This window comes from Rhodanobacter hydrolyticus, from assembly GCF_044904645.1.
Window position 1 is genome coordinate 2,682,565 of the sequence record NZ_JADIKK010000008.1, and the last position, 114,282, is coordinate 2,796,846.

The 114,282-nt window shown below is 66.4% G+C and carries 93 protein-coding genes, 1 other RNA gene and 2 pseudogenes (2 of these 96 cut by a window edge); 54 read left to right on the forward strand and 42 right to left on the reverse strand.

All coding sequences use genetic code 11. The annotated features are described in order from the left end of the window. Positions 1-264: the start of a homoserine kinase gene (locus ISP25_RS14680; RefSeq protein WP_404616321.1), read on the reverse strand. It extends 705 nt beyond the left edge of the window; the window shows 264 of its 969 coding nt (coding positions 1-264); its start codon is at positions 262-264; the stop codon falls past the left edge of the window. A gap of 26 nt (positions 265-290) precedes the next feature. Next, entirely contained in the window at positions 291-1,442 is a 1,152-nt protein-coding gene (locus ISP25_RS14685) for a homoserine dehydrogenase family protein (protein WP_404614923.1), read from the reverse strand. Positions 1,443-1,885: 443 nt separating this feature from the next. On the opposite strand from ISP25_RS14685, the gene ISP25_RS14690 reads away from it, so the two are divergent. The 4 genes and pseudogenes from ISP25_RS14690 to ISP25_RS14705 all read left to right on the forward strand — a co-directional run bounded on the left by ISP25_RS14690 (position 1,886) and on the right by ISP25_RS14705 (position 4,556). Further along, positions 1,886-2,254, forward strand: coding sequence for a nuclear transport factor 2 family protein (locus tag ISP25_RS14690; RefSeq protein WP_404614925.1), 369 nt, complete (start codon positions 1,886-1,888; stop codon positions 2,252-2,254). Between the two features lie 51 nt (positions 2,255-2,305). Beyond that, positions 2,306-3,139: an alpha/beta fold hydrolase gene (locus tag ISP25_RS14695; protein ID WP_404614927.1), complete on the forward strand. Its 834-nt coding sequence runs from the start codon at positions 2,306-2,308 to the stop codon at positions 3,137-3,139. A 33-nt stretch (positions 3,140-3,172) separates the two neighbouring features. Further along, positions 3,173-3,994, forward strand: coding sequence for a helix-turn-helix domain-containing protein (locus tag ISP25_RS14700; RefSeq protein ID WP_404614929.1), 822 nt, complete (start codon positions 3,173-3,175; stop codon positions 3,992-3,994). Between the two features lie 126 nt (positions 3,995-4,120). After that, positions 4,121-4,556, forward strand: a pseudogene (locus ISP25_RS14705) (pyrimidine dimer DNA glycosylase/endonuclease V). A 6-nt stretch (positions 4,557-4,562) separates the two neighbouring features. Here ISP25_RS14705 and ISP25_RS14710 read toward each other — a convergent pair. Then, entirely contained in the window at positions 4,563-6,557 is a 1,995-nt protein-coding gene (locus ISP25_RS14710; protein WP_404614931.1) for a bifunctional 2',3'-cyclic-nucleotide 2'-phosphodiesterase/3'-nucleotidase, read from the reverse strand. Between the two features lie 162 nt (positions 6,558-6,719). Here ISP25_RS14710 and ISP25_RS14715 point away from each other — a divergent pair, with 162 nt between their 5' ends. The 4 genes from ISP25_RS14715 (at position 6,720) to ISP25_RS14730 (ending at position 12,990) form a co-directional block, all read left to right on the forward strand. Further along, a complete protein-coding gene (locus ISP25_RS14715) occupies positions 6,720-8,963 on the forward strand; it encodes an NADP-dependent isocitrate dehydrogenase (protein ID WP_404614933.1) in 2,244 nt (747 codons plus the stop codon). 229 nt (positions 8,964-9,192) lie between these two features. Beyond that, the gene (locus tag ISP25_RS14720) at positions 9,193-10,215 is read left to right on the forward strand and encodes a TraB/GumN family protein (protein WP_404614934.1); all 1,023 of its coding nucleotides are present in this window, start codon (positions 9,193-9,195) and stop codon (positions 10,213-10,215) included. Between the two features lie 145 nt (positions 10,216-10,360). Further along, positions 10,361-11,443, forward strand: a complete 1,083-nt coding sequence (locus tag ISP25_RS14725; protein WP_404614936.1) for a TraB/GumN family protein — start codon at positions 10,361-10,363, stop codon at positions 11,441-11,443. 158 nt (positions 11,444-11,601) lie between these two features. Beyond that, on the forward strand, positions 11,602-12,990 hold the full coding sequence (locus tag ISP25_RS14730; RefSeq protein WP_404614938.1) for a GGDEF domain-containing protein: 1,389 nt from the start codon (positions 11,602-11,604) through the stop codon (positions 12,988-12,990). Positions 12,991-12,996: 6 nt separating this feature from the next. Here ISP25_RS14730 and ISP25_RS14735 read toward each other — a convergent pair whose 3' ends face one another. The 3 genes from ISP25_RS14735 to ISP25_RS14745 form a co-directional block, all read right to left on the reverse strand. Beyond that, entirely contained in the window at positions 12,997-13,944 is a 948-nt protein-coding gene (locus ISP25_RS14735; protein WP_404614940.1) for an aldo/keto reductase, read from the reverse strand. 47 nt (positions 13,945-13,991) lie between these two features. Continuing rightward, entirely contained in the window at positions 13,992-14,306 is a 315-nt protein-coding gene (locus ISP25_RS14740; protein ID WP_404614942.1) for a hypothetical protein, read from the reverse strand. Between the two features lie 215 nt (positions 14,307-14,521). Continuing rightward, a complete protein-coding gene (locus ISP25_RS14745; RefSeq protein ID WP_404614944.1) occupies positions 14,522-14,731 on the reverse strand; it encodes a hypothetical protein in 210 nt (69 codons plus the stop codon). A gap of 103 nt (positions 14,732-14,834) precedes the next feature. Between ISP25_RS14745 and ISP25_RS14750 the strand changes: the two genes are divergently transcribed. The 4 genes from ISP25_RS14750 to ISP25_RS14765 all read left to right on the forward strand — a co-directional run bounded on the left by ISP25_RS14750 (position 14,835) and on the right by ISP25_RS14765 (position 18,001). Next, positions 14,835-15,758 (forward strand): LysR substrate-binding domain-containing protein, encoded by a 924-nt coding sequence (locus ISP25_RS14750; protein WP_192159397.1) that lies wholly within the window; start codon positions 14,835-14,837, stop codon positions 15,756-15,758. A 78-nt stretch (positions 15,759-15,836) separates the two neighbouring features. Beyond that, complete coding sequence (locus tag ISP25_RS14755) at positions 15,837-16,499, forward strand: NYN domain-containing protein (protein WP_192159399.1); 663 nt, start codon at positions 15,837-15,839, stop codon at positions 16,497-16,499. Between the two features lie 77 nt (positions 16,500-16,576). Then, positions 16,577-17,446 carry a class I SAM-dependent methyltransferase gene (locus ISP25_RS14760; RefSeq protein ID WP_404614946.1) on the forward strand — a complete coding sequence of 290 codons (870 nt, stop codon included), beginning with the start codon at positions 16,577-16,579 and terminating at the stop codon, positions 17,444-17,446. A 24-nt stretch (positions 17,447-17,470) separates the two neighbouring features. Then, entirely contained in the window at positions 17,471-18,001 is a 531-nt protein-coding gene (locus ISP25_RS14765; RefSeq protein WP_404614948.1) for a pseudouridine synthase, read from the forward strand. Between the two features lie 275 nt (positions 18,002-18,276). Here the strand turns inward: ISP25_RS14765 and ISP25_RS14770 are convergent, their stop codons facing one another. Further along, on the reverse strand, positions 18,277-18,966 hold the full coding sequence (locus ISP25_RS14770) for an ArsR/SmtB family transcription factor (protein WP_404614950.1): 690 nt from the start codon (positions 18,964-18,966) through the stop codon (positions 18,277-18,279). An 84-nt stretch (positions 18,967-19,050) separates the two neighbouring features. Here ISP25_RS14770 and ISP25_RS14775 point away from each other — a divergent pair, with 84 nt between their 5' ends. Next, entirely contained in the window at positions 19,051-19,683 is a 633-nt protein-coding gene (locus tag ISP25_RS14775; protein ID WP_404614952.1) for a flavin reductase family protein, read from the forward strand. Between the two features lies 1 nt (position 19,684). On the opposite strand, the gene ISP25_RS14780 is transcribed toward ISP25_RS14775, so the two are convergent. Then, positions 19,685-20,485, reverse strand: a complete 801-nt coding sequence (locus tag ISP25_RS14780; protein WP_404614954.1) for a TatD family hydrolase — start codon at positions 20,483-20,485, stop codon at positions 19,685-19,687. A gap of 199 nt (positions 20,486-20,684) precedes the next feature. Here ISP25_RS14780 and gspE point away from each other — a divergent pair, with 199 nt between their 5' ends. From gspE to ISP25_RS14850, 14 genes are all read left to right on the forward strand, one after another. Then, a complete protein-coding gene (gene gspE / locus ISP25_RS14785; RefSeq protein WP_404614956.1) occupies positions 20,685-22,418 on the forward strand; it encodes a type II secretion system ATPase GspE in 1,734 nt (577 codons plus the stop codon). Positions 22,419-22,646: 228 nt separating this feature from the next. Beyond that, positions 22,647-23,864 (forward strand): type II secretion system inner membrane protein GspF, encoded by a 1,218-nt coding sequence (gene gspF, locus ISP25_RS14790; RefSeq protein WP_192159422.1) that lies wholly within the window; start codon positions 22,647-22,649, stop codon positions 23,862-23,864. Positions 23,865-23,906: 42 nt separating this feature from the next. Then, positions 23,907-24,332: a type II secretion system major pseudopilin GspG gene (gene gspG / locus ISP25_RS14795; RefSeq protein ID WP_192159515.1), complete on the forward strand. Its 426-nt coding sequence runs from the start codon at positions 23,907-23,909 to the stop codon at positions 24,330-24,332. Positions 24,333-24,341: 9 nt separating this feature from the next. After that, complete coding sequence (locus tag ISP25_RS14800; protein ID WP_404614958.1) at positions 24,342-24,854, forward strand: GspH/FimT family pseudopilin; 513 nt, start codon at positions 24,342-24,344, stop codon at positions 24,852-24,854. A 5-nt stretch (positions 24,855-24,859) separates the two neighbouring features. Beyond that, the gene (locus ISP25_RS14805) at positions 24,860-25,264 is read left to right on the forward strand and encodes a prepilin-type N-terminal cleavage/methylation domain-containing protein (protein ID WP_404614960.1); all 405 of its coding nucleotides are present in this window, start codon (positions 24,860-24,862) and stop codon (positions 25,262-25,264) included. Further along, positions 25,261-25,929, forward strand: a complete 669-nt coding sequence (locus tag ISP25_RS14810; RefSeq protein ID WP_404614962.1) for a prepilin-type N-terminal cleavage/methylation domain-containing protein — start codon at positions 25,261-25,263, stop codon at positions 25,927-25,929. The genes ISP25_RS14805 and ISP25_RS14810 overlap by 4 nt, the downstream gene beginning before the upstream one ends. Beyond that, on the forward strand, positions 25,926-26,786 hold the full coding sequence (locus ISP25_RS14815; RefSeq protein WP_192159433.1) for a type II secretion system minor pseudopilin: 861 nt from the start codon (positions 25,926-25,928) through the stop codon (positions 26,784-26,786). Before ISP25_RS14810 ends, ISP25_RS14815 begins: the two co-directional genes overlap by 4 nt. Positions 26,787-26,820: 34 nt before the next feature. Next, positions 26,821-27,984 carry a PilN domain-containing protein gene (locus ISP25_RS14820; protein ID WP_404614964.1) on the forward strand — a complete coding sequence of 388 codons (1,164 nt, stop codon included), beginning with the start codon at positions 26,821-26,823 and terminating at the stop codon, positions 27,982-27,984. Further along, complete coding sequence (gspM, locus tag ISP25_RS14825) at positions 27,981-28,628, forward strand: type II secretion system protein GspM (RefSeq protein ID WP_404614966.1); 648 nt, start codon at positions 27,981-27,983, stop codon at positions 28,626-28,628. The genes ISP25_RS14820 and gspM overlap by 4 nt, the downstream gene beginning before the upstream one ends. Further along, complete coding sequence (locus ISP25_RS14830; protein ID WP_192159437.1) at positions 28,625-29,314, forward strand: general secretion pathway protein GspN; 690 nt, start codon at positions 28,625-28,627, stop codon at positions 29,312-29,314. Before gspM ends, ISP25_RS14830 begins: the two co-directional genes overlap by 4 nt. After that, positions 29,314-31,752 (forward strand): type II secretion system secretin GspD, encoded by a 2,439-nt coding sequence (gene gspD, locus ISP25_RS14835; protein ID WP_404614968.1) that lies wholly within the window; start codon positions 29,314-29,316, stop codon positions 31,750-31,752. The genes ISP25_RS14830 and gspD overlap by 1 nt, the downstream gene beginning before the upstream one ends. A 43-nt stretch (positions 31,753-31,795) precedes the next feature. Then, the gene (locus tag ISP25_RS14840; RefSeq protein ID WP_404614970.1) at positions 31,796-32,149 is read left to right on the forward strand and encodes a hypothetical protein; all 354 of its coding nucleotides are present in this window, start codon (positions 31,796-31,798) and stop codon (positions 32,147-32,149) included. 106 nt (positions 32,150-32,255) lie between these two features. Next, positions 32,256-34,766 carry an ATP-dependent helicase HrpB gene (gene hrpB / locus ISP25_RS14845; protein ID WP_404614972.1) on the forward strand — a complete coding sequence of 837 codons (2,511 nt, stop codon included), beginning with the start codon at positions 32,256-32,258 and terminating at the stop codon, positions 34,764-34,766. A 132-nt stretch (positions 34,767-34,898) separates the two neighbouring features. After that, positions 34,899-37,538 (forward strand): bifunctional diguanylate cyclase/phosphodiesterase, encoded by a 2,640-nt coding sequence (locus tag ISP25_RS14850; protein WP_404614974.1) that lies wholly within the window; start codon positions 34,899-34,901, stop codon positions 37,536-37,538. A 114-nt stretch (positions 37,539-37,652) separates the two neighbouring features. Here ISP25_RS14850 and ISP25_RS14855 read toward each other — a convergent pair whose 3' ends face one another. Continuing rightward, positions 37,653-38,585, reverse strand: a complete 933-nt coding sequence (locus ISP25_RS14855; RefSeq protein WP_404614976.1) for a DUF2167 domain-containing protein — start codon at positions 38,583-38,585, stop codon at positions 37,653-37,655. 798 nt (positions 38,586-39,383) lie between these two features. Here ISP25_RS14855 and ISP25_RS14860 point away from each other — a divergent pair. The 3 genes from ISP25_RS14860 to ISP25_RS14870 all read left to right on the forward strand — a co-directional run bounded on the left by ISP25_RS14860 (position 39,384) and on the right by ISP25_RS14870 (position 44,468). Beyond that, positions 39,384-41,771 (forward strand): protease pro-enzyme activation domain-containing protein, encoded by a 2,388-nt coding sequence (locus ISP25_RS14860; RefSeq protein WP_192159446.1) that lies wholly within the window; start codon positions 39,384-39,386, stop codon positions 41,769-41,771. Positions 41,772-41,964: 193 nt separating this feature from the next. Further along, complete coding sequence (locus ISP25_RS14865; protein ID WP_192159447.1) at positions 41,965-43,014, forward strand: hypothetical protein; 1,050 nt, start codon at positions 41,965-41,967, stop codon at positions 43,012-43,014. Positions 43,015-43,205: 191 nt separating this feature from the next. Beyond that, positions 43,206-44,468, forward strand: coding sequence for a TIGR03862 family flavoprotein (locus ISP25_RS14870; protein ID WP_404614978.1), 1,263 nt, complete (start codon positions 43,206-43,208; stop codon positions 44,466-44,468). Between the two features lie 23 nt (positions 44,469-44,491). On the opposite strand, the gene ISP25_RS14875 is transcribed toward ISP25_RS14870, so the two are convergent. Genes ISP25_RS14875 through ISP25_RS14885 form a run of 3 tightly spaced genes read right to left on the reverse strand, consistent with a single transcriptional unit; the run spans position 44,492 to position 48,165 of the window. Next, the gene (locus tag ISP25_RS14875) at positions 44,492-46,300 is read right to left on the reverse strand and encodes a sulfotransferase (protein ID WP_404614980.1); all 1,809 of its coding nucleotides are present in this window, start codon (positions 46,298-46,300) and stop codon (positions 44,492-44,494) included. 27 nt (positions 46,301-46,327) lie between these two features. Continuing rightward, positions 46,328-47,719: an ATP-dependent RNA helicase DbpA gene (dbpA, locus tag ISP25_RS14880; RefSeq protein ID WP_192159453.1), complete on the reverse strand. Its 1,392-nt coding sequence runs from the start codon at positions 47,717-47,719 to the stop codon at positions 46,328-46,330. A gap of 35 nt (positions 47,720-47,754) precedes the next feature. Continuing rightward, positions 47,755-48,165 carry an OsmC family protein gene (locus ISP25_RS14885; RefSeq protein ID WP_404614982.1) on the reverse strand — a complete coding sequence of 137 codons (411 nt, stop codon included), beginning with the start codon at positions 48,163-48,165 and terminating at the stop codon, positions 47,755-47,757. A gap of 117 nt (positions 48,166-48,282) precedes the next feature. On the opposite strand from ISP25_RS14885, the gene folB reads away from it, so the two are divergent. The 3 genes from folB (at position 48,283) to ISP25_RS14900 (ending at position 50,068) form a co-directional block, all read left to right on the forward strand. Beyond that, complete coding sequence (gene folB / locus ISP25_RS14890) at positions 48,283-48,642, forward strand: dihydroneopterin aldolase (RefSeq protein ID WP_192159458.1); 360 nt, start codon at positions 48,283-48,285, stop codon at positions 48,640-48,642. 2 nt (positions 48,643-48,644) lie between these two features. Further along, positions 48,645-49,127, forward strand: coding sequence for a 2-amino-4-hydroxy-6-hydroxymethyldihydropteridine diphosphokinase (gene folK, locus ISP25_RS14895; RefSeq protein WP_192159460.1), 483 nt, complete (start codon positions 48,645-48,647; stop codon positions 49,125-49,127). A gap of 86 nt (positions 49,128-49,213) precedes the next feature. Continuing rightward, on the forward strand, positions 49,214-50,068 hold the full coding sequence (locus ISP25_RS14900; RefSeq protein ID WP_404614985.1) for a DUF6159 family protein: 855 nt from the start codon (positions 49,214-49,216) through the stop codon (positions 50,066-50,068). A gap of 1 nt (position 50,069) precedes the next feature. On the opposite strand, the gene ISP25_RS14905 is transcribed toward ISP25_RS14900, so the two are convergent. Further along, positions 50,070-50,816 carry a pteridine reductase gene (locus ISP25_RS14905; protein WP_404614987.1) on the reverse strand — a complete coding sequence of 249 codons (747 nt, stop codon included), beginning with the start codon at positions 50,814-50,816 and terminating at the stop codon, positions 50,070-50,072. 62 nt (positions 50,817-50,878) lie between these two features. Further along, positions 50,879-51,619, reverse strand: coding sequence for a hypothetical protein (locus tag ISP25_RS14910; RefSeq protein ID WP_404614989.1), 741 nt, complete (start codon positions 51,617-51,619; stop codon positions 50,879-50,881). 208 nt (positions 51,620-51,827) lie between these two features. On the opposite strand from ISP25_RS14910, the gene ISP25_RS14915 reads away from it, so the two are divergent. Together ISP25_RS14915 and ISP25_RS14920 are read left to right on the forward strand one after the other, a co-directional pair. Continuing rightward, entirely contained in the window at positions 51,828-54,056 is a 2,229-nt protein-coding gene (locus ISP25_RS14915) for a TonB-dependent receptor (protein ID WP_404614991.1), read from the forward strand. A gap of 59 nt (positions 54,057-54,115) precedes the next feature. After that, positions 54,116-55,309 carry a class I SAM-dependent methyltransferase gene (locus ISP25_RS14920; RefSeq protein ID WP_404614993.1) on the forward strand — a complete coding sequence of 398 codons (1,194 nt, stop codon included), beginning with the start codon at positions 54,116-54,118 and terminating at the stop codon, positions 55,307-55,309. A 37-nt stretch (positions 55,310-55,346) separates the two neighbouring features. Here ISP25_RS14920 and ISP25_RS14925 read toward each other — a convergent pair whose 3' ends face one another. The 5 genes from ISP25_RS14925 to ISP25_RS14945 all read right to left on the reverse strand — a co-directional run bounded on the left by ISP25_RS14925 (position 55,347) and on the right by ISP25_RS14945 (position 61,471). Then, positions 55,347-55,739 (reverse strand): VOC family protein, encoded by a 393-nt coding sequence (locus tag ISP25_RS14925; RefSeq protein WP_404614995.1) that lies wholly within the window; start codon positions 55,737-55,739, stop codon positions 55,347-55,349. Positions 55,740-55,779: 40 nt separating this feature from the next. Next, positions 55,780-57,150: a S41 family peptidase gene (locus ISP25_RS14930; RefSeq protein ID WP_192157852.1), complete on the reverse strand. Its 1,371-nt coding sequence runs from the start codon at positions 57,148-57,150 to the stop codon at positions 55,780-55,782. Positions 57,151-57,256: 106 nt separating this feature from the next. Further along, the gene (locus ISP25_RS14935) at positions 57,257-58,462 is read right to left on the reverse strand and encodes a murein hydrolase activator EnvC family protein (RefSeq protein WP_404614997.1); all 1,206 of its coding nucleotides are present in this window, start codon (positions 58,460-58,462) and stop codon (positions 57,257-57,259) included. Positions 58,463-58,517: 55 nt separating this feature from the next. Beyond that, the gene (locus tag ISP25_RS14940; RefSeq protein WP_404614999.1) at positions 58,518-59,219 is read right to left on the reverse strand and encodes an acid phosphatase; all 702 of its coding nucleotides are present in this window, start codon (positions 59,217-59,219) and stop codon (positions 58,518-58,520) included. Further along, a complete protein-coding gene (locus ISP25_RS14945; protein WP_404615001.1) occupies positions 59,219-61,471 on the reverse strand; it encodes a TonB-dependent receptor in 2,253 nt (750 codons plus the stop codon). Before ISP25_RS14945 ends, ISP25_RS14940 begins: the two co-directional genes overlap by 1 nt. A 1,046-nt stretch (positions 61,472-62,517) precedes the next feature. Between ISP25_RS14945 and gltB the strand changes: the two genes are divergently transcribed. The 3 genes from gltB to ISP25_RS14960 all read left to right on the forward strand — a co-directional run bounded on the left by gltB (position 62,518) and on the right by ISP25_RS14960 (position 69,529). Next, complete coding sequence (gene gltB / locus ISP25_RS14950) at positions 62,518-66,963, forward strand: glutamate synthase large subunit (protein WP_404615003.1); 4,446 nt, start codon at positions 62,518-62,520, stop codon at positions 66,961-66,963. After that, positions 66,960-68,402 (forward strand): FAD-dependent oxidoreductase, encoded by a 1,443-nt coding sequence (locus ISP25_RS14955; RefSeq protein ID WP_404615005.1) that lies wholly within the window; start codon positions 66,960-66,962, stop codon positions 68,400-68,402. Before gltB ends, ISP25_RS14955 begins: the two co-directional genes overlap by 4 nt. A 242-nt stretch (positions 68,403-68,644) precedes the next feature. After that, positions 68,645-69,529, forward strand: a complete 885-nt coding sequence (locus ISP25_RS14960; RefSeq protein WP_404615007.1) for a methylglyoxal synthase — start codon at positions 68,645-68,647, stop codon at positions 69,527-69,529. Positions 69,530-69,817: 288 nt separating this feature from the next. Here the strand turns inward: ISP25_RS14960 and ISP25_RS14965 are convergent, their stop codons facing one another. Then, the gene (locus ISP25_RS14965; protein WP_404615009.1) at positions 69,818-70,963 is read right to left on the reverse strand and encodes a WD40/YVTN/BNR-like repeat-containing protein; all 1,146 of its coding nucleotides are present in this window, start codon (positions 70,961-70,963) and stop codon (positions 69,818-69,820) included. A 112-nt stretch (positions 70,964-71,075) separates the two neighbouring features. On the opposite strand from ISP25_RS14965, the pseudogene ISP25_RS14970 reads away from it, so the two are divergent. Then, positions 71,076-71,288, forward strand: a pseudogene (locus tag ISP25_RS14970) (methylglyoxal synthase); the annotation flags it as partial. 134 nt (positions 71,289-71,422) lie between these two features. Then, positions 71,423-71,941: a hypothetical protein gene (locus tag ISP25_RS14975; protein WP_404615011.1), complete on the forward strand. Its 519-nt coding sequence runs from the start codon at positions 71,423-71,425 to the stop codon at positions 71,939-71,941. 128 nt (positions 71,942-72,069) lie between these two features. On the opposite strand, the gene ISP25_RS14980 is transcribed toward ISP25_RS14975, so the two are convergent. The 3 genes from ISP25_RS14980 to ISP25_RS14990 all read right to left on the reverse strand — a co-directional run bounded on the left by ISP25_RS14980 (position 72,070) and on the right by ISP25_RS14990 (position 75,630). Next, positions 72,070-72,468, reverse strand: a complete 399-nt coding sequence (locus tag ISP25_RS14980) for a hypothetical protein (RefSeq protein ID WP_404615013.1) — start codon at positions 72,466-72,468, stop codon at positions 72,070-72,072. 121 nt (positions 72,469-72,589) lie between these two features. Continuing rightward, complete coding sequence (locus ISP25_RS14985) at positions 72,590-73,258, reverse strand: MarC family protein (protein WP_404615015.1); 669 nt, start codon at positions 73,256-73,258, stop codon at positions 72,590-72,592. A 242-nt stretch (positions 73,259-73,500) separates the two neighbouring features. Continuing rightward, positions 73,501-75,630 carry a beta-galactosidase gene (locus ISP25_RS14990; protein WP_404615017.1) on the reverse strand — a complete coding sequence of 710 codons (2,130 nt, stop codon included), beginning with the start codon at positions 75,628-75,630 and terminating at the stop codon, positions 73,501-73,503. Between the two features lie 71 nt (positions 75,631-75,701). Between ISP25_RS14990 and ISP25_RS14995 the strand changes: the two genes are divergently transcribed. From ISP25_RS14995 to ISP25_RS15020, 6 genes are all read left to right on the forward strand, one after another. After that, positions 75,702-76,724, forward strand: a complete 1,023-nt coding sequence (locus ISP25_RS14995; RefSeq protein ID WP_404615018.1) for a phosphotransferase — start codon at positions 75,702-75,704, stop codon at positions 76,722-76,724. Further along, a complete protein-coding gene (locus tag ISP25_RS15000) occupies positions 76,717-78,051 on the forward strand; it encodes an aminotransferase class III-fold pyridoxal phosphate-dependent enzyme (protein ID WP_404615020.1) in 1,335 nt (444 codons plus the stop codon). Before ISP25_RS14995 ends, ISP25_RS15000 begins: the two co-directional genes overlap by 8 nt. Before the next feature lie 335 nt (positions 78,052-78,386). After that, positions 78,387-80,942, forward strand: coding sequence for a TonB-dependent receptor (locus ISP25_RS15005; protein ID WP_404615022.1), 2,556 nt, complete (start codon positions 78,387-78,389; stop codon positions 80,940-80,942). Between the two features lie 137 nt (positions 80,943-81,079). After that, the gene (locus tag ISP25_RS15010; RefSeq protein ID WP_404615024.1) at positions 81,080-83,080 is read left to right on the forward strand and encodes an MGH1-like glycoside hydrolase domain-containing protein; all 2,001 of its coding nucleotides are present in this window, start codon (positions 81,080-81,082) and stop codon (positions 83,078-83,080) included. A gap of 239 nt (positions 83,081-83,319) precedes the next feature. Next, entirely contained in the window at positions 83,320-84,621 is a 1,302-nt protein-coding gene (locus ISP25_RS15015) for an amino acid permease (RefSeq protein ID WP_404615026.1), read from the forward strand. A gap of 194 nt (positions 84,622-84,815) precedes the next feature. Then, positions 84,816-85,964 (forward strand): aldose epimerase family protein, encoded by a 1,149-nt coding sequence (locus tag ISP25_RS15020; RefSeq protein WP_404615028.1) that lies wholly within the window; start codon positions 84,816-84,818, stop codon positions 85,962-85,964. 96 nt (positions 85,965-86,060) lie between these two features. Here ISP25_RS15020 and ISP25_RS15025 read toward each other — a convergent pair whose 3' ends face one another. From ISP25_RS15025 to ISP25_RS15065, 9 genes are all read right to left on the reverse strand, one after another. After that, entirely contained in the window at positions 86,061-87,452 is a 1,392-nt protein-coding gene (locus ISP25_RS15025) for a sugar porter family MFS transporter (protein WP_404615030.1), read from the reverse strand. 156 nt (positions 87,453-87,608) lie between these two features. After that, on the reverse strand, positions 87,609-88,502 hold the full coding sequence (locus ISP25_RS15030; protein ID WP_404615032.1) for an SMP-30/gluconolactonase/LRE family protein: 894 nt from the start codon (positions 88,500-88,502) through the stop codon (positions 87,609-87,611). 20 nt (positions 88,503-88,522) lie between these two features. Continuing rightward, complete coding sequence (locus tag ISP25_RS15035) at positions 88,523-89,290, reverse strand: SDR family NAD(P)-dependent oxidoreductase (RefSeq protein ID WP_192157891.1); 768 nt, start codon at positions 89,288-89,290, stop codon at positions 88,523-88,525. 5 nt (positions 89,291-89,295) lie between these two features. After that, on the reverse strand, positions 89,296-90,444 hold the full coding sequence (gene dgoD, locus ISP25_RS15040; RefSeq protein ID WP_192157892.1) for a galactonate dehydratase: 1,149 nt from the start codon (positions 90,442-90,444) through the stop codon (positions 89,296-89,298). Next, on the reverse strand, positions 90,441-91,070 hold the full coding sequence (locus ISP25_RS15045; RefSeq protein ID WP_404615034.1) for a 2-dehydro-3-deoxy-6-phosphogalactonate aldolase: 630 nt from the start codon (positions 91,068-91,070) through the stop codon (positions 90,441-90,443). Before ISP25_RS15045 ends, dgoD begins: the two co-directional genes overlap by 4 nt. Next, positions 91,064-91,996 carry a 2-dehydro-3-deoxygalactonokinase gene (locus ISP25_RS15050; protein WP_404615036.1) on the reverse strand — a complete coding sequence of 311 codons (933 nt, stop codon included), beginning with the start codon at positions 91,994-91,996 and terminating at the stop codon, positions 91,064-91,066. The genes ISP25_RS15045 and ISP25_RS15050 overlap by 7 nt, the downstream gene beginning before the upstream one ends. Then, positions 91,993-92,700: a FadR/GntR family transcriptional regulator gene (locus ISP25_RS15055; RefSeq protein ID WP_192157898.1), complete on the reverse strand. Its 708-nt coding sequence runs from the start codon at positions 92,698-92,700 to the stop codon at positions 91,993-91,995. The genes ISP25_RS15050 and ISP25_RS15055 overlap by 4 nt, the downstream gene beginning before the upstream one ends. Before the next feature lie 205 nt (positions 92,701-92,905). Continuing rightward, positions 92,906-94,306, reverse strand: a complete 1,401-nt coding sequence (locus tag ISP25_RS15060) for a cytochrome-c peroxidase (RefSeq protein ID WP_404615038.1) — start codon at positions 94,304-94,306, stop codon at positions 92,906-92,908. Positions 94,307-94,389: 83 nt separating this feature from the next. After that, a complete protein-coding gene (locus tag ISP25_RS15065; protein WP_404615040.1) occupies positions 94,390-96,132 on the reverse strand; it encodes a phospholipase C in 1,743 nt (580 codons plus the stop codon). A 248-nt stretch (positions 96,133-96,380) separates the two neighbouring features. Here ISP25_RS15065 and ISP25_RS15070 point away from each other — a divergent pair, with 248 nt between their 5' ends. The 5 genes from ISP25_RS15070 to ISP25_RS15090 all read left to right on the forward strand — a co-directional run bounded on the left by ISP25_RS15070 (position 96,381) and on the right by ISP25_RS15090 (position 105,320). Continuing rightward, complete coding sequence (locus ISP25_RS15070) at positions 96,381-96,797, forward strand: hypothetical protein (RefSeq protein ID WP_404615042.1); 417 nt, start codon at positions 96,381-96,383, stop codon at positions 96,795-96,797. A gap of 172 nt (positions 96,798-96,969) precedes the next feature. Next, entirely contained in the window at positions 96,970-98,886 is a 1,917-nt protein-coding gene (locus tag ISP25_RS15075; protein WP_192157902.1) for a chloride channel protein, read from the forward strand. Positions 98,887-99,119: 233 nt separating this feature from the next. Beyond that, complete coding sequence (locus tag ISP25_RS15080; RefSeq protein ID WP_404615044.1) at positions 99,120-102,077, forward strand: TonB-dependent receptor; 2,958 nt, start codon at positions 99,120-99,122, stop codon at positions 102,075-102,077. 260 nt (positions 102,078-102,337) lie between these two features. Then, on the forward strand, positions 102,338-103,906 hold the full coding sequence (locus tag ISP25_RS15085; RefSeq protein WP_404615046.1) for a glycoside hydrolase family 30 protein: 1,569 nt from the start codon (positions 102,338-102,340) through the stop codon (positions 103,904-103,906). Positions 103,907-103,961: 55 nt separating this feature from the next. Beyond that, a complete protein-coding gene (locus tag ISP25_RS15090; protein ID WP_404615048.1) occupies positions 103,962-105,320 on the forward strand; it encodes an alkaline phosphatase family protein in 1,359 nt (452 codons plus the stop codon). A gap of 485 nt (positions 105,321-105,805) precedes the next feature. Here the strand turns inward: ISP25_RS15090 and rpiA are convergent, their stop codons facing one another. The 6 genes from rpiA to ISP25_RS15120 form a co-directional block, all read right to left on the reverse strand. Next, positions 105,806-106,447: a ribose-5-phosphate isomerase RpiA gene (gene rpiA, locus ISP25_RS15095; RefSeq protein ID WP_192157908.1), complete on the reverse strand. Its 642-nt coding sequence runs from the start codon at positions 106,445-106,447 to the stop codon at positions 105,806-105,808. Between the two features lie 34 nt (positions 106,448-106,481). Beyond that, on the reverse strand, positions 106,482-106,937 hold the full coding sequence (locus tag ISP25_RS15100) for an EVE domain-containing protein (RefSeq protein ID WP_192157909.1): 456 nt from the start codon (positions 106,935-106,937) through the stop codon (positions 106,482-106,484). Then, positions 106,934-107,542, reverse strand: coding sequence for a 5-formyltetrahydrofolate cyclo-ligase (locus tag ISP25_RS15105; RefSeq protein ID WP_404615051.1), 609 nt, complete (start codon positions 107,540-107,542; stop codon positions 106,934-106,936). The genes ISP25_RS15100 and ISP25_RS15105 overlap by 4 nt, the downstream gene beginning before the upstream one ends. 61 nt (positions 107,543-107,603) lie before the next feature. Next, positions 107,604-107,790: non-coding RNA, 6S RNA (gene ssrS / locus ISP25_RS15110), on the reverse strand. A 12-nt stretch (positions 107,791-107,802) separates the two neighbouring features. Beyond that, positions 107,803-108,153, reverse strand: coding sequence for a cell division protein ZapA (locus tag ISP25_RS15115; RefSeq protein ID WP_192157913.1), 351 nt, complete (start codon positions 108,151-108,153; stop codon positions 107,803-107,805). A 4-nt stretch (positions 108,154-108,157) separates the two neighbouring features. Beyond that, positions 108,158-108,397 carry a TIGR02449 family protein gene (locus ISP25_RS15120; RefSeq protein ID WP_192157915.1) on the reverse strand — a complete coding sequence of 80 codons (240 nt, stop codon included), beginning with the start codon at positions 108,395-108,397 and terminating at the stop codon, positions 108,158-108,160. 77 nt (positions 108,398-108,474) lie between these two features. On the opposite strand from ISP25_RS15120, the gene ISP25_RS15125 reads away from it, so the two are divergent. Beyond that, on the forward strand, positions 108,475-109,041 hold the full coding sequence (locus ISP25_RS15125) for a UPF0149 family protein (protein ID WP_404615053.1): 567 nt from the start codon (positions 108,475-108,477) through the stop codon (positions 109,039-109,041). Positions 109,042-109,061: 20 nt separating this feature from the next. Further along, entirely contained in the window at positions 109,062-110,378 is a 1,317-nt protein-coding gene (locus ISP25_RS15130) for an aminopeptidase P N-terminal domain-containing protein (protein ID WP_404615055.1), read from the forward strand. A 33-nt stretch (positions 110,379-110,411) separates the two neighbouring features. Here the strand turns inward: ISP25_RS15130 and ISP25_RS15135 are convergent, their stop codons facing one another. Together ISP25_RS15135 and pepQ are read right to left on the reverse strand one after the other, a co-directional pair. Next, complete coding sequence (locus ISP25_RS15135) at positions 110,412-110,552, reverse strand: hypothetical protein (protein ID WP_404615056.1); 141 nt, start codon at positions 110,550-110,552, stop codon at positions 110,412-110,414. Between the two features lie 161 nt (positions 110,553-110,713). Next, complete coding sequence (gene pepQ, locus ISP25_RS15140) at positions 110,714-112,033, reverse strand: Xaa-Pro dipeptidase (protein ID WP_404615058.1); 1,320 nt, start codon at positions 112,031-112,033, stop codon at positions 110,714-110,716. A 153-nt stretch (positions 112,034-112,186) separates the two neighbouring features. Between pepQ and ISP25_RS15145 the strand changes: the two genes are divergently transcribed. After that, positions 112,187-113,809 (forward strand): tryptophan halogenase family protein, encoded by a 1,623-nt coding sequence (locus tag ISP25_RS15145; RefSeq protein ID WP_404615060.1) that lies wholly within the window; start codon positions 112,187-112,189, stop codon positions 113,807-113,809. Positions 113,810-113,843: 34 nt separating this feature from the next. Here the strand turns inward: ISP25_RS15145 and ISP25_RS15150 are convergent, their stop codons facing one another. Beyond that, on the reverse strand, positions 113,844-114,173 hold the full coding sequence (locus ISP25_RS15150) for a PilZ domain-containing protein (protein WP_192157927.1): 330 nt from the start codon (positions 114,171-114,173) through the stop codon (positions 113,844-113,846). Beyond that, positions 114,170-114,282, reverse strand: partial view of a DUF1631 family protein gene (locus ISP25_RS15155; RefSeq protein WP_404615062.1) — the final stretch only. The gene runs 2,290 nt beyond the window's last position; only the last 113 of its 2,403 coding nucleotides appear in the window; the start codon falls outside the window, past its right edge; its stop codon occupies positions 114,170-114,172. The genes ISP25_RS15150 and ISP25_RS15155 overlap by 4 nt, the downstream gene beginning before the upstream one ends.

The following is a 114,282-nucleotide window of genomic DNA, read 5'->3' on the forward strand; positions in this document are numbered from 1 at the left end:
CAGGCCCAGTGCCTTGCGTAGCGCGAGCAGGGCGGCGCCGGCGGTGTTGTGCTGCGCATCGAGCGGAAGCTCATGCTCGGTGCCGTGGATCGCCCCGATGCGCACGACGGGTTCGTCGATGCGGCGTACTTCGGCGCGGTCGCCGGCGCCCGCCATGCTGTGGCCGAGGATGTCGAAGCCCACGCCGACGTTGCCGACGCAGGCGGGCGCGAACGCGGCGGCACGGGTGCGGCGATGGGCTGGACGGGAGGTCGAGGGCTTCATGGCTTCCTGCAACAGGGTAGGGGCGTTCATGCGCGCGGCTCCAGCGATTCGGCGATGCGCAGCAGGTCGGCGAACACGCCGGCCGCGGTCACTTCCGGTCCGGCGCCGGGGCCTTGCACGAGCAGGGGATTGTCGCAGTAACGGCGCGTGCGGAATTGCACCACGTTGTCGGTGAGCCGCGTGTGCGCGAACGGATGCGAGGCGGGCAGCACCTCCAGTCGCACGCTGGCGCGGCCATGGCGGTCGAGGCTGGCGACGTGGCGCAGCACGCCGCCGCAGGTCTGCGCCTCGGCGAGTTTCGCGGCCATTGGCGCGTCGAGTTCGTGCAGGCGCTGCATGAATTCATCCACGGGCAGCGTCGCCAGCGCAGGCGGCACCAGGCTTTCCACCGCCACCTGTTCCAGCGACAGCGGACGGCCAGCCTCGCGCGCGAGGATCACCAGCTTGCGCGCCACGTCGAGGCCGGAGAGGTCCTCGCGCGGATCAGGTTCGGTATAGCCGAGCGCGTGTGCCTCGCGCAGCAGCACGGAGAACGGCTGGCTGCCGTCGTGCCGGTTGCACAGCCAGGCCAGGGTGCCGGAAAACATGCCCTCGATACCCAGCAGTTCGTCGCCGGTGTCGAGCAGGTCGCGCAGGGTCTGCACCACCGGCAGCCCCGCGCAGACGGTGGCTTCGTAGCGGAAGCGCGCGCCGCTGGCGCAGGCGGCGCGGATCGCCTGCCAGCGTTCCAGCGGACCGCTGCCGGCCAGTTTGTTCGGCGTCACCACGTGCAGGCCGGCGGCCAGCCAGTGCGGGTAGTGCGCGGCGACCGCTTCGCTGGCGCTGCAGTCGATCAGCAGTGCGTGGCGGTCGTCGTTGCCGCGCACGTGGGCAGCGAATGCATCCAGGTCGTTCGGCCGCCAGATCTGCGCGCCGGCGTGGCGGCCGTTGAGTTCGGCGTCGTCGCAGTCCAGCCACATGCGCTTGCTGGCCACCACACCGCAGAGTTTCAGCTCCAACGCATGGTCGCGCGCCAGTCTCGGCTGCGCGCTGCGCAGCTGCTCCAGCAGTGCCCCGCCGACCCGGCCGGGACCGATCACGCCGACCGCCAGCGTGCGCCGCCCGGTGGTGCCGGCACGCGGCATCGCCAGCGGAGGCAACGCATGGTGGGGGACTTGCTCGATGGCACAATTGATCACGACGGCCTCTCCGTTGGAGGCCCGTCCTGTCTGGCGTGTCGGTGTGTGCCGGCCCGCCTCGTCGAGGGCGGGCCGTTGCGTGGGAAAAATCAGCTACGCACGACGCTCCGCCCGGACCGGGTACCGGTACCGGTGGTAATCGTGGTGGTAATGGTGCTGGCGATGTCGCCCGCGCGCGACGTCATGCGGCCGGCGGAAACCGGGACGTAGCGCATGCGTGCGGGTGCGGAAAGCGGCGACATGGCATCGACACTAAGCCCTATGTTGCACTGCAGTCAATAGGTGCATCTGCAACTGTTCCGCCGCCATCGTCAACGGCGTGCGGTCGCTGCCAGCCGTCGCGGCGACGGCTTCGACCTTCCCGTTTTCGATTACCTGCCAGGTAATCGCCTTGCCGCGGCAGCGACCGCAAGCTGTGCCCACACCCACCACGGAGCACAGCCATGAGCGCCACCCGCGAACTGATCGAAAACTACATCCGCAGCTGGAACGAGACCGATCCGCTGCGTCGTCGCGTGCTGATCGAGCGCGTCTACGCCGAGCACGTGACCTACACCGACCCGATGGCGCAGGTGCGTGGCTGGGAAGGTATCGACGCCACCATCGCCGCGGTGCAAGGCATGTTTCCCGGCCACCGCTTCGCCCTTGCCGGCGCGGTGGACGCGCATCACGACCTGGCCCGCTTCCAGTGGCAGCTGAGCGCCCCGGGCGACGACGAACCGCTGGTGATCGGTTTCGACGTGGCGGAACTGGACGAGGGCCGCGTGCGCCGCGTCCACGGCTTCCTGGACAAGGTGCCGCAGGCGGCCTGAACCGGCCGCGCCGCACCTGTCTCCCCCCATCCCCCTTTGCCGGAGTACACCATGAGCCATTTCACCACCACCGACGGCACGCAGCTGTTCTACCGCGACTGCGGCCGCGGCCAGCCCATCGTGTTCGTCGCTTCCTGGGCGCTGGATTCGCGCGCCTGGGGTCCGTACATGCTGCATTTCCAGGAACTCGGCTATCGCTGTATCGCACTGGACCGGCGCGGCCACGGCCGTTCGGACGATCCCGGCCACGGCTACCGGCTGGACCGCCTCGCCGACGATCTGGCGGAACTGCTCGAACACCTGGACCTGCGCGACGTCAGCTTGGTTGCGCACTCGATGGCCAGCGGCGAAGCCACACGCTACCTCGCGCGGCACGGCCGTGGACGCGTCGCCCGCGCGGTCTTCCTTGCACCGACCGCGCCCAGCTACGTCGAGGGCAGCCGCGAGCCGTGGAGCATGGACGAGCCCACCACCGCGGCCGTGCTCGCCGCGATTCGCCGCGATCTGGCGTACTGGCTGACCGACAACGCGAACGACTTTTTCCTGCCCGCCGAAACCGGGACCACGCCGGAATACATGCAGTACACCATCGACATGATCTGCGGCGTTTCGCTGCAGGCGCTGGTGGAATGCTTCCGCGCCAAGCGCGTGGACTTGCGCGAGGAGTTGCGCAACTTGCCGGTGCCGCTGCTGGTGATCCACGGCAATCGCGATGTGAGCGAGCCGGTGCAGCAGGGACGCGCCACCGCGGCGATGGTGCCGGACGGCCGGTTCCTGGAGTACGACGGCGCCCCGCACGGGTTCTACCACACGCATTACGAGCGGCTGGTGGCCGACATCCACGCATTCCTGCGCGAGGCCGGAGTCATGCCTCGTGCTGCCTGACCATCGGCCACCGACCACTGGCATCATCGCCGCATGAACGTTCAGACCATCGACGCCGACCGCCCCGTCGGCGACCTGCTGCGAGAGTGGCGCCGCCATCGGCGCCTCTCTCAACTCGAACTCGCCACCGGTGCGGAACTCTCCACCCGACACCTCAGCTTCGTCGAGTCCGGCCGTGCGCTACCCAGCCGCGACATGATCCTGCGACTGGCCGAATACCTCGACGTGCCGCTGCGCGAACGCAACGCTCTGCTGGTCGCCGCGGGCTTTGCGCCCGCGTTCCGCCAGCGCACCTTGGACGATCCCGCGCTTGCCGCGGCACGCGCCACCATCGATCTGTTGCTGAAGGGGCTGGAGCCCTATCCGGCACTGGCAGTCGACCGCTATTGGCAGCTCGTCGCCAGCAACCAGGCGACCCTACGCCTGCTTGGTGGCGTGGCGCCCATGTTGCTGGAGCCGCCGATCAACGTGCTTCGCCTGAGCCTGCACCCCGCCGGACTCGCGCCGCGCATCTGCAATCTGGGTCAATGGCGCGCCCACCTGTTGCACCGCCTGCGCCAGCAGATCGATGCCAGCAACGACCCCGTGCTCATCGCGTTACTGCGCGAACTGCAAGCCATGCCGGCTCCGGAGGGTGCCGGCGAGGTGGATGTGCAGACGTCCATCGCCGTACCCATGCAGCTGGAGCTGGATGGCCAGCTGCTCTCCATGCTCAGTACCACCACGGTGTTCGGCACGCCGGTCGACATTACCCTGGCTGAGCTGGCGCTGGAGGCCTTCGTGCCTGCCGATGCGCCGACGGCGGAGTGTCTGCGGCGCATGGCGGAGTCGCACGAACCCGCCGTGTCGCCCTGAGCGGAGGACCGTCCGCCAGCGTGAACTGCCTGCGCCATGCACGGACAGATCGGATCGCAGCCTTGCGGCGCACGTGGCATCCTGCGTCGCCATTGGCTCGTCGTTTCCGGGCCATGGGACCCCGTCATGCGCTTGTGGTCGCTGCATCCGCGTTACCTGGACGCCAAGGGTCTGGTGGCCCTGTGGCGCGAGGCCTTGCTGGCGCGCGGTATTGCGTGGCGCCACGCGCGGCTACCGCCACCATCCGCAGCTCGACCGGTTTCGCGAGCATCCGGCGCCGCGGCAGGCGATCAATGCCTACCTCGCCGCGGTTTACGCCGAGGCGCAGGCGCGTGGCTATCGCTTCGACCGCGGCCGCTTCGGTCCGGTGCGCGGGGAAGTGGCCATGCTGCCGTTGAACGACGGCCAGCTCGACCTGGAATGGCGGCACTTGCTCGCCAAGCTGGCGCTGCGCGATCCGGCGCGGCATGCGTGCTGGCAGGGGCTGGCCCGACCGGACTGCCACCCGTTGTTTCGCCTGCGGCGCGGCCCGGTGGCGGCGTGGGAGCGCGCCATCGGCTAGCGCGTCTTAATGCGACAGGTCGATCGCGTAGGTGGCCGTGCCGTCGCCGTGATCCTTCAACGCGCGGATGTTGTCGAGGCCGTCGGTTTCGGCGATTGCCTGCTTGCCGCTGGCGCTGGTGAACACCACCGGACCCGCGGTCCTGAGCTTCGCGAAGCGCCAGGAGCGGGCGGGCAGGTCGCGCATGCCGATGTCGCGATGCTGCTGCAGCCAGCGCGCCACGATCTCGCGCGTGCCGTCGGGCGCTGCAAGCACGATGTTGCTGCCGTCCAGGCCCGGGAAGCGGCCGCCGCCGCTGGCGCGGTAGTTGTTGGTTACCACGACGAAGGGCTGGTCGGGTTTCACCGGCTTGCCATCGAATGTCAGCGACACGATGCGCTGGCCCGCCGGCTTGGCCACGTCGATGACGTAGTGGATACCGCCCTGGAGCTGGTCGAAGTTGAAGCCGGGGAAATGGCCGTTGATCAGCGGCTGCGCATCGGTCTTTGCCGGATCAATGCGATTGAAGCGCGTGGCGGATTCTTCCAGCCATGCCTTCACTCCCGCGCCGTCGATCTTCACCGCGGCGAGCGTGTTCGGATAGAAGTACAGGTCGGCCGCGCTGCGCAAGGTGAGCGGGCCGGGCGCCACATCGGTGTAATCGTCCGGGCCGCCGAAGCCGGTGCGGAACGCGGCGGCGGCGGAAAGCACCGGCACATTTGCAAGTTCCGGATGCAGGCGCGGCAGCTCGGTGCGCACGTAGTCGCGCTGCGCTGCATTGACCACTGCCAGTGCCGTCATGTCGCCCTGGTCGGCGAAGTAGCTGCTCATGCGTATGCGGCTGGCGCCGATCGGCGTGTTCACGTAGGCCACCGCGGCCTGCTGCACCGTCGCCACCAGCGGCGCGATGGCGGGGTCGGCCGCCACGCAGCTGGCGGCATCGCCGGGCTTGCTGCAGATCGGGCGTACTTCGCTGTGCGTCTGGCGCTTGTCGATGGTCCAGCGGCCATCGCGGCGATCCAGCGCCAGTTCGATCACGCCGAGATCCTTGCCGAAGAAGCCGCCCATCACTGCCGGCACGCCGCGCACGAAGCCGCGCACGGCATCCACGTCCTGCATGTGGGCGAAGCGCGGGCCGGGGAATTCGGTATGCGAATGGCCGAGCAGAAGCACGTCGATGCCGGGCACGCCGGCGAGATGCCAGCCGGCGTTCTCCATCGCTGGCGTGTACGGCGCGGTATCGAGGCCGCCGTGCACGACCGCCACCACCAGGTCCGGATGCTGCGCCTGGATCTGTGGCAGGTATTTCTTTGCCGCTTCCACCACGCCGTCCACGGTGACCTTGCCGGCGAGATTTTGCTTGTCCCACTGCATGATCGGTGGCGGGGTGAAGCCGATGATCGCCACGCGCAGCGGCACATTCTCCGTCTTGCCGCCAGGCAGCTGCACGGCGATGGGTTTGCTGACGATCGTCCACGGCTTGAAGATCGGCGCGCCGTCGCGCGCGCTGTCCACGTTCGCCAGCACCAGCGGAAAATGCGGGTCGGCGCAATGCTGCTGCGCGCCGCCATCCACGTTCATCGGCGTGCCGGTGACCTGCGAGAGCCAGCCCAGGCCGTAGTTGAACTCGTGGTTGCCGATGGTGCCGCCGTCGTAGCCCACCGCGTCCATCGCCCGGTAGATCGCCAGTTCCCGGTCGCAGGGCATTTTCTGTACCTGCGCCTGCCAGTCGGCCAACACGGTGCCCTGGATGGTGTCGCCGCTGTCGAACAGGAAGTTGTTCGGGAACTGCTTGCGCGCCTGCTCGATCAGCGTGGCGGTGCGCTCGAAGCCCAGCGTGGGGTCGGCCTTCTGCTTGTAATAGTCGTAGCTGAGGACGTTGGAGTGGATGTCGGTGGTTTCCAGGATCGCCACCGTGGCGCGCGCACCGTCTGGCAACGTCGATGCCTGCAGCGGTTGCAGGGCGCACGCGGTGAGCAGGGCGGTGGCAAGGAGCGCGGGCGTGGTGCGGTGTGGCGACATGGCGGGATCGGATGGATACGGGAATTCGCCAAGCTAACAGATCGATATGACGGGCGCGCCCCCGCAAGAGGACGCATCGTGCTTTGCCGCCCGCGCGGGAAATCGCGACAATGGCCCGCTGGCTTCGCGCCATCCCTCCTCGCCGTCAGAGAGTCGCCGACCATGTCCGATACGCCGAAGATCATCTACACCCTCACCGACGAAGCGCCGTACCTTGCCACGGCGTCGCTGCTGCCCATCGTGGAGGCGTTCGCCGCCACCGCCGGCATCGCGGTGGAAACGCGCGACATCTCGCTGGCTGGGCGCATTCTCGCGCAGTTCCCGGATCGCCTGAAGGACGGGCAAAAGATCGGCGACCACCTCGCCGAACTGGGCAAGCTCGCCACTACGCCGGATGCCAACATCATCAAGCTGCCGAACATCAGCGCCTCGGTGCCGCAGCTCAAGGCCGCGATCAAGGAGCTGCAGTCGCAGGGCTATGCGTTGCCGGATTACCCGGACGTGCCGCAGAACGATGCGGAGAAGGACGCCAAGGCGCGCTACGACAAGGTGAAGGGCAGCGCGGTGAATCCGGTGCTGCGCGAAGGCAATTCCGACCGACGCGCGCCGCTCTCGGTGAAGAACTATGCGCGCAAGCATCCGCACAAGATGGGCGCATGGAGCGCGGATTCGCAGACCCATGTGTCGCACATGGATGGCGGCGATTTCTACGGCAGCGAAAAGTCCGTAGTGGTGGACGCGCCGGCCACGGTGAAGATCGAGTGGTTCGGCAAGGACGGCTCCAGCAAGCTGCTGAAGGAGAAGGTGACGCTGAAGGCCGGCGAGATCCTCGACGCCGCGGTGATGAGCCGCAAGGCGCTGGCCAGTTTCATCGATGCACAGGTCGCCGACGCCAAGGCGCAGGGCGTGCTGTTCTCGGTGCACCTCAAGGCGACCATGATGAAGGTGTCCGACCCCATCATGTTCGGCGTAGTGGTGAACGAGTTCTACAAGGACGTGATCGCGAAGCACGCCGACGTGCTGAAGCAGGCGGGCTTCGATGCCAACAACGGCATCGGCGACCTGTACGCGCGCCTCGGCAGCCTGCCGGCGGAGACGCAGGCGGCGATCAAGGCTGACATCGCCGCCGAATACGCGCAGCGCCCGGCGCTGGCGATGGTGAATTCCGACAAGGGCATCACCAACCTGCACGTGCCCAGCGACGTCATCATCGACGCCTCGATGCCGGCGATGATCCGCGACTCCGGCAAGATGTGGAACGCCGAAGGCAAGCAGCAGGACTGCAAGGCCATCATCCCCGATCGCAGCTACGCGGGCGTATACGCGGCCACCATCGCCGACTGCAAGGCGCACGGCGCGTTCGATCCCGCGACCATGGGCAGCGTGCCCAACGTGGGCCTGATGGCACAGGCCGCCGAGGAATACGGTTCGCACGACAAGACCTTTCAGATCGCCGCCGACGGCGTGGTGAAGGTGACCGACGAAGCCGGCAAGGTGCTGCACGAACACGCGGTGGAAGCCGGTGACATCTGGCGCGCCTGCCAGACCAAGGATGCGCCGATCCAGGATTGGGTGAAGCTCGCGGTGTCGCGTGCGCGCCTCAGCGACACGCCGGCAGTGTTCTGGCTCGATCCGCAGCGCGCGCACGACCGCGAGATCATCAAGAAGGTCGAGCGCTACCTCAAGGACCATGACACCAGCGGCCTCGACGGCAAGCCGCTTCAAATCAGCATCCTCGACCCGGTGGCGGCGACCAAGTTCTCGCTGGAGCGCATCCGCAAGGGCCAGGACACCATCTCGGTGACCGGCAACGTGCTGCGCGACTACCTCACCGACCTGTTCCCGATCATGGAGCTGGGCACCAGCGCCAAGATGCTTTCCATCGTGCCGCTGATGGCCGGTGGTGGCCTGTTCGAGACCGGCGCCGGCGGCTCCGCACCCAAGCACGTGCAGCAGTTCCTCGAAGAGGACTACCTGCGTTGGGACTCGTTGGGCGAATTCCTGGCCCTGCAGGCGTCGCTGGAGTTCGTGGGCGACAAGACCGGCGACGCGCGCGTGAAAGTGCTGGCGAAGACGTTGGATGAGGCCAACGGCAAGGTGCTGGACAACGACCGCTCGCCCGCCCGCAAGGTCGGTGAGCTGGACAACCGCGGCAGCCATTTCTACCTCGCCCTGTACTGGGCGCAGGCACTGGCCGCGCAGGACAATCACGCGGAACTGAAGGCGAAGTTCGCGCCGCTGGCGAAGATCCTCACCGAGAACGAGGCGAAGATCGTTGGCGAGCTCAACGGAGCGCAGGGCAAGCCGGTGGACATCCATGGCTACTACCACCCGGACCTGGATCTCATCGGCAAGGCGATGCGCCCGAGTGCGACCTTCAACGGCGCTCTGGCGACGCTGAAGTAATCCGATGCCGCCAACGCCGGAACGCAGTGCGGACGATCGCCGTCGCCGTGCTGCGTTCCGGCGCGATGAGGCCGCCATCCGCGACCGGTTCGTTTGCATCGCGCACCCGCTGCCCTCATGGACGCACGAATGCAGCGGGTCAGACTGCGTGGCGAGAGATTTCTAGCGGCTTCGAAACCGCACGATACTCATTGGTAATTCTGGAGATTCCCGAGCGGAAATGGAGCACATGATCCGGGCATCCTGGCTACTGTTGCTGCTTTGCATCCTTGCCGGGCCGATGCGCGCGCAGACGGCCGCCGCACCCGCCCACGCATCCACGGCCGCCGTCACGCTGGCCCCGGTCAGCGTCACCGGCGTGCAGCTCGGACCGGGCCTGTGGAAGGTGAGCCGGGAAGGGCATGTGCTGTGGGTGCTTGGCACGCTGACGCCGCTGCCCGAGCACATGAAGTGGCGTTCGGCGCCGGTGGAAAAGGCCTTGGCGCAATCGCAGGAACTGCTCGAAGTGCCGGCGGCCCGTCTCAGGCTGGACACCAGCGCCTTCGGCAAGCTGCTGTTGCTGCCGTCTGCATACGACGCGCGCAGGAACCCCGACGACGCCACCCTGCAGCAGTCGTTGCCGTCACAGACGTATGCACGTTGGCAGGCAATGCAAGACCAGTACGGCGTGCACGGCTGGGGCAGCGCGCACTGGCGTCCGATCGTGGCAGCGTTCGAGCTTTACAAGGCGGCGTTGGCCAAGGGAGGGCTGACCGACGCGGACGAGGTCGCGCATGCCATCGAAAAGCTGGCACGGCGACACGGTGTGAAGCGCACGCCGGTCGAGTACGAAATAGTGGTCGCGCATCCGCGCGACGCAGACGAGACCATCCGTGAAACCCAGCAGCAGGACATCGGCTGCCTGCAAGAGACCATGGACATGGTGGCGCATGGCGTGGATGTATTGGCAGTGCGCGCCAACGCCTGGTCCAGCGGCGATGTTGCCGCGCTGCGCGGCACTTCGCAGGAAGTCGCCCGCGAGGCATGCGTGGTTGCTGCGATGAACGCCGATTTTGCGCGACAACTGGATATGCGCGATCTTCCCGCGCGGATCGATGCCACCTGGCTCTACGCGGCAGAGCAGGCGCTGGCGCGCAATGCAACCACCTTCGCCACGTTGCCGATGGACAAGCTGCTGTCGCCCGATGGACCCCTCGCGCGGCTCGAAGCGGAAGGCTACGTCGTTCAGCCGCCGGACGAAGCTGATCCGTAAGAGCTTGCTCACGATCGCGCGTGTCCGTTCAAGCGTCGTTGTCTCGTTCGGGTGAACATCCATCAACCGGCGCGGTCAGAGCGCTGCCGACGGGCGGCTCTCGCCTGGATGCCGATACCCGTTATTGACCACGAGGAAGAACCTGATGCGTCCCTGGATTGTGCTGTTGAGCCTGATGCTGGTCGTGTCGGCCGCCGCTGCCGTGCCGATGCAGACGTCGCCGGCGAGGCCCTCGACGGTAGCGCCGCCGGTACCGGCCAACGTGCCGTTGCTGGCACCGACGGTCGTCACTGGCGTGGTATCCGGGCCGGGCCTGTGGAAGGTGAGCAAGGATGGCCATGTGCTGTGGGTACTGGGCACGCTATCGCCGCTGCCCGCCCACATGCAGTGGGAATCGCACCAGGTGGAACAGGTGATCGCACGCTCGAAGCAGGTGTTGACGCAACCGAGGCTCGAGTTGAAGGCGGATATCGGTTTCTTCGGCAAGCTGTTCCTCTTGCCCAGCGCCTATGGCGCGCGCAAGAACCCGGACGGCAAATCGCTGAACCAGGTGATGGATGCGCCCACTTACGCGCGATGGTTGATCTTGAAACGGAAGTACATCGGCGACGACCGCGGCATCGAGCGTTGGCGACCGCTGTTCGCGGCGCAGGAGCTGTACAAGAAGGCGCTCAAGGCGAATGACCTCAGCAACGATGGCGGCGTGTCGGGCACGGTGGCTGCACTGGTGAAGAGCGGAGGCATGGTCGAAACGCCCGTGCAATACCGCGTGGAGATCCAGCATCCGGGCGACGCGCTCAAGGCCTTCAAGGCTGCCGCGCCCAGCGATATCGAATGCTTCAACCGCACGCTGGATGCCGTCGAACACGACTTGCCGGCGATGGCCGAACGCGCCAACGCCTGGGCCACCGGCGATCTCGAAGCGTTGCGGACGCAGCCCGACAGCCATCGCCGCGATGCTTGCGTCAATGCGATCACCAGCGCCGGCTTCGCGCGACAGCTGGGTCTGGCGGACATACCCGCGCAGTTGGAGGCCGCATGGGTGGCGGCTGCGCGTGATGCCCTGACGAAGAACGACACCAGCTTCGCCATGTTGCCAATGGACGAATTGATGGCGACGGACGGCTATCTCGCCAAGCTGGCCGCACAGGGCTATACGGTGGAGTCGCCGGAACAGCAGGACGCGACGGAGCCGGATATCGGGGTCGCCCCGGCCACATCGAGATAGCTCATAGGCGTTTGCGCGTTTTCCCGCCAGGGCGTATTTATCTCCATAGCGCCATGGGGCGCCGTGAACTGGGTCGACGGATGCGCGTCATCGGATGGCTAGCCGGGTTGTTCATCGTGCTTCATGGGGTGGCGATCATATGCTTCCCGAACCATGCGATGGGCGTTTCGTACGTATTCCTGATGGCGGCGCCGATGTTGGCGATGCTGACGGTGCTCCACCGCCACCGTCGCGGGCAGGCGCACTCTCCGTACCCGGGCTGGGTCCTGCTGGCGGCCAGCATGGCCTTGTGGACGCTTGGCATGCTGGGGAGTCTCATCCAGGACGTGGTGCTGGACCTCAACGTATTGGCTCCAGCCGGCATCATGCTGGTCTACACGTTGTATGGCGTACCGATCACCTACGCCATCGCCACCGTGGGCACCGATGCATCGACGTGGGTACAGCGGGGCATCGACGCGTTTCTCGCGCTTGCCCTGGGATTGCTCTATTTCGCCCTGATCCAGGCGTTGAACGCGTTGAACGTCGTCGGCAACGACGTCTCGCCGCCGCTGATCGCGCATCTGTTCGACCTGGAGAACGCGTACCTGGCCATTACGGCACTTATCCGCTTCTTCGCCAGCGACTCCAGATCCCAACGCGAGTTCTTCGGGGTGTTGGTGATCTACGCCGTCAGCTACGCGCTGGTGGCGTTCTACTACAACCATCATGTGGCGATGGATGTGGCGCCGCGAACGGGCTCACTCTATGACCTCGTGGTCGACGTGCCGTTCATGCTGCTGGCGGTGAGCAGCCTGGCGCCCCCGTTGAAGGGCATGTCGAAATCGTCGCTGGTGCCGGCGCGCTTCGTGCGCACCGCCAGCCCGCAGTTGCTTGCGCTGTCCGTATTGGTGGTGGCGATCTTCCTGATGCAGCATCGCTTTGTCTTGGGGGCGGCCGGCGTAGTGGCGACCTTGCTGGGATCAGGACTGCGCGGCGTGCTGGGGGAGGTGCGCCGTGCGCAGATCGAAGCGCAGTTGCGCGACGACCAGGAACGGCTGGTGGAACTGGCGCACATCGACGTGCTTACCGGGGTCGCCAACCGGCGCGCTTTCGAGGAGGCCTATGCGCGCATGTACGCGGCTGCCATCCGCAATCGGCGAGGCATCTCGCTGCTGATGATCGACGTCGATCGCTTCAAGCAATACAACGACCGCTATGGGCACCCCGCCGGCGACCGCTGCCTGCAGTCCGTGGCAGGGGTCCTGCAGGACCTGGAAAAGCGGCGCTCGGATGTGCTGGCACGCTACGGTGGCGAGGAATTCGTGCTGCTGATGCCGGACACCATGCGTGCCGGCGCGCTGCTGGTGGCGCAATGCCTGTGCGACGCGGTAAGGCAACTGGGCATCGAGCACGCGGACAGTCCGTCCGGCCAGGTGACGGTCAGCATCGGCGGTGCCTCGCTGGACGCCACAAATGGAACGACGGGTCGGGAGCTGATCGAGGCCGCCGACCGCGCTCTGTATATCGCCAAGGAGGCTGGCCGGGATCGGGTCGAATGGGCCTGACCGCGACTACATCCCGCTGGCCTGGTCCAGCGCGGCGATCTCGTCCGCGCGCAAGGTGAGCGACAGCGCACCCATGATCTCCGCGAGCTGCGCCACGCTGGTCGCGCTGGCAATCGGCGCGGTGATGCCCGGATGGGCGATCAGCCATGCCAGCGCCACCTGTGCGGACGTGGCCCGGTGTGCGGCAGCCACCGCGTCGAGCACATCCAGCACGCGCAGGCCGTGCGGGTTGAGGTAGCGCTTGGCCGCGCCGCCGCGCGCGCTGCTCTTGGCTAGGTCGGCCGCGCTGCGGTACTTGCCGGAGAGGAAGCCGCTGGCCAGCGCGTAGTAGCAGACCACACCCAGACCTTCCTCGCGTACCAGCGGTTCGAGTTCCACCTCGTAGCCGGCGCGCGCGACGAGGTTGTACTCCGGCTGCAGGCATTCGTAGCGGGGCAGGTTGTGCTGCTTCGACAGCGCCAGCGCGTCGGCGACGCGATCGGCGCGGAAGTTGGAGGCGCCGATGGCGCGCACCTTGCCCTCTTCGATCAGCCGCGCGAATTCGCCCAGCGTTTCGTGCATGGGCACGCTGGCGTCGTCTTCGTGCGCGAAGTAGAGATCGATGCGGTCGGTCTGCAGGCGCTGCAGCGAACCTTCCACCGCGGCGCGGATGTTGACTGGGGAGAGGCCGGGATGCTCGGCCCATTTCGCCACCTTGGTGGCGAGCAGCACGCGGTCGCGCTTGCCGCTCTGCTTCAGCCATTTGCCGATGATGGTTTCGGATTCGCCGCCTGCATTGCCGGGTACCCAGGCCGAGTAGACATCCGCGGTGTCGACCATGTTGCCGCCGCCGTCGACGAAGGCATCGAGCAGTTGGAACGCGTGCGCCTCGTTGACACTCCAGCCGAACACGTTGCCGCCGAACACCAGCGGGGCGATGGAAAGCGGCGAGCGGCCGAGCGGGCGGTTCTGCATGAATATCTCCTGGCGCGATGCGGCTGGATGGAGCCGTGGACGCCGAGTCAGCTCGTTCCCTCGGCGGCGACCATGACGAAGTGCTGGACCAGCGGTTCGAACTCCAGCAGATAGTCCCGGTCCTCGGGGTAGTACTTGGCCTTCAGCAACTCGTCTCCGGCGAAAGCACGAATGCTTTCCTCCGAATCCCAGTGCGTCACCGTCATGAAGTGCGTGACCTCGGCGTCATCCCGCCGAAGCACGGCGACAAATCGGTTGCCGGGAACGGAACGGTAGTCCGGAATGGCGCGTCGCTCAAGGAAGCCCGCGTAGGCATTGGCCTTGGAGCGTGGCGTGATCCCGTGCCATATGCGACAGATCATGGTGTTCTCCTGCCATCGCCGCCGGCAAGCGGCTTGTCTTCGACTTCCATCGGACCACGAATATGTTGCCGGCGACGAGGTCCACGGTGCCGTCATGAAGCCGATGTGGAGTCTGCAAGAACGATGAGGCCTTGTGGGTGTCCGCTCGGGCTTGCGAGATGAAGCCGACCGCCAGCCGGACGGATCCGAACTGGCAGTCGCTCCTCCCTGCATTGTCAGGGCGAGTTGATGAGAAACAGGTAGCGCGCGGAGCGGGTAACGGCGCCCCACGAGTTCCGCCTGGCCGCGGTCTCCGGCGTGGTCAGCCGCTTGACCGCGTCACGCAGGGGCAGGGGCTGCTGATCCTCATCGGTCAGCTGGCGGACGAGTTCGGGGGAATGCACATGGCCGTGCTGCAGCAGCAGGCCGACGAAGGGCGAGCGCATGGTGAATTCCTTGCAAGTTGGGGTGGGGATGGATGCAAGGTAAGGCCTGGCGTGATGCCGAAAAAGCGATATCTTCGCAAGCCTGACTTGAGGATCATTCAAGATGACGCGGCTCTCGCTGGACCTGTTGCAGCAGTTCGTGCTGGTCGCCCGCCACGGCAAGCTGTCGCGCGCCGCGGAGCAGGCCCATCTCACGGTGAGTGCGCTCAGCCACCAGATGCGCCAGCTGGAGGAACGGCTGGGCCGACGCCTGCTCGAGCGTGGCCCACGCGGAGTAAGCCTCACCGTGGAAGGCTGCCGCCTGTTCGATGCAGTGGGCGTGCACTTCGACGGCATCGAGCACGCTTTGCTGCGCTACCGTGAATACCGTCACGACGCACTCACCTTGAGTGCAAGCCCCGGCATCATGTCGAGCTGGCTGATGCCACGGTTGCCACGCATGGTGGCGTCGCATCCGGACCTGGAACTCAATCTGCAGTCCTCGTCGGCACTGGTGGATTTCGAGCGGGAGCCGGTGGACTGCGCATTGCGCTACGGGCGCGGCGAATGGCCGGGCCTGCACGCCGACCGGCTGTTCGCCGAGTGGCTTGCGCCGGTAGCGACGCCCGAACTGGTGGCGCGCATGGGCGGAGCCAACCCCGAAGACCTCAGCGACTGGCCGCTGCTGGGCGACCCGAATCCGGCCGATCGCTGGCGCGACTGGTTCGCGCGCTATGGCGGCAGGCTGCCCTCGCGCCGGGTGGCGAACTTCGACAGCCTCGATGCCGCGCGTCATGCAGCGCTGGAAGGTCTCGGGGTCGGCCTGGGCCGCATGGTGACCTCGAAGTCGCTGATCGACGCCGGCATGCTGGTGGTGCTGGGCCACAACTACATGCCAGTGCCGGAGGCGTATTGGCTCGTGTACCCGCCGCGCTCGCAGGAGCATCGTGGGTTGCAGGCCTTCCGCGAGTGGCTGCTGGCCGAGGCGAAGACCTTCCGCGAGCAGATGCACGTATGGGAGCCGGATGCGGTGCTCCCCGTCGCCTGACCCGCATTGCGTAAAATGCAGATGCGCCACCGTGCGCAAATCATGACTCTTTTTTACCGCGTCATATAAGGATCTCCTATGCAACGTACCGCCATCCTCGTCGACGGCGCCTTCTTCCTTGCGCGCTACCGGAAAGTATGGGGCGAGCGTGACGCCAACGACGCGCGCACCGTGGCCAAGACCGTATTCGGCATGGCACTGGAGCATCTGAAGGCGCTGGACCGTCCGCGCGAATCGCTGTACCGCATCTTCTTCTACGACTGCCCGCCGCTGGAAAAGAGCTTCGTGCGTCCGGTGAGCGGCGACGTCGTGGATTTCGGGCGCAGCGGCGCCGCAGCGTTCCGTCGCGAGCTGCACGATCAATTGCGCCGCCAGCGCAAGATGGCGCTGCGGCTGGGCCGGCTCGCCGAACGCGGCGAATGGAAGCTGAAGTCCCATGCCATGCAGCAGCTGCGCGACGGCAACCTGCACTGGGACGATCTGGGCGACGAGCACTACGAGCCGGACATGCGCCAGACCCAGGTGGACATGAAGATCGGCATCGACATTGCCGCGCTGGCCTACAAGCAGCTGGTGGACCAGATCGTGCTGGTGGCGGGCGATGCGGATTTCATTCCCGCTGCGAAGCTGGCGCGGCGCGAAGGGATCGACTTCATCCTCGACCCGATGTGGCAGGGCATCGCTTCGGACCTGCACGAGCACATCGACGGATTGCAATCGGTGTGCCCGCGACCGTTCTGAGCCGGTACGGCCTGTCATCACTCCGCGCCCGCCATCCCGCATACTGGGCGGACCATATCCATGCACAGGAGCCTTCCATGAAACATCCAATGATTTTTGGGGCCGGCGCAGCGCTGCTGTTGACCATGGGCATGGCTACCTCGCCCAGCCACGCGCAACAGGCAATGCCACATCAGCCGGCGGCCGCGTCGGTGCCGCCGGGGAGTGCCAGCCGGCTCGACGCCGCTATCGCTGGCACTTGGCGCACGCCGACGAATCGCGCGCGCGACCTCTACCGCCATCCCAAGGCCACGCTGCAGTTCTTCGGCGTGCAGGCCAACCAGACGGTGGTCGAGATCATCCCGGGCGGTGGCTGGTACACCGAGATCCTGGCACCGCTGCTGCGCGACCGCGGCCATTACATCGCCGCCGTGGAAGCGCCTGCCGGTGGCGAAGCGAAGCGCGACGACGACGCGCTGCGCAGGAAGTTCGCCGCCAACCCGGCCGAATACGGCAACGCCCATGTCGTCGAGTTCGATCCCAAGGCGCCGGTGTTCGGTCCGCCCGGCTCGGCCGACCGGGTGCTGACGTTCCGCAACGTGCACAACTGGGCGGAAGCCGGCACCGCAGAGGCGATGTTCAAGGCGTTCTTCGCCGTGCTGCGCCCGGGCGGCGTACTCGGCGTGACCGACCATCGCGCGGCGCCGGGCGCCACCCTGGATGCAGTAATGTCCAGCGGCTATCTGCCCACCGACTATGTGATCAAGCTTGCCACCGACGCCGGCTTCAAGCTCGAGGGCCAGAGCGAGATCAACGCGAACCCGAAGGACACCAAGGACTATCCGAAGGGCGTATGGACCTTGCCGCCCACGCTGACGCTGGGCAACCAGGATCGGGCGAAGTACCTGGCCATCGGCGAATCGGATCGCATGACGCTGCGCTTCGTGAAGCCGGCTGCGGCGCACTAAGTCGTTGTCGCACATGCAGCCGTCATGTTGATTGCGCTCAACAAGCCCTACGGCGTGTTGTGCCAGTTCACCAGCGACGACGGTCGGCCCACGCTGGCCGACTACGTGCGACAGAAGGGCGTCTACGCAGCCGGCCGGCTGGACCACGACAGCGAGGGTTTGCTGCTGCTCACCGACGATGGCCCGCTCGCGCACCGCCTTACCGACCCGCGCCACAAGCAGCCAAAGACCTACCTGGTGCAGGTGGATGGAACGATCGACGACGTAGCGCTCACCGCGCTGCGTCGCGGCGTGGTGCTGAACGATGGCCCCACCTTGCCGGCGCTCGCCGAGCATGCCGATGAACCGGATTGGCTGTGGCCGCGCGACCCGCCGGTACGCTTCCGCAAGGCCATCCCCACCAGCTGGCTCACCGTCACCCTGCGCGAAGGTCGCAACCGCCAAGTGCGCCGCATGACCGCCGCGGCGGGCTTCCCTACGCTGCGGCTGATCCGCTTGCGCATCGGGGAGCACGCACTGGATGGTCTTGCGCCGGGCGAGTGGCGGCGGCTTTAGAGGCGCGCTCCAAATTTCTGCGCAACCGTAATGGTGGCTATCTGGAAATCCCCGAGCTTACCGATACGGCTCGGTGCGACCGCCGCGTCTATCGCGTAGGCGGGAGTGGCCCCAACGTTTTCGACGCAGTCTGCTTGTAGTCCCAGCGGATTGAATGAGGCCATTTCTCTGGGTTACTTCGGAGTTGCTCCGGACATCTCTGTTTCTTGCGACAACACAGAGCACGCTATTGCGTACTCGAAGAGAAGGTTTGCACAGGCGCCAAACCGGTGCACTCAATCGTCGAGGACGATGCCAAGTCGGCGCAGTTCGCTGCGCCCGGGCGGCGTCAACAGCAGGGCGCGTGAACCGTCATGGCGGCGCAGCCAATCGCGGCGCAGCAGATGTTCGGTGATCGCCACGCCCAACGAGCCGCCGAGGTGGAAGCGGCGCTCGGTCCAATCCAGGCACCCGCGCCCCGCCAGCGCCTGCCCGGCTCCGTGCGGAAGCAGGCCGGCCGTTTGCAGTGCTTCAGTCCCCGTGGCGGTAAGCCGCACCGACTGTTCGCCGAGCTCGATCCAGGCCTGCCGGCGCAGTGCTTCATAAAACGCCACGCCCAACCGTCCGGCGAGGTGGCGATAGCAGGTGCGGGCAAAGGCCAGCGGCCGCGTTCCGGCCGTGGATTTCGGAAGACATTGCTGCGGCGCGCGCAACAGGGGAAGCGCTTCTAGCACCTGCACGACCTGGTCGTTGGCCACGCGGAAATAGCGATGCCTGCCCTGATCCAGCACTTGCAATAGACCGCCTTCCACCAGCCGACCCAGGTGCGCGCTGGCCGTGCTGGGTGCGATGCCGGCCATGCGCGCCAGTTCGCCTGCGGGCCGCGCACGCCCATCCACCAGGGCCAGCAGGATTGCCGCACGCGACGGGTCGGCGAGCAGGCTGCCGATCTCGGCGAGCTGGTAGCGGGTGGGGGCGGCGTGCATGGACGCATGCTAACGCGCCCTTGCCGCTGACACTTCGTTGGCCGCCGAAACATGAAGGGTGCCGCTGCCGCGACGATGGTGTCCATGCAAACGCCCATTCCCATTCCCATTCGCACCATCCATCCGCGCATCCTTTATTTCGGCACGCCGGTGCTGTTGATCGCCACGCGCAACGAAGACGGCAGCGCCAACCTGACTCCAATGTCCTCGGCCTGGGCGCTGGCCGACCGCATCGTGCTGGGCCTGGCCGAAGGCGGCCAGGGCCTGGCCAATCTGCGGCGCGAACGCGAATGCACCTTGAACGTGGCAGGGCCGGAACAATGGCGCGCGGTGGAGGCGCTGGCGCCGACCACCGGCTGCGATCCGGTGCCGGACTGGAAGGCGGGCTATCGCCACGTGGCCGACAAGTTCGCGCTGGCCGGACTGACGCCGCTGCCTTCGGAGCAGGTGCGGGCGCCGCGCGTCGCGGAATGTCCGTTGCAGATGGAAGCGCGCGTGGCGGCGTGTCACGCACGTTCCGTCGACGACTGGAAAAACGACGCCGGCGGCTTCGTCACCGTGGAGACGGAAGTGCTGCGGGTATATGCGCACGAAGAGATGGTTCTCGACGGCGGCAACCACATCGATCCGCAGCGCTTCCGCCCCCTTCTGTACGTGTTCCGCCACTACGTCGGTGGCGGTCCGACGCTGGGGCGCACCTTCAAGGCCGAGGTGTAGCTCAGGCCGCGGCGGTATCGAGGCCGAAGAAACGGCAGGCGGTGGCGGTGGTCATCGCCGCGGTCTGTGTGGGGCTCTCGCCGCGGTCGCGCGCGACTTCCGCGCAGATGTGCCTTAGGTACATCGGTTCGTTGCGGCGGTGGCTGGGCTGCGGGCGCACGGTGCGCGGCAGCAGGTAGGGTGCGTCGGTTTCTATCATCAGGCGGTCGGCGGGAATCTCGCGCACCAGTTCGCGCAGATGGGTGCCGCGCCGCTCGTCGCAGATCCATCCGGTGATGCCGATGTGGCAGTCCAGCGCAAGGTAGTCGTGCAATGCCTCGCGGCCGTCGGTGAAGCAGTGCACCACGGCGGCCGGCACGCGGTCGCGCCAGCGCCTGAGCAGGGCGATGAAATCCTCGTGCGCATCGCGCTGGTGCAGGAACAAGGGCTTGCCCAGCTCCGCCGCGATCGCCAGCTGGCGTTCGAACACGTGCAGTTGCACGTCGCGCGGCGAGTAGTTGCGGTTGTAGTCCAGGCCGGTCTCGCCCACTGCGCGCACCGCAGGATCCTGCGCCAGTTCGCGCAGGCGCGCATCGGTGGCGTCGTCGTAGTCGATCGCGTGGTGCGGGTGCACGCCGGCCGTGGCCCACAGCCTGTTGGGGTGCGCATGCGCCAGCGCCAGTGCGTGCTCGCTGCCTTCGCGCGAAGCGCCGGTGACGATCATCCTTTCCACGCCATGTTCTTGCGCGCGCTGCAGCACGGCGTCGAAGTCGTGGCGGAAGGATTCGTGGCCTAGATTGGCGCCGATGTCGACGAGCTGCATGGGGAACCCGGTGAAAAGCGCCATTGTCACAGACTGGCGCGGGGCGGCAAGAGCAGCGGATCGGCGCGGACTTGTGGCGCCGCGCTCGCCAGTCGCTCCGTCGATGTGTTACCTATGTGCGTTCGCCGTGCGGCTTCGGGGGAGGGGCACGGTCGAAAGGCATTTACTTGGCAGTCGCGATTCGCGGGCGGGGTGACGTATGTCGGCAGTAGTGCAGCCGGCGCGGGATGAGGAAGCGGCAACGGTGGACGGGCGCGAGGCGGCGGTATGTGCGCTGCTGGTGGCGCGCGGCCGCCTGAAGGACGGCGACCTGGTGCGGGCCCGACGGCTGCACGAGGAGGCTACCGAAGGCACGCTCACCGCATTGCTAGCGCGTCTGGGTCTGGTCAACGAGCGCGAGCTGGCCGAAGCATGGAGCGAATTGCTCGCCGTGCCGCTCTTGTCCGTCCGTGATGCGCCCGAGCTGGCACCGCCCGATCTCGAACTCTCGTTGCGCTTCCTCAAGCAGCAGCACGTGGTGCCGGTGAGCGACGGCGAACACGGGCTGGCGCTGGTGATGGCCGATCCCGCCGACCCGTATCCGCTGCAGGCGGTACGGCTGGCGGCGGCCAGGCCGGTGGCGCTGCGCATCGGCCTCCGTTCGGAGATCGACGACCTGATCGAGCGTTATTACGGCAGCGGCCGTTCGGCGATGGGCACCATCGTGGAGAACATCGACGGCGGCACGTCGGAAGTGGACGACGTGGAGCACCTGCGTGACCTCGCCAGCGAAGCGCCGGTGATCCGCCTGGTCAACCTGATCCTGCAACGCGCCGTTGAACAACGTGCTTCCGACGTGCACATCGAGCCGTTCGAGAATCGACTCAAGGTGCGTTACCGCATCGACGGCGTGTTGCACGAGGTGGAGGCGCCGCCGTCCAGCTCGACCGCGGCAGTGATTTCGCGCGTGAAGATCATGGCCAAGCTCAACATCGCCGAGCGCCGCCTGCCGCAGGATGGCCGCATCCAGTTGCGGGTGCAGGGCAAGGAGCTGGACTTGCGCGTATCCACCGTACCGACCAGCTTCGGCGAGTCGGTGGTGATGCGCATCCTCGATCGCGAGTCGGTGGTGTTCGACTTCTCAACATTGGGCTTCACCGACAGCTTCCAGTCGCGCTTCGTCGAAGTGCTCGAGCGCCCGCACGGCATCCTGCTGGTCACCGGCCCCACCGGCTCGGGCAAGACCACCACGCTGTACACCGCGCTGTCGAAGATCAACACGCCGGACGTGAAGATCATCACCGTCGAGGATCCGGTCGAATACCAGATCGAGGGCATCAACCAGATCCAGGCCAAGCCGCAGATCGGGCTGGATTTCGCCGCTGCGCTGCGCTCCATCGTGCGCCAGGACCCGGACGTCATCATGATCGGCGAGATGCGCGACCTGGAGACCTGCCGCATCGCGATCCAGTCGGCGCTCACCGGCCATCTCGTGCTCTCCACCTTGCACACCAACAGCGCGTCCGGCGGCATCACGCGCCTGCTGGACATGGGCGTCGAGGATTACCTGCTCGGTTCCACCGTCAACGGCATCCTCGCCCAGCGCCTGGTGCGCAGGCTCGACCCGGAAACGGCGATTCCCTATGAGCCTTCGCCCGAGGTGATCCGCCAGTTCGAGCTGGAGAAATACGCTGGCGGCAAGCCGATCCGCCTGTGGCGGGCCGGCTCCAGTGCGGCCAATCCCAGCGGCTATCGCGGCCGGCAGGCGATCATGGAATTCCTGGTGATGAGCGAGCCGCTGCGTCGCCTGGTGATGCAGAAGGCCGACGCCGGCGAGATCGAGAAGCAGGCGCGCGCCGAAGGCATGCGCACCATGTACGAGGACGGCATCGCCAAATCCCTCGCCGGTGTCACCACGCTGGAGGAGGTGCTGCGTGTCACGCAGGAGGGCTGATGCGCTTGCTCCCCTGTCACGGGGGATGACTCCTCCCCTCCTCTGGAGAGAGGGCTGGGGTGTGGGGCGGGTGCTTGCCATGAAGCAAGTCCAGGGCGTGCTTCGAAGCAGGCGTGCCGCAAGATTGGTCCCTCATCCCAACCCTCTCCCTCGAGGGGAGAGGGTGCAAACGTGCCGTGCGGGTTCGCTGCCGTTCGAGCGTGCCGGTGGTGGGGAGCGGCGGACTCCATGAGCCAGTTCCAGTACAAGGCCATCAGCGAAGCCGGCGAATTGCTGCAAGGGCAAATGGAGGCCGGCAGCGTCGACGAAGTGGTGGCGCGGTTGCAGGACCAGGGCCATACACCGCTGGAGGCACAGGCGGCCGATGCGATGGGTGGCGGGTCCGGTCTTGCGGCGCTGTTCAAGCGCGGCCCGTTCAACGGCGACCAGCTCGCGCAGTTCACGCACCAGCTGGCGACCTTGCTTGGCGCGGGCCAGCCGCTGGACCGCGCACTGGGCATCCTGCTCGACCTGCCCGAGGGCGAGCGCGCGCAGAAGCTAATCGAACGGGTGCGCGACCGCGTGCGCGGCGGCATGCCGCTGTCGCAGGCGCTGGACGAGGAACACGGCGTGTTCCCCAAGCTCTACATCGCGCTGGTGCGCGCAGGCGAGGCAGGCGGCTCGCTGGAAGATACGCTGCGCCGGCTGGCCGACTATCTCGAGCGCTCGCAGGCCCTGCGCGGCAGCATCATCAATTCGTTGATCTACCCGGCCTTCCTGCTGGTGGGCGTGCTGGGCTCGTTGGTGTTGCTGCTGGCCTACGTGGTGCCGCAGTTCGTGCCGATCTTCGAAGACATGCAGGTGCCGCTGCCGTGGATCACCAAGGCGGTACTGGCGTTGGGGCAGACCTTGCAGTCGTGGTGGTGGCTGATCGCCCTGCTGCTGGCCGGCGGCGTGTCCTACCTGCGCGTACGCCTGCGCGACCCGGCCGCGCGACTGGCCTGGGATGCGCGCCTGCTGCGCATGCGTGTGGCCGGCCCGCTGCTGCTGAAGGTGCAGACCGCGCGCATCGCACGCACGCTGGGCACGCTGCTGAAGAACGGCGTGCCGATGCTGGGCGCGCTCGCCATAGCGCGGCAGGTCGCCGCCAACCGCGCGCTGGACGCGGCGCTCGCACAAGCACACGAGCAGGTGAAGGAAGGCTCAGGCCTGGGTTTCGCGCTGGGTCAGGCCAAGGTATTCCCGCGGCTCGCCCTGCAGATGGTGCAGGTGGGCGAGGAAGCCGGCGAACTCGACACCATGCTGCTCAAGGTGGCCGATACCTTCGAGCTGGAAAGCCGCCGCTCCATCGACCGCCTGCTCGCCGCGCTGGTGCCCGCGCTCACCGTGGTGATGACCGTATTGGTGGGCCTGATCATGGCGGCGATCCTGCTGCCGCTGCTCAGCCTCACCAGCAATATCCAATAGCCATCGCACATCGTTCCGGAGTTCGACATGACGAGGTCTTGCATGCAGTACAAACGCATCCGCTCCATCCGCCGCGCCGCCGGCTTCACCCTGCTCGAAATGCTCGCGGTGATCGTGCTGATCGGCGTGGTCGGTGCCGTGGTGGTGACCCAGGTCGGCAAGAACATGGACAAGGGCAAGTACGGTGCGGGCAAGGCGCAACTGGTGACGCTCGGCCAGAAGGTCGAAAACTACGCGCTGGACAACGGCGCACCGCCGCAGCAACTGGAAGACCTGGTCGCCAAGCCCGCGAATGCGCCGAACTGGCAAGGTCCCTATGCGAAAGAATCCGAACTGAAGGATCCGTGGGGCCACGCCTTCGGCTACAAGGCGCCCGGCGAACACGGCAACTTCGACCTGATCTTCTACGGCCGCGACGGCAAGCCCGGCGGCGACGGCTACGACAAGGACGTGGGCAACTGGCAGTAGGCCCGTCGCATGCGTTGCGCAGTGCGTCACGATCCGTCGTCCGTCTCCCTGCATCCCGGGAGAAGGGCGCGTCGTGGCCAGTACGGCTTCACCCTGCTGGAAATGCTGGTGGTGATCCTGCTGATCGGCATCGCGGCGGCGGCGGTGTCGGTGTCGGTGACGCAGGGGCTGGCCAGCGCGCGCATCAATGCAGCCAGCGGCGAGATCGCCGCCGCGCTGCGCGCCACCCGTGCGCAGGCCATCGTGCAGGGCAAGCAGCAGTATTTCGACGTGGACCTTCGCAATGACACATACAGCGATGCGAAGCGCAAGGACGTGCGCCTGCCCGCGGGCCTCAAGCTCTCCATCACCAGCGCGCTGGAAGATCGCCCGAACGACTACACCGGACGCATCCGCTTCTTCCCCGACGGCAGTTCCACCGGCGGCCACATCATCCTGACCAGCGGTCGTCGACAGTGGCGCATCAACGTGTCGTGGCTCACCGGGCAGGTTGCGGTGGTGGACCAGGTGGCGCAACGGTGAAACACATGTCCCGCCAGCACGGCTTCAGCCTGCTCGAAGTCATCGCCGCGATGCTGCTGCTGGCGATTGCCTTCGCGGCGCTGATGAAGGTGGCGGGAGGTGCGATCCGGCTTTCACACAACGCGGCGGCGCATGACGAAGCGGCGCTGCATGCGCGCAGCCTGCTCGACAGCGCCTTCGTCACCGAGCCGCTGGCGCCGGGCAGCAGCAACGGCAGTTTCGACGACCACTATCGATGGACGCTGGACGTGACGCCGTGGCAGGCGCCTGGCGCGTCGCCCGGAGGCAGCCTGCAGCTGTATCGGCTGGACCTGACGGTGCAATGGGGCAGTACCGCGCATCCGCAGGTCGCGCATTTCGCCACCTTGCGCCTCGGCAGGCCGCAGGCGCCGTCGGGTGGTGGCCCATGAAACGGCAGCGCGGCTTTACCCTGCTGGAGGTGCTGGGCGCGCTGGCCCTGCTTGCCTTGCTGCTGGTGGCGGTGTACGGCGGTGTGCGCAGTGCGGTCCATGCCGTGCATTCCGGCGGCGCGGCGATCGGCCGCGTCGACGAGATCGGTTCGGCGCAGCGCTTCCTGCGCAGCGAACTGTCGCAGGCGCTGGCGCAACCCATAGCCCACACCGACAGCGGCCGGCCGATCTACTTCAGCGGCAGCGAGCACGAGATGCGTTACGTCGCGCCGTTGCCCGGCTACCTCGGCAAGCTGGGGCCACAGTTGCAGGTGTTGCGGCTGGTGGATGGCGGCAAGGGCGAACAACGGCTGGAGCTGCAACTGTCGTTGCTGCCGCCGGACGGCCAGCCGCCCAAGCCGCTGGGCGAACCGCAGGTGCTGCTCGACCACATCGTGAAAGGCGGCTTCGATTACCGCGGGCGCGACGTACAGAACCAGCTGATGCCGTGGGGCAGCGACTGGGCCGACGGTACGCGCATGCCGCAACTGGTGCGCATCCGCCTGCAGACGTGGGGCGGCTATGACTGGCCCGAGTTGAGCGTGCCGCTGCGTGTGGATGCCGCTGCCGCAGGCGGCCACGTCGGCTTGCTGCCGGGCAGCATCCCCTTCGGAGGCGCGCGATGAAGCAGCCGGCCGGTCAACGCGGCGTGGCCCTGCTGCTGGTGCTGTGGGCCTGCACCCTGCTGGCGATCCTGCTGGGTGGCTATGCCGTGCTCGCACACACCGAGGCGTTGCAGACGCGCTACCAGTTTGCGGAGGCGCGCGCGCACTATGCCGCCGAGGCAGGGGTGATGCGCGCGCTGGTCGCCTTGCAGGACCCCGATCTCAAGCGGCGCTGGGTGGCCGATGGTCGCGCCTATCCGTTTCCGTTCGATGACGCCACGGTGCAGGTGTCGATGATCGACGAAGGCGGCAAGGTCGATCTCAATGCCGCCTCGCCCGAGGTGCTGCAGGGGCTGTTCCGCGCCGCCGGTCTGGATGCGGCGGCTGCCGGCAAGCTCGCCGCCAACGTGGTGGACTGGCGCAGTTTCGTCGCCGAGGCGGGTCAGGCGGACAGCGCGCGTGCCGCCTATGCCGCCGCCGGGCGCGACTATGGTCCGCGCCACGGTCCGTTCGCCACGCTGCAGGAATTGCAGCTGGTGCTGGGCATGACGCCGGAGCTCTACCAGCACCTGGAACCGGCGATCACGATCTGGTCCGGACGCGCCATCCCCGATCCGACCACCGCGCCTCCCCTGGTGCTGGCCGCGATTCCCGGGGTGGATCCGCAGCAGGTGCAGGCCCTGTTGGCCGCACGGCAGCAAAACGGCGGTAGCGGCACCTCGCCCATCGGCGGCGGGATCACGCATAGTATTCGTTCGCAGGCCGAGCTGGCCGACGGCACGCGCGCGGTGATCCGCGCCACGATCCGTCTGCAGCAGAGCAGGATGGGATCGCAGCCGTATACGGTGCTGCGCTGGCAGGAGGGTGACGGGGAATGAATACTGCAACGACATCGCTGCGGTTATGGGAGCCATGAGAAGGTTCCCTATGGAGCGCTTGCGCCATGGCTGGCGCGCTTCGCCCTTGCCGGGCTTTTTCGCGTGGTGGGGCGGCGAGCTCGTCCCGTTGCTGCCGGCGCGCTGGCGCGACGCGCTGGCCGGTGGCACCGGTTGGCACCTGCTGCAACAGGCCGATGGCGACTGGCGCTTGCGCCGGGCCGGCCACGCCGAGCCGTTGGCGCGCTGGAGCGACGCCCTCGATGCCACCGCGCAACAGGCCGCCTTGGCCGACGCATGGCGAGGCACCGACCCCGAGGATCGCCGGCTTGCCCTGCTGCTGCCTGCCGACGCGGTGCTGCGCCGTGTGCTGCAACTGCCGCTGGCCGCGCGCGGCAAGCTGCACCAGGTCGCCGGTTACGAAATGGACCGGCAGACACCGTTCCACGCGGCGCAGGTGTATTACGCGGTGCGCGAGCTCGCGCAGCCTGCCGCCGCCGGTCGTTGCGCGGTTGAGCTGCTGGTGATCCGCCGCGATACGCTCGATCCGCTGCTGGCCCGGCTCAAGACGCTGGGCATCGCCGTGGATGCGGTGGATCTGCCCCAGGGCGCCGGCCGCCTGGGCATCAATTTGCTGCCGCCGGAGCATGCTTCTCACCGCACCCGTCCGCGCCTGCGCCTGAACATCGCGCTGGCCGCCGCCGCCGTCGTGCTGTTGCTGCTGGCGATGGGCAGTTGGCTGCACAACCGCGAGGATGCGTTGGCACAGATGCAGGCGCAGGTCGATACGTTGCGCGGCGGCGCGCAGCAGGTGGCCGCGCTGCGCAAGCAACTGCAGGATGACGCCGGCGCGGCGGGCTTCCTGGCGCGGCGCAAGGCGCAACGCCCCACCGTGCTCGGCGTGCTGCTCGACCTCACCAACCGCCTGCCGTCTACCGCATGGATGGAGCGCTTCAGCCTCGACGACAGCGGGCAGATGGGCTTCCAGGGCCAGAGCCCGCAGGCGGCGAAGCTGCTCGACGCGCTCAAGGGCTCGACCCTGCTCGACAACGCGAATTTCCAAGGCAGCATCCAATCCGATCCCGCCACCGGCAAGGAGCGTTTCTACATGGTGGCGCAGCTGCACAAGCCCACGCCGGAGCGGGCTGCTGGCGGGAAAGGCGATGCCTCCCAGCCGGCCGACAGCGGGAGCACGCCATGAAGGCGCTGAAGCTCACTCCGCGCGACAGCCGCATCGCAGCCGTTGGCCTGCTGCTGCTGGCCTTGTTGCTGGCTTACTTCCTGCTGCTGCACTGGTGGTTCGTGGCACCGTTGCGCGACATCGATGCACAGATGGATGACCTGCGCGACACGCAGAGCCGCTACGCTGCCGCCATCGCCGAAAAACCGCTGCTGGAAAAACGCCTGGCCGCGCTGGGCGCGGGCCAGGCTGCCAGCGACGCCTATCTGCCCGACGACGATCCGAACACCGCCGCCGCCGATCTGATGCAGCGCGTGGTGGATGCCGTGGCCGGGCATACCGAAGGCGGCAGCTGCAAGGTGACGCAGAAGATGCCGGTGACCAATCCGCAGTCCGCGCCGGATGAGCCGTACCGCAAGGCCGCGGCCAGCATCAACCTGAGTTGCGACATCCAGCCCCTGGTGGCTGTGCTGCAATCGCTGGAGCAGGGCACGCCCTACCTGTTCGTGGACAACCTCAACATCTACCGCAACCCGATTGCCGTGCAAGGCAACGGGTTGCCGCTGGAAGTGCAGTTCACCGTCTCCGGCTACGTGCGTCCTGGCAACGGCGGTGCGACCGCGCCGTCGTCGCCCGCGGCAGGGCAGCCTGGAGAGTCGCCATGAATGCTGCCAGCCAACGCCGGCTGACGGCCGTACTCGCGACGCTCGTGCTGTTACTGGGCGTGCTGTGGCTGACACTGCTGTTCGGCTTCGGTCGCGGCGTGCGCTGGGACGCACCGCGCGCCGCGCCTCCACCTTCCGCGGCCGGCCCGCACACCGGCCTGCCGGCACCGGTGCCGCTGGCGGTGTTTGCGCCGGTGTGGCAGCAGTCGCTGTTCAGCCCGGATCGCAAGCCTGAAGTGCATGCCGCCAGCGGCGGCAGCAGCCTGGGTGACCTCCAGCTCACCGGCATCATCCTCACTCCGCAGCTGCGCATGGCGCTGCTGCACGACAACAACGGCAACCGGGAGCTGCGCCTGCGCGAAGGGCAGTCGCTGCCCGACGGCAGCGTCAGCGTGATCGAGGTGAAGCAGCGCTCGGTGATCCTCGACTCCCCGCAAGGCCGCACCGAACTGAAGCTGCCGCCGGGCGCGACGATCGATGTCGCGAAGCCGGTCGCCGGCGCTCCGCCACCACCACCGCCCTCGCCACCACCGGGTGTCGAGATGATGACGCCGGTGCCGCATCTGCCCGGCCAGATGCCGCCCCAAGCCAACCCGCAACAGCTCGAACGCCTGCGCCAGCTCAGGGCTGCCGTACTCCAGCACCGCGCGGCCAATCAGGCCGCGAATCCCGAAGGAGCTCACTGATGTACCGCCAGTCCACTTCCATGCGTTTGCGGCAGCGCCTCCGGATCAACCTGTCGCATGTCGCCGTGCTGGCCGTGTTCGCAGCGCTGTCCGGTTGCGCCAGCCAGCCGCCCAAGCTCGACGATTCTTCGCTGCAACGCGAGGCGATGGCCGGCACGCATGCGCCGGTGCCGGCGCCGCTGCCGCTCGACAACGACCAGAACACCACCACGAACTCCACGGCGCTGCCGCAGATCAGTCGCGGCAGCGGCCAGTTCGTGCATGCCACGGGGCTGGCTACGCCGCGCCCGTCGCCTGCCGGCCCGAACGGCGTCACCTTCAACTTCGAAAACCAGCCGGTGCAGGCGGTGGTGAAGGCGATCCTGGGCGACCTGCTCAAGAAGAACTACACCATCGTGCCCGGCGTGCAGGGCAACATCTCCTTCTCCACTTCCGAACCGGTGGACGCCAACCAGGCGCTGCCGATCCTGGAGACCCTGCTGTCGTGGACGAACAACGCACTGGTCGAGCGCGGTGGCAGCTACGTAGTGTTGCCGGAGAAGGACGCGGTGGGCGGCAACCTGGTGCCCAGCCTCGGCGCAACGGCACCGGCCGGCGGCTTGCAGGCGCGCCTGTTTCCGCTGCACTACATCGCCGCCGGCGAGATGGAGAAGCTGATCAAGCCGTTCGCGCGGCCCGACGCGGTGCTGCTGGTCGATTCCGCGCGCAACGTGATCGTGATGTCGGGCACGCCGGATGACCTGGCCAATTACCAGCGCACCGTGAGCACCTTCGACGTGGACTGGCTGCGCGGCATGTCGGTGGGCGTGTTCAACCTGCAGAACGCCGACGTGGATCAACTGATGCCCAAGCTGGACGAGATGTTCGGCTCCAAGGGCGACACGCCGCTGGCCGGCATGGTGCGTTTCATCCCGATCAAGCGCACCAACGCGCTGGTGGTGATCAGCACGCAGCCGAACTACGTGGACGAGGTGGGCGACTGGATCGCGCGCATCGACCAGGGCGGCGGCAACCAGCCGCAGCTCTTCGTGTACAACGTGCGCAACATGAAAGCTTCGGACCTGGCCAAGTATCTGGGGCAGCTCTACGGCAGCAGTTCGGGTGGCGGTTCCGGTGGCGGCGAAGTCGGACCTGGCCTCACCTCCGGTACCTTGGGCAGCAGCGACAACGCACGCGGCTCGGCCAGCGGCATGGGGAGCACCGCAGGCAGCTTCGGCAGCAGCAATACCGCGATGGGCGGCCAGAGTGGACTGAACAGCGGCGGTCTCGGCAACACCGGTGGCGGTTTCGGCAGCACGGGCAGCGCAGGCGGTTTCGGCGGCAGCGGCGCCGGCAACGGCATGACTGGCGGCGCCGCATCCTCCGGCAGCTTCGGCACCGCCAACGCCGGCAACCAGGACCAGCAGTACACCTCGCAGGACGGCAGCATCCACATCGGTTCGGTGGATTCCAACAACCAGCTGCTGGTGCGCGCGCGGCCCTCGCAGTGGAGCGAGATCGAGACCGCGATCAAGCGGCTGGACAACGTGCCATTGCAGGTGCAGATCGAGACCAGGATTCTCGAGGTCGACCTTACCGGCCAGTTCCAGTTCGGCGTGCAGTGGTACCTGCAGGGTCTGGCCAACAGCACGCCCACCGGCACCGGCTTCAACGACAACGGTGCCACCAGCATCTATCCGGGTGCGCATCGCCAGATCGCCCTGGGCCAGGGCACCAATGCGTACGGCGGCCAGCCGTTCTTCTATTCCTTCCTCAGCAGCAACGGCAAGTTCCAGGTGGCGCTCAGCGCGCTGGAGCAGAGCGGCAACACCAAGACGCTGTCGGCACCGTCGCTGGTGGTGCTCAACAACCAGGTGGCGCACATCCAGGTGGGCAACCAGATTCCGGTCAACCAGACCTCCATCGTCGCGGGCCTGACCACCGGCACGGGCAGCACCACCACCGCCAGCAACGTCACCTACCTGCCCACCGGCGTGATCCTCAACGTGCAACCGCGGGTCAATCCGGGCGGACTCGTCTACCTCAGCATCGACCAGCAGGTCAGCTCCACCCAGGGCGCCGCGAACTCGCAGGGCAACTACACCATCGCGCAGCGCGAGATCGGTACCCAGGTGGCCGTGCAGAGCGGCCAGACCGTGCTGCTCGGCGGCCTGATCCAGGACGAGCAGGACAACACCGACACCGGCATCCCCGGGCTCAACCGCATCCCGGTGCTGGGGCGCCTGTTCGGCAGCACCAGCCACACCCGCAACCGTACCGAACTGATCGTGCTGATCACCCCGCGGGTGATCCGCAACAGCGAGGAGGCGCGCCAGATCACGGACGACTACCAGCAGGGCTTCGAATCGCTGAGGCCGCTGTATGCCACGCCGGCGGCCGGCACGACGACTTCAGCCGGGCAGGCGGGCTCAGCGCAGACGGCGCCATTGCGGCACTGACGGATGACATGCATATGCTGAAACGAGTGCAGGGTGAAGCTGCATGAGTGACGAAGACGCGGAATGCCGTGCGTCGCCCTCTTGGTCGAAGGTGCGCAATGCTGCGTTTGTCGTTGCTGGGTTGGTTTATGTCGCCTGCAGGCTGCACCCGTTTCCGTTGGGTACATGGGAAAAGGATTGGGCTTGCGTAGGAATGGGAGGCCTGTTCGTCTGGTCGGCGTTGTTGGATATTCGCCTCGGCGTGACGATGGGCCTTCACACTTTTAAGCAATACAAGCGCTCAGACGATGCTGTGACATTTTGGATGACACTCGCATTTCCTAGCCTCGCGGGCGGATTTCTGATGGTAGGGGCGCTTGGTGACTTGCTTGGTTTTTGGAATTGGCGAAATTGGTGATCGGCAGTCCTCGCATGGACTTTGCGTAACTTCCAGGCATCGATAGCGAGTCATTTCGGCTTCCAGTTCCCGGCCCTATCAAGGCGGTTGGGTATCATCGCCGCGCATGAATCCTGCCCCATCTAGCTTTCCGATCACCCCGCTGCTCCCCGACATCCGCGCGTCGCTCATGGCGACGCCGCGCTTGGTGCTGGAAGCGCCGCCCGGCGCGGGCAAGACCACCCAGGTACCGCTGGCACTGCTTGACGCGCCGTGGCTGGATGGCCGGAGGATCGTAATGCTGGAGCCCCGCCGCATCGCCGCGCGCGCCGCCGCGCAGTTCATGGCGCGGCAGTTGAACGAGGAGGTGGGGCAGACCGTCGGCTATCGCATCCGCTTCGAGTCGAAGACCAGTGCGGCCACGCGCATCGAGGTCGTCACCGAAGGCATTCTCACGCGACTGATCCAGGATGATCCCGAGCTTGCGGGTATCGCAGCGATCCTGTTCGACGAATTCCACGAACGCCATCTCGCGGGCGACCTGGGCGCTGCCTTGGCGTTGGACGTGCAGGCCACGCTGCGGCCCGACCTCCGGCTGGTGGTGATGTCCGCCACGCTGGACGGCGAGCGTATCGCGCGCTGGCTGGAGGCGCCCCGACTCAGCAGTCCCGGTCGCAGTTTTCCGGTGCGCATCGAGCATCCCCCGGCGCGCACGCAGGAAAGCCTGGAACATCACCTCGCGCGCGTGGCGAAGCAGGCGTTGTCGGAGAACGACGGCGATGTGCTGGCCTTTTTGCCGGGCCGGCGCGAAATCGCCCGGGTGCAGGCGCTGCTGGAAGAAACTCTTTCCCGTCGGGAGGGGGAGGAAAACCTCGAAGTCGTGCCGCTGCACGGCGAGTTGTCGCTGGCTGAGCAGCAATGGGCGCTGTCGCCCGCCGAAGCGGGCACGCGGCGCGTCGTGCTGGCCACCAACGTGGCCGAGTCCAGCGTCACCTTGCCCGGCATTCGCGCGGTGATCGACAGTGGCCTTGCGCGCGAGCCGCGCTTCGATCCGAATTCCGGCTTCACGCGGCTGGAGACGGTGGGCATTTCGCAGGCTTCCGCCGACCAGCGCGCAGGTCGCGCAGGGCGCGTCGCGGAAGGCGCCGCCTATCGTCTGTGGCCGCAAAGCAAACGGCTGGATCCCGCGCGCACGGCGGAGATCGCGCAAGCGGAACTCTCCGGCCTTGCGCTGGAACTCGCCGCGTGGGGCAGCACCGCATTGCCATGGCTGGATGCGCCGCCTAGCGGCGCGTTGGCGCAGGCGCGCGAATTGCTGGCGGATCTTGGTGCGCTGGATGGCGATGGCCGCATCGCCGCGCTGGGCCGGCGCATGCTGGCACTGGGTGCCACCCCGCGTCTGGGCGCGGCCGCGCTGCGCGCGCCGGACACGTTGCGTGCACTGGTCGCCGACCTGCTTGCGCTGATGGAGGCGCGTTCGCCGCTGCGCGGCGAACAGGCGCGCAGCGACGACTTCCGCCTGCGCGTGGCTGCACTGCATGCGTGGCGCGACCGTCGTGGCCATGGCGCGGACGCCGGCGCGCTGGCTGCCATCGAACAGACTGCCAAGGGCTGGCGCAGGCGCCTCGACATACGTACGCCTGCCAGTGGCACGCCCGACAGCCACGCCGTGGGCGACCTGCTGCTGCATGCTTTCCCCGACCGCATCGCGCGCCGCGACGAGGCCAATCCGTTGCGCTACACCTTGTCCAACGGCCGTGGCGCACGCCTGCATGACAACACCGCCTTGCTGGGCGAGCCGTGGCTGGTGGCGCTCGACCTGCGCTTCGATGCGCGCGACAGCCTGATCCTCGCTGCCGCGCCGTTCGATCCGCGCGTGCTGGAGCGCGACTATCCGCAGCGCTTCGTGCGCGAACGCACGCTGCGCTGGAACGAGACCCGTGGTGCGGCGGAAGCGTTCGAGGAACACCGCTACGCCGCCATCGTGCTGGAACGCCGCAGCGTACCAGTGCAGCCGGAAGACGCCTTGCCCGCCATGCTTGCCGCGATCCGCGGCAAGGGACTGGAGGCGCTGCCGTGGAGCGAACACGTACGACGCCTGCGACTGCGCGTGCAGGCCTTGCGCGAATGGATGCCGGAGCTGGGCCTGCCCGACGTTTCCGACAAGCGGCTGCTCGCCACGCTGGACGACTGGCTGGCGCCGTACCTCGGCGGCAAGCGCAGGCTGGATGCACTGGAGGCGGAGGAGCTTTCGCAGGCGCTGTCGTCCCTGCTCGACCATGCGCAACGGCAGGCGCTGGACGCCCACGCACCCGATGCGCTGCTGGTGCCCAGCGGCCAGACGCGCCGACTGGAATACGCGCCCGATGCGCCGCCGGTGCTGGCGGTGAAGCTGCAGGAGCTGTTCGGCCTCGCCGACACCCCGCGCGTAGGCGGTGGCCGAGTGGCCGTGACCCTGCACCTACAGTCTCCCGCCGGCCGACCGATACAGGTCACGCAAGATTTGCGCAGCTTCTGGGAGCGCACCTACCCGGAGGTAAGGAAGGAGCTGAAGGGTCGTTACCCGAGGCATCCGTGGCCGGACGATCCCTGGACGGCAACGCCGACGCATCGGGCCAAACCGCGCGAGCGGAACTAGCGACCCGCGGCACGGCGCAAGGCCAGGACGGCCATGCATGTCCCGCCGTTTTCAACACGGCGGTGCAGTGGCGCAGGCATCGGCAGGAAAACGGATTTGTCCACGCAGGGGAAACGCGACAACGCGGACGCGATGCTTGCTGACAAGGCCGGCAACGCCGGACCGGAGCGGCGGCCTTCGCCGCACTGGCGAACCCCGGCACGCCTGTGGAGCCTGCTGGCCTTGCTGCTGGGTCTGGCGCTTTCGCTGCTGGTGCAGAACCAGCAATGGCGGCGCGAGCAGGCGGAGCAGTGGTCGGTGCGCACCGAGCTCGCCAATAAAGTCTATTCGGGCATGCAGGGCCAGTTGCAGTTGCTGGAAACCCTGATGCGCGCCACGCAGTCGCTGTACCTTGCTTCCGATTCGGTGACGCCCGACGAGTTTGCGGATTTCTACTTCAACATGCGTCCGGGCGAACGTTTCCCGGCCCTGCTGGCATTGGCCTATGCACCACGCACGCAGCGGGCGGACGGTGCGCACTACATCATCCAGCTGACCGAGCCGAAGAAAGGCAATGCGATCCTGATCGGACTGGACGAAGCCGGCCAGAAGGAAAACCTCGCCGGCTTGCTGCAGGCGCGCGACAGCGATCAAGTGACCATGTCGGCACCGTTCCGCCTGGTGCAACCGGGCAAAGGGACCGGCAGCGACATGGGCGTCACCCTGAGCCTGCCGGTATTCAGTCCCGGCGCCATGCCACGGACCATCGAAGAACGGCGCGCGCGCGAACAGGGCACGGTGTCGGCTTCGTTTCGCCTGAGCACCCTGATCGAAGGCACTCTGCCCGAAGGCCTGACCGGCGTACTGCGCCTGCGGGTAAGTGATGTCACCCGGTCGACCCCGCAGCTGGTGTACGACTCTGCACCGGGCAGCGCGACGCCCGATGCCGCCGGGCCTCGCTACGGGCGCACGCTGGTGCATGGCGGTCGCAAATGGGACGTGGCGATGTACCCGTTGGCGGCCCGCGTCGACGCTTGGCACTGGGCCACCCTGCAGGCCGGCACGTTGGCCAGCCTGCTGTTGGCCATGCTGGTGTACGCCATCGTGGGCACGCGCCATCGCGCGCTGGAACTGGGCTGGCGCATGAGTCGCCGCTACCGCGAAAGCGAAGAACGTTTCCGCGCGCTCAACGAACGGCTGCCCGCGCTGGTGCTGCTGGCGAGCAGCGACGACGGTCGCATCGTCTACGCCAACCAGGCCGCACGTTCCCGATTCGGCGCGGGCGTCACCGGGCATCGGCTTGCCGAATTGTTCAAGGACGCGCAACCGGAGGCGCTGGCCGGCGGCGGCGCTGCCGGCGAGCAGGTGGAGGCCGGGCTGATCGACGAAACCGGTGCGCCGTTCTGGGCCAACGTGGCGATCACGCACGTTGCCACTAACGGCAGCGACAAGTTGCTGATGGTGGCCGGCGACATCAGCGAGCAGCGGCGGCTCACCGAGCGGTTGAGCTACCAGGCCAGCCACGACGCGCTGACCGAGCTGTACAACCGCCACGAATTCGAGCACCGCCTGCGCGCCGCGCTGGCCGCTGCCGGGCCGGACATGCAGGCGGTGCTGCTGTACGTGGATCTGGACCAGTTCAAGCTCATCAACGACACCTCCGGCCATCTCGCCGGCGACCAGCTGCTGGTGCAGCTGTCCGCGGTGATGCGTCGCCAGCTGCGCGACAACGACGTGCTGGCGCGCCTGGGTGGCGACGAGTTCGGCATTCTCGCTTTCGGCATGGTCAACCAGTCGACCGCCGAGCAGATGGCGGAGCGTTTGCGACGCAGCATCGACGGGTATGTGTTCACATGGGAGCAACGCAGCTACCTGGTCAGCGCCAGCATCGGTGGCGTGCTGGTCGACTGCCCCAAGGTGCAGGTCAAGGATCTGCTTTCGCAGGCCGATGCCGCCTGTTATCTCGCCAAGGAACGTGGCCGCAACCGCGTGCATTTCCATTCGGAAGGCGATGGCGAGGCGCAGCGCCGGCGCGGCGAAATGGAATGGGCGCAACGCCTGCAATGGGCGGTGGACGAGGGTTTGTTGCTGCTCGCCTACCAGGAGATCAAGCCGGCGAAGCCATCGGCGGACGACGGGGTTTGCGTGGAGTTGCTGCTGCGCTACCGCGACGAAAACGGCGCGCTGCTGCCGCCCGGGGTGTTCCTGCCCGCGGCCGAGCGCTACGGCTTGATGCCGACCATCGACCGCTGGGTGGTGCAGGTCGCGCTGGCCAATTTCGGCCGCCTGCATCCGATCGGTGCGGAGCTGCGCATGGTCTCGATCAATCTCTCCGGCGCCAGCATCGAGGATGCCGCGCTGGCCGATCAGATCGTCGACTGGCTGGGCTTCTACCAAGTGGACCCGAAACGGGTGTGCTTCGAGATCACCGAGACCGTAGCGGTGCGCAATCTCGCCGCGGTGGTGCGCTGCATGGGGCGCCTGCGCGCCGTGGGCTGTCGCATCGCACTGGACGATTTCGGTGCGGGCATGTCCTCCTTCACGTATCTGAAGAACCTGCCGGCCGATGCGATCAAGATCGACGGCAGCTTCGTGCGCGATATGCTCACCGACCCGGTGAGCCGCCTGATGGTGCGCGCCGTCACCGATATCGCCCACCAGCTCGGCCTCACCGTGGTGGCCGAATGGGTCACCGACGAGGCCACCGTGCAGGCGCTGGCGGAGCTGGGCATCAACGCGTTGCAGGGGTATGCCGTGCATCGGCCCGAGTTGACGCTGTTTCACCGTGCTTGATGGCGGACTGCACGCGGCGCAATCGCCGCGCCGTTTCGGGCATGGGTCACCCGCTGGCCGCGCACGTCGCGCGGCGGCATGGATACCGCCGCGTGCCGTGTCGTCTACCCTCGATCACTGCTTGCGCTTGAACAGCTTGCGGATCGCGGCGGCCACGGCGGCCACGCCGACGATGACGAACTTCTTCAGCGCCAGCAGCATGATGCCGAGCTTGGCGAACAGACCGGCCTTGGCGGCGATGCCGCCGGCGACCAGCGCGGCGATGCCGTAGGCGGCGAGCTTGTCGGTTTTGGCGTCGTAGTCGGCGTAGCGCTGACCCTCGTCGAAATCGGCCATGGCCAGCACGGCCGGCATGTCGGCGCGCACCTTGTCGAGTTCGTCGATGGGTGCCACTGCATTGAGCGACAGGTAGCCGCGTCGGCCCAGCACGCGGATTGCGTAGTTCAGCGTATGGCCGTCCGAGCTGCCGTCGGGATTCCTGATTGCCAGGTCGCGCGCCCAGTACAGCTTGTGGCTGGCGGCGTCGTAATGAGGCGGCTCGGCCCAGCCCACCAGCTCGATCGAGGGATAGCCCTGCTTCACGCGCGCCTCGTTCTCATCCTGCGTGGCCTTCTGCATGCTCTTGAGCAGGTCGTCGTAGTCGATCTTGCTGGCATCCTGGTCGGACACGTAGCCGTCGTCGACATAGGTAACCACCACCGCCCAGGCGCGGCCGTCCACCACGGTGGCGGGATCGGTGGAGGGCAGGATCATGCCCAGCACCTTGTCGTCCGGCGGGTTGTTCCACAGCTTGGTGAGCACACGCTGGGCGTCGGCGGCTTGCAGGTAGCCGTAGCCCGGCTTCAGCTGCAAGGTGGCCTGCGCCTCGGGAATGGCAACCTCGCCGGACACCGGGTGCAGGCTCTGCAGGAGCGCCTCGACCTTGGCATGGGCATCGGCGGCGCCAGGCGCAGAAGTGGATGAGGACGCGGATGGCGCGTCGGTGGCGCATGCGGGTTCAAGGCATACGAACGCGGCCAGCAGGACCAGCAGCAGTTTGCATTTCATCGCGATGTTTTCCCCTGTGTCGTCCATGGAGGCGCAGCCGTCCGGCTGTGCCGTGGCGCCCTCGTACGAGGCGCCTCGCGACTTTTTACAAGATGGGGCGGAGCCGTGCCAGCGTGGCGCGGGTGCCCGTGTGCCGGAGCACGCGACCGTGGCAGTTCGACAACCGATTTCGGGACTGTCTTGGGGAAATGGCGGGACAAGCAAACCGCTTAAAACGCTTGGATCGAGGTAAATCCTCGATGCGATATTCAGGAATGCCTGATTTCAAGAACTTTCGTAAAGCGAAATATATTGCTGGATGCGATTGGCCATTTTATTTTGATTCGCTACATGGGAAAGCGTGATTGTCGCGTGATTTCGGCACGGTTACGCGTCTTTCAAGCGGCGCACGGATGCCACGGGCTTTCCATGGAGTCGTATGTAATTGCGTGATACCGGTGTCGTCTTACAGAGCAAATCACTCAAAATGAAATGCGTATGAACAATTAATGTGCTGCAGGTGTGGATTCGCGGTTCCTGATATTGACGGGTGCAAATTTGGTTGCGTAGCTTCGACGAGTTCGCTGCGGGGAGCGCGGCGAATGGTTCCGAACGGTAATCGCGGGGGCGATTACCGTCAGGCAAAGCCTAGGGTCGGCCGCGAGAGGGATTCTCTACAGGGGAACGGCCACCGCAAAAGGGCGCCTGGGGAACCGTCTGGCAAGCAATCCGGAGTCGCACGAGTGCGACATGTTCTTTGCCACGGGGCACATGCGGCCGCGTAAGGCCCGCTTGTCCCGAAATCTTGGGGAGTCATCCATGCATCACGTTCGTTTGAAAGCACTTGCTGCCGCCATCGCCTTGGCAGCGGCTTCTTCTTCCGTCTGCGCCACGGGTGCGGTCAGCACAGCGCAGTTTGCTTCCATTCGCCACGCCACCACCCTGCAAGCGGGTGACAAGGTCGTCGGCGCGCTGGACGTCGCGCACCCGATGCGCGTCGCGGTATCGCTGAAACTACGCAACAAGGCGCAGCTGGATGCGTTCGTTGCCAATCCGCACCACCCCAACCTCACGCCTGCGCAGTTCAATGCGATGTACGCGCCGACGCAGGAGCAGGCGCAGCAGGTTGCCGACTACCTGCGCCAGTCCGGCTTCCGCAACATCACCATCGAGCCGAACCGCCAGCTGGTGACCGCCGAGGGTCGTGCTGACACCGCCGCCTCTGCGTTCCGCACCTCGCTGGTGAGCGTGCACACGCACGATGGGCGCAATGCCTACGGCACCGCCAGCGACGTGCAGATCCCGGCCTCGCTGCAGGGGATCGTGAACGAAGTGCTGGGCCTGCAGACCGTGCATACCTTCCACGTGCTGACTCCCGTGCATCCGAACGCGACCGGCGGCACGGCCAGCGCGCATGCGCCGACCGACTTCGCGACGATCTACAACGCGGGCAGCACGGCGACCGGCTCGACGATCAACGTCGGCGTGATCACCTCCGGCAGCATGACCAACATCAAGACCGACTTCAGCTCCTTCCTCAGCCAGCACCCCAGCCTCGGCAGCATCCCGCTGAACGTGGTCACGGTGGACGGCGGCGGCACCAGCACCAGCGGCGACGGCGAGTGGGATCTGGATACCCAGGACATCGCCGGCATGTCCGGTGGCGTGAAAGCTTTCTACCTCTACGACACCTCCAGCCTGGACACCCAGCCGCTGGTGGATGACTTCAACGCGGCGGTCACCGCCAACGTGGTGCGCATCATCAACGTCTCGATCGGCGGTTGCGAAACCGGCATGGAGACCAATGGTGCAGCCACCGGCGACAGCATCTTCGAGCAGGCCGACGCTCAGGGTCAGACCTTCTCGATCTCCTCCGGCGACAGCGGCGCAGACGAGTGCGGCAACGGCGGCATCGTGCCGAGCTGGCCGGCGGATTCGGAATACGTGGTGGCCGTGGGCGGCACCGAGCTCTACACCTCAGGCACCACCTGGACCAACGAAACAGTGTGGAACAACCTCAGCGAGAACGAAGGCGCGACCGGCGGCAGCCCCAGCACCTTCGAACCGCAGCCGAGCTGGCAGAGCGGCGTGGGCCAGAACGCGGGCAGCAAGTACCGCGGCCTGCCCGACGTGGCCTTCGACGCCAGCCCGGACAGCGGCGCCAACGTGATCGTGGATGGATCCACCGAGCAGATTGGTGGCACCAGCCTCGCCTCGCCGCTGTTCGTGGGTACCTGGGCGCGCGTGCTGGCGACCAAGTCCTCGCTGGGCTTCGCTGCGCCGCTGATCTATGCCGACGCCGCGTCCCACTACTCGACCGACTTCCACGATGTGACTTCCGGCAACAACAGCGGCGAAACCGCCGCCGTGGGCTGGGACTACACCACCGGCTTCGGCTCGATCAACATCGCCAACTTCGTGGCCAATGTGGCCGGTAGCGGCGGCGGTACCACCGGTGGTACGCCGGTGGCCAGCTTCACCGACACCACGAGCGGCCTGACGGCGACGTTCACCAACACGTCCACCGACACCGGCGGCACGATCAGCACCTACTCGTGGACCTTCGGCGACGGCGGCACCTCGACCGCGGCCAGCCCGAGCCACACCTATACCGCAGCAGGCACCTACACGGTCAGCCTGACGGTGACCGACAACACCGGTGCCACCAGCACCAAGTCGGGTTCGGTGACGGTCACGTCGAGTGGCGGCGGCACGCCGACCCAGGTGCTCGGCAACACCGGCTTCGAAACCGGCACGGCTTCGCCGTGGACGATGAGCTCGGGCACGCTGTGCACCACCACCACCTCGTCGTCCAGCTACTGCGGTAGCGGCGAGAGCGCACATGCCGGTTCGTGGTTCGCCTGGTTGGATGGCTACGGCACCTCGCATACCGACACGGTGTCGCAGAAGGTGGCCATTCCCAGCGGCCACACCACGGCCACGCTGCAGTACTACCTGCACATCGACACCACCAAGAGCTCGGCGGTCGATACCTTCACGGTGCAGGTGCTGAACAGCTCGGGCTCGGTGCTGGCAACGGTGGGTTCGTTCACCAACGCCAACAAGAACACCGGCTATGCGCTGGAATCCGCCAACCTGTCCGCCTACATCGGCCAGACGGTGACCATCAAGTTCACCGGCAAGGAGACCTCGTCTTCCGGCAACACCGACTTCACGCTCGACGACGTCACGTTGAACGTGCAGTAAGCAAGTAAGGATGCCGTGCGGCCGCCTTTCGGGCGGCCGCACGGATGATCCCGTGGGGAGGCGGGATCGGGGGAATGGACTCGCAGCAAGCGTTTTTGTTGTTCGCTGGTGCATTTGCAGTCGGTAGTGCCTCGACTCCTGGATCGTCCAGGGGCGATATCCATTGTTCATTGCAGCTATGGGGAGACATTCGATGCAAACAACGTTGAAACTTGCATTTCTGGCCGGCCTGGTGAGCGCGGCATGCGTTCCCGCGGCCTTCGCGTCGTCGTTCGGCAATCTTTCCGCGCAGGGTTCGAGCGCGCAGGTGGGGCCGATCGAGGCGGTGGCGCGCGCTGCCTGGCGCGAAAGCATGACGCAGATCGCCACGCCGTCGGTAGGTTGCTTCCACGCCCAATATCCAAGCATCGTGTGGAAGCAGGAGTCGTGCGGAGCGGTCCGGGCCGATGTGCACCCCATGCCGCATTACTACCTTTTCGGCGCACCGGAGACTGCTGGCAACGGCAACGACTACACCCTGCAAACCTCCAGCCTGATCAAGAGCGCCGTCGGCACCTTCCCGACGGTGACCGGCGTGACCTCCGAGAAGAGCGTGGGCGTGGCGGCCTACGGCGGTGGCGGCATCCTGGGCGCCAACGAATATTCGGTGCAGCTCAACACGCAGTTCACCTCGACCACCTCGGCATGCAAGAGCCACTCCGGATGCACCGTGTGGCAGCAGTGGGTGTACGCCACCGATTACGCGGAGAACGGCGAGGGTGCGATCTTCATGCAGAACTGGCTGATCGGCTACGGCAGCAGCCGTTGCCCGAGCGGCTTCTCCAGCGACGGCGAGGGCGACTGCTACGGCAACAGCGCAGCGGCCCTGCCGCCGGATATCCCGCCCACCGCCCTGGCCAGCCTGAAGCTGACGGCCACGGCGACCTCGGGTGGCAACGATACGGCCGTCGTCACCTATGACGGCGACGCCTACAGCACCACCCAGAAGGACAGCACCCTGTATATCTCGAAGGTGTGGAACACCGGCGAGTTCAACATAGTGGGCAACGCCGGCGGCTCCGAGGCGGAGTTCAACAGCGGCAGCTCCATCACGGTGAATCTCGCGGTGAGCGACGGTTCCACCAGTGCGCCGTCCTGCGTGGCGGATTCGGGTACGACCGGCGAGAGCAACAACCTGAACCTGGGCAGCTGCACCGCCTCGGGTGGCTCGACGCCGTCCATCAAGTTCACCGAATCGAACTGATACCGCTTCGATCGGTGCGTGACGCAAACGCCGGAGGGAGCGATCCCTCCGGCGTTTTTCTTGCACGCGAAAGCCGGGTTTGCGAGAGGCGGCGTCCCGGGTTGCTCCATGTCGGCAGGCAGCGGAAAGATGCAGGACGAAGGCGGTCGCGTGTCGGTCGCCCGAGCGCCCGAACATGCGACCATGCGCGCATGACGCAAGACCTCTTTCCTCGACTGGCCATCATCGGCGGCGGTCCCGCTGGCCTGATGGCGGCGGAAGCCGCGAGCGCAGCCGGCATCAAGATCGACGTGTACGACGCCATGGGTTCGGTGGGAAGGAAATTCCTGCTCGCCGGCAAGGGCGGTCTCAACCTCACCCATGGCGAACCATTCGTGCGTTTCGTCGAACGCTATGGCGAGCGCAGCGAGGAGATCGCGCGCTGGCTGCGCGCGTTCGATGCGAATGCGCTGCGCGACTGGGCGCACGGGCTCGGTGTGGAAACCTTCGTCGGCAGCTCGGGGCGGGTGTTTCCCGCCGACATGAAGGCGGCGCCGCTGCTGCGCCGCTGGCTGCACCGCCTGCGTGCGTCGGGCGTGAGCTTCCATATGCACCACCGTTGGCTGGGGTGGTGCGCAGACGGTGCATTGCGCTTCGCCACGCCGGAGGGCGAGCGCAACGTCATGGCCGATGCCGCAGTGCTGGCGCTGGGTGGTGCGAGCTGGCCCAGGCTGGGGTCCGATGGCGCGTGGGTGGCACCGCTGCGCGATGCCGGTGTCGATATCGCGCCGCTGCAAAGCGCCAACTGCGGCTTCGAGATCGCTTGGAGCGAGCATCTCCGCACGCGCTTCGCCGGATCGCCGTTGAAGTCGGTGGCGGCGCGCTGGGTGGATCGTCACGGTGTGGCGCAATCCCGGCAAGGCGAATGCGTGCTCAGCGAATACGGCATCGAAGGCAGCCTGGTCTATGCCATCGGCGCGGAACTGCGCGAGCGCATCAGGCGCGACGGCGAAGCAGTGCTGCATCTCGATCTCGCCCCTGGCATCGCGCAGGCTGCCTTGGCCGAGCGCCTCGCGACACCGCGCGGCAAGCACAGCCTGGGCGACTGGTTGCGCCGTCGCGCGCATCTGGATGCGGCGAAATGCGGCCTGGTGTTCGAGTCGGCCGACAAGCCCGTACTCGCCGATCCGGTTGCGCTTGCCGCACTCGTCAAGGCGTTGCCGCTGACGCTGCGGGCGCCGCGTCCATTGGCGGAGGCGATCAGCACGGCCGGCGGCATTCGCCTTGAAGCACTCGACGAATCGCTGATGCTGCGCGCCCGCCCAGGCATCTTCTGCGCGGGCGAAATGCTGGATTGGGAGGCGCCTACCGGCGGCTACCTGCTCACTGCGTGCTTTGCCAGCGGTGCATGGGCGGGACGCGCTGTCGCGCAGTGGCTGGCTGATGTCCGGCCACCACCCCCCGCACGGGATTGACGCGGCTGGCTTGTCGCCGCCGGTTAGCGGTAATCCCGCACGATATCCAGCAGAGGCTTGAGGTGCGTCTCGAAATGCTTCCAGCGGGCCACTGACGATCGATAGATCGGCTTGCGCACCTGGGCGATGCTGGCGGTTCGCACCACGCGTTGGTTGCGGTGGAAATCGAGGCAGCGTTCGTCCCAGGGCAGGCCGAGGTAGTCGAGCAGGCGCCGTGCCTGGCCCGCGGTATCGGCCACCATGTCCTCGTAGCGCAAATCCAGCACGGCTCCCGCTGGCAGCACGCGATGCCAGTGGCGCATCAGTTCGATGTAGCGCACGTAATAGCGGCCCAGGCTGCCGAGGTCGTAGCTGAAATCGAGGTTGCCTTCCTCGAACAGGCGCGCGTAGCAGGAGAAGCACGAGTCCATAGGATCGCGCATGGCGTGGATGATCTTCGCGTGCGGCAGCATCCGGTGGATCATGCCCACGTGCAGAAAGTTGGCTGGCAGCTTGTCCGTGATGTGCGTCGCCTGCGGGGCATGCCGCCACGCGCGTTCTTCGTAGGCTGCGCCCAGTTGCTGCAAGGCTTCGACGGAGAGCGTGGCGGCGATTTCCGGATACGCGGCGACGGACGCGTTGCTGGCCGTGTCCAGCGAGTGCACCACGTCGTGCAGGTCGGTCAGCTCGCCGGCTCCATGAATGCCCGGATGGCTGGCCAGGATCTGCTCGATCAAGGTCGTGCCCGAACGCGGCATGCCGACGATGAAGACCGGTGTCCTGCCGGGGCGGCGCGACGGCGGCCGCTGCTCGAAAAGGCCTGCGTGGAAGACAGACTTCAACTGCGCGACTAGTGCCGCTTCGCGCGCCTCGTCGTACGGGAACCGCATGCGCTGCAGGCGATTGCCTTCCGCGTAGGCCGCGAAGGCGTCGTCATGGCGGCCGGCGTCCTCGCGCATCTTGCCGAGGGCGAACCAGTAATTGACGCGTCCCGCCTGCGGCAGGGAGGGCAGTTGGTGCTGCTGGTCCTCGAGCGCACGCAGCTGCGGGTCATCCACGGCGTACGTCCTGAACGGCGCGAGGTTGCAGAGGGACTGCAGGAAATCCGGCTTGATCGCGACCGCGGCTTCGAAGCTCGCGCAGGCCTCTTCCACGCGCCCCTGTTTCTTCAGGCACAGGCCCAGGTTGTTGAGCGCCATCAGGTAGTCGGGCCTGATCGCCAGCGCGCAGCGGTAGCTTTGCTCCGCTTCGGGAAGCCGCTGCTGGTCGCGCAGGATGTTGCCGAGATTGAAGTGCGGCTCGGCGAAGCGGTCGTTGATGGCCAGCGCCTGCCGGTAGCTGGACTCCGCCTCGCCGCGTCGGCCCTGGTCGCGCAGGACATTGCCCAGGTTGTTGTGCGCTTCGGCGTAGTCCGGCTTGATCGCCAATGCGCAGCGATAGCAGGTTTCGGCGTCAGCCAGGCGCGCCAGCTCCCGGTACACGATGCCGAGGCTGTTGTGCGTGTTCGCATCATCCGGACGCGCCGCCAGCACCTGCAGGAAGTGCGCTTCGGCTTCGCCTGGTTGATGGATCGCCATCAGAGTATGGCCGAGCCGGGCGCGCGCCTCGATGAAATCCGGCTTGATCGCCAGCGCCTGCCTGAAGCTGTCCGCGGCCTCGGCCAGCCGCCCCTGGGCGCCGAGCACGTTGCCCAGCAGGTAGTGCGCTTCAAGATGGTCCGGCTTGAGTGCGATGGCTTGCCGACAGCTGTGCGCAGCCTCGGCCAGGGAGCCCGACCTCATCTGCGATTTGCCCAAGGCGACCTGGGCGTCGGCATCATGCAGCGGCAGCGGCGTCTTCGTGTCGTGGGGCATGATGGCTGCACGAATCCAGTCGCGGGCTCAATGGAGCGGGCGCACGCGGAAGTTGCGCCCCTTGATGCGCCCAGCGCGCAGCCTTTCCAGTGCCTTGTTCGCCAGTGCGCGGCCGATCGCCACGTAGGCACGGGTGGCAAACACGTCGATCTTGCCGATGTCCTTGCCGTCGAGTCCCGCGTCGCCGGTGAGCGCGCCGAGGATGTCGCCCGGGCGCAGCTTGTCCTGCCGCCCGGCGTCGATCACCAGGGTCTTCATTGGCGCCAGATTGAGCTGCTTGCCGCGCGGCGGCGACACGCGCAGCGGATGCCACGGCAGCGGGCGACCGAGCTGTTCCTCGATGTTCGTCGCCTTGGGCCGTTCGCGCGGCGCGACCAGGGTAATGGCAAGGCCATTCTCGCCCGCGCGCCCGGTACGGCCGACGCGGTGCGTGTGCGTGTCGGGGTCGTGCGCGATGTCGTAGCTGACCACCAGTGGCAGCGCCGCGATGTCCAGGCCGCGCGCCGCCACGTCGGTGGCGACCAGGACGCAGCAGCTGCGGTTGGCGAACTGCACCAGCACTTCGTCGCGGTCGCGCTGCTCCATGTCGCCGTGCAGGGCGAGTGCGGAGAAGCCGCGGCGATCCAGTTCCTGCGCCACGGCATCCACGTCCTTGCGCATGTTGCAGAACACCAGCGCGTGCTGTGCCTGCTCCGTGCTGAGTGTGCCCTTGGCCAGCAACTGCGCCAGCGCATCCAGTTTCTGCGCCGGATCCACTTCGTGGAAACGCTGCTCGATGGTGGTTTCCTCGTGCGGAGCTTCCACCGTCACTTCCACCGGATTGTTCTGCACACGTCCGCTCACGGCGCGGATTTCGTCGGCATAAGTGGCCGAGAACAGCAGGGTCTGGTGGTGCTTTGCGATGCGTCCCACGATATCGTCGATGGCTTCGCTGAAACCCATGTCCAGCATGCGGTCGGCTTCGTCCAGCACCAGCACCTGGATGCCGCCGCCATGCAGGCTGCCGCGCTTCAGGTGTTCCTGCACGCGGCCGGGCGTGCCGACCACGATGTGCGGATCGTGCGCAAGCGAAGCGAGCTGCGGTCCCAGCGGCATGCCGCCGCACAGGGTCAGCAGCTTCACGTTGGGAATGTTGGCGGCGAGCTTGCGGATCGCCTTGCTGACCTGGTCGGCGAGTTCGCGCGTGGGACACAGCACCAGTGCCTGCAGGCGGACGGTTTCCACCTGCAAGGCCTGCAGCAGGGCCAGCCCGAACGCCGCGGTCTTGCCGCTGCCGGTCCGCGCCTGAGCGATCACGTCGCGGCCATCGAGCATGGGCGGCAGGCTCTGTGCCTGCACCGGCGTCATGGTGGCGTAGCCCAGCGTTTCGAGGCTGGCGAGCAGGGCGGGTTTGAGCGGCAGCGTGGAGAAGGCGGTCATGCGCCATGATCGCATGCCGTTGCCGCTGCGCGTCTTTATTCCAGCGTGGAGTCGATGAAGATCTCGCCGCTCAGCGCCTTGTGAATGGGACAGGCGTTGGCGATCTGCAGCAGGCGTTCGCGTTGTTCTTCGCTCAATTCGCCATGCAGGGTGATGCGGCGGCCAATGCGGTTGCTGCCGGGCGGCGGTGTGCCGTCGGGGTTGAAATCCAGCGCGACATCGACGCCTTCCAGCGGCCAGCCCTTGCGTTCGGCATACATCTTCAGCGTGATCGAGGTGCAGGCGCCGAGGCTGGAAAGCAGCAGGCGGTGCGGATCGGGGCCGGTGTCGCCGCCGTGCAGGTTGGCCGGTTCGTCGGCCGGCCAGGTGTGGCCGCGGTCGTCGCCGAGGCGCACGGCGTAGGGCGTGGCGGCGATGGTGGCGGTGACGGCGGGGGGTGTGTTCATCGGCAGGCTCCGTTTCGATGGATGGTGGTGTATCACGGTTGCCCGCAACCGGCACGACTTGCATCCGCGCGCGCGGTCGCGGATCGTGTACGGCCCAGGTTCCAGCCACGCATTCCCATGGACATCGTTTTCATCGAAGACCTGCGCATCGACGCCGTGATCGGCATCTACGACTGGGAACGCCGCGTGCGCCAGACGCTGGCGTTCGACATCGAGATGGCGTTCGACAATACCGTGCCCGCCGCCAGCGACGACATCGTGCACACGCTGAACTACAAGGACGTGTCCAAGCGGCTGGTCGACTACGTGGGCGCATCGAGCTTCGGTCTGGTGGAAACGCTGGCCGAGCGCTGCGCGGAGATCATCCGCGAAGAGTTCGGCGTGCGTTGGGTAAGGCTGAAACTCTCCAAGCCAGGTGCGGTGCGTGGCGCGAAGGCGGTTGGCGTGCGCATCGAGCGCGGCACGAAGCCGGATTGAGCATGGAGCGCGTTTATCTCAGCCTGGGTTCCAACCTCGAACCGCGGCGCTACCTCAACGCTGCCCTGGACGAATTGCGCACGCGCTTCGGCGCCATCGCCGTATCGCCGGCTTATCGCAACAAGTCGGTGGGCTTTGACGGGGCGGACTTCGTGAACCTCGCGGTAGGTCTGGACACCGATCTCGAACCCGAGGCGCTGAACGACTGGCTGCACGCGCTGGAGGACAGGCACGGCCGCCGGCGCGACGTGCCGCGCTATTCCGACCGCACCCTGGATGTCGATATCGTGCTCTACGGCGAGCGCGTGATCGACGGTGCCGGCCACTTGCAGGTGCCGCGCAAGGAACTCAGGCACGCCTTCGTACTGAAGCCGCTGGTCGACATCGCGCCGCAGGTGCGGCATCCGGTGAATGGGCAGGCGCTGGCCGAACTGTGGGCGGCGTTTCCGCAGGAACGCGAGCCGCTTTCGCTGGAACCGCTCTGACCCGGGTGCCGATCGGGTCCCTTGCACTGTCGCCACGATGGGCGAGGTGCTAGAACATCGCCACCACAGGCATGGGGGATAGGGGCATGGCCGGCAAGTTCGCGCGCAGTTGGGCATTGATGAAGGCGAGTGCGGGAGTGTTGCGCTCGGACAAATCGTTGTTGCTGTTCCCGCTGCTGTCGGGGCTGTGCAGCATCGTCGTGGCGGCGAGCTTCCTGGTTCCGGTGATGCTGGCGCTGGTCGGCCACCATGGCGGCGACCTCGATGGCCGCCGTTTCGCGCCGGGCTACTACGTAATGTTGTTCGCGTTCTATCTGGCGCAGTACTTCGTGATCGTGTTCTTCAACACCGCACTGGCTGGCGTGGCACTGCAGCGCCTGCGTGGCGAACCGGCCGGACTGGCCGATGGCTTCGCGCTGGCGCGCTCGCGCTTGGGCAGCATTTTCGGCTACGCGCTGATCGCGGCCACCGTAGGTCTGTTCCTGCGCGCATTGCAGGAGCGACTGGGTCTGATCGGCCGTTTCGTGGTGAGCCTGCTCGGCCTGGCATGGACGGTGGCCACCTTCCTGGTGGTGCCGGTGCTGGCCAGCGAAGGCATCGGCCCGGTCGATGCGGTGAAGCGCAGTGCGGAGCTGCTCAAGCGGACCTGGGGCGAGAACCTGATCGGCAACGCGGGCCTGGGCGCGGTGTTCGGCCTGGTGTTCGTCCTCGCAGCCCTGCTTGCAGCCGTGCTGGTGTTCGGTGCGGTCGCCACCCAGTCCATCGCTGTCATCGCGCCGGTGCTCGTGCTGGTGGTGATCGCCTTCATCCTGCTTGGGCTGGCGCAATCCACGCTGCAGGGCACCTACGCCGCTGCGCTGTACCGCTACGCGGAAGCGGGCGAGGTGGGCGGCGGTTTCGACCAGGCGCTCCTGGAGTCGGCGTTCCGCCCCAAGCGTTGATTCACACCGCCAGGGTGCGGCCGCCGTCCACGCGGATGATCTGGCCGGTCACGTAAGGCGCATCGCGAAGCAACCACAGCACGGCGCCGGCCACGTCTTCGGGCGAGCCGGCACGTTGCAGCGGGGTGCGGGCGAGCATCGCCTGCTGGTCGTCGTAGGGCTTGCCGTCGCTGGGCCACAGCACGGCACCGGGCGCCACGCCGTTGACGCGGATGTCGGGAGCCAGGTCCAGCGCCAGTGCGCGCGTCATCGCCGCCAGTGCGGCCTTGGCCATGCAGTAGATCGGATGATCCGCCAGCGCGCGTTCGGCGTAGATGTCCACGAGATTGACGATGGCACCGTGCGCCGCGCGCAACGCAGGCGTGGCAGCTTGCGCGAGGAAGAACGGCGCCTGCGCATTCGATGCGAACAAGGCGTTCCACTGTTCGACGCTGGCTGTGCCGACGGGTGTGGGGAAGAAGGCCGAAGCGTTGTTGATCAATGCGTCGAGCCGGCCGAAGTGCGCAAGCGTGCCGTCCACCAGCGCATTCGGCGCCTGCGGATCGATCAGTTCGGCTTGCAGCACCAGGGTGCTGCCGGCGCGGGCATGTTCGAGTCCGGCGGCCAGCGCCTTGGCTTCTGCCACCGAATGGCGGCAGTGCAGGACGAGGTCGTGGCCGGCGGCGTGCAGGGTGCGCGCGATCACCGCGCCCACGCGTTTGCCGGCACCGGTGATCAGGGCGACGGGGCGTTCATGGGCGGCCGGCATGCGGTGGTTCCTGCGCAATTCGTGATGGCGAGAGCTTGCCGGATCGGTGCGGGCGCGTCATCTCAAGCCTTGTCTGGCGGTGGTCGACGCTTGCGCGTGGCCACCTTGCGTGCGGCGCCAGCCAGCTTGCGCACGCGTGAAGTCGCGCGCGTCGTGGGCACTGCATCCGATGCCTCGCCGCCTTCGTGCTCGATGCCATGGCTGAACAGTTCGAGGGTGGTGGCGGCCACCTGTCCGGTGTCGTAGTAGGCGTAGGCGCCCACGCCCAGCGCGCCGATCACCGGCAGCCAGCGCGACAGGCCTTCGCCCACTGCGCGCTGGCTGAGCTTCATGCCGAGCTGTTTGGCGATGCGCTCCACCACGGCGAACGACATGCGGCGGAACAGCAGACGGTCGCCCATGCGTACCACCAGGTCGCGGAAGGCCTGTGCCGCGGTATGGCGGAACAGGCAATACAACATCTGCTCGCGCCCGAGTTCGGCGTGGCGGCCGTAGGCGGCAGCGATGTCGCTGACCATCTGCGCCTGGATTTTCCAGATCGCCATCAGCTCCGGCAGCACGGTGAGCCAACCCAGCGGCCCCGGCGGCAGTGCCAGCGTGCCGGAAGTCAGCGCCGCGCGCTGTGCGGCACGGCTGGCGATCTGGCGTGCCTTCGCCTGGGGATCGTCGGCGCCTTCCACCTTGCTGGCCGGGATGCGGCTGATGAAGTCGAGGATGGCCTGGGTGACCCGGTTCGTTTCCTCCTGTCCACCGATCACGGCGGGAACCTGTCGACTGCCGCTGGATGGGTCGGGCTGGCTCATGGCGCACTCCGCGGAATGCCGGCGAGGCATCTGGAATGGTCAGTCTAGAGCCGAGGTATGAAGCCCGGGTCAATGGCGGCGCGATCTCGCGACCATGACTTGTGGCCCGTGCCGGGCTGGGTTCAGTAAAGGTAATGTTATAACATTACAGTTCATGACCCGGTCGCTGCGCCGGATCGCTGTCTCCCAGGAATCGGAATCCCGACCCATGAAGCTTTCCCCGCTTGCCCTGAGTCTCGCCGCAGCGTTGTGCGCGGTCTCCGTCCATGCATATGCCGCCGATGTCACGCCTGTCCCTGCTTCTCCTTCGACCGGGGCGGCGAGCACCGGCGGCGGGACCACGGATGGCGATGACAGCCAGCCGGCCTCGCGCAACAAGCGCTCGCCGAATGTGAAGGACCTCGGCGGGGTCAGCGTTACGGCCGCGCTGGATCAGGCACGCAACGCGCTGTCGCCGGATACCGGTTCCAGCCAGTACGTGATCGACTCGAAGGACATCCAGGCGTTGCCGCTGGGCGCCTCCACGCCGCTGAACCAGGTCGTGCTGCAGGCGCCGGGCGTGGTGCAGGATTCCTACGGCCAGCTGCACGTGCGCGGCGACCACGCGAACCTGCAGTACCGCATCGACGGCGTGATCATTCCGGAGTCCATCTCCGGTTTCGGCCAGACACTGGACGCGCGCGCGATCCAGAGCGTGAGCCTGCTCGACGGCGCGCTGCCCGCGCAGTACGGCCTGCGCACCGCGGCGGTGGTGGACATCACCACCAAGACAGGCGCCGACCTCGGCAATGGCGGCAGCATCGGCGTCACCGGCGGTTCGTTCGGCAGCTTCAACCCGAACGTCTCGCTGTGGGGCAACAGCGGCAACTGGAGCGGTTTCTTCACCGCCAATTACCTGCAAAGCGACATCGGCATCGAAAACCCCACCGCCAGCCGCACGCCGATCCACGACCACACCAACCAGGTCAAGGCTTTTGGCGATATCACCTATCTGATCAACAACGACACGCGGCTGAGCTTCATGTTCGGCTTCACCAACAACCGTTTCGAGATCCCAGACCGGCAAGATGTTTCTCCGCAGTTCGGCTACCTCGACGTCACCCATTTCGACTCCGCCGACTTGAACGAGCAGCAGGACGAGCAGACCCGTTTTGGCGTGCTGTCGCTGCAGGGCAAGCTGGGCAGCACCGACTACCAGGTCTCGCTGGGCCAGCGTTACAGCGGCCTGCAATACCTGCCCGACGTGATCGGCGACCTGATGTTCAACGGCGTGGCCGGCACCATCAACCAGTCCGACCGCGCCAGCACGCTGCAGGCGGATTTCGCCATGCCGCTGGGCGACAGCAACACCCTGCGCTACGGCATCTACGGCGAATTCGACCGCGCCGGTACCAATACCAACTCGCTGGTGTTCCCGGCCGATGCCGACGGCAACCAGACCAGCACGGTGCCGTTCAACATCTTCACCAGCGCGCCCGTGTTGGCCAAGACGTGGTCGGCCTACGTGCAGGACGAATGGAGCATCGGTGAAAACTGGACGGTGAACTACGGCCTGCGCGGCGACCAGTACTCCGCCTTCAACACCACCCAGAGCCAGCTCAGCCCGCGTATCGGCATGGTCTGGCAGGCCGGCGAGAACACCACCGTGCACGCCGGCTATTCGCGCTACTTCACGCCGCCGCAGACCGAGCTGATCTCCGACGCGGACATCGCGGCCTTCGCCAACACCACCAACGCGGTGAAGAACTACGGCAACAACACGCCGCTGGCCGAGCGCTCCAACTATTTCGATGCCGGCATCTCGCAGAACATCGGCAGTTCGTGGACGCTGGGCCTGGACGGTTATTACCGCCAGGTGCACGACCTGCAGGACGAAGGCCAATTCGGCACCGCGCTGGTCTACTCCACCTTCAACTATCGCCAGGGCCGCGTAACCGGCACGGAGTTCACCGCCAACTTCAACAACGGCCCGTGGACCGCCTACTTCAACTTCGCCTGGAGCAAGGCGATGGGCAAGGACGTGGTCACCAGCCAGTACAACTTCGCTCCCGCCGAACTGGCGTACATTGCGAACAATTACATCTATCTCGACCACGATCAGAAATACACCTCCTCCGGCGGCATCAGCTATGCCCTGGACGACGGCACCAAGTTCGGCGCCGACTACCTGTTCGGCTCCGGCCTGCGTCGCGACTACGTGCTGCCGGACGGCAGCAACATCCCGAACGGCGTCAGCATGCCTGTCTACTTCCAGCTGAATCTCGACGTCTCGCACGACTTTACGTTCGATCATTTCGGCAAGCTGCATACCCAGCTCGCGCTGATCAACGCGCTGGATCGCACCTACGAGCTGCGCGACGGCACTGGCGTGGGCGTGGGTGCGCCGCAATACGGTCCGCGCCGCGGTTTGTATCTCAGCTTGCAGAAGGACTTCTGACGCGGCTGCGCGGCGGCATCCGTTATCCTTGCCGCGCTTCCACCTAGCCGGCCGACGCCATGCATTCCCGCCTTCCAGAACCGAGCGCCGAAGAGCGTGCGCATTCCGATCTGTTGCTGCAGCACGTGCGGGAGCACATCGCCGCGCACGGGCCGATGCCGTTCTCGCAATTCATGGGGCGCTGCCTGTATGCGCCGGGGTTGGGTTACTACAGCGCGGGCAAGACCAAGTTCGGCGAGGCGGGCGATTTCGTCACCGCGCCTGAACTGGGCGAACTGTTTGCGTGCTGCGTGGCGAACGTGGTGGCGCCCGTGTTGGACATGCTGGGCGAGCAGGCGAATTTCCTCGAACTCGGCGGCGGCAGCGGCGCGTTCGCGGAAGTGGCGCTCAAGGCTTTCGCCGCGGCCGGCAGCCTGCCGCATCGTTATCTGATACTCGAGCCCAGCGCCGACCTGCGTGAACGCCAGCGCGAACGCCTGGCTGCCGCGCTGCCCGCCGAGATCAACGAGCGTGTCAGGTGGCTGGACGGGCCGCCCGACCACGGCTGGCGCGGCGTGCTGTTCGCCAACGAGGTGATCGACGCATTGCCCACCACGCGCATCGCGATGAAGGGCGGCGAGGTCTATGAGGAATACGTGGCGCTGGACGGCGAAGGTCGGCTGATGCGCGTGGATCGCCCCGCCGATGCGCTGGTGGCCGGTGCGGTGCGACACGTCGAGCGTGACCTAGGCGTGGAATTCGCCGACGGCTACCGCAGCGAGATCCTGCCGCAGTTGCCGTACTGGATGCAGGCGGTGGCCGGCACGCTGGAAGCCGGCATGCTGCTGTTCGTCGACTACGGTTACGTACGCCGCGAGTTCTATCAGCCCGAGCGCCGCGACGGCACGCTGATGGCGCACTACCGCCACCACGCGCACGGTGATCCGTTGTGGTTGCCCGGCCTCAACGACCTCACCGCCTCGGTGGACTTCACCGCGCTGGCCGAGGCGGGCAACAGTGCCAGTTTCGGCGTGGCCGCTTACCTTCCGCAGGCGCAATTCCTGATCGCCAGCGGTTTGCAGGAAGCTTTCGGGAACGCCCACGCGCGGACCGACGACGAGGCGGTGCGTTATCGCCTGGCGCAGGAAGTGAAACGGCTCACCCTGCCGGACCGCATGGGTGAGCGTTTCCAGGCGATGCTGTTCGCTCGCGGGCTGGACATGCTGCCGCTGCCGGCGGAATTGCTGGCATCCGATCAGGGCGAGCGACTGTAGTCAGCGGTGCGGGTGCCTCGCCGGCTGCACCGGAATGTCAGGGTACGCTTTCGCGAAACTGCACCACGTTCCCTTCCGGGTCCTGGCCATCGCACACACGCGCGCCCTGAAACAGCCACTCGCGCGAAGGTGAGTTGAACTCGCCTCCGTGCAACTGCGCCATCTGGCGCGTCGCCGTAATGCTGGCAACAGGGAAAGCCAGCTTGATCGCGATGTTTTCCCGCCGCTGCGGCGGCTCCGTGATGTGGATGGATGCCGCATGTTCGCCAGGAATGGCAACGACCACGAGTTGAAAGGCATCCGACTCCAGCACGATGTGGTCGGGCTCTTCGTGGATGATCTGCAGGCCGGCCACCTGTGCATAGAAGTTGCCGATCTTGGACAGGTCTTTGGCGTACAGGACTGCGGCTGCACAGGGTGGCATTGGCATGACGACTATGTCTGCTATACGCGTCGATGTGCTTCCGGCACTATTTCGCCACCGGCGCGCCGCGCCCCAGCGCCATGCCCTTCAGCACGTTCAGCGCCTGCGCCAGCGCATAGTCGCTGGTGGCAAGCTTGGCTTCAGCGGCGCTGCCGTCGTTGTCGATATTGCCGCCGGCCTTGGTGTTCTCGTTCGCGAGGTGGTTGGGCAGATCGGCTTCCGAGCTGATCAGTTCCGGCGCACTGTCGGCCTTCTGCACACTGAGGTCGGCCAGCGGGATGTCGGGCTTGATGCCCTCGGCCTGGATCGAGGTGCCGTTGGGCGTGTAGTAGCGCGCGGTGGTGAGCTTCACTGCGTGGTCGGCATCCAGCGGCAGCACGGTCTGCACCACACCCTTGCCGAAGGTGCGCTGGCCCATCAGCAGGGCACGGTGGTTGTCCTTCAGCGCGCCGGAGACGATCTCGGCGGCGGAGGCGGTGCCATGGTTCACCAGCACCACCAGCGGTGCGCCCTTGAGCAGGTCGCCGTGGTGCGCGCTGAAGCTCATGTTGGAGTCGGGCAGGCGCCCGCGCGTGGTGACGATGGTGCCGGAGTCGAGGAGGTCGTCGCTCACGCCCACCGCGGCGGTCAGCAGGCCGCCGGGGTTGTTGCGCAGGTCGAGCACGGCGCCCTTGGGCGCACCGTTCTTGGCGATCAGATCGCCGAGCTTGTGTTCGAGGTCGGGCGCAGTGTCGCTCTGGAACTGGGTGATGCGGATGTAGTCGTAGCCGGGCTCGAGCTGGCGCACCTTGATGCTGGTGACATCGATGTTCTCGCGTACCAGGTGCATGTCCACCGGCTTGTCGCTGTCCTTGTGCAGGATGGTCAGCGTGATCTTGCTGCCGGGCTTGCCGCGCAGCTTGTTGAACATGTCGTCCACGTTCTGCCCGTCGACCAGCACGCCGTCGATCTTCACGATGCTGTCGCCGGGCTTGATGCCTGCGCGCGAAGCGGGCGTGTCATCGATGGGCGTGACGATCAGCAGGCCGCCGTCCTGTTCCTCCACCTGGATGCCCAGCCCGCTGTACTGGCCGGTGGTGTCCTCGTTGAGCTGAGCCAGGCCGTCCTTGTCGAGGTATTCGCTGTGCGGATCGAGACCGGCAAGCATGCCGGTGATCGCGTCGTTCATCAGTTCCTTGTTGCCCACCGGCTCGACGTAGGCCTGGCGCACGATGTCGTAGACGCGGCTGAAGCGGCGGATGTCGTCCAGGCTGGGCTGGCCGTCGGCAGCCTTGGCCGGGGCGTCGGCGCGCACGTGGGTGGGCGCCAGATCGGTGGGTGGTTCGGGCGCGCTCGTGGCGGGCGCTGGCACGTTCTGCGCATGCACGAACGGCGCCGCCAGCAGCAGGGCGCACAGGCTGTAGGTTGGAAACCGCATGGAACGACTCCGGGGAAGGGGGCGGAGCCGCCGAGCGGACGGCAAGCTCCAACGCTACCAGCCTGCGACGACAAGGCGTTGCCGTCAACGCCGGCGGATCGGGCGATCAGTGTGACTTCAGCCAACTGCGTGGATCCACGGGCTGGCCATTCTGGCGCAGCTCGAAATACACGCCGGTGTTGGTGCCGGTAGGGGCGCTGGCGGTGCCCACGGCCTGGCCGGCGGTCACCGCGTCGCCCACGCCGTGCAGCAGGGTCTCGTTGTTGCCGTACATGCTCATCCAGCCGTTGCCATGGTTGAGGATCAGCAGCATGCCGTAGCCGCGCAGGAAGCCGGCGTAGACCACGCGGCCGTTTGCCACGGCATGCACCTCGCTGCCGCCGGGCGCGCGGATCAGCACGCCGTTGCCGTAGCTGTGTACCTCGCCGGAGGCCGGCCAGGGCAGGTTGCCGCGGATGTCGGCGCCGGCGCCGCCCACTTCCAGCGGCGGCGGTGCCTTGCCGCCGTGCTTGCGCGCGGCGGCCTGCTGGGCGGCGGCGCGGGCGGCGGCCTCGCGCATGGCCTGGTCGATCTGTTTCTGCAGCCGATCCACCAGGCTATTGAGCGATTGCTCGTCCTGTTTCAGCGCGGCCAGCCGCTGGGTCTGATCCTGATAGGTGGCGTCGGCTTCGGCGGCCAGCTTCTGCTGCGCGGTGCGCTGCTGCGCCAGTTGCCTGCTTTGCTTCTCGCGCTGGTCGCGCTGGACCTGCAAGGCTTGCTGTTCGGCGGTGATCTGTTGTTCCAGCGTTTGCAACTGGGCAAGGCTGGCCACCAGCTGCTGCACCTTCTGCAAGCGGTCCTGCTGGAAGTATTTCGAATAAACCAGCGCGCGCGCGATGCGGTCCATGTCGTCGTTGTCCAGCAGCAGGCGCAGGTCGGAACCGTGGCCCAGCGCATAGCTGGCGCGCAGCAGGTCGGCGATGGCGGCACGCTGGCTGGCCAGTTTCTGCTTGAGATCGGCGCGTTGCTGCTGCAGCTGTTCAAGCTGCTGTTGCCTGGCGGCGATCTCGGCGTCGGTCTGGCGCAAGGCGCGCGCGGCCGCGTCCAGTGCGGCGGCCTGTTTCGCCAGTTCTGCGTTGAGCTGGTCGCGGTGCGCGGCGGTGGCGGCCTGCTGCTTGTCCAGCGCCTGCACTTCCTGGTGCACGTTGCTCAGTTTTTGCTTGGCCGCGGCCTGTTCGGACTGGCTCTTGTCCTGCGCGGGAAGGGACGCGGTGACGAGCGCGGTGGCGAGCGCGATGACGGACAGGGCAGGGACGCGGGCGAGGCTGGGCATCGACCGATTATCGCCGAGCCGGCGAACCGGAGCGAGCCGGCGGCGCGCCACCCGTTCACATGGCCGGCTCATCGGGCAAGGCGAGCGCCTTGCGCAGCTCTGTGCGCGCAGCCGCATAGTCGGCCTGCCAGGAAGGATCGTCCAGCAGCCGCTCGCCGAGCACGGTGCCGGCAAGCCGGCCGGCCTCCACGTCGCTGGGGAAATGCGCGCCCATCACGATACGGTGCCGGGCGTAGAGATCCGCACGGGCGAAGATCGCGGTGCGCTTCTCCGGCAGCATATTGGCCAGCAGTACCGCCGCGGTGTAGCCGAACGTGGCGTGCCCACTGGGGTAACTCCAGTCGTCGGGCTTTTCCGCCGCGAGTGGCTGCACCTGCGCGGATACCGCCGCCGGACGCGGATGACGCCAGTAATTCTTGGCCTGCTTCACTTCGGCCTTGTCCAGCGTGGCCACGCGTTTGAAAAAGGCGGCCGTGCTGGGCAGCCGCTCGGCTTGCAGGTTCACGCCCAGTGCGTCCGCAAAGCGGAACACGGATCGCTCCGCGTCCGCCTTGGCCGCCGCCGCTTCGGCGGCGGTTCGTGCGTGTTGCGTGGCCAGCACCACATCCAGGTCCTGCCGTGCTTCGGCCGAACCTGTTGCCGGTGGCGGCGGCAACAGGCGGGTCAGTTCGACCGGCAGGGCGGCAGCGTTGCCGTCGGCGGCCAGTACGTTCTGGCCGGCCAGCAGCAGTACCACCAGCATCAGCGCGCGCTTCATCAGAACAGGTCCGCGGAGAACGTGACGTTGTAGTTGCGCGACGGGATGGTGAAGTACAGCGGCGTGCCATCGGCCACGGTGGTGCCGGCCAGCGCATTGATGTTGGTGTTGTTGAACAGGTTGTTGATCTGGAAGCCGATCTTGATGTCCTTCACGTCCGTCCGGTGCAGGTCGAAGCGGTAGCTGGCGGCGAAGTTGGTCACCGCGTAGCCGCCGATCGGCGTGTCATCGTTGGCGTTGGCGGTGTAGTAGGTCTTGCCGACGAACTTGTCCATCAGCGACGCATACACCGGGCCGTTGCGGTAGATCAGGCCCAGCGCGGCGGTCTTGTGCGGCGTGTTCGGATTCCAGGTGTTGCTCTCGGTCTGGATCGCGCGGTTGAGCGAGCCGTTGGCGTAGATGCTGAAGCCGCCGCCGACCATGTAGGTGCCTTCCAGCTCGAGGCCGGTGTAGTGCACGCCGCCGCCGTTGTAGAAGTAGGTGACGCCGCCGATCTTCTGGCTCTGGATGAAGTTGTTGAAATTGATCTTGTAGACGTCGCCGGACAGCGTCAGGTCGTCGCTGTTCCAGGTGGTGCCGACCTGCCAGTTGGTGGTTTTTTCCGGCTGGAGGCTGCCGTCGGAGATGGCCGGGTCGGCTACGTAGAGCAGGTTGAGGTTGGGCGCCAGGAAGCCCTTGGCCCACTGCGCATAAGCCGTCCAGTCCGAAGTGAACGAATAGTGGAAGGCCGCCGAGGGCAGCGTGGCGTTCCATTTCGCCGAATAATCCAGCGGCGTACCCGTCTTCTGGTTGTACTCGGCATCGAGGTTGCGCTTGAAGTCGTCGTACTTCAGGCCGCCCACCAGCCAGGCGTTGTCGGTGATGTTCCACTGGTATTCGAGGAACGGCTGGAAGGTGGTCAGCGAATCGGTCATCACGCGGTCGACCGGGCTGTCGCTGCCCTTGGTCGGTGCGCCGGTGGTGTTGATGGCTGGTACGTCCAGCGTGTCGTCGAACTCGTATTCCCAGCGCAGATTGTCCTGGTGGTCGAACCAGGCGCCGGTGCGGATTTCGCCCGGGCCCAGTTCCTTGCTCACGCGGAGAATGTCGCCGAACGAGCGGTACCAGTTGCGCATGTGCTGGCCGGGCACGTCGTCCGGATCGAGACAGTTGTTGCCCTTCTTGTCGCAGAACGTGCCGTTCGGCGTCTCACCGTTCGGGTCCAGGCCGTTGAAGCCGAAGTGGTTGTAAGCGTAGGTGTAAGCCTTGTTGTCGACCGTCCAGCCGTCGAACTCGGAGTGCAGGCCGATGTAGGCCATGTACGTGGTGATCTGGTCGTTGTTGTAGCGGTAGTACGACTGGCTGGCCGGATCGTTGTTCAGGGCATAGTTCGGGCCGTACTCGGCGATCTGCGCCTTGCTGGCGCCGAATGGCACGTACTGGTTGATCTTGTTCCACATGCCGCCGAAGGTCAGCGTGGTGTTGTCGCCCAGCGGTTGCACGATCTTGGCGAAGATGTTCTGGCGGCGCTGGCCGGCGTAGGTGAGGTAGCCGTCCGAGCTGCCGTTCTGCACGTTGATCACGGCGGCGGTGCCGCTGTCGTTGAGCTTGCCGGTGTCGATGCGCGCACCTTCCACTGCCGTCGCCCAGCTGCCGTAGCTGAGGTAGGGGTGCAGGTTGAAGTCGGCCGACGGGTCGATGGATTCCACCGACACGGTGCCGCCGAAGGTGGCGTCGCCCAGCGTGCTGGCGGTGCCCGGGCCGCGGTCCACGGTGACGCTGCTGGTGTCCTGGTTGGTGAAGTACGACGTGGAGTGGTGCGTGAAGTCGTTCGAGTCGCCCCACGGAATGCCGTCGAAGGTGACGTTGTACTGGCCGTCCTGGAAACCGCGGATGCTGGCGACCGCCGTTTCCATCAGGCCCGAGCCGTTCGGTGCGATGGTGTAGGTGCTGGGCGAGATCGCGATGGCGTCGGTGTAGTCGCCGGTCGGAGCAATGTTTTCCTGCAGGAACAGGCTGCCGATGATCGACTGCGGCTCGACCGCCACCAAGGAGCCCTGCGTCGGCGCGGTACTGGTCGCGTTGACGGTGCTGGCATTCACCTGCACCTTCGCCAGCGTCTTGGGGTTGTTCGCCGTGGCTCCGATGGCGCTTGCATCCGCCGTCGGCGCGATGGGCGTGGTGTTCGTGTCATCCGCACGAGCCGGCGAGGCGATGGCGGCGGCGATGGCAAGCGCGAGCACGGCGCGCAGGACGGGCATGGATTGGGTCATGGGTGGGCACCGGAGAGGAAGTGGGTGTAGACAGCGGCGCGGATGCTGGCCCTTGCACATGACATTTGTGCTGCAAAAGGAAGATGCGATTTGCGCGGAAAATTGCGGCTCCCTGGCGCAATTTGCTTCTCTTAGTGTTCTCTTAGGCCTCTCTTAGATTTCTCTTAGTTCTCCATGCGGGAGAGCGGATCATTCGTCGACGACAAAACGGTTTCACCCGTCTTCCGGTGCGGTGACCGGGTCATTTCTCTTTTGTGTATCCATGTATCCAAAAGAGAAGCGGCCGAGAGAAAAGAGTGCTCGATGCGGCGTTTGGCCGCCTTCCTGTCCGACCAAAAGGACGCCGCCTTTCCGCCGCGCCCGCTGCGCGGCCTGATCGTCCCCGCCTCGTCAAGGCCAGAAGCCCGGGAAGCGGCGCTTCAAGTGCGCAAAAGCAACGTCGACATCCAGAACCAGGACAGGGCCGATGCGGCACGAGGTACCGCGGGGCTTCGAACCTCGGTTTCCAGATGCGGCGCGGTATGGCCTCGCGTCTATCGCGCGGGCAGGAATGGTTCCCAAGCCCTCAGACCCAGCTTGCTTGCAGTTCCGCCGCGTCGAACCAGGCAGCTTCTCTGGTTCCTTGCTCATGACCTCGGGCATCCAGTCTTCCGCTCTTCGGGGCGATTTCGCCGTTCGCCGTCGTTCCTGCGGCGGCATGGCCAGCAAAGAGAAGAACCCGCACGCCTGCAGGCGACCGAAGCCGCCTTGTTCCTTGCAAGCAAATCCAGATGCCCAGCAAGCAAACCAAAACCCGCAAAGCGTAGTCCCACTCGCAAGTCTGCAATTCCGCCCCGCAGGGGAAGAAGCGAGGTCCCCGCTGGTCAGCTCTCTCTCGATACCTGCGCGGCTCCAAAGCCCCGAATCGCCAAATTCCATTTGGACGTATAGAAGTCTTTGACGCGACGCAACAAGTGTGTTGTAGTCGAACCGTAATCCACGAAATCCAGGACGGTGCTCCGGCAGCCGCTGGCTTTCCGTGCCCTGCCGTCCAGCGAGTGAGCAAGATGAAGCAGTCCGGTGGAACAAGCCTGTACGACGCAGCGTTCGAACACGACAGCTGCGGTTTCGGTCTGGTGGCGCAGATCGACGGCCGCGCCAGCGCGTGGGTAGTCGATACCGCATTCAACGCCTTGGCAAAACTTTCGCATCGCGGCGCGGTGAACGCGGACGGCGTGAGCGGCGACGGCTGCGGCGTGCTGATCCGGCGTCCGCAGGCCTGGTTGCGCGCCCTGGCCAGCGAAGCGGGCATCGCGATCGGCGAACGTTTCGCGGCAGGCGTGGTGTTCCTCGACACAAGCAGCGACACGGCCGCAAAAGTGCTGGAGCGACATCTCGCCGAAGAAGGCGTGCGCGTGGCGGGCTGGCGCGAGGTGGCGGTGAACGAGGAGGCCTGCGGTCCGCTTGCCGCCGCTGCGAGGCCGCGCGTGTGCCAGGTGTTCGTCGATGCCGGCGATGGCATGGATGACGAGGCGTTCGAGCTGGCGTTGTTCCGCGCGCGCCGTCGCGCCGAGGCCGCACTGGCGGAGGATCCGGCGTTCTACGTGGTGACGTTGTCGGCGGGACTGATCGGCTACAAGGCGATGGCCGCGCCGGGGCGCCTGCGCGAAGTGTTCGCCGACCTCACGCACCCGGCGCTGGTCGCCGACGCGGTGGTGTTCCACCAGCGCTTCTCCACCAACACCACGCCGCAGTGGCGGCTGGCGCAGCCGTTCCGCCTGCTGGCGCACAACGGCGAGATCAACACCATCCGCGCGAATCGCCGCTGGATGCAGGCACGCGAGACGATCTGGCGCTCGCCGCGCGTGGAACTGGGCGACCTTGGCCCGCTGGTGCGCCAGCAGGGCTCGGACTCGGAGAGCCTGGACAACGCGCTCGAGGTGCTGCTCGCCGGCGGCATCGATCTGCTCGCCGCAATGCGCATGCTGGTGCCGCCCGCATTCGCCGCGCGCGAGAACATCGACGAGGACCTCGCGGCGTTCTACGAGTACTACGCGCTGCACAGCGAGCCGTGGGACGGCCCCGCGGGCCTGGTGATGTGCGACGGCCGCTTCGCCGCCTGCACGCTGGACCGCAACGGCCTGCGTCCCGCGCGCTGGGCGCTGTCGGACGACAATCATTTCATCATCGCCTCCGAGGCTGGCCTGTGGGACATGCCCTCGGCGCGCGTGGTCGCCAAGGGTCGCCTCGCACCGGGCGAGATGATCGCGGTGGATTTCCGCGAACACCGCCTGCTGCGCGACGCCGACATCGACGATATCAACCGCAAGCGCGCGCCCTACCGCGACTGGTTGCGCGCCGGCGTGAGCTACCTGGAATCCGATCTGATCGACCCCTCGCTGGCCGCCGAACCGTTGCCCGCGGATCAGCTGCGCTGCTACCAGAAGCTGTACGGCCTCTCGCGCGAGGAGCGCGAGACGGTGCTGAAGGTGATCGCCGAGCTGGAAGCCGAGGCCACGGGCTCGATGGGCGACGACACGCCGGTCGCCGCGCTGTCGCGGCAGGTGCGCCCGCTGTTCGACCGCTTCCGCCAGGCCTTCGCGCAGGTCACCAATCCGCCGATCGATCCGCTGCGCGAAAAGCTGGTGATGTCGCTGGTCACGCAGGTGGGGCCGGAAGGCAACGTGTTCGAGCTGAAGCCGGAGAACGCGAAGCAGATCCTGATCAACTCGCCGATTCTCTCGCAACGCAAGCTGCGCCAATTGCTGGCGTTGCCGCAGTACGCCGGCACGCCGCGTTTCGACCTGATGTACGACCCGGCGCAGACCAACCTCGAAGCCGCGCTGCGCCAATTGTGCGAGGACGTGGCGAAGTCGGTGCGCGACGGCAACGCGCTGGTCTTCCTCAGCGACCGCTATCCCGAGCGCGACAAGTTGCCGGTGCACTCCCTGCTCGCTACGGGCGCCGTGCACGCACATCTGGTCGAGCAAGGCCTGCGCTGTCAGTGCAACCTCATCGTGGAAACCGCCACGCCGCGCGACGCGCACCAGTTCGCCTGCCTGCTGGGCTTCGGCGCCAGCGCGATCTATCCGTGGCTGGCCTACCAGAGCCTGTTCGAGCTGGGGCGTGAGGGGCACATCGACGGCGACCGGCTCGAGATCGGCCGCAGCTACCGCCGCGGCATCCGCAAGGGTCTGCTGAAGATCCTGTCGAAGATGGGCATCTCCACCATCGCCGGCTACCGCGGCGCGCAGCTGTTCGAGATCGTGGGCCTCGCGCCGGAGGTCGTGGCACTGTGCTTCCCCGGAACGCCTTCGCGCATCGGTGGTGCCGGTTTCGCGGAACTCGAACGCGAGCAGCAGCTGCTTGCGGCCGAAGCGTGGAACGCCGCGCAGCCGCTGCGCGCGGGCGGTATCTACAAGTACATGCACGGCGGCGAGTACCACATGTACAACCCCGAGGTGATCGCCTCGCTGCAGCTGGCGGTGCGCTCGGGCGATCCCGCCGATTACCGTGCCTACGCCCACCACGTCGACCATCGTCCGGCTTCGGCGCTGCGCGACCTGCTCGCGGTGCAGCCGCTGGGCGCGCCGGTACCGCTGGATGAAGTGGAGCCGGTAGAGGCTATCCTGCGCCGCTTCGACTCCGCGGGCATGTCGCTGGGCGCGCTGTCGCCCGAGGCGCACGAGGCGCTGGCCACCGCGATGAACCGACTCGGCGCGCGCAGCAATTCCGGCGAAGGCGGCGAAGACCCCGCGCGCTACGGCACCGAGAAGATGTCGAAGATCAAGCAGGTCGCCTCGGGTCGGTTCGGCGTCACGCCGCAATACCTGGTTAACGCCGAGGTGCTGCAGATCAAGATCGCACAGGGCGCCAAGCCCGGCGAAGGCGGCCAGCTGCCCGGCCACAAGGTGGACGCCACCATCGCGCGGCTGCGCTACGCCAAGCCCGGCATCGGCCTGATCTCGCCGCCGCCGCACCACGACATCTACTCCATCGAAGACCTCGCCGAGCTGATCCACGACCTCAAGGAAGTGAACCCAGGTGCGCTGGTCTCGGTGAAGCTGGTGTCGCATGCCGGCATGGGCACCGTGGCCGCGGGCGTGGTGAAGGCGGGCGCGGATCTGATCACCGTGAGCGGCCATGACGGCGGCACCGGCGCCAGCCCGCTCACCTCGATCAAATACGCCGGCACGCCGTGGGAGCTTGGCCTGGCCGAAACGCAGCAGACCCTGCGCCGCAATGAGCTGCGCGGCCGCGTGCGCCTGCAGACCGACGGCGGCCTGAAGACCGGCCTCGACGTGGTCAAAGCTGCGCTGCTCGGTGCCGAGAGTTTCGGTTTCGGCACCGGCCCGATGGTGGCGCTGGGCTGCAAGTACCTGCGTATCTGCCACTTGAACAACTGCGCCACCGGCGTGGCCACCCAGCATCCGGTGCTGCGCAAGGATCACTTCACCGGCCTGCCCGAGATGGTGATGAACTACTTCCGGTTCATCGCCAACGACGTGCGCGAACACCTCGCACGGCTGGGCGCGCGTTCGCTGGCCGAACTGATCGGCCACAGCGAACTGCTCGCGCAGCGCGACGACGCCACGCCCGTGCGGCACGGCCTGGACCTCGCGCCGTTGCTGGACGGCAGCAGCCTCGGCGCCGCCAGCGACAGCGCCTGTGCGATGGCGCGCAACCCGATGCGCGATCCTGCCGCGCTTGCCATGCGCATCGAGGCGGACACCTCGCCGCTGGTGGAACTGGGCGAAGGCGGCCACTTCAGCTATTCCATCGTCAACACCGACCGCGCCGTCGGCGCGCGCCTCTCCGGTGCCATCGCGCGCCGGCATGGCGATCACGGTATGGACGACAAGCCCATCGTGCTGCAGCTGGAAGGCGCGGCCGGCCAGAGCCTGGGCGCGTGGAACGCCGGCGGCGTGCACATCGAACTCACCGGCGAGGCGAACGACGGCGTGGGCAAGGGCATGGCTGGCGGCCGCATCGTGGTGCGTCCGCCCGCCGATTCGCCGTTCGCCACGCAGGATGCCTCCATCATCGGCAACACCTGCCTGTACGGCGCCACCGGCGGCGAATTGTTCGCTGCGGGCCGTGCGGGCGAGCGCTTCGCCGTGCGCAACTCCGGTGCGGTGGCGGTGGTGGAAGGCGCGGGCGACCACTGCTGCGAATACATGACCGGCGGCGCGGTGGCCGTGCTCGGCAAGGTCGGTCTCAATTTCGGCGCAGGCATGACCGGCGGCTTCGCCTACGTGCTCGACCTCGAGCGTGATTTCGTGGACTGCTACAACCACGAGCTGGTGGACATCCTGCGCATCTCGCCCGAAGGCATGGAGCACTACATGCAGCACCTGCGCAAGCTGGTGACGCGCCACGTGGAATACACCAACAGCGACTGGGGTCGGCAGGTGCTGCGCGATTTCCGCGGCCTGCAATACAAGTTCTGGCTGGTGAAGCCGAAGGCGGCCAGCCTGGCCGTGCTGGCGGAAGAATTGAGGAGCGCGGCATGAGCGAGCACAAGCTGTTCCAGTTTCTCGACCTGCCGCGGCAGACGCCGCGCACCGTGCCGGTGGCGATCCGTGTGCTGGGCTACGGCGAAATCGCGGGCGATTTCGGCGAAGCGAATGCGGGGGCGCAGTCGGGTCGTTGCCTGGATTGCGGCAACCCATATTGCGAGCACGCCTGTCCGGTGCACAACTACATCCCGAACTGGCTGAAGCTGGTGGAGCAGGGGCGCATCGTCGAGGCGGCGACGCTGATGTACGAGACCAACCCGTTGCCGGAAATCTGCGGCCGCGTGTGCCCGCAGGATCGCCTGTGCGAAGGCGCCTGCACACTGGAGCAGACCGCGTTCGGTTCCGTGACCATCGGCAGCGTGGAGCGTTGGGTCACCGACGAGGCCCTGCGCCAGGGCTGGCGGCCGGATCTTTCCGCCGTGAAGGAGACCGGCAAGCGCGTGGCCATCATCGGCGCGGGTCCGGCGGGTCTCGCTTGTGCGGATCGTTTGCGCCACGCGGGCATCGCCGCCGACGTGTACGACCGCCAGCACGAAATCGGCGGCCTGCTGACCTTCGGCATTCCGCCGTTCAAGCTGGACAAGGCCGTGGTGCAGACGCGGCGTGCCTTCCTCGAGCAGTTGGGTGTGCGTTTCCTGCTCGGCCACGAAGTAGGTCGCGACATCGAGTTCGGTCAGTTGCTGGACGATTACGACGCGGTGTTCGTGGGCACCGGCGCCTACACTTATGTGGACGGCAAGCTGCCGGGCCGCGGGCTGCACGGTGTGCATGACGCGCTGCCGTTCCTGATCGCCAACACCGAGCGACTGCTGCGCGACGAGCCGCCTGCGCCGGCGTTCGACCTGCGCGGCAAGCACGTGGTGGTGCTGGGCGGCGGCGACACCGGCATGGACTGCAACCGCACCGCGATCCGCCTCGGCGCGGCCAGCGTCACCTGCGTCTATCGCCGCGACGAAGCCAGCATGCCCGGCTCCGCGCGCGAAGTGGGCTACAGCCGCGAGGAAGGCGTGGAGTTCCTGTTCCATCGCCAGCCGCTGGAAATTCTCGGCGACGAGCACGGCCGCGCGCGTGCGGTGCGCGTGGTGCGGACCGAGCTCGTCACTGATGGCCACGGCCGCCCGCGTCCGCACAACGTCGAAGGCAGCGAAAGCGAACTGCGCGCCGACGTTGTGATCCAGGCCTTCGGCTTCCTGCCCAGCCCGCCTGACTGGCTGGTGTCGCACGGCGTGAAGCTGGCGCACTCCGGTCGCGTCATCACCGGCGCCGACGGCGCGCTGCCGCAGCAGACCAGCCACCCGCGCATCTTCGCCGGCGGCGACGGCGTGCGCGGCGCCGACCTGGTGGTGCGCGCGGTGCACGACGGCCGCGAGGCCGCGGCTTCGATTGCGCAGATGTTGGCTACGCAGGTGGAGGCTGTCGCGGCGGTGGCTTGAAGGGTGATGATTTTTGGCTGTTCACCCTGAGCGAAGCGCCGAATGGGCGAAGTCGAAGGGGTACTTCGACTGTGCTTGCTGTTGCAAGCTACGCTCAGTGTGAACGGACGCTCGGTTCGTCATCCCGGCGGAAGCCGAAATCCAGTAGCGATTACGCCCATCCAGGCCACACACTTGCTGGATTCCGGCCTGCGCCGGAATGACGAGCCAAAAGCATTGCCATCACCCAAGAGGACACTCCCATGCGCCTGGGCCTTGCCGCCAACCAGCTGCACCACAGCCACGACGACGCGGCACTGTTCCGCTGGCTGGGAGCCTGCGAACAGGGCATCCGCGAACTGGGTCTCGAACTGCATGCGGTGGGCCGCACCCACGACGCCATCATGCGTGCCGGCCTGCTGGCGAACTACGCGACCTTGCGCCGCTACCCCTACGGCCGCGCTGGCGGACTGATGAAACTGGTGGCCGAAGTGGTAGGCATGGACGGCGATGCGCGCACGCTGGATGGTGCGATCTACTTCATCGATCCGGTCGATCCGTCCTCGATATTCCCCGAAGCGGTGGCGCTCAAGCGCCAGTGCGTGATCCACGCCAAGCCCTTCCTCTCCACCGTGGCCTCGGCGCGCGACTGGATCGAGCTGGAGCGCATGCATGCCGGGCTGGAACCCGATCCTGGCGCGGACGACCTGCACGCGCTGGAGTCGCAGACGCTCGCCCTGATCGCCCACGACGCCATGAAGCCCGCGATGCTGGCCTATGCGGCCGAGCACTTCGACACGCTCTCTCGCTTCGGCCGCCGTGTCGCCACCGGCACCACCGGCCAGCGCCTCAACGAACTGGCCTGGAGCCGCGGCTGGCCGCAGGGCAAGCCGTGGGCGGACCGCTACCAGAGCGGCCCGATGGGCGGCGACGCGCAGATTGCCGACCTGGTGCTCGAGCGCCGCTGCCACCGTGCGATCTTCTTCGAGGACCCGCACGTGGCGCGCCAGCACGAGGCCGACATCCAACTGCTGGAGCGTGCGGTGACCACGCTCACCGACGTGGCGGTGTGCATCACCACCCCGCGTGTGGCAGCGCGCTGGGCCGAGGCGGCGGAGTTGCGGAGGAATCGGCGGGCAGCCGGTTGATTGCGTATTGGCTTGCGGCTGAATCGCGCAGGCTGAAAGCCAAGGGGAAGAAGGGATTTCCTGGTGAACTCTACTTTGCCGCCCTGTTTGGCGGCTTCTACCGCGCGTGCGTTGGCCATGCCGACGGAAGCGGTCGCGGCGGTAGCTTGAGGAAAACCTGCACGGGCGAATCCCTCTCCTTCCGGGAGAGGGTTCGGTCGAAGCGAGGCGCGACGACGTAACCGAACCATCACTCCCGTGTCGACTCTCCCTCGCACAAATCCGGTCTTGCTTGGAACTTCCCAAAGTCTAGAAACTGATCTTCAGAATCTGTCCGTTGTTGCCGACGAACCATCCGGCTTTGGGATTCGCGAAAGCGACAGCCCAGTATCCGCTCACGGTAGGCAGCCAATACCAGTTCTGGCCTTCGTCGGGAGTCCAGGCCGCCGATCCCGAATTGAAGTCGGGTGCGGTTTCGGCGGTAATCACGACCGTGCGATCGAATCGGGGCCCATGGTCACGCTGGTCTTGACCCTGATCATCCTCGTCGTTGGACGATGCGGAAAAGTGGCGGTCGCGCAGGCCTCGGGCGTACGCCACGCAGAAGACCGCTCCGGGGGTTGGCGGTGGGTTGGTCAGCGTCCAGGTCGCGCCACCATCGTGCGAGGTCGCTGCGTCAGCTGAGGTATTGCTCGACAAGTCGCCGCCGCCGACAAAGCCGTTGCGCGCATCGCGGAAAGCCACGCTCAGGCCGCCAGCACTGGCGTTGCTGATGAGCGGAGTGGCATAGGCGTTCCAGGTGCTGCCGCCATCGCGCGTTGCGAGAATGCGCGCGGTGGTCGAACCGCCGGTGGCGATCCACGCGTTTTGCGTTCCCTGCGTGGTGATGCAGGTTCCGCTAGCTGCGAACGAGGCTTCTCCCGGAAGTGCCGGCGGCATGCGGCCGGTGATCGACTGCCAATGGATGCCGTCGAAGGTGCGCAGATCGGGAAATACCCCATTCACTGAATCGCTGTGCGCGATGCCGCGGTCGGGGGACCAGAAGGCGAAACAGTCGTAGAACGCGTTGGTGAGCTGGTTGGTGAATTCGACTGTCCAGTGTGCGCCGCCGTCGACGGTCTTGTAGATCTTGAAGTCGGTGGTGTTGGCGCCGACCGACGACAGATAGGCGATCCGGTCGCTCACGGCATGGACATCGCGGAACTGCAGATTCTCCGCGCCGGGTACCACGCCGGACTTCCAGGTATTGCCGCCATCGGTGGTCACCACGTAGGTTCCCCCGGCTCCCGAGGCCCAGACCACGCGCGAATTCACCGGGCTGACGGCGATCAGCAGCTGTGTGGTGCCGCTAGCTTGCGGCGTGAGCGTAGGTTGACGGATCTTCGGAGGGCTGTCCGCAAAAGCAAGAGTGGCGAACGCAGCGAGCAGCAAAACGAGTACCGAATGCTTGAACATGGCAGCCCTCCCCGGGTAGTCGATCCAGAGCAGCGTAAAACTCTCAAGATGAGGGTTTCGCGAAATCGAGGGTTCGAGATCCGACTCCTCCGTGCATCGAAGGGCCGTGCGCAAGATCGCCGACCTGGCGCTGGTGCGCCGCTGCCAGCGCGCGATCCTCGTCGAGTGCTCGAGCGTGGCGTGCCGGCAGGAGGCCGGTACCCAACTGCTCGAGCGTGCGGTGACCACGATCACCGATACGGCGGTATGCATCAACACGCCTTGCGCGGCGGCACGCCGGGCAGAAGCTGCGGAGTTGCGGCGGATTCGACGTGCGGTCGACTGATTGCGTACCCGCTTGCTGACCGAGCCGCGGATCGTCTGTAATGGGAGCTGTCCTGAGGCTAATGTCCGGCCTGGGTCGGGACGGACCTGAGAGAAGATGCGGACAATGATCACGGAGAACGGTGGGAGACTTGAATGGAAACGTGCACAGTCAGGTGGTCACTATGGCGCAATGGGGTCGTAGCGTTGCTCGGCTTGACTCTGGCTGCGCCTGCTCTGCTGGTTCTCTTCACAAGTGACAAGGATCAAGGCGCCCTTTTGCTAGGTGCGTTGCTTTTCGGTCTTGTCGCCCTGCTGTTCGGTCGTCGGGCGCTTTATCGAAAGCCGGTCCTGGTTGTCGATGCGCAGGGCATGACCTTGCCGAGCTATGGACTGGTCCCATGGGATGACATCGATAGGGTCGGTGTAGCGCCGGGGCAGGCGGTCCTGATTTTCCCCAAGCGACCGGAAGCTTGGCAATCCAGGCTGCCAACCTTCTATGCCCTGATGTGGCGGCTGTTTCCAAAGCGACGCTGCCTAGGCGTATCCCTGCAGAACGTAGATACGCTCACGCCGACCATCTATGACGCCATAAAGACGCATCTCGCAAGTGAGAGCACGGGAAGCGGCCTGCTGGTACTCAAGCGCGGGTACAGTGCGGTGCCTATCTCTTGAATGGGCATGCGTACTCGAGTACCGCTATGTAGCCAAAATGGGGTATCGGCCAATGGCCGCTTTCGACTGCGGAAGTGGAAATCAGGGCGCTGTATGAGAGCTGCTTCCACGGATGAGATCGAGGTGGTTCAAGGGTCGCCCCTTTCTTCGCGCAAAAACACGCCGTCGCGCGAATATCTGAAAAGATGGGCGCTGTCTGGTGCGCAGCACTGAGGATCCGCTTTCCCGAAATAGGGCCACGCGAAAACGATCCACTGGTTGTCCATGAGCACTGCATCCAGCCTGCACCCGTCAACGGATTCATCCGACGGATGGCAGAAGGTTGACGAGTCCTTTTCCGCCAACGCAAGTGTGTCCCGTTCGTTGGGCGGGCGATGCATAGGAACGGCGCTCTTTGCACGAAGTGCTTCCGTTTCTCTTTCCAGAAATTCGGAATGCCGCCGTTCGCTCGTTCGCACGCATAAATGGATGGCGCCCATCACGAGGAGTATCGCGCCGACCTCGACCACGACTACCTTCCAGTTCATGGGCCATCCTTGGTTGTGTTCATCGAGTCAGCTGGACTCGCCATGTTTGCAAAGGTCCGCCTGGGTCGAAAATGGATCTCAAGTATTGCGTTGTAGGCACTCTGCCTTTGCAAGCAAGGCCTCAGGCAAACAGCGCCTTGAGACCAGCGACAGCGATTTGCAGGCCGATGCAGAAGATGAAGAACGCGATCAGCCGGTTGAAGATCTTCTCGCCCTGCGAGCCGAGGTAGCGCTCGATGCGTTGCGTGTTGAGGTAGAACACATACACCAGCGCGCACATCGCCACGATGGCGAGCAGAATCGCCGCCATGTTGAGCGCCAGCTGGCGCAGGTCGGCGTCGGCGCCATGCGCGCTCAGGGTCAGCAGTACCGAGATGGTGCCCGCGCCGGTGGTCAACGGGAACGTCAGGGGATAGAACAGCAGGTTGTCGATATTCTTGTGCCTGGGCTCCGCAACATCGTCGCTGCTGTTGCTGTCGGCGCTGTCGTCCTTGTCGGAGGTAAGGAAGCCCCAGCCCATCTTGCAGATCATGATGCCGCCGGCCAGCTGCACCACGGGAATCGACAGTCCGAACAGCTTCAGCACCCACTCGCCGGCGATCAGCGTGACGGTGCAGATGCAGAACGCGTACAGCGTGATCTTGCCTACCGCCTGCTTCTTGCTCGCCTTGTCTAGTTGCGAAAGGTAGGGCATCACCACGAAGGCGGTGCCGATGGGATTCACCACCGGGAACAGCGCCACCACGCCGACGAAAAGCAGGTGGATGAAAGTGTGGATTTCGGAGGCCATGCCCGGCGGATCCCTTGGCGAGAGTGGGTTGCGCGGCCCGGCGAGGTCGGCCATGCGCGGCGGATGTGCATGATACCGCCGTGCAGGTACAAGCTTTTTTGAGAGACGTTTGGCTGCTGCTTGTCATCCCGGCGCAGGCCGGGATCCAGTGGCGATTACGCTTGTCCAAACCATGAGGTCGCTGGATTCCGGCCCGCGCCGGAATGACGAGAAAACGGCAGGGTGTGCTTACGGGACAGCGTCTACTTCGTGCCTTCCTTCCAGATCAGTACGCCGGCAGGCGCCAGCGGCACCTGGCCGTCCACGACATGCGCGGAAGCGGGCAGCTGCAGGTCGAACGGTTTGGGGTTGTAGCTCACCATGAAGTCGTAGCCGCCGCGCCAGTCGTGGAACACGCCAGTAGGCAAGTCTTCGATGGGCACGCCGGCATTCTGGTAGACGCCGCGCACGATCGCGCGTTCCAGCTCGCCGTCGTCGGTGGAGACACCGATCATGGTGACCGTGCCCTTGCCCAGCTTGCGCGTGGTCGCCGCGGCCTTGCCGGCGTAGTAGTGGTCGGCATAGGTGGCGAGCACTTCGGTGCCGGGGCGTGGCGTGAGAATGTCGGCCCAGCGGTGCCAGGCGTGTGTCTTGCCGCTGGCTTTCACCTCGGCGTCGACGCTGGGCGGCAGCATGTCGAAGCCGTCCACGTCGTCGCCGATCAGGTCGAGGATGGGTGCGTACCACGGCCCTTCGGGAAACTGGCCCAGCTCGTTCTTCTGTCCGGTGCGGCTGGTGAGGATGAGGTGGCCGCCCTGTTCCACGTAGCGTTTCCACTTTGCCGCCAGCGCGGGGCTCACCATCTGGTAGGCCGGCGCGATGAGGAAGGGGTAGCGGCTGAAGTCGCTGTCCTCGGCGATGAAGTCCATCGGCGCGCCGGTGGTCTGTACCGCCAGCGTGTAGCCGTTGCGGTAGGCCCAGGTGTTCCACAGCGTGGTCTGCGGCTGGATTTCCAGGTCCCAGAACACGTCCTGGTTCCACAGGTAGCCGGTGTAGCGTGCGGCGAGGCGCTCCGGCAGCTTGGCTGACGGATCGAGCTTGCCCTCGAACGCCTTGATGTCGCGCAGGGTGTCGGTGAATTCGCGCCCGGTGCGCGAGAGCGTCACGCCGTCGGTGCCCACGATGCCCTCGTGGTACATCTCGCTGCCGCGCAACGGGTGGCGGTAGCGATAGGTGGCGAGCAGGGAGGCGCCGGAGGCGAAGGCATGCCACATCCACATGCTGATTGCGCCAGGCATGGGTTGCGGGTTGATCGAAGCCCAGTTCACCTGGCCGGGCTGCAGCTCCATCACGCCGAAGGTGCCGTTGATGGGACGGAAATACGCGGCGGCCTCCATCAGGTTCGCGGGCTTGCCGATGGCGTAGCTGTCGCCGCCCAGCACGTTGGTGCCGGCCACCGGGTAGAGCGTGAAGGTGGGGAAGTCGAGGTCGCGCGTGCGGCGCGGGTCGGTGTCGGTGCTGACGTTGGTGTAGTCGGTGGTCACCCACTGCCGATGGCCGGCGTACTTGTGGATGATGTCGGCCTGGTCGTCGAGGAATTGCGCCTGCGTATCGGCGCGGAAGCGTGCAAGGTCGAGCACGGCGTGCGGGCTCAGTTTGTCCTCGGCGGCCAGCGTGGTGTTGGGCAGCAGCACTTCGTCGAAGCTGCCGTAGCGCGTGCTCCAGAACGAGCCGGCCCATACCGCGTTCATCGCATCGATGGTGCCGTACTTCTTGCGCAGCCAGTCCTGGAAGGCCTTGCGTGCGCTGTCGCTGAAGTCGGGGAAGGTACTGGGCTCGTTGTCGATCTGCCAGCCCCACACGCGCGGATCGTGGCCGTAGCGCTGCGCCATCGCCGTGACGATCTTCGCCACGAAGGCTTTGTAGGTGGGATCGGTCAGCGACACTTCGGCGCGGATGCCGTGCTCGTGGCGCTGGCCGTGCTCGTCGACGCGATACACCTGCGGGTAGCGCTGGCCCATCCAGCTCGGTACCGCCGCCGAAGGCGTGCCCAGGATCACGCGCAGGCCCGCCGCGTGCGCCAGCGCGATGGCATGGTCCAGCCAGGTGAAGTCGTACTGGCCTTCCTTCGGCTCCAGGTAGGTCCAGCTGAACTCGGCCATGTGCGTGAAATCGAAGCCCAGCTTGGCCATGCCGTCGAAGTCGCGCTGCCATTGTGCTTCTGGCCACTGCTCCGGGTAGTAGTAGACGCCGAAACTCATCTGCTCCCGCTGGTGCAGCAGCGCGGCGCCTTGCAGATGCGCGTGTTGCGGGCTGTCGGTATCAGCGGGGGCGGCAACAGCCGCGGTGGCGACGGCGGCGGCGAGCAGCGTGGCGAGCAGGGGCTTGAGCATGGATTTGCCTCGGGTCGAGGTTGTGTATATTTGTAATACTATATGCCTTTCCGTCACGAGGGTGCTCGCCCGTGTCCACCTTGTCCCCCGAAGCTGCGCTGGCGTTGGCAGACAGGTATTGGCGCGTGTGTGGCGAGGTGCGTGCGCTGCCATCGTATGCCGACCAGAATTTCCGCATCAGCGGCGAGCACGGCGACTACGTATTGAAGGTGGCGCACCCGTCGTGGGCCTACGCCGACCTGGATCTGGAAAACCAGGCCATGTTGACCCTGGCTGCGCGCGAACCCTCGCTGCAATGGCCGCGCGTGATGTCCAGCATCGATGGCGAGCACTTGCTGGCGTTGTTTATGGAAGATGGCGTGCAGCATGTGCGCATGCTGAGCTTCGTGCCTGGCATGACCTATGCCGAGGCTATCACCGCGGTGTCGCCCAATCGCCGCCCGGCATTGCACGAAAGCCTGGGCCGGGCCGTGGGCCTGCTGATCCGCGGTCTGGCGGATTTCCGGCACCCTGCCGCGGGCCGCGCGCAGGACTGGAATCTGATGAGTCTGCCTGCGGTACGCGGCGAGATCGCCCATATCGAGGACGCAGCGCTGCGCGCCATCGTGGCGGCGCAGGCGGAATCGTTCTGCGCCAAGCTGCCGGTGTGGCGCGCACAATTGCCGATCACCGTGCTGCACAACGACGCCAACGACCTCAACGTGATCGTGGTGCTGGACGGGCAGGGTGGCGGCAAGGTGGACGCGATCATCGACTTCGGCGACATGTGCACCAGCTTCCGACTGTGCGAACTCGCCATCGCCTGCACCTATGCCATGCAGCACGAGGCCGATCCCGTGGCCTGCGCGCAGGCGATCGTGCGCGGCTGCCTCGACCTGTGCCCGCTGACGCGGGTCGAGCTGGAACAACTGTACGACTTCATCGTCGCGCGCCTCTGCCACAGTGTGCTGATGGCTACGCGTGCGCACCGCGAGCAGCCGGACAATCCCTTCGTGCTGGTGTCGCAACAGGGCGTGCGCGCGTTGCTGCATACGCTTGCCGGCATCGACCCGAATGCCATCGTCGCCCCTTTCCTGGAAACCTGCCATGAGTGATCGCGCCGTCGCCGAAACCGTCCTTGGCGGTGTACCCGCGCGCGGCAATGCCGAGCTGCTGGACCTGCGCAAGCGTTATCTCAACCCCACGCTCAGCGTGTCCTACCGCGAGCCGCTGAAGATCGTGCGTGGCGAAGGCGTATGGCTGTACGACCAGCATGGCGAGGCCTACCTCGACATGGTCAACAACGTCTGTCACGTCGGGCATTGCCATCCGCGCGTGGTGGCGGCTGGACAGGCGCAGATGGCGCGACTCAACACCAACACGCGCTACCTGCACGACAACATCGTCGAGTATGCGATGCGCCTTGTGGCGACGCTGCCGGCGCCGCTGTCGGTGGTATTCCTCACCAATTCGGGCACCGAGGCGAACGACCTTGCGCTGCGCCTCGCGCGCGCCCACACCAGAAAGCGCGGTGTGCTGGTGCTCGACCACGCCTACCACGGTCATTCGCCGTCGATGGTCGAGTTGAGCCCGTACAAGTTCAACGGCAAGGGCGGCGAGGGACAGGTGGCGCACGTCGGCGTGGTCGGCATGCCGGACGTCTACCAGGGCGCGTTCCGCGATCCGGCCGCTGCAGGCAGGCGCTACGCCGATTTGCTGCCTGCCGAGATCGCTGGGTTGCGCGAACGTGGCTTCGATCCAGCGGTGTTCTATTGCGAATCGCTGCTCGGCTGCGGCGGTCAGATCGTGCTTCCCGACGGCTATCTGAGCGGAGCCTACGCCATCGTGCGCGCCGCCGGTGGTCTCTGCCTCGCGGACGAAGTGCAGGTGGGTTTCGGCCGTGCTGGCGACCACTTCTGGGCCTTCGAGCGGCAGGGCGTGGTGCCGGACATCCTCACCGTGGGCAAGCCCATCGGCAATGGCCACCCCATCGGCGCCGTGGTCACCACGCCGGAGATCGCCGCCAGCTTCGTCACCGGCATGGAGTACTTCAACACCTTCGGTGGCAATCCGGTGTCCTGCGCCATCGCGCTGGCCGTGCTCGACGTGATCCAGGAAGAGCGCCTGCAGGACAACGCGCAGGCGGTCGGCAACCTGTTGATGGACGGCCTGCGCGACCTGCAGCGCCGCCACGCCTGCATCGGCGACGTGCGCGGCTGCGGCCTGTTCATCGGCGCCGAACTGGTGAGCGATACCGCGGCGCGCACGCCCGACCGCGCCAAGGCCAGCCAGGTAGTCGAGGCGATGAAGGCGCGGCACGTGCTGCTTTCCACCGAAGGCCCTGCCGACAACGTGCTGAAAATCAAGCCGCCGGTGGTGTTCAGCCAACGCGACGCCGCGGAGTTCCTCGAAAAGCTCGATGCGGTGCTGCACGAAGGTTGAGCAGGCCGACTGCCGGCGAGAAAAGGCAACGGGGCCGCAAGGCCCCGTCTTTGTCTGCTGGGTGCGTCCGTTGGCGGCTGCTTGTTCGATTCAAACGACGCGAAACATGACCATCTGGTCTGCCGTTCGGCTGCGAATGGAGGCTTTGCGCGCAGGCGCCATGACTATTTTCATATTGTAGTATGAATAAACATTTTGTAATACGATGCATCCACAGGCGTGGACTTCGCGTCCAAGCCGGCCGCTCCTAAAGAGGCGACAAGCCCGGTGAGCTGGTCCGTACGAAACGCCTGCGCAGCAGCCAAGGCCAACAACTACTCCGGGAGGGGACCAACATGAAGAATCAGCAGCGGATCAATCGACGACACGCACTGGCGGCGGCCATCAGCCTCATGCTGTTGTCGGGCGCAGCGTTTGCGCAGGACACCGCCACGCAGCCATCGACGCAGCAGGCCGCACCGGCGAAGACCGGCAAGACGAAGCAGCAGTCGGCGGACTCGAAGTCCGCACAGACGCTGGACCAGGTGGTGGTCACCGGCACGCCAACGGTCGGCGGCATCCGCAAGATCGACGCCAGCTACTCGATCACCACGGCGACCAGCGAGCAGATCAGGGAACTCAACCCGGTCAGCACGGCCGATCTGCTGAAGCTCTCGCCGGGCGTTTACCCCGAATCGTCAGGCGGCGAAACCGGCGCGAACATCGAGGTGGCCGGCTTCCCGTCGGACAGCGGCGCGCCCTTCGTGACGCTGCAGATGAACGGCTCGCCGCTGTTCCCGAAGTGGGATTACTTTACCGACGCGATGTTCCGCCTCGACGACACCATCGACCGCGTGGAAGCGGTGCAGGGCGGCACCTCGGTGCTGTACGGCAACGGCCAGCCCGGCCTGATCGCCAACTTCATCATGCGGGAAGGCTCTTCCAAGCCCGGCGGCGACATCGGCATCACCTACGGATCGGAAGGCAGCGAGCGGCTGGACGGCTTCTACGGTTTCCCGCTGGGCGCGAACAGCGGTTGGTACGCCAGCGTGGGCGGTTTCTGGCGCAAGTCGGACGGCGTGCGCGATCCGCAGTTCCCTTCGGACAAGGGCGGCCAGCTCAGCGCCACGCTCAGCCACGATCTCGAGCACGGCTCGCTAATGTTCTACGCGCGCGACCTCAAGGACAAGAACCAGTGGGTCACCGACACGCCGATCTACAACCCGTCTGCGGGCAAGTTCACGCCGTATCCCGGGTTCAATCCGCTCACCGGCACCTTCGGCAGCAACGCTGACCGTTACCAGTTCCTCCAGACCACGCCGTGCTTCACCAACGGCTGCACGCCCACCGGCCAGAACATCGACATGGCCAACGGGCAGGGCGGCGACATGCACGTGGTCGGCGCCAACCTCGACCTGGATTTCGACAACGGCTGGTCGCTCTCCGACAAGGCGCTGCTGGTCGGCGGCAACATGGACACCACGGCGTTCTTCAGCACCGGCGCCAACCCGAGCTCGCTGGGCGACTTCATCGCCGGCTCCGTCGCCGGTTTCGGCCTGCCCGCCGGCGGCACCGCCACCGCGGTCTACACCAACAACGGCCAGGCGGCGGACCTGAACCAGAACGTCACGGTGCAGAACCCGGAGTACATCCACAAGCGCATCCACTCGATCAGCAACGAGTTCCAGCTGAGCAAGGAGATCTTCGAGGGCAACACGCTGACCTTCGGCAACTACACCGCGGTGTACGGCATGGACCACTCCGAGGACGACGGCCTCAACATGCTGCTGCAGGCGAAGACCAACCCGACCCCGATCGCGGTGAACTACAACGTCGGTGGCACCGTCTACCAGCTCACCGACCAGCAGGGCCTGTTCTGGGCGCCCGGCCCGGCCTCGTGGATGGCGTTCAACGAGCACTGGCACGCCACCACCACGGCGTTCTACCTCGCCGACAACTGGACCGTGGGCCAGTGGCGCTTCGACGGCGGCGTGCGCTGGCAGCACGACAACATCGGCGGCAACTTCCAGAACACCGCGTCGGGCGACCTCGACGCCAACCCCCTCACCGTCTACAACAACCAGGCCGAGTACCTGATCGACAGCTGGACCCACTACGGCCAGAACCGCGGCGCGGCTTCCTGGACGCTGGGCGCCAACTACGAGCTGGCCAGCAACATGAGCCTGTACGGCCGCGTCAACAACGGCGCGTTCCTGCCCAGCTTCGACGACATCGTGAACCTCGGCAACCCGCCCACCGAGCACATCCACAACTACGAGATGGGCTTCAAGTACCAGGCGTCGTGGATCTACGCGGACGTCGGCGTGTACCACCGCCAGTTCATCGGCGTGCCGTATTCGATCCAGTTGAGCACGGGGCTGGTCAGCCTGGTCTACGGTTCGATGACCAATGGCGTCAACGCGCAGGTGATGCTCAAGCCGTTCGAGAACTTCTCCCTCGCGCTCAGCGGCAACTACATGCATGGTCACTACAACCGCTACTCGGGCTGCGTGACGTACCAGGCGCAGGACGGCAGCTACCAGTGCAGCAGCATCAACGGCATGCAGGTGGATCGCCAGCCGGAAATCCAGTACCGCGTGACGCCGGCCTACGAAGTGCCGACCAGCTGGGGCAGCCTGAAGTTCTGGGCCACCTACGAGCACATTGGCGATCGTTTCAGCGACCAGCTGCAGCAGCAGCCGATGGGCAGCTACTACGACCTGAGCTTCGGCGCCAACGCCAACATCGGCGAGCAGTGGGTGCTGAGCCTGCGCGGCACCAACATGACCAACCAGATCGGCATCACGGAGGGCAACGCGCGCTTGTTCGGCTTCGCCAGCAGCGGCGGCGTGATCCTGGCTCGCTCCATCGAGGGTCGCGAGGTGAACTTCCAGGTCAAGTACAAGTTCTGATGTCCGCCCGCTGAAGCTCGTCGGCCTGCATGGCACCGGTCGCATTCGCGGCGGGTGCGATGCGGGCCGGCGGGCTTTTCCGGAAGGCCGTGAGGCAGACTGGCCACGCGCGCAGGTTCATACGGAGACACGATTCCATGCATCCACTCGCCAGGCCCCTGATCTTCGTCGTCGCCGCCTTCGTGGCCGCTGGCGCGAACGCTGCGCAGATGCAACAGCCTGTCGCACACTATCAGGATCTGCTGGATTTCCACGGTACGCCGCGCACTGCGGCAGATCGCAGTTTCAACATCTTCTTCGACATGGGGGCGTGGCAGGGCTACAGCCTGCCGCGTGCCGGTGACAGGGGCGCGGGCTTCTCCGGCCCCTTCGTGCACAGCCTCGGCACGGGACAGTGGACGGGCACGCGCTTCGCCGCGCTGGCGTTGCGCGATGAGGGCGGGAAGAGCGACATCGCGCTCAAGGAAGTGGCCAGCCATGCCGTGCCGGGCGCGCTGGAGCGCACGTTCTCGGCAAGCGACCTCAGCGTGCGGCAGGCGCTGTTCTTCGCGGATTCGTGGCACGCCCTGGTGCGCGTCGAGTTGAGCGCGGGAAAGACTCGCGATATCGAGCTGGCGATCGAAGGGCGCGCGATGCCGTTGCCGGGCAGCCATCTCGCCAGCGATGGCGACGCGGTGGTGCAAGGGTTTGCCGACTCGCCTTCCACGCTCGTCACGCAATTGCATGCCGATGGCCTGGTCGCGGACCATGCCGTCGTGTCGGGCAACAGCTATCGCATCGCGCTGGACAAGCCGTTGCATCTCGAGGCCGGCCAATCCGTCACGCTCTACGTGGTGCAGACGCTGCGTTACGACGCCCGTGCGGAGCCGCCTGCCATCGACTATGCCCACGCCTGGGACGCCAACCGTACGCGCTGGGCCGGTTACCTGAAATCCGTAGCGGCCAGCCATCTTTCCGGCCTGCCCAACGACGTGGCGCAACGCGTGGCCGCGAAGGCCGTCGTCACCCTGATCGGCAACTGGCGTGCGGCACGCGGCGACGTGCATCACGATGGCGTGATCCCCTCCTATTCCAACCCCGACTTCAACGGCCTCTGGGCCTGGGATTCGTGGAAACACGCGGCGGCGCTGGCGTGGTTCGCGCCGGATCTCGCGCGCGAGCAGATCCGCGCCATGTTCGACTACCAGGGCGCCGACGGCATGGTGCCCGACTGCGTCTTCATCCATCGTGCCGACGACAACTGGCGCGACAGCAAGCCGCCGCTGGCGACCTGGGCAGTGATGCAGGTGTATCGGGCCACCGGCGACCGCGCCTTCCTCGCCGAGATGTACGACAAGCTGGTGCGCTACCACCGCTGGTGGTTCGCGGATCGCGACCACGATCGCAACGGCCTCGCCGAATTCGGTTCCACCGACGGTACGCGCATCGCCGCGGCGTGGGAAAGCGGCATGGACAACGCCGTGCGTTTCGACGGCGCGAAGATGCTCAAGAACGGCGAGCACGCGTGGTCGCTGGATCAGGAGTCGGTCGATCTCAATGCCTATCTCTACCGCGAGGCGACGGAGCTGGCGCAGATCGCCGGCGTGCTGGGCAAGACGCAGGACCAGCAGCAATGGCAGGCGCAGGGCGACGCGATGAAGCGCGCGATCCAGTCGCGCATGTACGACGCGAAGCTGGGCTGGTTCTTCGATGCGAAACTCGGCGAGCCCGCTCTCGTGCGTGTGTACGGCTCGGAAGGCTGGACGCCGTTGTGGGCCGGCGTGGCAACGGCGGCGCAGGCTGCAGCGGTCGAAAAGACGATGATGGATCCGCGCAAGTTCGCCACGACCATGCCGTTTCCCACGCTGGCCGCCGACGATCCGCGCTTCTCGCCGATCAAGGGCTACTGGCGCGGGCCGGTGTGGATGGACCAGTCGCTGTTCGGCGTCGAGGCGCTGCGGCGTTACGGCTACCGCACCGAGGCCGATGCGATGGCGCGCCGGCTGGTACTCGACGCGAAGGGGCTAGCGGCGGGGCAGGCCACGTTCCGCGAGAACTACGATCCGCTGACGGGGGACGGCTACCAGTCGCAGAACTTCAGCTGGTCGGCGGCGAGCTACCTGCTCCTGCTCGGGCATGGGGACAACATCAGGCAATAAACCCACCGACTGGTCGGACCGATCAGCTCAACCCTCGTCATTCCGACGCAGACAAGCACGAAGCGCGCAGAACGCCCGCAGGCGGTCCCGAAGGCGCGAGCGCAGCGAATCATCCAGGAACCACGCGGCTTGAACAGGCATGGTCGTTACTGGATGAGCAACTGCGCTGCTGTGAAGCGCTTCCGGCCTGCGCCGGGATGACGGGCAAAGTCAGACTCTCCATCGGGTGACCAGCGAACATGAGTGCAAGCAAGCGGCAGATCGGATTGGCTACAGCCACAGCGCTGGTGCTGGGCAACATGATCGGGTCGGGCGTATTCATGCTGCCCGCGACGCTGGCGCCCTACGGCGGCTACAGCCTGGTGGGCTGGCTGGTGAGTGCCGTGGGCGCACTGTTGCTGGCAGGCGTGTTCTATCGCCTCGCCAGGCGCGCGCCGCGCGCCGGCGGTCCCTATGCGTACAGTCGCGAGGCCTTCGGTGACTGCATCGGCTTCCTCGTGGCCTGGATTTACTGGTTCTCGTCGATCGGCGGCAACGCAGCGATTGCGGTGGCCTTCGCCAGCTATCTCTCGGCTTTCGTGCCGGCAGTGGGCGCCAGTCCGCTGTTCGGTGCCTTGACCGCGCTGGCGGCGATCTGGGCGGCCACCTTCGTGAACATGGCCGGCGTGCGCAGCGCGGGCGTAGTGCAGGTGGTGACCACGGTGCTGAAGATCGCGCCCTTGCTGGCCCTGGTGCTGTTCGGGCTGGCGCATTTCAATCCGCACCTGCTGAAGCCAGGAACGGATGCGGGATCGCCGTGGAGCGCCATCAACATCAGCATGACGGCGACGCTGTTCGCGTTCGTGGGCGTGGAGTGCGCAACCATCCCGGCGGGGCATGTGCGTGATCCGGAGAAAACCATTCCGCGCGCGACCCTGCTGGGAACCCTGATCGCAGCGCTGGTCTATGTGACCTGCACTGCGGCGGTGATGGGCATGCTGCCCGCGCCGGTGCTGGCGAAATCGCAGGCGCCGTTCGCGGATGCGGGGCAGATCCTGTGGGGCGGCTGGGCGAGCTATCTCATCGCGGGAGCCGCCGCCGTATCCTGTTTCGGCGCACTCAACGGTTGGACGCTGATCGCCGGGCAGTTCCCGCAGGCGGTGGCACAGGACGGCCTGTTTCCGAAGTTCTTCGCGCGCGAATCCAGGCGTGGCGCACCCGTACCGGCCTTGCTGGTCGCAGCCGTGGTCAACAGCCTGCTGGTGCTGGCGAACTACAGCCGCGGCATGGTCGGCATGTTCACCTTCGTGGTGCTGCTGACCACCTTGAGCAACGTGGTTGCCTATCTGTTCTGCGCCATGGCGGACGTGGTGTTGGCATATCGGGAAGGGCGCCCAGTGCCGTTGCGCGATCCGCTGCTTGCCTGCGCCGCGTTCGGCTTTTCGATCTGGGCCGTGATTGGTGCGGGCGCGGATGCGGCGTACTGGAATCTCATTTTGCTGGCGCTGGGGTTGCCGGTTTATGTATGGCAGACGCGGCGCGCCGCCGTGGCCACTGCGTGACGGTCGCTGCTGCTGCGGCCGCCACGGCTCGCGTGGTTACTGCCCGATGCGGCGCAATGACATGTCGGCCACGACGAGTCGACGCGTCTCAGCCGGAAATATCGGTGAGGTGTGCAGGGATGCTTGCCAAGTGTCTTATTGTTGGTCGGCGATCGGGCTTGCCCGATGTCATTCCATGAAGCGGGGACTGCATGATGAACAGGCACCTGGCCGTTTGCGCTTTCTTCCTGTCGGGACTGGCTGCGCCATGCCTGTGCACCGCGGCCGATGTCAGCCGGGCCACCTTTGGCACGCTGCCCGACGGGCGCAAGGTGGAGGTGCTGACGCTGGACGACGGCCATGGCTTCACTGCCCGCGTGATCAGCCTGGGTGCGAGCCTGCAGTCGCTCATGCTGCCGGATCGCCATGGCAAGCTCGCCGACGTGGTGCTGGCCTATCCCGACCTGCACGACTACCTGGCCAAGCCGCAGTACTTCGGCGCCACGGTGGGGCGCTTCGCCAACCGTATTGCCAAGGGCCGCTTCACGCTGGATGGCAAGAGCTACCAGCTCACCATCAACGACGGGCCGAACTCGCTGCATGGCGGCACGAAGGGTTTCGACAAAGTGGTGTGGCAGGTGGTGAAGGTGGTGAAGTCGCCCGAACCCAGCGTGACCCTGCAGTACGTCAGCCCCGACGGCGACCAGGGCTACCCCGGCAGGCTCACCGCCACTGCCACCTACACGCTCAAGGCCGGCCACGAGCTGGACATCGACTACAGCGCCACCACCGACAAGCCCACCATCGTCAACCTCAGCAACCATACTTACTGGAACCTGGGCGGCGAAGGCTCGGGCAGCGTGTACGGCGACATCGTCACCATTCCGGGCGACAGCATCACGCCGGTGGACGACACGCTGATCCCCACCGGCGAGTTCCGCGCCGTGGCCGGTACCGACTACGACTTTCGCCAGGGCAAGCCGATCGGCCGCGACATCCGCGACGGCAAGGAGCCGCAGCTTCTGCTCGGCCACGGCTACGACATGAACTGGGTGATCAGCCGCACGGAGGCGCCCGCGCCGCGGCGGGTGGCGAAGGTGGAGGATCCACACAGCGGCCGTGTGCTGGAGCTCTACTCCACACAGCCGGGCCTGCAGTTCTATTCGGGCAACTTCCTCGACGGCACCAGCCTGGGCAAGTCGGGCCGCATCTACCGCCAGGGCGATGCCTTCGTGCTGGAGCCGCAGCGGTTCCCCGACACGCCCAATCATCCCGACTTCGGTCCGGCCCGGCTGGCGCCTGGGCAGATCTATCGGAACCGCATCGTTTACCGCTTCTCGGTCGACGGTGGCGCAGCTCGCTAGGCGCCGCGCCGCCGCGCATTCAGAGGTGCGGACAGGTCGATTCCACCAACCGCGGCGCTCACAAGGGCCGCGGGGCTGGATGCCGTGGGTTTCGTCTCAGCGCCCGATCTGCCGCAGCGCCTTGCCGGCCATCAGGTTGCGCTCGATCTGTTCCAGCGTAACGCCCTTGGTTTCCGGCACCAGCCAGACCGTGAGCGCGATGAACACCACGTTGAAGGCGCCGTAGAGCCAGAACGTCTCGGCCTGGCCAATGCCGTTGAGCAGCGGCAGGAACGAGAGGCCGACCAGCCAGTTGGCCGCCCAGTTGGTGAAGGTGGAACAGCCGATGCCGAAGTCGCGGCCCTTGAGCGGCTGGATTTCCGAGCACAGCGTCCAGATCAGCGGGCCGGCCGACATCGCGAAGCCCACGATGAACACCAGCAGCATGCCCACAGTGAAATACTGCTGGCCGTGCGTATGGATACCCAGCTTCATCATGGCGCCGACCACGCCGAGGCCGATCGCCATCACCACGAAGCCGATGTAGAGGATGGGCTTGCGGCCCAGCTTGTCCACCAGGCCGATGGCGATGAAGGTGGCCAGCACGTTCACCAGGCCGACAATGGCGGTAAACCACATCTGCGATTCGGTGTCGTAGCCCATGCCCTGGAAGATGCGCGGGGCGTAGTACATCACCACGTTCATGCCGGTGAGCTGCTGCATTACCTGCAGCAGCACGCCCAATCCCACCGAGCGGCGGAAGTTGGTGTTCTGCAGAAACATCTGCAGGCCGCGCTGCGGCGTCTTGAGCTGTTCGCGGATTTCGCTGACTTCCTTGGCGATGGCATCGCGGTCGCCGAGCAACCTTTGCAGCACCTGTTCCGCCTCCGCTTGGCGGCCCTTCATCAACAGCCAGCGCGGGCTTTCCGGCAGGAATGCAACGCCCAGCAGGAACAATGCGCCGGGGACGGCGATGATGCCCAGCATCCAGCGCCAATTGCCCGAGTAGCTGAGGGCGGTATCGGAAAGGAAGGCGACCAGGATGCCGATCGTGATCATCAGCTGATACATCGAGATCATCGCGCCGCGGATCGATTCCGGCGCGACTTCGGCGAGATAGAGCGGCGCGGTGAAACTGGCCAGGCCGATGGCGACACCCAGCACGAGGCGACCCGCGATCAGCACCTCCGGCGTCGGCGCCAGGCCGCACAGCACGGAGCCACCGACGAACAGTACGGCGCCGAGGATCATCGTGCGCTTGCGGCCCAACTGGCTGGACAGCCAGCCTGCCACCAGCGCGCCCAGCGCGGCGCCGAGCATCATCACGCTGACGATCCAGCCGAGGGTGTCGTCGCCGATGCCGAAGTCCTTCTGCAGGAACTGCTGCGCGCCGGAAATCACGCCGATGTCCAGGCCGAACATCAGGCCAGCCAGTGCGGCGAGGATGCAGACGAAGATGGCGGTGGCCTTGCTGTGCCTGGCGGCGGGTGCTGCGCTGGTGATGCTCATCAATCTCTCCCCGTGGGATGGCGTGCGTGCGGCTTGTTTCTTGCCGTCATTCCGGCGAAAGCCGGAATCCAGCACCTTTCGGCATGAAGTGCGAAGTCACTGGATCCCGGCTTTCGCCGGAATGACGAGCTGAGGCATTCCCAGACATTGCCGTAGTCATGGAGTGTCGCCCACTGGCGGCCTGCCTGCAAAGCGAGGCTCAGGCAGGCCGTGCAGGCCGACCTGCGAGGCGAACAGCGCGCCGGCCAGCGGCTCGCTGGCCAGCGAGGTATCGTCGAGGCCGTCGCGGGCGCTGGTGACGTAGAGCGTGTCCAGTGCGGTGCCGCCGAAAGCGGGCCGCGTGGGCTGACGCGCGTCCAGCGGCAGGATGCGGTCCACGCTGCCGTCGGTGCGGTAGCGCACCACGCGGCCCAGGCCCCATTGCGCGTTCCACAGGCCGCCATCGGCGTCGACACAGGAGCCATCCGGCTCGCCCGCGGTGTCGCGCAGATCGGCGAACAGACGCGTGTCGCCCAGCGTGTCGCCGTAGTCGCAGCAACGGATCGTGCGCGCCAATGAGTCGCAGTAGTACAGCGTGCGGCCGTCGGGACTGAAGGCGAGGCTATTGCTGATCGCCACGCCTTCCAGCGGCAGCTTTTCCAGCGTGAGGTCGGCGTGCAGGCGCCAGAAACCGGCGATGGGCTGCTTCGCGCCGCCGTCGGCGGGTTCGTGCAATGTGCCGAACACGAAGCGGCCCCGCCGGTCGCAGGCGCCGTCGTTGCAACGCGTGGGCAGCTGCGGTTCCACTTCGTGCAGCGTGTGCAGCGCACCGTCTTCGAGGCGGAAGAACGCCAGCCGCGAGGCCAGCGCCAGCAGCAACCAGCCGTCCGCCTCGCACAGCGCGAAGGAGGCGAGGCGCTCGGGCAGGTGCCACTGCTTCGTCTCGCCGCTGGATGGCGTGTAGCGCCAGAGTGTCGATGCGTGGATGTCGGTCCAGTACAGCGCCTGCGCACGATCGCACCACGTGATGCCTTCGCCCAGTGTGTTGCGCGCTTCGAGTACTGCTTGCATGGCCGCCTGCATCGGCGCGCTCATACCCAGCCGCCGTCCACGATGAAGTCCTGGCCGGTGCACATGCGGCTGTCGTCGGCGGCGAGGAACAGCGCCATGCGCGCCAGGTCCTCCGCCATCAGGTAGCCGGGCATGCACTGCACGCGCGCGATCTCCGCTTCGCCCTCGGCGTCCAGCCACAGCGCGCGCTGCTTCTCGGTGATCGCCCAGCCGGGCACCAGCGCGTTGATGCGGATGTTCTGTTGGCCCAGCTCGCGCGCCATGCCGTTGACGAAGCCGTGCACGGCGGCCTTGGCCATCGCGTACAGCGGGTAGCCGGCGTTCTTCTTCATCCAGCCGGTGGAGCCGAGGCAGATGATGGAGCCGCCACCGAGCTGCTGCATGTCGGGAATCACCGCCTGCGTGGCGAACACCTGGTGGCGCAGGTTCACCGCCACGTTGCGTTCGAACACGGCGGCGTCAACCTTGGCCAGCGCATGGCGCACGTCGTTGGCGGCGTTGTTGACCAGCACGGCGATCGCGCCGATGTGCGCACGTGCGGTGGCGATGGCGGCGTGCAGGGCCTCGAGATCGGTGAGGTCGCAGCGCAGGAACAGCGGCGGGTGCGCCACGTCCTGCAAGGTTTCGAGCAGGGACTTCGCGCCGGTTTCGTCCACGTCGAGGAAGGCCACCTTCGCGCCCTGCCGTGCGAAGTGTTCGACGAAGGACGCGCCGATGCCGCTGGCGCCGCCCGTGATCAGCACGCTGCGGTCGCGCAGACTGGGATAGCTGGCGTAGCGGTCGGCCATCGCGCTCACCACTCCGCCACGCTGCCGTCGGCGTGGCGCCAGACCGGGTTGTGCCACTGGTGGCCCACCTTGGCGCGCTCGGCCACATAGGCCTCATTCACCTCGATGCCCAGACCCGGGCCTTTCGGCATGCTCACAAAGCCATCGGCATAGGCAAAAACGTTGCGGTCGGTGACGTAGTCGAGCAGGTCGTTGCTGGCGTTGTAGTGGATGCCCAGGCTCTGCTCCTGGATGAAAGCGTTGTGGCACACCGCGTCCAGCTGCAGGTTGGCGGCCAGCGCGATCGGGCCCAGCGGGCAGTGCAGCGCCAGCCCCACGTCGTAGGCCTCGGCCATCGCGGCGATCTTGCGCGTTTCGGTGATGCCGCCCGCATGCGAGGGATCGGGCTGGATGATGTCCACGCCGCCGATCTGCAGCACGCGCTTGAAGTCGTAGCGCGAGTACAGGCGTTCGCCCAGCGCGATGGGCGCGGGCGAGATCGCGGCCAGCTCGGGGATGCACTCCAGGTATTCGGAGAGCACCGGCTCCTCGATGAACATCAGCTTGAACGGTGCGAGCTCGCGCATCAGCACCTTGGCCATCGGCTTGTGCACGCGGCCGTGGAAATCCACGCCGATGCCGATGTTGCCACCCACCGCGTCGCGGATGGCCTGCACGTTTTCCAGCACGCGCTCGACCTTGTCGTAGGTATCGATGTACTGCAGTTCCTCGGTGGCGTTCATCTTCACCGCGGTGAAGCCGCGTGCCACGGCGTCCTGCGCCGCCTTGGCTGTATCGGCCGGCCGGTCGCCGCCGATCCACGAGTACACGCGGATGCGGTCGCGCACCGGGCCGCCGAGCAGTTCGTGCACGGGCTTGCCGAGGTCCTTGCCCTTGATGTCCCACAGCGCCTGGTCGATGCCGGCAATGGCGCTCATCAGCACCGGGCCGCCGCGGTAGAAGCCGCCGCGGTAGAGCACGCTCCAGTGGTCCTCGATGTGGCGCGGATCCTTGCCGACCAGGTAATCGGACAACTCCTCCACGGCGGCGGCCACGGTGTGTGCGCGGCCTTCCACCACCGGCTCGCCCCAGCCGCTGATGCCGGCGTCGGTGTCGATGCGCAGGAACAGCCAGCGCGGCGGCACCTTGTAGACGGTGAGCTTGGTGATCTTCATGCGTGTGTTTCCAGGGAATGCCAGGCCTGCGCGAAGGCGCTGGCGCGTTGTGCAGTGTCGTCGAGGGTGCGACCGGGGGCGTACAGCGCCGAGCCGATGCCGAAACCGGCAGCACCCGCGGCCACCCACGGCGCCATGCTGTCGGGTGCGATGCCGCCCACCGGCAGTACCGGCACCTCGCGCGGCAGTACCGCACGCCAGGCCTTGAGCACGGCGGGCGAGGATTGCTCGGCGGGGAACAGCTTCAATCCGTCGGCACCAGCGGCGAGTGCGGCGAAAGCTTCGGTAGGCGTCGCCACGCCGGGCACGCAGAGCAGGCCGGCGGCCTTGGCGGCGCGGATCACCGTGGTGTCGGCATGAGGCATCACGATCAGGCGGCCGCCCGCGTTCGCCACGGCTTCGACCTGTGCCGGGGTCATCACGGTGCCCGCGCCCACCAGTACATCGCTGCCCAGCGCATCGGCGAGCAGGGCGATGCTGTCGAACGGTTGCGGCGAGTTCAGTGGCACTTCCAGCACGCGGAAGCCGGCGTCGACGATGGCGCGGCCGGTGGCTACGGCTTCGCCGGGCGCGAGGCCGCGCAGTATCGCCACCAGCGGCAAAGGTTTGAGCCAGGGCGTCAGCATGCGCGGGATTCCTCGTGATGGACGGGGACAAGGCCGGCCTGCATCGCCAATTGCCACAGGCCACGCGCGGCGGCATCGGCGATGGGCGGCGGCAGCGTGATGTCGAACTGCGCGGCGGCGCGGCGATAGCGCTCGCACAGCGCGGCTTCGCCAATCAATTGCAGCGGCGTGTCGCGGCAAGCGAGGCCGTCAGCCAGCGCGGCGCGGAATTCCTCGCCGATCAGCAGGCCGGAGAGATAGTCGGGCACGGACGCGGGCGCCAAAGCGCCATCGAGCATCAGCGCGCGCGCGGAGAACAGGCGGCTCAGCGCGCCGGCCGCGCCGCTGTCACGTGCCATGCCCACACCGCGCTCGAAGGCTTCGGCATCGTTCGCCGCCTCGGCTCCGGTGGCGCCGAGGATGGAATGCTGCCGCAGCATGGCGAACAACTCGCCGGTCATCTGGGTGCGGAAGCCGGTTACCACGCCGTCGCGCACCGCCGCCCATTTGCTGTGCGTGCCGGGCAGGATGACGGTGGAGGTCGCGGCCAATTCGGGGTGCAGCTCCAGCGCACCGATCAACTGCGTTTCCTCGCCGCGCATCACGTCGGGCCCGTGCGGGTCGCGCAGGCCGGGAATCAGATGGACGTCCATGCCGTCCGCTGCGCGCACGGCACCGATCGCCTTGGCGAGCTGCGATGCGCTCGCGGGCAGGTCGAGATAAGGCATCTCGCGCCAGCCGTTGCGGCTGCCGACCATGCCGCAGGCCAGGCGTGGCAACACGGGCCAGCCTGCGGTGATGTCGGCCAGCGCGGTGTCGTAGCCGCCTTCCGGCAGGTGGCGGATGCCCCAGGGACGCATCCGCGTTTCGTCAAGCTGGCCCATTCCGTCGAAACGGAACGCACGCAGGCTGCTGGTACCCCAGTCGAGTGCGATCAGTCCGCTCATGCCTTCTTCGCGTGACGGCGGATGTTGCTGCGCGAGTCGGCCACCATCTTGTGCATTGCTTCGCGCGCCACTTCGGGTTGCCGGCGGCGGATGGCGTCCAGCACCTTCTTGTGGTGCGGCAGCGAATACTTGAAGTCGCTGGCTTTGCGCGCTGACAGGGCCAGGTAGCTGCCCAGCGCCGTCTCGATCACCGAGAACAGCGAGATCATCAGTTCGTTGTGCGTCGCATGCAGCACGGCCTCGTGGAAGGCCAGGTCCGCCACGGACCATTCCTCGCGGTCGGTCGAGGCGGCCATGGCTTCGTAGGCGGCCTCGATGCGGCCGAGCTGGTCGGCGGTGCGGCGGCGTGCGGCGGCGGCGGCCGCCGCCGGTTCGATGATTTCGCGCATTTCCGCCAGCTTTTCGACGAAGTCGTCGGTGGGCATGGAGGCGCAGCGCCAGGCCAGCACGTCGGCGTCGAGCTGGCTCCAGTGGACGGTGTCGCGCACGCGGGTGCCGGTTTTCTGGCGCGATTCGATCAAGCCCTTGGCGGACAGGACCTTCATTGCCTCGCGCAGAGCGGTGCGGCTCACCTTCATGTGCTCGGCCAGCAGCTCCTCGCGTGGCAGGTTCACGCCGGGCGCGATCTCGCCACTGACGATCAGCCGGCCCAGCTCCTGCACCACCTGGCCATGCAGGTTGCGCACCACGACGGGTTTCACCATGCCTGTTCTCCCTGCCGCGGCCGCGCTTTGCGGTCTCGGGCATTATTTGTACTACATAATATTACAGCAAGTCGTGAAGCCGCGTTAACTTGTCGGCCCCAACCAGCATGCCGGTCCTTAAGGCGAAAATGCATAAGGCCGGACCGGCGGACACAAGACGGCCCGCACCGGCAAGCGGTGCGAAAGAGCGGAATGCCGTTGCAGCTTACCTGTCCGGCGCGCCGTGCGCCTGCGCTGCGTCGCCGTCGTCCAGCGTGTGCAGGAAGGCGATGACATCCCGGATGTCTTGTGCGGTAAGCGGGGCCGGGTCGCCCTCGTGGCGGTTGAACGGCGCGTCGGCGGTGTCGACGTTGGCCTGGTAGGCGGCCGGCAGGTCGTCGTAGAGCTGCGGTTGGCCATGCGCATCGCGCGGGTAGATCTTCCCCGGCGCGACGCTGCGCAGGTTGTAGAAGTCGAGCACCTGCACCAGCGAGTGGTAGACGCCGTTGTGGAAGAACACGCCGCGCCGGTCCACGTTGCGCAGGGTGGGCGTGAGGAACATGCCGCAGTATTGCGTCTGCGCGGCGAGGTCCTTGCGGAACGGCCCGCAGATGCCGAGGTCGTGGAAATGCGGGTCGCGGTTGACTGCCAGCGCGGTGTTGCGTGGCACGCCCAGTGCCTCGTACTGGGTGTCGGTGAACAGCGGCGGCAGGCCGTCGCGCGTGGGCTGGCTGAGGTGGCAGGCGGCGCAATTGCCTTTCGCGGGGTCGTCGAACAGGCGCAGGCCGCGCATTTCGGCGGGCGTCAGGCGGGCCCGACCTTGCAGCCATGCATCGTACTTGCTGGTGAAGGGATGAAAGGACGGGTCTTCGGTCTCGAAGCGACCGATGGCGAACATGGCTTCGTCGATGAGTTGTCGCGGATCGTTGGCGATGCCTTGCCCGAACAATTGGGTGAAGGCCCGGCGATAGCGGCTGTGCTGCAGCTTCGCGGCCACCCTGTCCATGTTGAGGTTGGCCATTTCCACCGGATTGAGCAGGGGCAGATAGGCCTGCCGTTGCAGCGAATCGGCGCGGCCATCCCAGAACAGGCCGCCCTGCGGCACCATCGCCGGGGTGGCGGGCGTGGCGTCGGCCTGTTTGGTGGCGCGGGAGTCGCTGCGCGCGGAAGCGGCCAGCGCGTTGAGGTTGGGTGCCACGTCGTCGCCCGAGGTATCCGGGCCGATGCTGAAAGGTCGTTGCCGATACAGGTAGGCCAGCGAAGGCGGCGGCCGGTAGCCGACCTTGCGCAGATCCACGCCGCCCGGTTGCACCGCGAGGGCATTGGGCGGGTTGTAGCTGTACGCGGGGCTGTGGCACGACGCGCAGGACTGCCTGCCCGAGCCCGACAGCATGGGGTCGAAGAACAGTGCCTTGCCGAGTTGCGCGACGGCGCTCAGCGGCTGGGCTTTTGGCAGGCGCAGGTGGACGGGGTGCGGATTGCTGCCGTCGCCGCCCTGTGGTCCGGTTGTCTGGTTGAGGAAGGCATAGCTGGTCAGGCAGCCGAAGGCGCCCGCCATGCCCAGCATCAGCCTAGTCAGACGATGCGATTTGCGCGTGGTGCCGGGAGTGGTTGGGTCGACCTGCATCGTGGTGCGCGTTCTCTGATTTCCCGAAGAAGCTGAAGTTGGCCCCTCTCCCGCTTGCAGGAGAGGGGCCGGGATGGCTCCCGTCAGGAATGCCAGTGCCAGCGCTTGTCCACCGGCAAGCCGGTCTCGGGATCCAGGATCAGGCGCGGCGTCAGGTCGAACGCACGGCGGCGGAAATCGAACATGCCCATGATGCTGCCGGTGGTGGCATCGTTCGAGCCCTGGCCGATGCGCTGGCCGTGCAGCCAGTTGTCCTCGATGAAGCGCACCACCGAGGCCTGCGTGACCTGCGTGTCGTCCACGTAGTTGCTGCGCGCCCACGGCGAGATCACCAGGAACGGCACGCGCGTGCCGGGGCCGCAACGGCCGTTGACCGTGCCGCCGTTCACGCCCACGCCCTGCTTGGCGCCTTCGGCATTGCACACGCCCGCTGCGTTGAGCTGGTCGGCACCGATGACCGAGCCTTCCTTGGTGGCGGCGTCGAAGGACGACGTCGTGGGCGCGGCGTAGCGGTGGTCGTACCAGCCGTCTGAGTCGTCGTAGGTGATGATGACGGCGGTGCTGTCCCAGTCGGGCTGGTGCTGCAGGAAGTTGAGCACCTTCACCACGAAGGCCTGCTCGTCCAGCGGATCCGAATTGCCCGGATGCGCGTCGCCCACGGCAGGCGGCTTGATGTAGCTCACCGACGGGAAGTTGCCGGCCGACACAGCCCTGAAGAAGTCGTTGGCGTCGTACTCGTGGTGCACCGGCGTGGCGGTGCCGTCCTTGTCGTCGGTGCGTCCGATTTCCTCCAGCGAGGTCGGGCGCGTGTGCGCCGGATTGGACGTGCTGGCGTAGTACTGGAACCAGTTGTGGTGCGGCACATAGTCGGAGACGGTGGCATCCAGCACGCTGGAATAGGTGCTGCGCGTGCAGCCGGTGCTGCCGTTCTCGTTGGTGGCGGCCAGGTCGAAGCCGCCCATGAAGCCGCCCCAGGTGATGTGCCCGGCGTTGAGCAGGTCGCCGATGTTCTTCGACGTCATCTGCACGGTGTTGCTGGTGGACGAGCAGGTGTCGTAGGCCGGGTCGGTGTCGCCGATCAGGCTGAGGCCACCCTGCGTGTCGGGCACGGTGGCGGCCGAGCCCAGCACCACTTTGGCGCCGTTGTTGGTGCCCGATACCACGGCGATCGCGCCCGGCGTCGAGGGGCCGTAGGTGTCGGTGTAGGCGTTGTCGTCCATCGCGAAGTTCTGCGCATAGTTCCACATCGCGGTGACCGTGTTGCCGTCGAAGTAACCCATCACCAGGCCGTGCGTGCCGAACGCGCCGGTGGTGGTCACCGTGTTGTTGCCGGTGTAGGCGGGGAAGCGGTCGGCGGCGCCGTTGTCGTAGGCAAGCTGTTCCGGCGTATAGCTGTGGTTCTGGCCTTCGGTGTTGGCCTGCGTGCGATCGAGGCGGAACGGATTCACCGCGTTGACGCCGTTGGCCAGATTGGACTTGTTCGGGTTGTCGTTGAGCAGCGCCGGCGTGAGGCCCTGCACCTGCGGAGTGAAGGGCCGAGCCTTGAAGGCAGGTTCGCCGGACGGGTTCGCGGCCACCGGGTAGGTGCCGAAGTAATGGTCGAACGAGCGGTTCTCGTCGAAGATCACCACCAGGTGCTTGATCGGCGTGGCGGTGGGGATTTCGTCCTGCGGCGAGCGTTGCTGGCCCGGCCAGGAGGAATGCGGAAAGTCGCCCGCATCCCGGTTCGTGGCGGGATCGACCTGTGCATGAGCGGCGAGCGCGAATCCCATGATGGCGATCGACGCGGGCAGCAGGGCCTTGCGGAACAAGCGAAGACTGGACATCTGGCAACTCCCGGAGTGGATGCGGCGGCACGAGGCGGATAGGGCGCCTCCCCCGTGTGGATTTCCCCCTGCAGCAAGCCCTGCGGCACGCTGCGCGCGTCACCGGGCATGTGCGGGATTGCACCACTCTTGTATGAAGATTCCGGGACAGCAAAAGCCTGCGACACCGGCTGAACCATCGGTTACGCTTGCGCTGGCGCCGTGCCAGAGGGGCCGCGGCGGTTCACGGGATAACAGGGGAGAAAGCCATGTTGGGGATGTCGATGTTCGGCGCGTTGGCGGGCGTGGGATTGCTGATGGGCTTGGTGGGACTTGTGGTCGTGGTAGTGGTGTCTGCGTTGCTGCTGAGCCTGGCGTATCGGCTGGTGGTCGGACACATGCCGTCCTTCGCACGGGCGCTGGGCACGGTGCTGGCGTCCTGGCTGGCTTCGGTGGTCGTATCGCTGATCCTGCATGGCGGCGCGGGCCACCTGCTGTCGTTCGTGGCGCAGTTCCTGGTGGGTGCGCTGGTCATCAACCTGCTGTTGCCGGGACAGGACGGCAGTCAGGTCGGCTATGGCAAGGCCTGCGTGGTGCAACTGGTCTACATGGTGATCTTCTTCGTGCTGGCCTTCGTGCTGGCGCTGCTGTTCGGAGGCATGATGCTGGCCATGCTGCATCACTGATGCTTTGATGTTCTGCACGGCGAAAGGAGGGCAGGCGTGAGCCTGCCCTCCTTTTGTTTGACGCGCATTGCTGAAGCGCGTTCCGACACGCTGGGTCGCAAGAACACGCGGCTTCGGTTTGTACGGGCCGCGGCGTAGAATTCCCGCCTTTGAGTCCTGACGGATCCTTCCAATGACCTCCCCGGCTGACCAGTCCCTCGGCCACACAGACGTGCGCACCCAGGGCAGCACCGATGCGTTGCCGTTGTCGCCCGCGCTGGGCGTGACGCTGGATGCGGCGAAGATGCCGCGCCGCTCCACTCTGGTGGATCGCCGCGTGTTGCGCATCACTGCGGTGTCGGTGGTGCTGGGTATCGGCGCCGCGCTGATCGCGAAGACCCTCACGATGCTGATCGGCCTGATCACCAACCTGGTGTTCTATGGCCGCGTCTCCACGGCATTCTCCTCGCCTGCCGACGCGGTGCCGCACCTGGGCTGGTGGGTGGTGCTGATCCCCGCGCTGGGTGGCGTGGTCGTGGGCTTCATGGCGCGCTGGGGTTCGCGGGCGATCCGCGGCCACGGCATTCCCGAGGCGATGGAGCAGGTGCTGCTCAACGAATCGAAGATCCCGCCGCGCATCACCTTCCTCAAGCCGATTTCCTCGGCCATCGCCATCGGTACCGGCGGCCCGTTCGGCGCGGAAGGCCCGATCATCGCCACCGGTGGCGCGCTGGGCTCCTTCGTCGGCCAGGTGATGAAGGTCACAGGCAGCGAACGCAAGGTGCTGCTGGCGGCAGGTGCGGCGGCGGGCATGTCGGCGATCTTCTCTTCGCCCATCGCGGCCGTGGTGCTGGCGGTGGAGTTGCTGTTGTTCGAACTGCGCCCGCGCTCGCTGATCCCGGTATCGCTGGCCTGCGTGACCGCCACCGGCATGCGCTATGTGCTGATGGGCACCGCGCCGGTGTTCGCGATGCCGGTGCTGGCCTCGCCCGGCGGCTGGGCACTGGCGACCTACGTGCTGGTCGGCGCGGTGGTCGGCCTGATCAGCGTGTGGACCACGCGCATCGTCTACGGCATCGAAGACTGGTTCGAGAAGCTGCCGATCCATTGGATGTGGTGGCCTGCGCTGGGCGGCCTGGCGGTGGGTGTGATCGGCTACTTCGCGCCGCTGACCCTGGGCGTGGGCTATACCAACATCGAGGACATCGTGAACGGCAGGCTGACGCTGGCGGCGCTGGCCTTCCTGTGCGTGATGAAGTTCCTGTCCTGGTCGATTTCGCTGGGCAGCGGCACGTCCGGTGGAACGCTGGCGCCACTGTTCACCATCGGTGGCGCGCTGGGCGCGATGATGGGCATCGGCGTGGCCGCGCTGGCACCGCACTTCGGCGTCGACCCGCGCATCGCCGCGCTGGTGGGCATGGCGGCGATCTTCGCCGGTGCCTCGCGTGCGCTGCTTACCGCGGTGGTGTTCGCGTTCGAGACCACCGCGCAGCCCGCGGGTCTGCTGCCGCTGCTGGGCGGTTGTGCCGCGGCCTACCTGATCTCCGCGCTGATGATGCGCAACACCATCATGACCGAGAAGATCGCGCGCCGCGGCGTGCGTGTACCTGCCGAATACGCGGCCGACTACCTCGACCAGGTGGCGGTGGGCGATGCCTGCGCGCGTGACGTGGTGACGCTGAAGACGACGCAGGCGCTGGCCGAAGTGCGCCACTGGTTCATCGAGGGCACGCCGGAAACCCAGCACCAGGGTTATCCGGTGGTGGACGAGCAAGGCCTTGTGAAGGGCGTGCTCACGCGTCGCAGCCTGCTCGATCCGCAATGGCATTACACCTTGACCCTGGGCGAGCTGGTCACGCGTCCTCCGGTAGCGGTGACCGAGGATCACTCACTGCGCGAAGCCGCCGACCACATGGTGGCCGAGGACGTGGGCCGATTGCTCGTGGTCAGCAAGGACGATCCGCACAAGCTGGTCGGCTTCCTCACTCGCGGCGACATCCTTGCCGCGCACGGGCGCCGCCTGCGCGAGGCGCGCCACTCCTCGCGCTACCTGCGCTTCCGCGACGGCCTCAGGCCGCGGCCGGAAGAAGCGGTGGCCTCCCGCCACTGAGCACGAAGCACGACGACCAACGGCCCGCGAGGGCCGTTTTTCGTGATGCGCGTCCGCTACGGCGTGAGCGCCGGTTTGCGCATGCGGACAAAGATCGTGGATGCTCAGGGGCAACGTCGCGTGGATCGCGGCCCGGCATGGGGCGGGTCGCTTTCTTCACGGCGTTGTGAACGTCGCGAGGCGTTAACTAGGGATGACCACACGACAAGAATCACTTTGGGGAGGCAAAGCGGATGAATCGTCGCGAAAATCAGGGATCTATGGAGAAGGGTGCCGCGTTGCAGCGGCGCAGGCTGGTCGTGGCATGCGCAAGCGCGTGGCTGTTGGTCGCGCCAGGCGCCGCAGTGCTGGCGCAGGATGCCTCGGGGCAGTCGCCGTCGACTCAGGCCCAGCCGAATCAAGCCCAGTCGGGCCAGGCTACACAGCAGCCGAAGAATACGAAGCCGCAATCCAAGGCGGAGAAGCAGAAGAAGGTCGAAGCCAGCCAGCTCGGTGCCGTGGTGGTGAACGGCATCAGCAACAGCATCCAGAGTGCGTTGGACACCAAGCAGAACTCCGACGACATCGTCGAAGCGATCTCCGCCGAAGACATCGGCAAGCTGCCGGACGTGAGCATCGCCGACAGTCTGGCGCGCTTGCCGGGCCTGGCCACGCAGCGCGTGGATGGACAAGCCAGTGCGATCTCGATCCGCGGCCTGTCTCCCGATTTCGCGGGCACCACGCTCAATGGCCGCGAGCAGGCGACGATTGGCGAGAACCGCGGCGTGGAGTACGACCAGTACCCCTCCGAACTCATCAACGGCGCCACGGTGTACAAGACGCCGGACGCCAGCGTGATCGGCCAGGGTCTCGCCGGTACGGTGGACCTGCAGACCATCAACCCGCTGGATCTGTCCAAGCGCACCATGGTGTTCAACCTGCGCGGCGAGCACGACAGCGACGGCAACCTCAATCCCGGCACCGGCACGGGCACCACCGGCCATCGTGCGAGCTTCTCCTACATCGACCAGTTCTTCGACCACACGTTCGGTGTGGCCATCGGCTTCGCGCAGCTCGACCAGCCGATCCAGGAGAAGCAGTACCAGGCCTGGTGGTGGGGTGCCGACAACGGCAGCGCGGGCATGGACCAGAACTGGGGCGCGCGTACCATGCCGGGCATGCCGGACAACGTGAACGCGCAACAGGGCATGCAGTTGCGCGCGCAGTCGCAGGACGAGAAGCGCAACGGCCTGATGGCCGTGCTGGAGTGGGCGCCTAACGAGACCTACTACTCGAAGCTGGACATGTACTACTCCACCTTCAACAAGAGCGAGTTCACCAACGGCCTGCAGTGGTCCAGCAGTCCCTACGGCCAACCCTACGACAACCTTTCCTACGCGAACGTCGGCACCTCGCCGGGTTCGCCGCTGCCGATCGTGACCTCGGGCACCATGCTCGGCCTGGCGCCGATCATGCAGAACGAATACACCAAGGAGCACGACAAGCTGTATTCGATCGGCTGGAACAACAAACTCTACCTGGGCGACTGGACGACCTCGCTGGACCTGTCCTCGTCCTCGGCGCGGGTGAAGTTGCACGACGCTTACCTGTTCACCGGGCTCGCCAATGGCGGCCTGGCCAACGTGGGCTTCAACACGCCGACGGGCGAGGGTTACCCGGATTTCAGTCCGAACGTGAACTTCGCCGATCCTTCCAGCGTGGTCTTCACCGATCCGGACAACTACGGCTACAACGGCCGCGAGGAGTTCGACCGCCAGGACGACCGCATCGACGCGTTCCGCCTGCAGGCGAGCCGCACCCTGGACTGGTGGATCTTCAGCAGCATGGACCTGGGCTTCGATTACTCGGACCGCACCAAGACCAAGCATGCCGACGTGGACTTCGCATGGTTGAACGGCAACGGTGATACCGACGGCACCTACCAGTACGGCTACAGCGCACCGATCAACCCGGCCTTCCTCTACAACCCGACCTCGCTCGGTTACGGCGGCATCCCCGGCATCATCAACTACAACGTGCTGGGCGCCATGTACAGCCAGTTCTACCTCACGCCGGAGAACGGGGCGGGCGACTGGAGCCGCAACTACACGATTGAAGAAAAGGTCCCGTTGGCCTACGCCAAGTTCAACATCGACACGGACGTGGCCGGCATTCCGGTGCGCGGCAACATGGGTGTGCAGTTCGTGCATACCGACCAGTCGTCCACGGCGCTGCAGACCAACGGCGACACATTGGTGGGCCAGATCAACGGCGGCACTTCGTACAACAACGTGCTGCCCAGCCTCAATCTGGTCGCCAAGCTGAGCGACACCCAGTACCTGCGTTTCGGACTGGCCAAGACCATGACGCGCGGTCGCATCGATGACGAGAAGGTGTCCTCTTCCGCCGGCGTGTCGAAGATCACCGACGGTCCGCAGGCAGGACAGGTCGTGTGGTCTGGCAGCGGCGGCAATCCCTTGCTGAAACCGTACGTGGCGGTAGGCACCGACATCTCGTGGGAGAAGTATTTCGGCAAGGCCAGCTACGTGTCCGTGGCGGTGTTCCGCAAGAACCTCCTCAACTACATCTACAACAAGACCATCCTGAACTACGACTTCTCCCACTACATCAACAACACGCCGACGCTGACGCCGACCAGCAACTACGGCGCCTTCACCCTGCCGGAAAACGGCACGGGCGGTTCGATGGACGGCCTGGAGCTGGCCGGTTCGTTCGAGGGCGGGTTGCTGGCGGAGGCGTTGGAAGGCTTCGGCATACAGGCCAACTATTCGCTGACCAACAGCACCATCCCGACCAGTTCCATCTCCGCGATTCCCGGCGGACCCAAGACGTTGCCTGGTCTGTCGCACAAGGTGGGAAACATCACCCTGTATTACGAGCGCAACGGGTTCTCGGCACGCATCGCGCAGCGCTACCGTTCCTCGTTCACCGGTGAGGCGGTGGCATTGTTCGACCAGCTCGGGTACACCAAGATCCTGGCGAACCGGCAGACCGACCTGCAGCTGGAATACGACTTCAGCCAGGGGCCGATGAATGGCCTGTCGATCCTGTTGCAGGTGAACAATCTGTTCAACTCGCCGGACGAGACGGTGCAGTACGCCACGCTCGCAAACAATGTGCCGATGACCATGCCGCTGGAATACGACACCTGGGGGCGCACCGTATTGCTCGGTTTCAGTTACAAACTGTGAGCAGTGCGGCCAGGGAGGGCCGTCTGCTGAATCTTCGCGATCAGGGACGATCGCAGGAGACCTTGGATAGTGTGGCCTGGGATGGCCTTCCATTTGATTTGGGCGATCATGGGGGATCGCAAGAACCTGGCCGAACGGCGGCTTGTCGCACGGCGCGGAATCGGGGCAAGCTTCGGCGATTCGTCGCCAGGCATTGCGGTGCGGTCGCAGCAGAGAAATTTTCTTGATTCACAAGGTCAACCGCGTGGCGAGTGTCGCCCATGAGTGAACCGCAGGGCATCTCCGGCCGGGTGGCGGTCGTGCTGTTTGCCCTGCTCACCGCGTGTGCACTGGGCGCGTTGCGCGTGCCCTTGCGCCTGCCGCCCGCGCCCGTGCTGCTGGTGCCGGCGATGCCGGACGGTTCGGAAGTCCAGCTGTGGCTGAGCACCCAGGACCGCAGGCTGCGTCTGGTACGGCAACCGGATATCCCGTTGACCGTGTCGGCCGCGCGCGCGGAACCGCCTGCAGCCGACATCGATATCGATACCAGCCGGACCTTCCAGGCCATCACGGGTTTCGGTGCGGCGATGACGGAGTCGTCGGCGTGGCTGCTGGACCATGCGATGGACGACGACCAGCGCTTCGCCTTCCTGGAAGAGATGTTCGGGCCGCCGCCTGGCCTAAATCTCGACATGACGCGCGTGAGCATCGGCGCCTCGGACTTTTCGCTCAAGCCCTACACGCTGGACGACATGCCCGAGGGCCAGACCGACCCCGGACTGACGCACTTCAACCTTGCCGCCAGCCCGCGTGACGTGGTGCCAGCGCTGCGCGAAATGATGGAGATCAATCCGCAACTGCACATCATCGCCGCGCCGTGGAGTGCGCCGGCATGGATGAAGACTATCGACGCGCTGAACGGCGGCTCGCTGCAGCCGCAGTACGAGGCTGCCTATGCGCAGTACCTGGTGAAGTACGTCGATGCCATGCAGGCGCAGGGTGTCCCGATCTGGGCGTTGACCGTGCAGAACGAGCCGGGTTTCGAACCACTGACCTACCCCGGCATGTTGCTGCCCGCCGACGCCCGCGCACGCGTCATCGGGCAACACCTCGGCCCCGCGCTGGCGAGCCGCGATCCGCGGCCGCTGATCCTCGACTGGGACCACAACTGGGATGCACCGGAGCAGCCGCTGACCGTGCTGGCTGACGCAGATGCGCGGCGCTACGTCGACGGCGTCGCCTGGCACTGCTACGCGGGTAGCGTGAGCGAACAGAGTCGCGTGCATAAGTCGTATCCGGACAAGGACGCGTACCTGACCGAGTGCTCGGGTGGCGACTGGGCCTCGGCAAAGAACGGCGAGCTGCTGCTCTTCGCGCGCGACGTGCTGCTGCTGAGCTTGCGCAACTGGGCGCGCGGCGCGGTGTACTGGAACATCGCGCTGGACGAGAAGCATGGACCGCATTCCGGCGGCTGCATCGATTGCAAGGGCATGGTGACGATCGACTCCAAAACCGGCGAGATCCAGCGCAACGACGAGTACTACGCCTTCGCCCACTACAGCCGTTTCGTGCTGCCCGGTGCCGTGCGCGTGTGGTCGGACGACACCGGTCCGGACATCCATAACGTGGCGTTCCGCAATACCGACGATGGCTCCATCGTGCTGGTGGTGACCAACAGTTTGAACAAGCCGCGCCACGTCAGCGTGGTGCAGGACCGGTTGTCGTTCGGATACACGATGCCGCCCGAAAGCGTGGCGACGTTTACCTGGAACCCGGGCCTGGCCGCGCACTCGTGGGAGCGTCGCGTACGTGATCTGTTCAACAAGGCGTTGGGCGTCGTCACTCCGTGAATGCGATGGTCGTATTCCGACGGGCCGTGGTTCCCTAATGTAAGGAGGTTGGAATATGAGTTCAGACATCACCGGGTGGCGCCTCCTGGCTGCGGCGACGCTGGCGGCAAGCATCGCCGCCTTGTCGCCAAGCGTGCACGCGACGGATACGCCGCGACCCAAGGTGGTGGTGATCAGCCTCGATGCCTTCGGGGCGCAGAGCCTGCGCGAACCCGAGCTGCCGGCGCCCACCCTGCATGCATTGATGCAACAGGGTGTGCACGCCGCTTCGATGCAGCCGATCAACCCAACCATCACCTGGCCCAACCACACCGCCATGGTCACCGGCGACAACGCCAGCCTGCACCATGTGCTGGTCAACGGCCTGATCGTGGGGCAGCGCGAAAGCACGCCGCCGCACATCGACATGAATGCGGCCAAGTCGAAACTGGTTGCCGTGCCCACCGTGTACGACGCCGCGCACGCAGCCGGCCTGGTCACGGCCGAGGTGGACTGGGTGGCCATCATGGACGCCCCCACCATCGACTGGCGATTCCCGGAAAAGCCGAATCCCGATGGTGCGATCGAGCAGGATCTGGTGAAGCAGGGGATCGTCACGCGCGCCCAGCTGATGCAGTTCGGCGAACCCTCGCAGGCCTGGCGCGACCGCATGTACACGAATGCGGCGGTGGACATCATCCGCAGGCATCATCCCGACCTGCTGCTGTTGCACCTGCTTGCGCTGGACAGCATCGAGCATGAGACCGGCTACGGCAACAACGCGGGGCGCAACACCATCGCCTTTCTCGACGACCGCGTGAAGGAAGTGATCGACGCCGTGCGCGCGGCGGGCGAGCTCGACAACACCACCTTCGTCATCGTCTCGGACCACGGCCAGGAGAGCGTGCACCACCTGCTGAATCCCAATGTGCCGCTGCGCGAGGCCGGCTTGCAGGCCAGTACGGCAAACCGGCCGGCATTTGCCATACCTGAGGGAGGCTTTGCCTTGGTGTTCCAGAAGAACGCCACCGATGACTCGCGGCAGGCATTGAAGAAACTGTTCGCGGGCAAGGCCGGCATCCGCGCGGCGCTGACGCCCGACGCGGCGGCGAAGATGGGTTGGCCGGTGCCGGCGACGAGCGATCAGGCGCCCGATCTCCTGCTCTACCCGGCGAACGATTACGAATTCGACGACAAATACGCCACGCAATACGACGCGCCCACGCTGCAGGGGGGCGCGCACGGTTATCCGAATTCGGAGCCGCTGATGCAAGCCATCTTCATTGCCGCAGGGACGGGTATTCAGGGCAAGGGCGTGGAGATTCCCGCGTTCCACAATGTGGATGTGGCGCCCACCATCGCGCGCTTGCTGCACATCCGGTTTGATGATGCGGAGGGGAAACCTTTGACGGGGATTCTGGCGCCTGGTTACTGAGGTTGCTGGCAGTCCTCTCCCTTCCCGAAAAGGCTCGGGTGAGAGTCCGGACTTGCCTCGGCGTTTCGTTTTGCCTGAATCCTCGGCTCTTGCGGAGCGACGGGCTTTGCACTGCCGCAAGTTTCAAAGCGGTCTCTGTCGCCTGCCGGCGCTCGCTCCAGCCACCTCTCATGGCTGGCCAACGCCACCGCAGCAGCGATGGCGAACGGCAGTCGGTCCGAGAGGCGAGATGCGCGAAAGCTAAAGAGAAGTAGCCAGAGAAGTGACCAAGAGAAATGGCCGGGTTCCATCCGCCGGAACTACGAGCGAGCGGCGTCGAGGACGTTGGATTGACTCCAGCCGACACGGGCCGCAATGCGGTCACGCGGCACCGCCTCTGGAAACTGTGGGCTACCGCGCTCCTCATCCCAGCGAAGGCCGGGATCCGGCGGCGGTGCGGCTTGGGCAAACGTCGTCGCTGCGGTGCGGGATGGGTAGAGGCCGCTTCAGATTTCCTTGTCACCCACCAGCACCACATCCGCCGGCCGCTGCGCGAACAGACCCACGGTGACAACGCCGGCGAGCTGGTTGAGTTGTTGCTCCAGTCCCACCGGGTCGGTGATGCGCCAGCCGTGCACGTCGATGATCCAGTTGCCGTTGTCGGTGGTCACGCCGTCGCGCCACACCGGCTGACCGCCCAGCTTCACGATCTCGCGGCTGACCAGACTGCGCGCCATCGGGATCACCTCGATCGGCAGCGGGAACTTGCCCAGCACGTCCACGCGCTTGCTGGAATCGATGATGCAGACGAACTTCTGCGCCGCCGCCGCCACGATCTTCTCGCGGGTCAGCGCCGCGCCGCCGCCCTTGATCAGGCGCTTGTGCGGATCGCACTCGTCGGCGCCGTCGATGTAGATGCCGATCGGGCCAGTGGCGTTGAGGTCGAACACTTCGATGCCGTGCTGCTTCATGCGCGCGGTGGACTGCTCGGAGCTGGACACCGCACCTTTGATACGGTCCTTCATGCCGGCCAGCGCATCGATGAAGAACGCCACCGTGCTGCCGGTGCCTACGCCCACGATGGCGCCGTCTTCCACGTAGCGCAGCGCGGCTTCGCCGGCCAGTTGTTTTTCGTTCGGGTTGTTCATGCGGGTGTTCCGGCAAGGATGAAAAGGTCGGGGCTCATTCGAGCGTGAGGATGTGCTGCCAATGCGCGGCTTCGACCGGCTGCACCGACAGACGGCTGCCCTTGCGTACCAGCACCATGCCGTCCAGCTCGGGGTCGGCCTGCAGCTCCTTCAGCGTGATGGTGCGCTTGAGCTTCTTCACGAACTTCACGTCAACCAGCATCCAGCGCGGGTTGTCGCGCGAGCTGCCGGCATCGAAATACTTGCTCTTTGGGTCGAACTGGCTGGGGTCTGGGTAGGCGTCGGTGGCGACTTCGGCGATGCCCACGATGCCGGGTTCGGCGCAGTTGGAGTGGTAGAAGAACACCTTGTCGCCCACGCGCATGCCGTCGCGCATGTAGTTGCGCGCCTGGTAGTTGCGCACACCGTCCCAGGCTTCGTGCTTCTTGCGCTTGAGGTCGTCGATGGAGAAGGCGTCCGGCTCGGACTTCATCAGCCAGTGGTTCTTCATGCGGCAGGCTCCGTGGCATGGCAGTCGATCAGTTCGCGGTCGGTGGCGACGTAGTCCAGCGGCACGTCCCACGGTTCCGCATCGAGCTGTTCGACTTCCTGGAAGTCGTAGGCCACGCCCACCAGCAGCGGCTCGGTGGGACGCGCCTGGTCCTTGAGGAAGGCGAAGCTGCGGTCGTAGTAGCCGCCGCCGTGGCCGAGACGGTGGCCGCGGCGGTCGAAGGCCAGCAGTGGCACCAGCACCAGGTCGAGCTGGAACGGCGCGAACCATTCGCGCGGCGCCACCGGCTCGGGGATGCCGTAGCGGTTCGGCGCCACCGCATCGCCATCGCGCCACGGCGCGAAGTGCAGTTCCTTGCCCTTGGCGAGTAGAGGCAACAGGAAGCGCTGGCCGCGTGCGGCCAGCGGCGGGATGACCAGATTCAGCGGCAACTCGCCGCCGGTAGCCCAGTAGCCGGCTACGCGCACGTCGGTAAGGTATTCGGGCAGCTGCTCCAGCGAGCGGCGCAGCCCCTGCGCGGCGGCCATGCGCGCCGGCGGCGGCAAGGCGCGGCGACGTTCGGCCAGTTGCTGGCGCAGTTCGTGGCGACGGACGGCGGAGTCCATGGGGCTTCTCCATCGAAAAACGCCCCGTCCATCGAACGACGAACGGGGCGTGGAAGAGGTGGCGTCAACCGCGATGCCGCTGCCCACCAAACGACCTTGATCCACGATGGATCAGGTGGGAGGGCGACATGGCCTCAAGGCTTTCCGCACGCGGCGGACATGCACAACGACCGATGAAAAGCCGACCCGGGGCCGTATTTAGGAACAAGGCAAATGTAAGAGTGTGCCGGCGCACACCGCAGAAAACGCCGGAACCGATTTTAGGCTTTCGGGAACAAATCCGCCACCGTTTCGCGGTGCAGCGTGTCGGTATTTTCCAGCGCGAACTCCAATCGCTGCCGCATCGCGGCAAGGCGGTGCGCTGTCTGCTGGCCGTCGCCGCCCTGCTGTTTGCGCAGCGCCAGCAGTTCGTGGGTCATGCTCACCGCAGCAAGTACGGCGAGGCGCTCGAAGCTGGGTGCACGGGCATTGGCGCGCAATTCGCGCATCTTGCGGTCGAGCAGGGCGGCGGCTTCGATCAGTCCCTCGCGCTCTTCCGGCGCGCAGGCGATCAGGAATTCGCGGTCGATCAGCCGCAGTGCGACCGGGTCATTGCTGCCGGGTGTAGTCATTGCTTCAGCCATTGCTTTCGAGCGACTTCAGTCGCTGGATCATTGCCTCGACGCGGCTGCGCGCCTGTTCGTTGCGGGCGAGCAGGCTGGCACGTTCACCCGACAACTGTTCCTGGCTGTGCCGCAGGCTGCGGTTCTCCTCGCTGAGCCGGCGCACGGTGTCGAGCAGACGATCGACCTGGCGGCCAAGCGCTTCCAGTTCAATCTGCACGGGATCGGGCGAGGTGGATTCGGCGGGGTTCATGCGCCGAACTATAACAGTACGCCGTCGCCGAAACGGGCGTGGCGTAGAATGAACATTCGCTCCCAGGGAACCCTGCCATGTCGGCCAATGAACCGCTCAGCCATGACCAGTTGGATGCGCTGATCGTACGCCTGCGGCTGGGCGTGGACGCCAGCGAACTGCACGGCTCGCTGTGCGGTTACCTCGCCGGCGGCGCCAGCTCCAACGGCGGCAAGCTGCTCGCCGCGCTGGAGCTGGAAGGCGTCGAAGATGTCGCGCCATCGCCCGCCGACCAGGCCACGTTGGACGCCTTGCTGCGGCAGTGCCGCGACGCGCTGGCCGATCCCGACCTCGGTTTCGAACCGCTGCTACCGGACGGGGACCGCCCGCTGGACGAGCGCGCCGAGGCGGTGGTGGACTGGTGTCGCGGCTTCCTCGGCGGCTTCGGCCTTGCCGGCACCGGGCCGCACGCGAAGCTGTCGGACGACGCACAAGAAGTGCTGCGCGATTTCGGCACCGTCGCCGCTTCGTCCTTCGATTTCGGTGACAGCGCGGAGGACGAGGATGCGCTGATCGAGGTGCAGGAATTCCTGCGCGTGGGCGCGCTGTTGCTGTACACCGAATCCGCTGGCCGCGGCCAGTCCGGCAGCGATCGGTTGCATTGAACGCTGCGCCTGATCGCGGCGTGCCTTCCGCCATCGCGGGCGAGGAGTTCGCGCGTCGCCGCCGCCAGTTGATGGCGATGGCGGGCGAGGAGGCGGTGCTGCTGGTGGCCGCCGCCCCCGAGCGCTTGCGCAACGCCGACGCCACCTGGCCGTACCGGCAGGACTCGGACTTCCATTACCTCGCCGGCTTCCCCGAGCCCGACGCGGTGCTGGCGTTGCTGCCCGGCCGTCTGCACGGCGAGGCGGTGTTGTTCTGCCGCGAGCCCGATGCCGAGCAGGCGCGCTGGCATGGCCCGTCCATCGGCACCGAACGTGCAGTGGCCGACTACGGCATGGACGACGCCTTTCCCATCGAAGACATCGACGACATCCTGCCCGGCATGATCGAGGGCAGAGCGCGCGTGTACTGCCATTTCGGCCGCGAGCCCCTGTTCGACGCGCAGCTGCTGGGCTGGATGCGCCGCTTGCGCCAATTGCGCGGCGGCGGCGTGGTGCCCAAGGAATTCGTGGCGCTGGGCCATCTGCTGCACGATCTGCGCCTGTACAAGTCGCGCGCCGAACTCAAGCTGATGCGCGCCGCCGCCGGCATCGCCGGCGAAGCGCATCTCGCCGCGTGGCGTTGCGCCTTGCAGGGACGCCACGAATACGAGGTGGAAGCCGAGTTGCTGCACGCCATGCGCAGCCGCGGTGCGGTGCCCGCGTTCACGCCCATCGTCGCGGCCGGCAGCAACGCTTGCGTGATGCACTATCAGCACAACCGTGCGCGGCTGGCCGGCGGCGACCTGCTGCTGATCGATGCCGGTGCCGAGCTGGACTGCTATGCCAGCGACATAAGTCGCACCATTCCGGTCAACGGTCGCTACAGCCGCGAGCAGCGTGCGCTGTACGAAGTGGTGCTGGCCGCGCAACTCGCCGCCATCGATGAAGTGCGGCCCGGCCGGCCGTTCGACGCCGCGCACCATGCCGCGGTGCGGGTGATCGCCGAAGGCCTGTGTGCACTTGGGTTGTTGCGCGACGATGCGGATGCGGCGATTGCCACTGGCAGCTACCAGCGCTACTTCCCGGCCAAGACCGGTCACTGGCTGGGCCTCGACGTGCACGACGTGGGCGACTACCGCATTGACGGCGCCTCGCGCCTGCTGGAGCCGGGCATGGTGGTGACGGTGGAACCCGGCATCTACGTGCCGCCCGACGAGGCCAGCGTGGACGAACGCTGGCGCGGCATCGGCATCCGCATCGAAGACGACGTGGCGGTGACGCGCGACGGGCACGAGGTGCTCAGCGCCGGTGTGCCCAAGGAACCGGTGGAGATCGAGGCGTTGCTGGCCCGACGTTGAGGCGGGCGCGACCCAAGCATCAGGGTCTGCAGGCTATCCGGCACTTTTGCCATAAACGTTGACCAGGCGCTCGGCGACAGCCAGCCGCTCAACCAGGACGACAAGGTGGCTGGGGGCTGCCATACCTGCCAGTCGCAGGTTCGGCAGCACGGTCATCGTGACAGGGTCAGACACGAGGGGAGTCGTGACGATGGCATTTGATAGTCTGGCGGCCACCAGTCTCGGCACGACGTGAAGCCCAAGCTGTAGCGCGCAGACGGTGGCGGCCAATGCGGTCAGAGCCGCGGTGGGCTACGGCATCAGCAACAGCGCCATCGCCGACGCCGACCCGGTATTCAGTCGGGCCGGGCGAACGCGTCGCGCGTGAGATTCTCCGGCGCACCGTCGGTGCAGGCCACGTCGTCCTCGATGCGGATGCCGCCATAGGGGCGGAAGGCGTCCACCGTGGCCCAGTCGATGTCGGCGGCAACGGGCTTGTCGCGCAGCTCGGCCAGCAGCATGTCGATGAAGTACAGGCCGGGTTCGATGGTCACCACCATGCCCGGCTCCAGCGTGCGCGTCATGCGCAGATACGGATGGCCGTCCGGGCGCGGGATATTGCCGCCGCGTTCGTCTTGCTGGAAGCCGGCCACGTCGTGCACCTGCAAGCCGATGGAATGGCCAAGCCCGTGCGGGAAGAATGCGCTGGTGACGCCGGATTCCACCGCGCTTCCCGCGCTCATGCGGATGAAGCCGTGCTCGCGCAGCACGTCGGCGATGGCATGGTGGGCATGGAGGTGCAGTTCGGGATAACTCTGGCCCGGGCGCACCTTGGCCGCGAAGCTTTGCTGAGCGGCGTCCATGCTGTCGATCAGCGCCTGGAAGCCGCCATGGCCAGCAGCGGCATAGGTGCGCGTGATGTCACTGGCGTAGCCGGCGCAACTGGCGCCGGCATCGATCAGGAAGGAGCGGTGCTCGGCCGGCGGCGTGCGGTCGAAGTGCATGTAGTGCAGTACCGCGCCGTGTTCGTTGAGGCCGACGATGCTGGCATAGGGCAGCTCGGCATCGATCTGCCGCGCAGCGGCGAGGTAGGCCAGGTGGATGCCGAACTCGCTTTCGCCCGCGCGGAACGCGGCCTCCGCCGCGCGGTGCGCGCGGGCGCCGATGCGGCTGGCCTCGCGCATCAGCGCCAGTTCGTAGGGCGTCTTGTACGAGCGATGCCAGTGCAGGTAGTCGAGCACGGGCTGCGGATTGTTGATCGTCACGCCATCGATGGCGGGGCAAGCGGTCGCGATCACCGCGTTGCGACCTTTCGGCAGTTGGGCCACGGCCTCCCCGGCGCTGCGCACGGTGGCGATGTCGAAGTGCTCCACCCAGTAACCGTGCGGCGTCTGCGGCGCCACATGCCAGTAGTCGCGCGGCTGTACGAAGACCAGCTTCGGTTTCATGCCTGGCGTGTAGGCGATCCAACTACCCGGCGCATCGGTGAGCGGCAGCCAATGCTTGAAATGCGGGTTGGCGACGAATGGGTAGTCCTGGTCGTCGAGGAATTTGCCGGGTGGCGTGCCCGCGGCGATCAGCAGGTGGTCGAAGCCGCCCAACTCAAGCGCCCGGTCGGCGCGCGTGCGCAAGGCGGCGAGGTGCGCTGGGTAAAGGGAGGCGAGCGGCGCGTTCATGCGGATTCCGGCGTGGGGATGGCGGCCTGCGAGTGTAGCGCGCGACGGAATCGCTGCCGGCCGCTGCACTGGGCATGCGCAGGCCTTACGCTAAGGGGGTTGTTCAGGCTTCCTCCGACGTTTCACCTTGCCCACTCCGCCGGTAACCCGCCCATGGCCGACGTCGCCACCGTCTTCAACGAGAACATCACGCCTTATGCTCCTGGCCCGCGCACGGAGGCCGAGCCGCCGGTGAAGCGCATCGTGGTGGTCGGCGGCGGCACGGCCGGCTGGATGGCGGCACTGCTGCTCGCCAACTCCGACTACGGCCCGCGGCTGCAGGTGACGGTGCTGGAATCGCCGCAGGTGGGCATCATCGGCGTGGGCGAAGGCTCGACGCCGTGGTTGCGTGGCTTCTTCGACGGGCTGGGCATCGAGGAGTCGGAATGGATGCCCGCCTGCAACGCGACCTACAAAGCCGGTATCCGCTTCGACGGCTGGAGCACCAAACCGGGCTACGAAAGCTACTTTCACCCGTTCGCGTCGATGCTCGACAACATGACGATGACGCAGTTCATCGACAACGTGCATCGCCGGCTGGAAGGCGAGGATGTGGAAGCCCATCCCGACCGCTACTTCATCGCCAACCGGCTGGCGAGCAAGGGACTGGGGCCGCGGCCGCGGCACGATTTCCCCTTCGACGTGTGGTACGCCTACCACTTCGACTCGACCATGCTCGGCGCCTTCCTCGGCAAGAAGGCGGTGGAACGCGGCGTGCGCCATCTCACCCGCCACGTGCACGACGTGCGCCTGAACGAGCAGGGCGATATCGCTGCATTGCAATTGGACGGCGACGAGACGCTGGAAGCGGATTTCTTCGTGGACTGCACCGGCTTCGCCTCGCTGCTGATCGGCAAGGCGCTGAAGACGCCGTACGTGTCGTTCGCGGAAAACCTGTTCAACGACGCGGCGGTCGCCATGCCTTCGCCTGCCGATGGCTACCGCGAGCGCCCGCTGATGGGCGAAACCGTGTCCACCGCGCTGCGCCACGGCTGGATATGGAAGATCCCGCTCGCGCATCGCCAGGGCAATGGTTATGTGTACAGCACCGCACATTGCTCGCCGGACGAAGCGGAAACCGAGATGCGCAAGCACCTGGGCCTGCTCGACGACCCTACGCCGGCGCGCCACCTGCGCATGCGCGTGGGACGCGTCACCAAACACTGGAACCGCAACTGTGTGGCGATCGGCTTGTCGCAGGGCTTCATCGAACCGCTGGAAGCCACCGCCCTGCTGTTCGTGCAGCGCACGGCATCCATGCTGGTGAAGGCACTGGAGCAGGGCGACCTGAGCGAGCGTGCGCAAGATGCCTTCAACGACGCGATCAATGACCGCTTCGAAGGCACGCGCGACTACGTCGTCACGCACTACAAGACCAACACGCGCACGGACTCCGACTACTGGCGCGCCAACGCCGCCAACATCAACCTGTCGCAACCGCTGCAGCGCCTGCTGCGCACGTGGCTGTCCAGCCGTCCCATCGCGGGCGGCCTGCAGCAGGGCAGCTATGGCCGTGGCTATCCGGTCATGTCGTGGTACTGCCTGCTCGCCGGCGTGGGGCTGTTCCCGGGCATGCCGGGAACGGAGGCCACGTCCCGCGGCAAGTTGCGGCACAACCTCGCGGCCATCGATAACCTGCTGGAACGCAGCGCCGCGAATTTCCCCGAACACCGAGCCCTGCTCGCGAACATTCCACCCCGGCCCACGGAGTCTTCGCTGCAGTTGTATCTGTGGTGACGGAGGCCGGCCAGGGCAGGGTGAAGCTGAAGTCTCAGGCCTGCTTCAGCCAGCGTCCCAGCAGTTCGCTGTGGCTGTTGCCGACCGCGATGATGCGGTAGCCGGCCCAGAACTGGCCGGGACTGGCGGCAGGTTCGTGCCATTGTTCCTGCAGGCCGAGTTCAACGTGGCCGCCGGCATGGGGCAGCGCGATGCGCACCTGGTAGATGCCTTCGCTGCGCGGCTCGCGGCTGCCGATCAACAGCAGGCCGCTGGCGGAGACGTTGCACAGATTGCCAAGCGGCTGTTCGGCGATCATGTCGATGGCCACGATGCCGGCATCGACCGGCTTGCGCGGCGCGCGGCGCTGGTCGCGCGTGCTCATGGGCGGGCTCCGGGCGTCTTTGCCGGGGAAGGTTTGGCGTTGCGCAGCAGGCTGCCGGTGAGCGAGTGCCAGGCACGATCAAGCAGGCCGTCGGATTGCTGCGGCAGCT

What these genes read in the sequence shown, in the direction of transcription:
- ISP25_RS14810 (WP_404614962.1), top strand. Translation starts at nt 25,261, where the DNA reads ATGAAACGGCAGCGCGGCTTTACCCTGCTGGAGGTGCTGGGCGCGCTG.
- ISP25_RS14775 (WP_404614952.1), top strand. Translation starts at nt 19,051, where the DNA reads ATGCAAACGCCCATTCCCATTCCCATTCGCACCATCCATCCGCGCATC.
- gspE (WP_404614956.1), top strand. Translation starts at nt 20,685, where the DNA reads ATGTCGGCAGTAGTGCAGCCGGCGCGGGATGAGGAAGCGGCAACGGTG.
- ISP25_RS14700 (WP_404614929.1), top strand. Translation starts at nt 3,173, where the DNA reads ATGAACGTTCAGACCATCGACGCCGACCGCCCCGTCGGCGACCTGCTG.
- ISP25_RS14900 (WP_404614985.1), top strand. Translation starts at nt 49,214, where the DNA reads ATGGCCGGCAAGTTCGCGCGCAGTTGGGCATTGATGAAGGCGAGTGCG.
- ISP25_RS15025 (WP_404615030.1), bottom strand. Translation starts at nt 87,452, where the DNA reads ATGAGCATCACCAGCGCAGCACCCGCCGCCAGGCACAGCAAGGCCACC.
- ISP25_RS14770 (WP_404614950.1), bottom strand. Translation starts at nt 18,966, where the DNA reads ATGCACGCCGCCCCCACCCGCTACCAGCTCGCCGAGATCGGCAGCCTG.
- ISP25_RS14905 (WP_404614987.1), bottom strand. Translation starts at nt 50,816, where the DNA reads ATGCCGGCCGCCCATGAACGCCCCGTCGCCCTGATCACCGGTGCCGGC.
- ISP25_RS15035 (WP_192157891.1), bottom strand. Translation starts at nt 89,290, where the DNA reads ATGGCCGACCGCTACGCCAGCTATCCCAGTCTGCGCGACCGCAGCGTG.
- dbpA (WP_192159453.1), bottom strand. Translation starts at nt 47,719, where the DNA reads ATGACCGCCTTCTCCACGCTGCCGCTCAAACCCGCCCTGCTCGCCAGC.
- ISP25_RS14910 (WP_404614989.1), bottom strand. Translation starts at nt 51,619, where the DNA reads ATGAGCCAGCCCGACCCATCCAGCGGCAGTCGACAGGTTCCCGCCGTG.
- ISP25_RS14870 (WP_404614978.1), top strand. Translation starts at nt 43,206, where the DNA reads ATGACGCAAGACCTCTTTCCTCGACTGGCCATCATCGGCGGCGGTCCC.
- ISP25_RS14980 (WP_404615013.1), bottom strand. Translation starts at nt 72,468, where the DNA reads ATGAACTGGAAGGTAGTCGTGGTCGAGGTCGGCGCGATACTCCTCGTG.
- gspD (WP_404614968.1), top strand. Translation starts at nt 29,314, where the DNA reads ATGTACCGCCAGTCCACTTCCATGCGTTTGCGGCAGCGCCTCCGGATC.
- ISP25_RS14820 (WP_404614964.1), top strand. Translation starts at nt 26,821, where the DNA reads ATGAGAAGGTTCCCTATGGAGCGCTTGCGCCATGGCTGGCGCGCTTCG.
- folK (WP_192159460.1), top strand. Translation starts at nt 48,645, where the DNA reads ATGGAGCGCGTTTATCTCAGCCTGGGTTCCAACCTCGAACCGCGGCGC.
- ISP25_RS14990 (WP_404615017.1), bottom strand. Translation starts at nt 75,630, where the DNA reads ATGCTCAAGCCCCTGCTCGCCACGCTGCTCGCCGCCGCCGTCGCCACC.
- ISP25_RS14725 (WP_404614936.1), top strand. Translation starts at nt 10,361, where the DNA reads ATGCGTCCCTGGATTGTGCTGTTGAGCCTGATGCTGGTCGTGTCGGCC.
- ISP25_RS14925 (WP_404614995.1), bottom strand. Translation starts at nt 55,739, where the DNA reads ATGCCAATGCCACCCTGTGCAGCCGCAGTCCTGTACGCCAAAGACCTG.
- ISP25_RS14740 (WP_404614942.1), bottom strand. Translation starts at nt 14,306, where the DNA reads ATGATCTGTCGCATATGGCACGGGATCACGCCACGCTCCAAGGCCAAT.
- ISP25_RS14765 (WP_404614948.1), top strand. Translation starts at nt 17,471, where the DNA reads ATGTTGATTGCGCTCAACAAGCCCTACGGCGTGTTGTGCCAGTTCACC.
- ISP25_RS14850 (WP_404614974.1), top strand. Translation starts at nt 34,899, where the DNA reads ATGCTTGCTGACAAGGCCGGCAACGCCGGACCGGAGCGGCGGCCTTCG.
- hrpB (WP_404614972.1), top strand. Translation starts at nt 32,256, where the DNA reads ATGAATCCTGCCCCATCTAGCTTTCCGATCACCCCGCTGCTCCCCGAC.
- ISP25_RS14945 (WP_404615001.1), bottom strand. Translation starts at nt 61,471, where the DNA reads ATGACCCAATCCATGCCCGTCCTGCGCGCCGTGCTCGCGCTTGCCATC.
- gltB (WP_404615003.1), top strand. Translation starts at nt 62,518, where the DNA reads ATGAAGCAGTCCGGTGGAACAAGCCTGTACGACGCAGCGTTCGAACAC.
- ISP25_RS14955 (WP_404615005.1), top strand. Translation starts at nt 66,960, where the DNA reads ATGAGCGAGCACAAGCTGTTCCAGTTTCTCGACCTGCCGCGGCAGACG.
- ISP25_RS14860 (WP_192159446.1), top strand. Translation starts at nt 39,384, where the DNA reads ATGCATCACGTTCGTTTGAAAGCACTTGCTGCCGCCATCGCCTTGGCA.
- ISP25_RS14875 (WP_404614980.1), bottom strand. Translation starts at nt 46,300, where the DNA reads ATGCCCCACGACACGAAGACGCCGCTGCCGCTGCATGATGCCGACGCC.
- rpiA (WP_192157908.1), bottom strand. Translation starts at nt 106,447, where the DNA reads ATGAACAACCCGAACGAAAAACAACTGGCCGGCGAAGCCGCGCTGCGC.
- ISP25_RS15115 (WP_192157913.1), bottom strand. Translation starts at nt 108,153, where the DNA reads ATGACTACACCCGGCAGCAATGACCCGGTCGCACTGCGGCTGATCGAC.
- gspF (WP_192159422.1), top strand. Translation starts at nt 22,647, where the DNA reads ATGAGCCAGTTCCAGTACAAGGCCATCAGCGAAGCCGGCGAATTGCTG.
- ISP25_RS14985 (WP_404615015.1), bottom strand. Translation starts at nt 73,258, where the DNA reads ATGGCCTCCGAAATCCACACTTTCATCCACCTGCTTTTCGTCGGCGTG.
- ISP25_RS14865 (WP_192159447.1), top strand. Translation starts at nt 41,965, where the DNA reads ATGCAAACAACGTTGAAACTTGCATTTCTGGCCGGCCTGGTGAGCGCG.
- ISP25_RS14715 (WP_404614933.1), top strand. Translation starts at nt 6,720, where the DNA reads ATGTCCGATACGCCGAAGATCATCTACACCCTCACCGACGAAGCGCCG.
- ISP25_RS14940 (WP_404614999.1), bottom strand. Translation starts at nt 59,219, where the DNA reads ATGAAGCGCGCGCTGATGCTGGTGGTACTGCTGCTGGCCGGCCAGAAC.
- dgoD (WP_192157892.1), bottom strand. Translation starts at nt 90,444, where the DNA reads ATGAAGATCACCAAGCTCACCGTCTACAAGGTGCCGCCGCGCTGGCTG.
- ISP25_RS14830 (WP_192159437.1), top strand. Translation starts at nt 28,625, where the DNA reads ATGAATGCTGCCAGCCAACGCCGGCTGACGGCCGTACTCGCGACGCTC.
- ISP25_RS15030 (WP_404615032.1), bottom strand. Translation starts at nt 88,502, where the DNA reads ATGCAAGCAGTACTCGAAGCGCGCAACACACTGGGCGAAGGCATCACG.
- ISP25_RS15100 (WP_192157909.1), bottom strand. Translation starts at nt 106,937, where the DNA reads ATGAAGAACCACTGGCTGATGAAGTCCGAGCCGGACGCCTTCTCCATC.
- ISP25_RS15050 (WP_404615036.1), bottom strand. Translation starts at nt 91,996, where the DNA reads ATGAGCGGACTGATCGCACTCGACTGGGGTACCAGCAGCCTGCGTGCG.
- ISP25_RS14855 (WP_404614976.1), bottom strand. Translation starts at nt 38,585, where the DNA reads ATGAAATGCAAACTGCTGCTGGTCCTGCTGGCCGCGTTCGTATGCCTT.
- ISP25_RS15065 (WP_404615040.1), bottom strand. Translation starts at nt 96,132, where the DNA reads ATGTCCAGTCTTCGCTTGTTCCGCAAGGCCCTGCTGCCCGCGTCGATC.
- ISP25_RS14735 (WP_404614940.1), bottom strand. Translation starts at nt 13,944, where the DNA reads ATGCAGAACCGCCCGCTCGGCCGCTCGCCGCTTTCCATCGCCCCGCTG.
- ISP25_RS15150 (WP_192157927.1), bottom strand. Translation starts at nt 114,173, where the DNA reads ATGAGCACGCGCGACCAGCGCCGCGCGCCGCGCAAGCCGGTCGATGCC.
- ISP25_RS14710 (WP_404614931.1), bottom strand. Translation starts at nt 6,557, where the DNA reads ATGTCGCCACACCGCACCACGCCCGCGCTCCTTGCCACCGCCCTGCTC.
- ISP25_RS14755 (WP_192159399.1), top strand. Translation starts at nt 15,837, where the DNA reads ATGCAACGTACCGCCATCCTCGTCGACGGCGCCTTCTTCCTTGCGCGC.
- ISP25_RS15090 (WP_404615048.1), top strand. Translation starts at nt 103,962, where the DNA reads ATGAGTTCAGACATCACCGGGTGGCGCCTCCTGGCTGCGGCGACGCTG.
- ISP25_RS14690 (WP_404614925.1), top strand. Translation starts at nt 1,886, where the DNA reads ATGAGCGCCACCCGCGAACTGATCGAAAACTACATCCGCAGCTGGAAC.
- ISP25_RS15080 (WP_404615044.1), top strand. Translation starts at nt 99,120, where the DNA reads ATGAATCGTCGCGAAAATCAGGGATCTATGGAGAAGGGTGCCGCGTTG.
- ISP25_RS14745 (WP_404614944.1), bottom strand. Translation starts at nt 14,731, where the DNA reads ATGCGCTCGCCCTTCGTCGGCCTGCTGCTGCAGCACGGCCATGTGCAT.
- ISP25_RS15015 (WP_404615026.1), top strand. Translation starts at nt 83,320, where the DNA reads ATGAGTGCAAGCAAGCGGCAGATCGGATTGGCTACAGCCACAGCGCTG.
- ISP25_RS14960 (WP_404615007.1), top strand. Translation starts at nt 68,645, where the DNA reads ATGCGCCTGGGCCTTGCCGCCAACCAGCTGCACCACAGCCACGACGAC.
- ISP25_RS14800 (WP_404614958.1), top strand. Translation starts at nt 24,342, where the DNA reads ATGCGTTGCGCAGTGCGTCACGATCCGTCGTCCGTCTCCCTGCATCCC.
- ISP25_RS14780 (WP_404614954.1), bottom strand. Translation starts at nt 20,485, where the DNA reads ATGCAGCTCGTCGACATCGGCGCCAATCTAGGCCACGAATCCTTCCGC.
- ISP25_RS15075 (WP_192157902.1), top strand. Translation starts at nt 96,970, where the DNA reads ATGACCTCCCCGGCTGACCAGTCCCTCGGCCACACAGACGTGCGCACC.
- ISP25_RS14930 (WP_192157852.1), bottom strand. Translation starts at nt 57,150, where the DNA reads ATGCGGTTTCCAACCTACAGCCTGTGCGCCCTGCTGCTGGCGGCGCCG.
- ISP25_RS15055 (WP_192157898.1), bottom strand. Translation starts at nt 92,700, where the DNA reads ATGGTGAAACCCGTCGTGGTGCGCAACCTGCATGGCCAGGTGGTGCAG.
- ISP25_RS15120 (WP_192157915.1), bottom strand. Translation starts at nt 108,397, where the DNA reads ATGAACCCCGCCGAATCCACCTCGCCCGATCCCGTGCAGATTGAACTG.
- ISP25_RS15045 (WP_404615034.1), bottom strand. Translation starts at nt 91,070, where the DNA reads ATGCTGACGCCCTGGCTCAAACCTTTGCCGCTGGTGGCGATACTGCGC.
- ISP25_RS14915 (WP_404614991.1), top strand. Translation starts at nt 51,828, where the DNA reads ATGAAGCTTTCCCCGCTTGCCCTGAGTCTCGCCGCAGCGTTGTGCGCG.
- ISP25_RS15020 (WP_404615028.1), top strand. Translation starts at nt 84,816, where the DNA reads ATGAACAGGCACCTGGCCGTTTGCGCTTTCTTCCTGTCGGGACTGGCT.
- ISP25_RS15060 (WP_404615038.1), bottom strand. Translation starts at nt 94,306, where the DNA reads ATGCAGGTCGACCCAACCACTCCCGGCACCACGCGCAAATCGCATCGT.
- ISP25_RS14935 (WP_404614997.1), bottom strand. Translation starts at nt 58,462, where the DNA reads ATGCCCAGCCTCGCCCGCGTCCCTGCCCTGTCCGTCATCGCGCTCGCC.
- ISP25_RS14885 (WP_404614982.1), bottom strand. Translation starts at nt 48,165, where the DNA reads ATGAACACACCCCCCGCCGTCACCGCCACCATCGCCGCCACGCCCTAC.
- ISP25_RS14760 (WP_404614946.1), top strand. Translation starts at nt 16,577, where the DNA reads ATGAAACATCCAATGATTTTTGGGGCCGGCGCAGCGCTGCTGTTGACC.
- ISP25_RS15000 (WP_404615020.1), top strand. Translation starts at nt 76,717, where the DNA reads ATGAGTGATCGCGCCGTCGCCGAAACCGTCCTTGGCGGTGTACCCGCG.
- pepQ (WP_404615058.1), bottom strand. Translation starts at nt 112,033, where the DNA reads ATGAACGCGCCGCTCGCCTCCCTTTACCCAGCGCACCTCGCCGCCTTG.
- gspM (WP_404614966.1), top strand. Translation starts at nt 27,981, where the DNA reads ATGAAGGCGCTGAAGCTCACTCCGCGCGACAGCCGCATCGCAGCCGTT.
- ISP25_RS14805 (WP_404614960.1), top strand. Translation starts at nt 24,860, where the DNA reads ATGTCCCGCCAGCACGGCTTCAGCCTGCTCGAAGTCATCGCCGCGATG.
- ISP25_RS14975 (WP_404615011.1), top strand. Translation starts at nt 71,423, where the DNA reads ATGGAAACGTGCACAGTCAGGTGGTCACTATGGCGCAATGGGGTCGTA.
- ISP25_RS15145 (WP_404615060.1), top strand. Translation starts at nt 112,187, where the DNA reads ATGGCCGACGTCGCCACCGTCTTCAACGAGAACATCACGCCTTATGCT.
- ISP25_RS15105 (WP_404615051.1), bottom strand. Translation starts at nt 107,542, where the DNA reads ATGGACTCCGCCGTCCGTCGCCACGAACTGCGCCAGCAACTGGCCGAA.
- gspG (WP_192159515.1), top strand. Translation starts at nt 23,907, where the DNA reads ATGCAGTACAAACGCATCCGCTCCATCCGCCGCGCCGCCGGCTTCACC.
- ISP25_RS14920 (WP_404614993.1), top strand. Translation starts at nt 54,116, where the DNA reads ATGCATTCCCGCCTTCCAGAACCGAGCGCCGAAGAGCGTGCGCATTCC.
- ISP25_RS15125 (WP_404615053.1), top strand. Translation starts at nt 108,475, where the DNA reads ATGTCGGCCAATGAACCGCTCAGCCATGACCAGTTGGATGCGCTGATC.
- ISP25_RS14720 (WP_404614934.1), top strand. Translation starts at nt 9,193, where the DNA reads ATGATCCGGGCATCCTGGCTACTGTTGCTGCTTTGCATCCTTGCCGGG.
- ISP25_RS15005 (WP_404615022.1), top strand. Translation starts at nt 78,387, where the DNA reads ATGAAGAATCAGCAGCGGATCAATCGACGACACGCACTGGCGGCGGCC.
- ISP25_RS14750 (WP_192159397.1), top strand. Translation starts at nt 14,835, where the DNA reads ATGACGCGGCTCTCGCTGGACCTGTTGCAGCAGTTCGTGCTGGTCGCC.
- ISP25_RS14695 (WP_404614927.1), top strand. Translation starts at nt 2,306, where the DNA reads ATGAGCCATTTCACCACCACCGACGGCACGCAGCTGTTCTACCGCGAC.
- ISP25_RS15085 (WP_404615046.1), top strand. Translation starts at nt 102,338, where the DNA reads ATGAGTGAACCGCAGGGCATCTCCGGCCGGGTGGCGGTCGTGCTGTTT.
- ISP25_RS15010 (WP_404615024.1), top strand. Translation starts at nt 81,080, where the DNA reads ATGCATCCACTCGCCAGGCCCCTGATCTTCGTCGTCGCCGCCTTCGTG.
- folB (WP_192159458.1), top strand. Translation starts at nt 48,283, where the DNA reads ATGGACATCGTTTTCATCGAAGACCTGCGCATCGACGCCGTGATCGGC.
- ISP25_RS14815 (WP_192159433.1), top strand. Translation starts at nt 25,926, where the DNA reads ATGAAGCAGCCGGCCGGTCAACGCGGCGTGGCCCTGCTGCTGGTGCTG.
- ISP25_RS14730 (WP_404614938.1), top strand. Translation starts at nt 11,602, where the DNA reads ATGGGCGTTTCGTACGTATTCCTGATGGCGGCGCCGATGTTGGCGATG.
- ISP25_RS15070 (WP_404615042.1), top strand. Translation starts at nt 96,381, where the DNA reads ATGTTGGGGATGTCGATGTTCGGCGCGTTGGCGGGCGTGGGATTGCTG.
- ISP25_RS14965 (WP_404615009.1), bottom strand. Translation starts at nt 70,963, where the DNA reads ATGTTCAAGCATTCGGTACTCGTTTTGCTGCTCGCTGCGTTCGCCACT.
- ISP25_RS14840 (WP_404614970.1), top strand. Translation starts at nt 31,796, where the DNA reads ATGAGTGACGAAGACGCGGAATGCCGTGCGTCGCCCTCTTGGTCGAAG.